Raw genomic sequence first — 115343 nt, forward strand, 5'->3', positions numbered from 1 at the left:
ATTTCGTCTCGGGCCGCGGGCTGGCGTATCTGCACATGATCGAGGGCCAGACGGGCGGGCCGCGCGACCTGCCGGAAGGTGTCGACCTGAAGGCGCTGAAGGACCGCTTCGACGGCGTCTGGATGGGCAACAACGGTTATGACCGCGATATGGCCGTGGAGCGCGTTGCAGGGGACCTGACCGATCTGGTGGCCTTCGGACGGCCCTATATCGCCAACCCCGACCTGGCGGAGCGTCTGCGCGTCGGGGCGGAGCTGAACGAGGGCGATCCGTCCACCTATTACGGCGGTGGCCGCGAGGGGTACACGGATTATCCGGCCCTGCGCGACGAGGCCGCGTAAGCGCACAGGCACGAACCGGGGCAAATAGCCCTTGCATCCGGTCCCCATCCTGCAAGATGGGGGCTGGATCGTCATGCGTGAGTCGGGTCTCGCGCCGGTGACGACGATCAGGAGAACGTTCATGGACTACGGGAAATCCGGCAAGGGCAAGGCAGCCAAGGGCGCGCCGCGCTACGACGGGCACAAGGACGCGCCGCAGGGCAAGGACGCCCGCGGTGGCGCACCCAGCAAGGCGGAGCTTCTGGCACGCATGAAGGCCGCCCGTGAGGCGGACGCGCAGAAGGACGGCTGAGGCCGGTCTTCAGTCAGTCTTTCGTTCGGGGCAGGGGCCGGGGGCGCGGAATGCGCCGCACCGGCCTTTTGTCGTTTTGCGGGCGGGTTTGAAGCGCGGCTCCGGGCGCCGGCCGCGTCATGACGGGATTTTGAACCGCCGTGCCGGCATGGCCGTGCATCGTTCACTTTGGCCCGAAAACCCGGCTTGCGGAAACGGGCGGGCAGGGTCACACTGAGCGCCACACACCTTGGGCCGGCCCGGGTTGCTTGAAATCCGGGGTCAGGCGGCACATGTAGTGTGTTCTGACCGGAGACGGCGCAAGTTGCCGCGATGCGGGGCTCTGCCGTCTTGCCAAGAACCAGGAAAACGCGAGCATGAAACAGCCACTCAATCCATCTTACCCGGTGCTGCCGCTGCGCGACATCGTCGTGTTCCCGCACATGATCGTGCCCCTTTTCGTGGGCCGCGAGAAATCCGTGCGCGCACTGGAAGAGGTGATGAACGACGACAAGCAGATCCTGCTTGCCAGCCAGATCGATCCCGCGATCGACGACCCGGAGACCTCCGGCATCTACAAGGCGGGCGTGCTGGCGAATGTCCTGCAACTGCTGAAGCTGCCCGACGGCACCGTGAAGGTTCTGGTGGAAGGCCAGAGCCGTGTGCGCATCGTCGAGTACATCGAGAACGAGAACTTCTTCGAGGCGAAGGCCGAGTACCTGACCGAGATGCCCGGCGACCTGGCCGCGATCGAGGCCCTGACCCACACCGTGGCAGAGGAATTCGAACGCTACACCAAGGTCAAGAAGAACATCCCCGAAGAGGCGCTGGCCGCCGTCAGCGAAGCGACCGAACCGGCGCAGCTGGCCGACCTCGTGGCCGGTCACCTCGGCGTGGAAGTGGGCCAGAAGCAGGAACTGCTTGAGACGCTCTCGATCAGCGAGCGGCTGGAGAAGGTCTATGGCCTGATGCAGGGGGAGATGTCCGTCCTGCAGGTCGAGAAGAAGATCAAGACCCGCGTCAAGAGCCAGATGGAGAAGACCCAGCGCGAGTACTATCTGAATGAGCAGATGAAGGCCATTCAGAAGGAACTCGGCGATGGCGAGGACGGCGAGGGCGAAATCGCCGAGCTCGAAGAGAAGATCGAGAACACCAAGCTGTCGAAGGAAGCCCGGGAAAAGGCCGACGCGGAGCTCAAGAAGCTGCGCAACATGTCGCCCATGTCCGCCGAGGCGACCGTCGTGCGCAACTACCTCGACTGGATGCTGTCCATTCCGTGGGGCACCAAGTCGCGCGTGAAGAAGGACCTGAACAAGGCGCAGGACATCCTCGACCACGATCACTACTCGCTTGAGAAGGTGAAGGAGCGGATCGTCGAGTACCTCGCCGTGCAGGCGCGCAGCCAGAAGCTGAAAGGCCCGATCCTCTGCCTCGTCGGCCCTCCGGGTGTCGGCAAGACGTCGCTGGGCAAGTCGGTGGCGAAGGCCACGGGCCGCGAGTTCATCCGCATCAGCCTCGGCGGCGTGCGTGACGAATCCGAGATCCGCGGCCACCGCCGGACCTACATCGGCTCCATGCCGGGCAAGATCATCCAGGCGCTGAAGAAGGCGAAGACCACGAACCCGCTCATCCTGCTCGACGAGATCGACAAGATGGGGCAGGACTTCCGTGGCGACCCGGCTTCGGCCATGCTGGAGGTGCTGGACCCCGAACAGAACGCGACCTTCGTGGACCACTATCTTGAGGTGGAATACGACCTGTCGAACGTGATGTTCGTGACCACGGCCAACAGCTACAACATGCCCGGGCCGCTGCTCGACCGGATGGAGATCATCTCTCTCTCGGGGTACACCGAGGACGAGAAGCTGGAGATCGCCAAGCGGCACCTGCTGGACAAGGTGACCAAGAACCACGGTCTGAAGAAGTCCGAGTTCGTGGTCGAGGACAGCGCGCTGACCGACATCATCCGCTACTACACGCGGGAGGCCGGCGTCCGGAACCTTGAACGCGAGGTGGCAAAGCTCGCCCGCAAGGCGGTGACGAAGATCGTCAAGAAGGAAGCGGAAAAGGTGGTCGTTTCGGCGGACAACCTCGACGAGTTCCTGGGCGTCCGGAAGCACCGTTACGGGCTGGCGGAGGAAGAGAACCAGATCGGTGTCGTCACCGGGCTGGCCTGGACCTCTGTCGGCGGCGACCTCCTGCACATCGAGGCGCTGAAACTGCCGGGCAAGGGCCGGATGAAGACCACCGGGAAACTGGGCGACGTGATGAAGGAGTCGATCGATGCGGCGTCTTCCTACGTGCGTTCGATTTCCCCGCAGATCGGGGTGAAGCCGACGAAGTTCGACAAGATCGACATCCACGTGCACGTGCCCGACGGTGCGACGCCGAAGGATGGTCCCTCTGCCGGTCTGGCGATGGTGACGTCGATCGTGTCGGTGCTGACGCAGATCCCGGTCCGCAAGGACGTGGCGATGACGGGCGAGGTCTCGCTTCGGGGCAACGCCATGCCCATCGGCGGCCTGAAGGAGAAACTGCTCGCGGCCCTGCGCGGTGGCATCAAGACGGTGTTCATCCCGGAGGAAAACGAGAAGGATCTGGCGGAGATCCCGGACAACGTGAAGGAGGGGCTGCAGATCATCCCCGTCAAGCACGTGTCCGAGGTGCTGAGCCAGGCGCTGGTGTCGAAGCCCGAGCCCATCGAATGGGACGAGGCGGCGGAGGAAGCGGCGGCGGCAGCCAAGGCCAAGTCCGAGGACACCGTGTCGAGCACCGTGGCGCACTGAGCGTCCGCCCGATCGCTTGAAACAGGAAAGCCCCGACCGCGTGTCGGGGCTTTTTCACGTCCGGCTTTCCGGGGGCTGTTCTGGGCGGGCTGTCCCTGCGCCGGGCGCAACAGGACCCTCGGGCCGGGGGCGCTGGGCGTGCGGCCGGGTGAAGGGGCAGAGCAGGGGCGCGGTCAGTTCCCGGCGGCGACGCCGAAGACGATCAGCGCGGCGAGGCCCAGGACCAGACCCGCGGATGGCATGCTGCTGGCGGCGGCGGCGTCCTCGACGATGACCGGCGGCATGACCGGCGGATCGGCGGGGGCATCGTAACTGCCGGCCTGCGCGGCGCTGGCGGCAGAGAGAAGGGCGAACGCGGCAGCGTACCTTTTCATGGTCGTTCTCCAGACAAAGTTGCTCTGTCAAACTGGCGGGGAATGGTTGTACGAGTCAAGCAAACGCTGGCTTCGAGAGGCGTTTTGCGCTAGGCTCACGCGATACAAACCGAGCAGCTGCACGTGATTGCGGCGCCGCACACCGAGCAGAGACAGGTATCATGAGCACAGCAAAAGCACCGGCCGCCGAGCGGTCCAAGTCCACACGCAAGCCCTCTGCCGGGAAGGCGCGCGCCGGCAAATCCGGGTCTGCTGCCGCATTCATCCTGAACACGGACGAGGAGGCCCTGCACGCGGACGCCGCCGAAAAGCGGCGCGAGGCGCCCGCCGTTTCGGCACCTGCCGAGGCGGAGCCGGTCACGGTCGAGGAGATCCCCATCGTGCCGCAGCCGGAACTGAGGAAGAAGGAGCTGATCGACTTCGCGGTGGAACGCTCCGGCATCAAGAAGCGCGACGCCAAGCCCGCGATCGAGGCGGCGCTTGCCATCCTGGGCGAGGCGCTCTCGGAAGGGCGTGAACTGAACCTCGCGCCGTTCGGCAAGATGAAGGTCACGCGGATGAAAAAGGCGGGCAACGGGCAGATCATAAACGCCCGTCTGCGGCAGCCCGACGAGGATAAAATTAACGGACAGGACCCTCTTGCACAGGCTGCCGAGTGAGTCTAAAAGCCCCGCTACCGGGTGATTAGCTCAGTGGTAGAGCGCTTCGTTCACATCGAAGATGTCAGGAGTTCAAATCTCTTATCACCCACCAGAATTCGAAGCGCGTCCCATCCGGGCGCGCTTTTTCTTTTGGGCGATGGGGCCGGTGGTCCGCGTGCTGCCGTCTTTTGGCTGAACCGCCGGTGCGGACGGGGCGATCTCCGGTCCGGATTGACGCTGCGGGAAGAACGGGTGCGAAAAGGGCGGACAGAGCCCCTTGCACTGACGCCGCGCTTTGTCTATTTCGACGCGGCGCGGGTGATTAGCTCAGTTGGTAGAGCGCTTCGTTTACACCGAAGATGTCGGGAGTTCGAGTCTCTCATCACCCACCACCTTATCCCCTTGAAATGAAAGAAAACCCTTGTATTCAAGGGTGTTTCAACATTTTTCTGTTACAAAGTTGGTTACAAAATGGGGCTGGGATGGGTGGCAAGCCCAGGCACTTTCTGGAACGGGAAGGACGGTTCTGCTCGCGGATCGTGGTCCCGAAAAAGCTGCGGCAAATCATCGGCAGGTCAGAGCTGCGTGCCCCGATGGGCGCTGATCGACGGGAGGCGTCTCGCAGGCATCACGTCCAAGTGGCGAAGCTCATGGCCCTGATCACCGCGGCTGAACAGGAACTGGCCCTGACCACCGGCACGCCCGCTGCCCAGCCGCGCTAACCCATGTCCGGCGAGGAAATGGCGCAAATGAATTACCGGTTTGGTGTGGAGCAAGACGCTGAAGCACGGATCGCTGATGCTGCCTATGCCCGCGTCGGTATTGACGATGGATACGTCGAACGATTGAGGGCCGGAATTGCCGGTGCAGCAACAGACAATGAACTCGATGATCTGGTCGGGCACCGTATTAGGATGTTCCGCGACCGAGGGCACACGGAAGCGGTAAAAAGAACCGCCGAATGGCGCCGCCTCGCGATGATGTTGTGCGTGTCCGAGTATGAGGCCCTGGAGCGGGCAGTAGAGCGCGATGAGGGTGTGACCGACGGCGAGACCTGCCACCCGCTGCTGACCACTGCTGCGGTCGAGCGGAAGGCGTCTGTAGGCTTGAAGGCCTTGTTCCGGGACTTTCTTGCGAACTTGGAAAACCTGAACAGGGCAGATGCTACAATACGCAAGTGGCAAGGCATCTACGACGCGTTTTGCGATTATGTCCGGCATGACGACGCGGCTCGCGTTACCAAGGCCGATGTGCGTGCATGGCGGGACTAGTTACTGGAAGAGCGCGCGGGCATATGTGTCCTTCAAGGACTGCATCTAGTAATCGACTTCCACGTCGATCTGATCGACGCACGTCTGCGTTTGGGAGTGGCCAACCCCGGTTTGCCAATCTGCGCCCAAAATCTCGACCGATGTAATGTCCGAAATGAACATGCAGCGCCACTCCCCGCCAGGAGGAAGCCCGCTCGAACTGTATCCTGCAAATTGATATGTCAGAACCTTATCGTGTCCGTTTTTTGAACCGATAACATGGGGGCAAACGTCCCTCTTGTGACCTTTGTGTATAACGCGAATAGCCTTTTTAGTCTCCACCGCTTCGCGAATCTTTCCGTAGACATTCATTTGCGCCTCCCCAACAGCTAACGCAGGATGGCATATAGTCTTCTAAATTCAAACTGAGACGGGATCCAAAGCCCAGAGACAGGGCAACCGGTTGGCAACTTGGCTAGGTGAAGCCGGTCTCGTGCCTCAGGGGCTGCAACCAAACCATGCCTGGCGGCATAGGTTCCAGACTTTAGGGCGACGGTATTCGCAATCGGAGATGGTTGTGAACGCGATCTGCGGCCATGGTCGTCAGGCCGACGTTTCGAACGGGTATGGTGATGCGGAACTGGTGACGAAGAAGCGAGTGATCGATGCGATCCCGTTTTTTGATCTTTAGTCGGGGATAGTGCCTCAGCGCGTAGTGCGGGAAGCCGCGGGCGACGCGCATGGCGATGCTGGCGGTCACCGTCGTTCTTAAGAGAAGGTTTGGGGTGCGAGACTCGAAACCTGAGACGTAGATGGCGATGACCGACGACAGAATGGCTCTGATCGGGCTTGCTGAGAAGCAGGTTGATGGCGACCTCGTGCGCGAAATGCTGGCATTCGTGGCCGAGCGGATCATGCGTAAAGAGATCTAGGCGTGGACAGGGGCGGCGAAAGGCGCGTCCTCGCCGATGCGGGAAGCGCAGCGGAGCGGCTATCGAGACCGCGATTAGGATAAGCGCGCCACGCGGGTCGCATTGGAGAGCCGCAAGCTTCCTAAAGGTAGATACTGTCCCAGCTTCCTGGAGCCACGACGGACGGCTGAGAAGGCATTGGTCGCCCTGATCCAGGCGGCCTACGTTGCCGGTCTCTCGAGGCCGTCTGTCGATGACCTGACCTAGGCGATGGACCCCGGCGGCATCTCGAAGAGCCAGATCGGCCGGCTGTGCATGGCGCTCAATGAACGGGTCGACGTATTCCTGTCTCGTCCCTTGGAGCGCGCCTGGCCCTGCCTCTGGTTCGACGCGACATACCTCAAGGTACGCGGGGGCGGGCGGATCATTGACAAGGCGATGTTACTCGCGGTTCCGCCAGTCACCCAGCCGCCCCATGTATAGCGCCTGCGACGCCGACGAAGACCGCGCCGGTCAGCACCCCGTAAACCCCGGGTTTGGGCCATTCGGGAGTGTTCATCTTCCAACCCCTTGCGGCGACATCGCCGCCTTGCTGCATGTGCCGGTCCAAGCCGCATCCTGGCTCAAGACCTCTTCAAGGTCGTCTTCTGTCGTCGGACGGAGTTCGCGCTGACCCACGTGTCGGCCGCTGCCGCACACCGCCAGAAATGTCGCGATGCGTATGTAGGCTTCGAAACTCAATCCCTGCAGCAGTTCCTCCACCACCAGGGTGTCGTAGGTGCCTGCGGGCAGTTCGTCTGGGTAGCCCGGCAGGGTGAACGGGTTCGAAAAGGTCATTGCAGATCTGGTTGATCGCACGGTCATGCAAGATCTCCGCTAAGGGGGCGCCGACTTGTCGCTCGCCCGTGTCAAAGGCTGGACGAGTCCAGGGGCAGGGGGGCGAAAGACACCTCTCCTTGTACGTCCGGTGCCGTCGGACAGCGCTGACCCATGTTAGCCCCGCTCACACAACCGGGTGCCAATTCCCCGGATAGCCGTGCCGACACTGACCTGTGTCAGCACGACGAAGCCGGGCCGCGCATAAGCTTGGGAAAACAGGCGCGGCCCGCGTTCCTGCAAACAAGGATTGGAAAGACGATGGAAAAATCCAGTGTCCTCACCCCGCACCCGCCAGAGTTCGGGCGATTTCTCTATGCCTCGGTCGGTGAAGACCGGAACGGGCATGGCGTGACGGTTCTCTCGGCGCTCGCAAGGCTTGGCCTCGATCCCTGGACGGAAACCGCCGAATTGGTCGCGCTTGGGCGCGATGCGGCGCGGGCGCGATTGGGATCGCTTCTGGCGCGATTTCGGGATGTTCCGGCTCTCGCAAGCGAGCACGCGCGGGTTGCCGGCGACCTGAGCCAATTGCTCCCGCAAGGACCGGCCCAAGGCAGTGCGACACGCGCTGCATGGTCCGTCGCCAATGGCCACCCCAGGTTTGGCAGCGCAATATGGCTGGTGACGGCAATTGTCTTTATGCTGCTTCAATTGGCCATGGTCGGCGGATCGGTGTCCGGCGAATGACGGGTTCTAAAATCTCCGAGGGGACGCTCGCACATGCGTCGCACAGAAGCGGGACGCTTTCGCCCAGTGAGCAGCGTATTCTCTGGGACCATGAAGAACACTTCTGGACCAGTGGTGCCGACAGCGCGCAGGCGATGACAGCGACCAACGCTGTCATGATTGTTCCCTATCCGCCCGGCATCCTGCAGGGCGACCAGATCCAGATACACCTTCGCCAGAGAAGCGGCTGGCGATCCGTCGCCATGACGGAACGGCGCGTCACGCGGTGCCGGGACATCGCCATCCTGACTTACCGGGTCTCGGCGGAGAAACCCGAGGTGGCGGTCTTCAAGGCACTGTGCGCTTCGACATACCTCCGAGATGAAGGGGCTTGGCTCAGACTGTCGCACCAGCAGACTCCCGTAAACTGACGCGCGCGCTTTATGCACCGACCGGACCGAAGAAGACCGCCACTCTCAAGCATTACCCCGACGCCGCGACGACGCACGCCGCACATGACGGCACCGAGACCAACAAGGAACTCGACGCGGCGACCCACGCCGAGGCGTTAGCGCCGTCGCCTGACCAAAGACCTGGGCGTACCCTCACCGAATTGGTGGCCGGGTCCAGAAATTCGGGACAGGAACCGGCAGGATCGATCCATACGCCATGGTCTTCGAACGTTGGTTTCTGGTCCATGTGGACCGCGCGCTGCAGACGCCCGGGATGACGACAGAACCGACCTACTACCGGTCAAACGGTTTCATCGTCTGCGTGCCTGTGCCGGGCACCGGCGGCACCGCCCGCCTTGCCACTTGATCGCGGGTGCCGGAACTTCGACGCCGACCTGGGGCGGTCGGGCGATCAGGTCAGCGTCTGCACCCAGACGACAATCCTGCCAAGGACAAGCTGCGTGACCCCGTCGAGTCCCTCGATCAGCGCCGCCGTGCTGTCCGATGTGACCTTGGCGGTGTTTTCGAAGTGCCGGATGCCCGCAACCGACCGGTCGGATTCACGGATCAGCGTCATCTGCATGGATATGCGAACCTGCGCTTGATCCGGCCCGGTCAGTTCGGCCTGAAAGGCCTGAACTTCGGCCATGAGTGTATAGTCGGGGGTCAGCCCGGCCCCGACACGGGTGACCAGCTCCAAACCTCCCCGGTTCAGAAGTGACTGAACCAGAAGGCTCTGCACCATGGCAGGCGTCGGTTCGGATCATCGGGCATCGGGCAGATACTCGGCCTGCCGTGGCGTGATCTTGATGAGGACCCGGTCCGTCGACAGCTCACCCGCAGAGGTAGGCAGTTCCACGACCAGATGGCCGTCGCCACCCGCCCTTGTCCCGTCGGACTGCAACGGCGACAAGGTGTAGGTGTCCAGCGGATCGCTGGCCCGGGACACGGCGGACACGGCGCTGCAGCCGGACAGGTTGGCCGCGGCGGCCAGGGATAGAAACCTGCGGCGCGAAAGGAACATTCTCACCTCCTGTATTCCGGTGTTTCATTGCCCAGCAGGAACCGTCCGGGATCACTGCCGATTTGTCGGGCAAGCGCATCGAACCGGGCGATGACTCCGCTTGCATCCTGTATGAGCGCGCTGGTCTGCGCCGACAGCCGCGGCAGATCGGCCCGAACGGCGCCCGCAAGACCTGCAATCGAGTCTCGGGACTCGAGGGCAACCCCGCGCAGATCATGAACCAGCCCAGGAATTTCACCCTCCAGCAGGCCTGTCGCGGCAATGGCCCCGGCCTCGGTCGCGTCAAGAACGGTGTCGATCCGGGCCAGGGTTTCTTCCACGCGTGAGCTCAGCGCATCGATCCGGCCCGTGGCGTCACGCAGATTGGTGAGGATACCGGCGATGGCATCGCGGTTTTCCGGCGTGGCAAAGCTGCGAACCTCGGCGATCAGGGCAGTTGCCTCGGCCACGAGATCCGGGCCGGTCAGCATGAGGTCCTGCACGACAGAGCGTTCGGAGCGGATCACCGGGACGCCGTTGGGCGGCACGGGTTTCAGGTGCTCGGCCTCGGCGCGGCCTCCTTCGAGCGCAATGAATGTGACACCCGTAAGTCCCTGTGCGGCAAGCGTCGCGATCGTGTCCGTGCGCACCGGCGCGCTGGCGAAAAGCTCCACGCGCACCCGCACCAGCGCGGGGTCGTCCCGATCAAGCGCAATCGTCAGGACGTGACCGACATCGACGCCGTTGTAGCGCACCGGCGAGGTCTGGCTCAGTCCCGCCACGGTGCCGAACAGGATATCGTATTGCGCATAGGTGCGGTCGAGCTGGACCTTGGCGAGCCAGAGCAGGAAGCCGAGCCCGACCACAAAGCCGAGAATGGTGAAGAACCCCATCAGAATGAACCGTGCGCGGGTTTCCATCAGCCCTCCGCCGCCGTCAGGGCCGCATGCGCACGTGGGCCATGGAAATAGGCATGGACCCAGGGGTCCTTCACATCGCGCAGTTCCGCCATCGTGCCGGTGACCAGAACGCGCCGTTCAGCCAGCACGGCGATCCGGTCGCAAGTTGCCTGCAACGTGTCGAGATCGTGGGTCACGAGGAACACAGTGAGGCCAAGCGCAGCGTGCAGCGCGTTCAGCAGGCTGTCGAAGTCCGAGGCGCTGATCGGGTCGAGCCCCGCCGTCGGTTCGTCGAGGAACAGGATCTCGGGGTCCAGCGCAAGCGCCCGCGCGAGGCCCGCGCGCTTGCGCATGCCGCCCGACAGGGCCGCGGGAAAAAGCGCGCCGGCCTCGGGCGGCAGACCGACAAGTGCAATGCGCAGATCGGCCAGTGCCCGCCGCGTCGCCGGATCAACCGAGGTGCGTTCGCGCATCGGCGCCTCGACATTCTCGCGCACGGTCAGGGAAGAGAAGAGCGCGCCGTCCTGGAACATCACGCCCGTGCGCGCGCTGGCCCCTGACCGCTCGGCAGCAGAGCCGTGCAGCACGTCGCAGCCCAACAGCGTGATGTCACCGTCACTAGGTGTCATGAGCCCGACGATGCTGCGCAAGAGCACCGATTTCCCGCTGCCGGAGGCCCCGACGACGCCCAGCACCTCGTCGCGCCGCACGTCGAGCGACAGGTCCTCGTGAACGACCGTGGAGCCGAAGCGGTTGGTCAGCCCCTGGATCGAAATGACGGTGTCGGCGTTCATCACACCCCCCAGACCGCGAAGAACACGGAAAACAAGGCATCCACGGCGATCACGAGGAAGATGGCGATCACGACGGCACGTGACGTCCGCATGCCCAGCGATTCCGCGTCGCCCTTGACCAGCAGACCTTGCTGGCATCCGACGAGTGCAATGATCGCGGCAAAGACAGGTGCCTTGGACAAACCCACCAGCGCCTGCGTGGCATCGGTATTGGCCAATAACTGGGATCGGAACTGGCTCGGCGATATGCCAAGCTGCGTCCACGCCATCAGCCCGCCGCCAAAGAGGCCCGCCAGGTCGGCGACCAGCCCGAGGATCGGTAGCACGATGACAAGCGCCAGAAGGCGTGGCAGGACCAGAAGGTCTACAGGGTCGAGCCCGAGCACGCGCATGGCGTCGATCTCCTCGCGCATCTTCATCGAGCCGATGGCCGCGGTGAAGGCCGAGGCGGATCGTCCCGCGACGATGATCGCGGTCAGGAGCATGCCGAGCTCGCGCAGGATCGAGACGGCGATCAGGTCGACGACAAAGACTTCGGCGCCGAACTGCTGCAGTTGAGCAGCACCCTGAAACGCCAGCACGATTCCGATGAGGAACCCCATGAGCGCGACGATGGGGATGGCACTCAGCCCGACCGCTTGCATGTGATGCACCAGCGCTGTGATCCTGAACCGGCCCGGATGCCACGCGGTCCCGGCGAGGCGTGCCATGACAAGACCGACGAAGCCAAGGCCTTGTGCCAGGTTGCGCAGGGCCCGGCCCGGCGCAGTGCCGACTGCAACGACCACGTCCCCAACCCGCTGCAATGCCGAGCGGTCCTTGACGACAATGCCGGACCGCATGGCATCCCTGACCGCTTCGATGAGCCGCCTTTGCGCGTTATCCGCGCCGGTCAGGGACCGTCCGCCTTGTGCAAGCAACCACGCGCCGGACGTATCCAGTCGGGTGACGCCCGCCAGGTCCAAAGGCAAATCCTGCCCGGTGCGGCCGATCTGTCGGCGTACATCCTCCAGAGTGACAAGCGTGACATGTCCCGTCAGGCGATGCGGCGACGCGTGGACCGTTTCATCCATCGAGCAACGCAAGGACGGTTGCGAAGGTCTGATTGAACCGGGGTCTTCCGTGGGGTCCCGGAAAGGGGATGGCGCCAGATGTGGGCGCTGATTGGGGAAAGGGCATCTTTTCAGTTCCCTTTGCATCGACCTCGATCCGTCGTTCGGTTCTGCGGGGTCTGACACGCCCGCGCCGGGAACGAAGGGCGTCGCGCACCTTCGTTCTCCTTGCCATCGATCCGCTGCGCCGGGACCGAAGATGGTCGGGGCGGCTTTTGGGATCAGTCACTTTCATCAAGGCGATTTTTCAAGCTGGGCCGCGGCCGCCCTGGCGTGCTCCTCCTGGTGGTAATCGCCTCGAAACACGCCGCCCTCGCGCACTTGCCAGATGCCGTGCCGTTTGCGAATCTCGATATGAGAGGGTCGGGCCTGGTGCCTTAGCGGACAACCGGGGAGACCGGCCACTTGCAACGATGCAGTCTGCTGCTGGCGACTTCGGCCGGCAAGGCGCGGTGCGCTGGCCCGTGACGGGTCGGGACCGTGATCATCCTCGGTCATTCCAAATCGCTCCTGAACATCGCGGGTCGTGCCTGTTCTGTACAGCACAGGACAGATCGGCGGGCTGACCGAGGTTAGCGTGGGGCAGACAACTCTTACTGATCTGCATCAGCCTGCACAGGGTAATCGGAGGATATGGTCCATGGAACATTTGCATGCTGAAGCGATGTCCCGTCGGGACAGATGAGCCGGTTTCAAAGCGCTGTTCTGCAGACGGCAAAGGAAGCCCCGATGATGCTGCGGTGCGATCAGGGAAAGGAACCCGACATGGACAAGAACAAGAAGACGAAAAAGGCATCCGGGACGCCGAAAAGCGTCAAACAGCCCAGCGACTACAAGGCACGTGAAACGGCGGGCAAGGAAAGCCAGACCGACGCGATGTTTCACAAGACCCCCGGAAAGGGCAAATCTGGCCAGCGCAAAGGCTGAGCCGCTGCCCGGATGGCTCCGCCGCCTATTACCTCGTGCGGCGGGGCCACGACCGGAATACGGTCCGGATCGGATTTCGTCATGTGCCAAAGCGTTCATCTGCGCCGCACGGAATTTCCACCCTCCAGAATGCCGTTGATTAGTGCTGCAACTGCCTCGTGCATCTCGGACTGCTCGGTGTCCGGGACAAACTGGTGCGCGGCGGCGGCATCCGTGAGAATACCCACGATTTCCTTTTCCGGCAGGATCTTGCGATCGTTCAGCGCCAGCAACAGCGATTCGCATATGGAAAGTGCGGCCGTTCCGGCGATGTCGTGTGGTCCTAGCATGATCTGGGTCGCTTTCTGATCAGGTGAAATGCGCGAGCTGCCGGAGGTCGACAGCGCCATCTTTCGTGATCTTATGCGTTGTTTGCCTTGCCGGACTGATCCAGAGCAGCTTGTCGGGCTATTCGCTGGATCAGGCCACGCATTCCCGAACGGAGGTGGAATCCGACAAGTCGATTCTGCAAAGCCCCCTGACCCGCAAGCTGTCCGCCTTCGTTGCGTTGTCCCGCACCGATCTGGAAACGCTTGCACGCTATCACCGCCGCCGAAGAACGTTTCAGTCGGGCCACCAGATGATCCATGAAGGTCAGAGGAACCAGTCAGCGTTCATCCTGGCCGAGGGCTGGGCCTGCGCCTTCAAGCTGCTTCCCGACGGGGAAAGGCAGATCGTGGATTTCCAGATACCTGGAGACTTTCTGGGGCTGCGCAGCATACTGTTCCGCACGGCCGACCACAGCATCGAGGCCGTGACGCGGATCGAGGCATCCGAGGTTCTCGCGCCGGAAATTTTCGACAGCTTCTCCGATGCACCCCGACTGGCAACGGCTGTGCTTTGGGCCGCGTCGCGCGACGAAGCGATGGTCGTCGAACATCTCGTCAATCTCGGACGCCGGTCAGCCGAGGTTCGGATGGCACATTTCCTTCTGGAACTGAGCGCACGTCTTCATCTGGTCGGGATCGGCGACAGGTCCGGCTACGAGTGTCCGTTGACGCAGTACCACCTGGCCGACGCCCTGGGGCTGAGCGCCGTCCATGTGAACCGCGTCTTGCGCCACCTGCGCGAGGAAGGCCTCGTGACGTTCCAGAATGGGCGCGTCAAGATTGACGACTTGGACGGTCTCGTCTCGCTTGCGAATTTTGACGTGGCCTATCTGGATCAGGCAGGGCCCTTTATCCAGTGACATACATCCCCCGCGCATTGCCGGAAATGCACCGGACAGCCGATTCCAAATTGCCCATCTCATCGGCTTGCTCTGTGTAACGGGCAAAAGTCCTTGCCACAGCGTCATCGGAATCGCGTCATGAGGGGGGCCTTGAAGGCCTCCCGTTGGGCTGACGCCGATTGGTGACCCCGTTCCTCGGGCGACACTCGAAAGGCGCTCATTTCGTCCTTGAGAACGGCGCCCGGGACGGTAGTGGCAACATTGATAATAAAAGTCCGGTTCCGGAGCGCTGCACCGCAGCCTCGATGCCCTTGAGAAATGGCGGCTGAGGGCCGGAAGCGACGGGCAACCCGGTCAGCGATGCGACGCCCTCCCGATGGGCTGCCTCAAGACCGCTTCGTCTCCTTTTCCAAATGTCGTTGCGTGCAACTCGAACGAAGGTTTTTTGGGGCGCGCCCGAGCGGAAGAGGATGTCGCGAAAGGACAACAGTCACAGCCGAAAGGGTTTGTGAAAGCGTCCAAGGATGCCAATGACATCGTCGTGGGTTACGAAAATGGCTTCCGCCGCTTCACCCTTGAGTGAATGCAGCGGTCGCCGTTAGTTCTACATCGTTGCTTTACCAAAGCGTCCCGATTTGACGATCCGCAGCTGTATTTGATCAAGGCCGGTGACGATGCATGTTACACCGTCGGCACGGTTCCACCATCGATCACGTATTCGGTGCCGGTTATGGTCCCGGCGCGGTCCGAGGCAAGGAAGGCGACCAGGTTCGCGATCTCGCCGGGTTTTGACGGACGCCCGATCGGCACGCCGCCCAGCGAGTCCATGATCATGCGATTGCCCGCTTCCACGTCGACCCCGTGTTCCGTCGCGAGGCGCTTGGCCAACTCGACGGAGGACTCCGTCTCGATCCAGCCCGGAGAGACCCGGACGACCCGCACACCTTTGGGCGAAACCTGCTTCGACAGGCTCTTGCTGTAGGTGGACAGGGCCGCCTTGGCAGCGGCATAGGCGGTCGTCGCCTCTGGCAGCGGCAGTTCGCGCTGGATGGATGTGACGTGGATCACGACGCCGCTGCCCCGCGACTCCATCTCCGGAACAAGCACTCGGTCGAGGCGGACCGCCGGCATCAGGTTCAGGTCGAGCTCGCGCCGCCACTCGTCGTCGCCAAGTGCCCTGTAGCCGCCCGCGGGCGCCGAGGAGCCGCCGAGCATGTGGACGATGATGTCGACGCCGCCCAGCCTGTCGCGTACGGCCTCTGCCACCCTGGCGCACCCCTCGGCCCGGGTCAGGTCCGCAGCCACGAACCGGTCTTCCGGCATCTCCGGCGGCCTTGTCCGTGCCGTCGTCAGAACGTCGGCGCCAAGAGCCTTGAACAGGGCCACGGTCGCACCTCCGGCACCGCGCGTGCCGGAGGTGACGAGGGCCCGCTTGCCCTCGAGGGTCAGGAAGGGGCTCATGGCACGATCTCCAGTTCGGCGATCTTGTCCCCGCGAAGCACGAAAAAATAGCGCAGGTCGACCGGGCTGCCGGGGAAGTTTCCGACAAGGTGGCTGGTGACGATCGTTCGCTGGCCTTCTTCCGCGATGTCGAAGGGCTCGACCGTGTAGGTGTATTGCGTGGAGGCATTCGCCATCCACTGTCGGATCGCGTCGCGGCCCTGGTAGGTGTTGCCTTCGTCGACGACGGTGGCGTCCTGCGTGAACAATTCTGACAGCGCCTGCGCGTTGCCTGTCTTGTCGGCCGAGAAATAGGCGTCAATCGCGTCTGGCAAGTCGATACTCATGGTTGATCTCCTTTCTGGATAGGGATTTCGCCGCTTGCCCTCTCGGGTCGGATCGGGACCGGCGCCTTGAGCTTGAATTTAAGGCTTTGACACAATGCGGATAAGCGGGACTAATCCGGACGTGGAGTTTGGATTTTCGGGATAATGGCAACCTACAAGCTGGCTGATTTCGACGCGGTGCTGGCGATTGCCCGCAGGGGATCGTTCCGGGCGGCCGCGCTGGACGTGGGGATGTCCACGAGCGCACTCAGCAGCGCGGTCTCGAAACTCGAGGAGCAACTCGGCGTGCGGCTCTTCAATCGCACGACCCGCAGCGTGTCGCTGACTGCCGCTGGGCAGCGTTTCGTCGATCAGGTCAGCCCGGCGCTCAAGGACATTCACGGCGCGATCGACACGGTCCGCTCGCAGCAGGAGACGCCCACCGGCATTCTGCGCATCAACACTTTCGCCACGGCGGGCCGGGAGATCCTGGCGCCGCTCGTCCTCGAATACCTGCGGCGGTTCCCGGGGGTGCAGATCGACCTCGTGACCGAAGGCAACCTCGTCGACATCGTGGCGGACGGTTTCGATTTCGGGGTGCGCAGCCAGCACCTTGTGCCGACGGATATGATCGCCATCCCGCTCGGGCCCGCGCGGCGCTACGCGGTCGTCGCGACACCCGCCTATTTCGAAGGCCGGGAGCCGCCGCAGGTGCCGTCCGACCTGAAGGCGCATGCCTGCATTCGGACGCGTCTGCCGAACGGTGCGCTCTTTCGCTGGCAGTTCGAAGCCGAGGGCCAGCCGGTTCATGTCGATGTCGCGGGGCCGATCACGCTGGACGAAGCCAGCCTCGCGCGCATTGCCGTGCTCGATGACCTCGGCATCGGGTTCTTCATGGAGTCGGACGTGCGAGAGGATATCGAAACGGGGCGGCTGGTGCGAGTTCTCGACGCCTGGACGCCGCCGCTGGCGCCGCTTTGCCTATACTATCCCAGTCGGCGCAATCCGCCGGCGGCTTTCAAGGTCTTCGTCGATCTCGCACGGGAACTCGCGCGATCTTGGAGAGCGAGTTGAAGGCGTCGAGCCAATCCCGTCGCATAAGAACGACGCGGGCATCCGGCATCAAAGCAGCGCACGATTGGGAGGCCTCGCACCGCTGACCTTCGTGCTTCCGATTTTTGCTGCGCAATGGGCCGAAAGGCCGGTCCGGGGAAGCCCCGTTACTGCAATGACTACCTGACGAATGGCGGCTGTGGGTCGAGAGCTGACGTGGTCAAGTTGGGCGGATTCCGGACCTTGGCCGCAAGCGCGAACGCCACCTTGCCAGATCACGGAAGCGGACGCTCCGCCAGGCTCTCGCCACCGAACCTTGGATCACCTACAGGAAGGGCGGTTTCCGGAACTTCGCCGCAGGTTCAAACACACCCGTCACGATCCGTGTTAGCTGCCGTTGAGCCAGGCTGTCCTGCGCGATCGCAAGATCATCGACACGAAGGGCGGCCAGCGGACTGAGGCGACAGCAGCAATGCAGGCGCAGGGAGCCCAGGAAAGTGGTGACACATGCAACGGGCGTTGTTGCAGAACTCATCGGCTTGCGGGATTCACGTCGTGAATCCGGTGGGTTAAGAGCCTGCCATGAGCAAGCCCGAACCTGCCCGGTACCGTACGACCAACTGGAAATCCTAAAGCGACGCGCTGAAGCGGCGCGGATCGCTGCTCGCCTGGCTAGACCGGGACATGGGCTGGCTTGCGCCGAAGGCAGGCAAGCCCGGACGTCCGCCGGTCTTCTCCGACGCCGCCATCCAGTTCTGCCTGATGATCAAGGTGCTCTTCGGCCTGCCGCTTCGACAAACGACCGGAATGGTCGCCAGCATCCTCAAGATGGCTGGTCTGGACTGGCCGGTCCCGGACTTCTCCACGCTCAGCCGCCGCCAGAAGACAATCGCGGTCCAGCTTTCGTCGCGCCGGGCTCCGGGCCCTCTGAACCTGCTGGTGGACAGCACCGGGATCAAGTTCCTGGGCGACGGAGAGTGGCTGGCGAGGAAGCATGGCACCCACCGCCGCCGCCAGTACCGCAAGGTTCATCTGGCGATGGACACGGCGACCGGCGACATCCGGGCGGTGGAATTCACCTCTAGCCGCGAGGGCGACAGCCCCGTGCTCCCCGATCTTCTGGACCAGATCCCGGAAGACGAGGAAATCGGCACCGTTACCGTTGATGGCGCCTTCGACACTTGCCGTTGCCATTCGGCGATCCTCGCGCGCGGTGGCACAGGGGCTCGGGCACTCCTTCGGACCGGTGGCAGTCATGCCCTCGCTCCCATCCCCAGAAACGGCCGCCTCTGGAAGGAAGATTGCCCCGCCGCCTTGGCCCGCAACGACATCCTGAGGGCAACCCGGCGCCTCGGCCGGACGATCTGGAAAAGGTGCTCCGGCTATCATGTCCGCAGCCGGGTCGAGGCCCGGATGAGGAACCTGAAATCCTTCGGCAAGCGGATCGCCTCGAGGGACCCCGACCGTCAGACAGCCGAGATCCACATCCGCGTGGCCTGATGAACCGCTTCAACGCCCTCGGCACCGCCGAGATCGAACGCGTGGCCTGAACTCAGCTGGGGAAAGGGCCATCATGGCCTGAAGCCGACTTCTGCAACAATGCCAAGCGTGGCTCTGAGCGCCGAGGCAGGGGGCTTCCGAGGTTCATCTACTGAAGCAGGGGTTAAGTGTCTTTATCGGGCTCATCAACGCGGGTCAGAAGGTCCTCCCATCTTGTAAGCTCCTCGAACAGAAGGTTTGAGGTTTGTCGCTTTAGACCCACCATCCCATGCCCTTGAAGCGAAATACAGTTCCTGGGTTCAAGTCCCTTCTGCCATTTTCCCTTTACAAAGGTCGTTGCATAAAAGGTCCGGGGCTGGCGAATTCAGGCACTTTCTCAAGCGGAATGGGCGGTTCTATTCGCTGATAGTCATTCTGGCAGAGTTGCGCGTCATCGTCGGAAAATCGGAACTTCTTGTGCCGGTAGGCATAGACCGGAACCCCCAAGGATCGTTGCGCGGGAGCACCTGCTGCGCCGCGGTGCTGGTCCCCGGACATGTGCAGCAGGTGCCCCGTGTGACTGTATCTCTCGCGGCCTTTACGCCTCGAACAGGGCCACCATGTCGTCCGGCAGGATGGGGAAGTCGTAGGCGCGCTTGCCGGTGGCATGGGCGACGGCATTGATCACTGCCGCCCCGGCGCCGGAGATGCCCAGTTCGCCGATGCCCTTGGTCTGGATCGGGTTGGCCCAGTCGTCGCGTTCCTCGAGGAAGACCACCTGCATGTCGGCCGGCACGTCGGCATGGGCGGGGACGTGGTAGTTGGCGAGGTCGCGCGTGACGACATGGCCGTCGCGCGGGTCGTTCTGCATCTCTTCGGTCAGCGCCGCGCCGATGCCCCAGATCATCCCGCCGAGCGCCTGGCTGCGGGCGGTCTTCTCGTTCAGGATGCGGCCCATCGCCATGACGCCCAGCATGCGGCGGACGCGGATTTCTCCCGTCCATTCATTCACGGCGACCTCGGCGAAATGTGCGCCGAACCCGGAAGAGAAATGGCTTTCGGCTGTTTCGCCCTTCTCGATGGTGGCTTCGGCCAGGATTTCCTCGGGGATGAGGTCCGCGAGCGCTGCTTCCCGGTTGTCGCCGCGGGCCCGCCCGTCCTGCAATGTCAGGGTCTCGACGTGGCAGCCCAGCCGCGCGGCAATCTCTGCGCGCAGTTTCCTGGCCGCGAGGAAGACGGCGGACCCGGCGGAGTTTGCCCCGAAGCTGCCGCCGGACCCGGAGGCGCCGGGCAGGTCCGAGTCGCCCAGCCGCACGTCGACCTGTGCGGGCGGGAGGCCGAGCATCTCGGCGGCGACCTGCGCTAGGATGGCGTAGGTCCCGGTGCCAATGTCGGTCATGTCGGTCTCGACGATGGCGCGATCCCCGGTGAGGCGCATCCGCGCCGCCGACCGCACCAGCATGTTGGAGCGGGCCGCCGACGCCATGCCGATCCCGATCAGCCAGTCGCCCTCGCGGCGTGTTCCGGCTTGCCAGCGGTCGGACCAGCCGAAGCGCTGTGCGCCGTCGGTCAGGCAATCCGCCAGCCGCCGCGCGCTGTAGGGGCGGCCGTCCATCGGGTGCTTTTCCGGCAGGTTCTTCAGGCGCAGCTCCAGCGGGTCCATCCCCAGCGTGTCTGCCAGCTCATCGATAGCCGCTTCGAAGGCCAGCATGCCGACCGCCTCGCCCGGGGCGCGCACGGAGCCCGCCGGGGTGGCCGCGATGCGCGCCACGGTCTGGGTGAAGCTGAGCCCGTCGGCCCCGTAGAGGAACTGCGAGGCCTGGCTGACGGGTTCGGCAAAGCCTTCGCCGTCGAGGTTGGACACCCGGTCGTCATGCGAAATCGCGGTGATCCCTCCGTCCTTCGTCGCGCCGAGGCGGACGCGCTGCGCGGTTTCGGAGCGGCGCAGCACGCTGTCGAAGACAGTCTGCCGGCTCATCACCACGCGCACCGGGCGGCCCAGCTTCTGCGCGGCGATGGCGGCAGCGGCGGCCTCCGGTCCGAGCCCCAGCTTGGAGCCGAACCCGCCCCCGACGAAGGGCGCGAGGATGCGCACCTGCGACGGTTCGATGCCCAGCGTGTCGGCGAGTTCGTCCTTGTTGAACCGCACCATCTGGAGGGCGCTGCGCAGGGTGACGGTGTCGCCCTGCCACTCGGCGATGGCCGCATGCGGTTCCATCGCCGCGGCGGCCTGCGAGGGGGTGGTATAGGCGCGGTCGATGCGCACGTCGGCCCCCGACCAGGCGGTGTCGAAATCGCCCGCGGTCTCGGGGTCGGCTGTCTCAAGGTCGGGGGTGGTTTCCGGCGTGACGGCGGCGTCCTCGGTCTCGTATCGGACCGACAAACGCTGTGCCGCGTCCCGTGCTGCCTCGAAGCTCTCGGCGACGACCAGCGCGATGGGCTGGCCGTGGTAATGCACCGCGTCGCCGGGCTGGACCGGGGCCTCCCCGGCCATGCCCTGTGCCGGGTTTCGGGTCATGCGCGGGTCGGTGATGACGTCGATCACGCCGTCGATGGCGAGGGCCGCGTCGCGGTCCATGCCGGTGACCCGGCCGCGCGTGATGGTGCCCCGCACCAGCACGCCGTGCGCCACACCTTCGGGCGTGTGGTCGGCGGTGTAATCCGCTGTGCCGGAGACCTTGCGCGGTCCGTCAGGCCGGTCCATCGGCGTGCCGATCACGCCCTGTTTCGTTTCGTCCAGCAGCCGGGGCTGCGGGCTGTCCATGGTGAAATGGTCTTTCATGCCTGTGCCCTCGCGATGTCTGTGCCAGCGGTGTCGGCCAGCCCGGTGAGCTGGCGCAGCGTGGCGATGAAGGTGCGGCGCAGGAGGGTGCGCTTGTACTCGATATCCGGGTGCGGGGCCTCATCGGGGGCGATCAACGCCGCCGCGCGCCGGAAGAGGTCGTCGGAGGCGGTCGCGCCTCTCAGCACCTCTTCCACCTCCGGGATCGTCCAGGGCTGCGGGGCGACGCTGCCGAACGCAAGGGTGACATCCTCGATGGTCTCGCCCGCCATGGTGACGGCGCCTGCCACCGAGACCAGCGCGAAGGCGTAGGATGCCCGGTCGCGCACCTTGCGGTAACCCTGTCGACTGCCCGAACGCGGGGCGGGCAGGATCACGGCGGTGATCAGGTCGCCGTCCTCAAGGATCGTCTCCCGGTCGGGGCGCTCGCCCGGCAGGCGGTAGAGGTCGCGGACCGGCACGCGGCGGGTATCGCCGCCGGCGGCGCGGATTTCCACCTCTGCACCCAGCGCGGCCAGTGCCACGGCCATGTCCGACGGATGCGCGGCAAGGCACTGGTCCGAGGTGCCGAAGAGCGCCAGCATCCGCCCGGCACCGCCTTGTGCGGCACACCCCGTCCCGGGCGCGCGCTTGTTGCAGGCCTGCGAGGTGTCGTAGAAATAGGGGCAACGGGTGCGCTGCAGCAGGTTGCCGCCGGTGGTCGCCTTGTTGCGGATCTGGGCCGAGGCGCCGGCGAGGATTGCCCGCGACAGGAGCGGCCAGCCCGACCGGATGCGGCGGTCGTTGGCGAGCGCCGTGTTGGTCACCAGTGCGCCGATGCGCAGCCCGTCGCCTTCAGGTTCGATACCCGACAGGCCGTCGAGCCGGGTGATGTCCACGAGGATCGCCGGGGTCATGACCTGTATCTTCATCAGGTCGAGCAGGTTGGTGCCGCCCGCGATGATCTGGCCTGCCGTCACATCGTCGAAAGAGGCGGCGCGGTGGTAGTCGAAGGGCCTCATTGCTTTGCCTCCGCCGCCATGGCGATGGCCTCGCGGATCAGCGGATAGGCCGAGCAGCGGCAGAGGTTGCCGGACATGCGCTCCGCGATCTCTTCGTCGGTGAAGGCCGCGCCGTCGAGCGCGTCGCTGACATAGGAGGGCGCGCCATCGGCGAGCTCCTGCAGCAGGGCCGTGGCGGACATGATCTGCCCGGGCGTGCAGTAGCCGCACTGGTAGCCGTCCTTTTCGACAAAGGCCTTCTGGAGCGCCGAAAGCCGTTCCGGCGTGCCGATCCCTTCGATGGTGGTGATCTCGTCACCGTCGTGCATCGCGGTCAGGCAGAGGCAGGCATTCACCCGCGTGCCGTTCACCAGCACCGTGCAGGCGCCGCACTGACCATGGTCGCAGCCCTTTTTGGTGCCGGGCAGGCCGAGGTCGTCGCGCAGGGTGTCGAGCAGGGTACGGCGCGGGTCGTGCTCCACGTCATGGGATTTCGCGTTCACGGTGAGGGTCGTCTTCATGGAAACTCCGATGCGTCAGGGCAGGCGCGCGGCGGAACCGCGATTCCATGGTAAACGGGCGCATCGCCCGTTGGTTCCTGCCGCTGTCCGGCGCGTGGGGCGCAATCCGGGTGAGCTGCCGTGGGGTCGTCCGGACCTTTCCGGCCCGGAGGAGCCATTTGTGCCGGTGGGCACGGAGGTGATGGCCTCGTGGGTCGCGGGCGCGTTCGGCGCCCATGTTGAGGCAGGGAGGCCGCTGGGTGCGGCAGCAAGGTCCCTTGGCAGACATGCGGCGCCGGAGAAGGGGGGAGCGAAGGCGTAGACCGGCCGTTGGCGGTCATTCACAGCTTTGGATGGATGCACCCCATGCTCTTCGCTAAGGATGATGTCATGAAGCGCTCCTTTGTCTTTCTGCTCTGTCTTCTCGTCATCGCGTGGGCACCGGCCACCGCGCAGGAGAGTGACCCGGCACCCGATCCGTCGCGCGTTCTCGCGGTCGAGAACGGGCCTTCCGATCAGGCCATTGCCGAACGTCTGCGCGCCATTCTGGGCGCGCTCGAACACGAGGGGATCACCGTGTCGGTGGAGGCCGGTGTGGTCAGGCTGGCGGGCGATGTCGCGGACCCGGTCATCGGCCGGGAGGTCGCGGCAATCGCCGAGCGTCTCGAAGGTGTCGTGGCGGTGAACAACGCGCTTGCCGCGTCGGACAACATATCCCAGCAACTCAACCCGGCCGTAGAGCGCTTCCGCACACGCTTCGAACAGTTCATCGCCCGATTGCCCCTGTTCATCCTTGCCACGGGCGCGTTCGCGGTGATCATCACCTTTGGCGTCTTGCTGGCGCGCCTGAGGTTCTGGGACCGGATCGCGCCGAATGCCTTCATCGCGGGTATCTACCGTCAGGCCTTCCGCGTCGCCTGCGCCATCGTCGGTATCGTGGTTGCGCTGGATCTTCTGGGCGCGGCGGCTCTGCTCGGGACCATCCTTGGCGCGGCCGGGATCGTGGGTCTGGCGATCGGTTTCGCGGTCCGCGACACGGTCGAGAACTTCGTGGCCTCGATCATGCTGAGCCTGCGTCAGCCTTTCCGGCCGAACGATCTGGTCGAGATCGAGGGGGACGTGGGCCGCGTGATCCGGCTGACCTCTCGCGCGACGATCCTGCTGTCGCTGGACGGCAACCATATCCGCATTCCGAACGCCGCGGTCTTCAAGGGCAGGATCGTGAACTACACCCAGAACCCCGCGCGGCGGTTCATGTTCGATATCGGCATCGACCCCGACGCGGATCTCGAGGCGACGCGGATCCTGGCGCAGGCGGCCCTGAAGGCGCAGCCCTTCGTGCTCGACGATCCGGAGGAACTGGTCTGGATCGAGAACATCACCGAGTCCGGCGCAATCCTGCGGGTGACGGGCTGGATCGACCAGAACAAGACGGGCTTCGCGACGGCACGCGGCGACGCCATTCGCCTCGTGAAGGCCGCCATCGAGGATGCGGGCGTCGCGATCCCCGATACCACGTACCGCATTCGCCTGGAGGGGGTCGGTGCCCTTCCTGAACCCGCGGAGAAAGCGCCGTCCCGAGAGAAGCCAGCCGCCAAGCCGCCTGTCGCGCCCGGCGAAGGGTCGGATCACCAGTCCGAGGAAAAGGCGTTGATTCCCCTCGTGGCAGCCGAACGCCGGGACGCCGAGGACCTCCTGGAGCGGGACGCCCCGCGCGAATAGCGGGTGTTGCGTGAGGCCCCGCCGCCGGCATTCGTTCAGGCGTTGATCGCTGTCACGGTGTTTCCCGTCGCGGATTTTTTCGCGCCGGACAGCATTCCGCAGTCCGCCTGTCCCCACGCACCTGCTGTTGGCCACGCGAATCCATGTCGGGAAAGTGGGGTATTCCGGCAGTGCCCTTCGGGCTATGCTGCTGCAAGTTTAGCAAAACATTTTTTCCCGGAGGCCCGATGCTTCGCCTTTTGATCACTGTCATTTTCGCAACCTGCGCGTCCTTTGCCATGGCGCAGGACCGTCCCAACACAATCCTCGTCATCGATGGCTCCGGCTCGATGTGGGGCCAGATCGACGGCGTGAACAAGATCGTCATTGCCCGCGACGTGGTCGGTGACCTGCTGGACAGCTTTCCCGCCGATCAGAACCTTGGCCTGACGGTCTATGGCCACCGCGAGCGGGGCAACTGTGCGGATATCGAAACCGTGGTGGCGCCGGGGCAGGGGACTTCGGCCCGGATCAGGGAGGCGGTGAACGGGATCAATCCGCGCGGCAAGACCCCCATGACCGATGCGCTTCTCGCGGCGGCAGAAGCCCTGCGTTATACGGAGGAGCGCGCGACGGTGATCCTTGTGTCCGACGGGATCGAGACCTGCAATCCCGACCCCTGCGCCGCGGCGCGCGCGATGGAGGAAGCGGGGATCGACTTCACCGCCCATGTCATCGGCTTCGACGTCACCGATCCGGAAGCCCTGGCCCAGATGCAATGTCTTGCCCGGGAGACGGGCGGGCAGTTCCTGACCGCCGGCAGCGCGGACCAGCTGGCCAGCGCCCTGAACGCCGTTGTCGAGGAACCGGTCTACGTCCCCCAGACGGTGCAGATCGCGGGCGTCCTGCAGCCCGGCGGGCCCGAGATCGCTGGGCCGATCCGCTGGAACATCCTGCCCGAGGCGGGGGCGAATTACGACGGGGCAGGGCCGGGCTATGCCATCGACCTCGTGGCGGGGCGCTACGATGTCGTGGGGATTCGTGAAAGCGATGGTGCAGAGGCCGGGACGGTTTTCGACGTTGCAGCCCGGGAGACGGATCAGGGCCAGCGGGTCGAGGTGGTCTTTCCCGAGCCCGCGCCCGATCCCACGATGGTGACATTCCGCGCCGTGATCGGCACGGAGAACGGCCCCGAGATCGAGACGCCGGTGATCTGGGACGTGGTGTCCGAGGACGCGGGCGTCTTGGTCGACGGCGAGATGGCCAACCCGATGCCGGCCCAGTTGATGCCCGGCGCGCATACTGTGACGGCGTACTGGGCGGCACAGGAAACCGCATCGCCGCCGCGGCAGTTCATCGTGACCGCCGACCCGCGCGAGATCGTCGTCGTCTTTGAACCGCCTGCGGTCACGGCGTCCATCGGCGCGCCCTCGTCGGCCATCGTCGGGTCGACCATCGAGGTCACCTGGAACGGTCCGGGCCAGGAGGGCGACTTCATCGGCATCGGCAAGGCCGGGGCAAGCGGTTCCGGCCGCTGGCGCAACTTCACAGAAACCGGCGCCGGGTCGCCCCTGAACCTTCTCGTGCCGCCGGAGCCCGGCGCGTATGCCATTGGCTACTTCGACGGGGCAACCAACGACATGCTGGGCAGCGTCGCCATCGACGTTCTGCCCGCCAATATCACGATCAGCGCGCCGGCCGAGGTCAGTGTCAGCGAGACCTTCGAAGTCGCGTGGACCGGCCCCGACTACGCGGACGACTTCATCGGCATCGGTCTTGTGGGGGCGGGCGGTTCCGGCCAATGGCGCAACTTCACCATGACCTCGCAGGGCAGCCCGCTGCAATTGCGCGCGCCCGCGGCACCGGGGGACTACCTGATCAAGTACTTCCTCGGGCAGGACAACTGGGCGTCCTTCGAGGTTGCGGTCACCGTCACCGAGCCGGAGATTTCCCTTTCCGCCCCGGCAGAGGTCGAGGCCAGCACCTTTTTCGAGGTCGCCTGGACCGGGCCGGACACACCGGGCGATTTCATCGGGATCGGCAAGGTCGGCGCGGGCGGTTCCGGCCAGTGGCGCAACTTTGCCGCCACTTCGGACGGAAACCCCGCGCGCCTGCAGGCGCCGCCCGAGGCCGGAGACTATCTGATCAAGTACTTCCTCGATCAGGACAACACGGCACTCTTCGAGATCCCCATCACGGTCGGCCAGCCTCAGGTCAGCCTGACCGCCCCGGCCGAGGCGGATGTCAGCCAGACGATCGAGGTCGCATGGGCCGGTCCCGACACGCCCGGTGACTTCATCGGGATCGGCAAGGTCGGTGCGGGCGGCTCGGGCCAGTGGCTCAACTACGTTGCAACGGCCGACGGCACTCCCGCGCGCCTGATGACACCGTCTGAGCCGGGCGAGTATCTGATCAAGTACTTCCTCGACCAGGACAACACAGCACTCATCGAGGTCCCGATCACGCTGCGCCAACCCGAGGTGTCGCTGAGCGCCCCGGCCAGTGCGGAGGTCTCGACCATGATCGAGGTGGCCTGGACAGGTCCCGACACGCCGGGCGATTTCATCGGTGTCGGCAAGGCCGGTGCGGGCGGTTCCGGCCAGTGGCGCAACTACGCCGAGACCAGCACGGGCAATCCGGTCCGGCTGCTCGTTCCCGCCGAACCGGGCGACTACGTGATCAAGTACTTTCTCGATCAGCGGAACACACCGCTTTACGAGGTGCCTTTGACGGTGACCGCGGCGGAGGTCAGCATGGAGGTGCCCGCCATCGTGACGGGCGGGACTGTCGTGGACATACCGTGGACCGGTCCGAACCATGCGGGCGATTTCATCGGCATCGGTCTGGCGGGCGCCGGAGGGTCGGGCCAGTGGCGGTCCTATGCGCCGACCGTCGACGGCTCGCCCGCGCGGTTGCGGATACCGACTGTCGGGGGGGACTATGCCGTTCAGTACTTCCTCGACCAGGACAACACCTCTGCGCTGGAAATCCCGGTCAAGGTCGTGACGCCGGCCGCAACGCTCGATGTCCCGGCAACCGCGGCACCAGGTGCGACGATCGAGGTCGCATGGACCGGGCCCAACTACGACGGCGACTACATCGGGCTTGGCAAGGCCGGGGCCGGGGGCTCAGGCCAGTGGCGGACATATGCGGAAACCTCGGGTGGTCCGGTGCTCAGCCTCACCCTGCCGGAGGAACCCGGCGAGTACCTGATCCAGTATTTCGTCAATTCGGATCAGACTTCCATCGCGAAACACGCGCTCGTCATCCAGTAGGGATGGGCGGGTAGACAGCCTGCGCTTTGCCGCCTTGCGTGGTCAGTGTGGCGTAGGATCGGGAACCGCCCGGCGGCGGTCCCGGTCTGAGGCAGCCATCCCTGCCGTCTTCGACGAACGGCAGGGGCGTACGAGCGCGACTTTCTGGAGGTCACGGCCAGCCGAGGGAGTAGCAACATCTGGCTGTGATACCGGGCCTCGTTTCCGGCCTGATCGCAGCACGGATTTTCGATCAACCGAACGCCGTTAGCGGGCAGGAGGTCAGCGGGCCGGGAACGGTCAGCTGTTTGCGGCGGCGGCCGGTTTCAGGCTGGCCAGAAGGTGGTGGAACTTTTCACCTTGCACGGCCACATGGGCGCGCATGATCTCGGCGGCCTGCGCCCCGTCGGCGTCACACAGCGCGGCAAGAACCGCCTCGTGCTCGGCCATCGACTGGCGCAGGCGCCCCCGCAGCCGAAGCTGGGTCCGGCGAAACGGTTGCAGGCGGCGCTGCAGCCGAAGCGCTTCGCCTTCCAGAAACCCGTTGCCGGACTGCGCATAGATCAGCGCATGAAAGCTCTCGTTCTCGCGGTAGTAGGCGTCGGCATCCTGCGCGGCGACGGCTTCCATGCAGCGCGCGTTGATCTCGGCCAGCTTGTCCAGCGCGGCGTCGCTGATGCGGGTCGCGGCAAGCCGGGCGCAGGCGGCCTCCAGCTCGGCCATGACCTCGAACATCTCGATGAGTTCGACCGGACCCGGTTGGCGGACAAAGACGCCCCGGCGCGGCAATTGCTCGACCAGACCGGAGAGTGTCAGCCGGTGCAACGCCTCGCGGATCGGGGTGCGCGAGACGTCGAACCGTTCCGCCAGCATCACCTCGTCAAGGCGCGCGCCATCGGGAAAGGTGCCGTCAAAGATCAGCCCTTCGAGTTCGTCAGCGATGCGGTCCGAGCGTTTGCGTTCCATTGGACATGATTTTGCACGGCTTTGGCGCGCACGCAATCTGGGATTTCTTGTATACAAAACATTTGACAGCGTGTGCAGGACCTGCCACCAATCGGACATAGACCGGGCCGACCCGGCAAAGGGAGGAACATCATGAAACATTTTCTGACTGCCAGCGTGGCAGCCGTTGCCCTGTGCGCATCTGCGGAGACCGCCGCCGCCGCCGAGCTGCGCCTGTCGCATCAGTGGTCCACCGGGGACGTGCGCCACAAGGTGGCCCAGATCGTCGCGGACGAGGTGGCCGCAGCCGATGTGGATCTGGAGATCAAGATTTTTCCGTCCGCCTCGCTGTTCAAGGCGCGCGAGCAATACACGCCCCTGTCGCGCGGCCAGCTCGACATGACGGTCCTGCCGCTGTCCTACGCCGGTGGCCAGCAGCCTGCCTACAACCTGACCCTGATGCCGGGGCTCGTGAAGAACCACGACCACGCCGCCCGCCTGAACGAGAGCGAGTTCATGGGCGAGATCGAGGACATCATGGCCGGCGATGACGTCATGGTGCTGGTGCACGGCTACCTCGCCGGCGGCTTTGCGGGCAAGGACAGCTGCATCACCGCGCCGGAGGACATGCAGGGCAAGCAGACCCGCGCCGCGGGCAAGGCGTTCGAGCAGATGCTGGCCGGGGCAGGGGCGTCCATCGCGTCGATGGCCTCGTCCGAGATCTACAATGCCATGCAGACCGGCGTTCTGGACGCGGCGAACACCTCGTCCTCGTCCTTCGTGTCGTATCGCATCTACGAGCAGGTGGCGTGCTACACGCCGGCGGGCGATTATGCGCTGTGGTTCATGTATCAGCCGCTGCTGATGAACAAGACGACCTACGACGGCCTGACCGACGAGCAGAAGGCCGCGCTGCAGGCGGCCTCGGAAAAGGCGCAGGCCTTCTACCTCGAAGAGGCCAAGAAGGAAGACGCCGAAAGCGCCCAGGTCTTTGCGGACGCGGGTGTGGAGATCGCGCAGATGTCCGCCGAGGATTTCGACAAGTGGCGCGCCCTGGCGCAGGAGACCTCGTACAAGGCCTTCGTCGAAGAGACGCCGGACGGCCAGAAGCTGCTGGACCTCGCGCTGTCGGTCGAGTGACCCGCGCCTGACCACAATGGGCGGCCGACGGGACCGGCCGCCCTTTTCCCATCCCGCAAGTGACGGAGGTTTGCCATGGCAGGCCAGATCGGCGGCGCGGTCGCGCGCACCGGCAACAATCCCTTTCTGCGCGGTGTCGCGGCGCTCAGCACCCTTGCGGGCTGGTGTTCGGCGGCCATGATCGTCGCGGCGGTGGCCATCACCTGCCAGATGATCTGGGTGCGCTTCGTGCTGAACGGATCGACCGTGTGGCAGACCGAGGCGGTGATCTACCTCGTCATCGCGGCCACCCTGATCGGGCTGGCCTACGTGCAGCGGCTGCGCGGCCATGTGAACGTCGACCTCGTGCCGCTGGCGCTGAAGCCGGGACCGCGCCGTATCCTGGCCATGGTCGTGTCGGCCCTGTCCATCGCCATCGTGGCGATGATGCTCTGGTACGGCTGGGAATACTGGCACTTTGCCTATGAGCGCGGCTGGAAATCCGACACCGTCTGGGGCGTCCGCCTGTGGATCCCCTATTCCGCCATTCCCGTGGGTCTGGGCCTGCTGCTGCTGCAGTTGATTGCCGACCTCGTGGCGCTTCTGATCGGGGTCGATGCGCCCTTCGGCCTCGAAGACACTGAAACCATTGCCCAGCACCATACCGGAGAGACCTGAATGGACCCGCTCCTTCTGGGCGGCCTCGTCGCCGTCATCACCATCGTCGTGCTGTTTTCCGGCGTGTCCGTCGCGCTCGGGCTGCTGATCGTCTCTGCCGGGTTCCTGCTGGTCTTTGACGGGATGCGGTCGCTGGAACTGATCCCCGAGATCCTGTTCGGCAAGCTCGACAACTTCGCCCTCCTGTCGATCCCGATGTTCATCATCATGGGGGCCAGTATCGCCTCTACCCGGGCGGGCGCCGACCTCTACGAGGCGCTGGAGCGCTGGCTGACCCGCGTGCCGGGCGGGCTGGTGATCTCCAACCTCGGGGCTTGCGCGCTGTTCGCCGCGATGAGCGGGTCCAGCCCCGCCACCTGTGCCGCCATCGGCAAGATGGGCATCCCCGAGATGCGCAAGCGCGGCTATCCCGACGGCGTGGCCGCTGGTTCCATCGCGGCGGGCGGCACGCTGGGCATCCTGATCCCGCCGTCGGTCACCATGATCGTCTACGGCATCGCCACGGAAACCTCGATCGGCCGTCTGTTCCTGGCGGGCGTGATGCCGGGCCTGATGCTGATGTTCCTTTTCATGGCGTGGTCGCTCTATTCGACCGCCCGGTCGGGGGACCGCGCCATGCTGACCGCGCGCCGCTACAGCTGGTCCGAGCGGCTGGAGATCCTCCCGCGCGTTCTGCCGTTCCTCTTCATCATCCTCGGCGTGCTATATGCCATGTACGGCGGCATCGCGACGCCATCGGAAACCGCGGCGGTGGGCGCACTTCTGTGCCTCGTGATCGCGGTCATCATCTACCGCCTCTGGAATCCGCGCGACCTCTGGACCGTGCTGCGCGACTCCACCCGAGAGTCGGTGATGATCCTCTTCATCATCGCGGCGGCGGGGGTGTTCAGCTACATGCTGTCCTCGCTCTTCATCACGCAGAGCATCGCCGCGTGGATCGGCGAGCTGGAGGTCAACCGCTGGGTCCTGATGGGGGCGGTCAACGTCTTCCTGCTGATCGCGGGCTTCTTCCTGCCGCCGGTCGCGGTGATCCTGATGGCCGCGCCGATCCTGCTGCCGATCATCCAGACCGCCGGTTTCGACCCGATCTGGTTCGCGGTGGTGCTGACGATCAACATGGAAATCGGCCTGATCTCGCCCCCTGTCGGCCTGAACCTGTACGTCATCAACGGCATCGCGCCGGACATCTCGCTCCGGACCATCCTCATCGGCTCGTTGCCCTTTGTGGTCTGCATGGTGCTGGCGATTGTGATCCTGTGCGTGTTCCCCGGCATCGCCACATGGCTGCCTGACCTCGTGATGGGACCCGCGATATGAGCCTGTTTGCCGATCTGCTCTCCAACGTCTTCGAGTACCGCTATCGCTTTGGCCTGGCGCGGCAGGATGGCCGGCCCTTGCCCGAACTGACCGCCGCGCTGGTCGGCGCCACGGGCGAGGTGACGGGGCAGGCGGTGGCGCGGCAGATCATCGACCGCTACGCCGACTGGTCGGACGAGGAAAAGCGCGCCTTCTTCGAGCATCTCGCCCATGACATGGACCTGGATGTGGAGGCCGCCGCCGCCGCGCTGGCGCGCTATGCCGAAAACCGCAACAAGGCGACCTACCGCGCCTTTGCCGCCGCCGCCGAACCACCGCGTCAGGAGCTGATCCGCCGGCTGAACCAGGTGCGCGGGGCCACGCGGCAACTGGTGCGCATGCGGGCCGACCTGCTGCGGCTGGGGCGCGACGACGACGCGCTGATGGCGCTGGATCAGGACTTCCGGCATCTCTTTGCCTCGTGGTTCAATCGCGGCTTCCTTGTGCTGCGCCCCATCAACTGGGAAAGCCCGGCGCAGATCCTCGAGAAGATCATCGCCTACGAGGCGGTGCACGCCATCGATTCATGGGACGACCTGCGGCGGCGCCTGCAACCGGCGGACCGGCGCTGCTTTGCCTTTTTCCACCCGGTCATGCCGGATGAGCCGCTGATCTTCGTCGAGGTCGCCCTGACGCGCGGCATCCCCGGCTCGGTGCAGAACGTGCTGGCCGAGGAACGCGAGCCGCTGACCGCCGATCAGGCCGACACCGCCGTGTTCTATTCCATCTCGAACTGCCAGGCCGGGCTGGCGGGGATTTCCTTCGGCAATTCCCTGATCAAGCAGGTCGCCGCCGACCTGTCTGCGGAACTGCCGGGGCTCAGGACCTTTGTCACGCTGTCGCCCATTCCCGGCTTTGCCCGCTGGCTGGAGGGGCGCGACGTACCCTTTGACCGCCAAGACGACACCCAGATGCGCCAGCTGGCTGCCTGGTATCTGACGCGGGCCAAGCGGGACAATGGCCGGCCGCTGGATCCGGTGGCGGGCTTTCACCTCGGCAATGGTGCGCTGGTCCATGCGCTCCACGCCCGCGCCGACGTTTCGCCCAAGGGGCAGGCGCAATCACATGGGGTGATGGTCAACTACCTGTATGATCTGGCCCGCGTCTCGCAGAACCACGAAAAGTTCGCCGCGACGGGTGAGATTGCCACCTCGTCAGATGTGCGTGGCCTCGCCTCCGCTGCCGATACCGTACTGAAGGAACCCGCGAAATGAACCCGCTTTACGACCGCCTGTTCGGTGTCCATGCCGGCAAGGACACGCCCTTTCTGCACCTTGCCTCCGGTGAGAGCCTGACCCACGCGGCGTTCCTGCGCATGGCGGCGCGCTTTGCCCATGTGCTGAGCAACGCGGGGCTGGTGCCGGGCGATCGTCTGGCGGCACAGGTGGAGAAATCCCCCGAAGCGCTGGCACTGTACGCAGCCTGCGTGCAGGCTGGCGTCGTCTTCCTGCCTCTGAACACGGCCTATACCCGCGACGAGCTGGCCTATTTCATCGAGAACTCGGGCGCGAAGCTGGTGGTGGGCGATCCGGCCAAGGCCGACGATCTGCGCCCGATGGTCGAGGGGCTGGACGCGCAGCTGATGACCTTGGCCGCCGATGGCACGGGCAGTTTCACCGAAGCCGCCGCCGACCAGCCCGACAGCTTTGACACCGCCGGGCGGGAAGAGGATGACCTGGCCGCCTTCCTCTACACATCCGGCACGACGGGGCGGTCGAAGGGGGCGATGCTGACGCAGGCGAACCTTCTGTCGAACGCAGAGACGCTGGTCGACTGCTGGCGCTTTACCGCAGACGACGTGTTGCTGCACGCGCTGCCCATCTTTCACACGCACGGGCTGTTCGTCGCGACGAACGTGATGCTTGTGGCGGGCGGGTCGATGATCTTCCTGCCGAAGTTCGATCTGGACGTGGTAATCGACAACCTGCCGCGCGCCACGTCGATGATGGGTGTGCCGACCTTCTACACCCGGCTTCTGAACGATGATCGGTTTACCCGCGACCTGACGCAGGGCATGCGGCTGTTTACCTCGGGCTCGGCCCCGCTGCTTGCCGAAACCCATGTGCGGTTCGAGGAGCGCACCGGCCACCGTATCCTCGAACGTTACGGCATGACCGAAACCAACATGAACACGTCGAACCCCTATGACGGCGACCGCCGGGCCGGGACGGTCGGTCTGCCGCTGCCGGGCGTCGAGCTGAAGGTCTGCGATCCCGAAACCGGGGCAGAGCTGCCGCGTGGCGAGGTCGGCGTGATCGAGGTCCGCGGCCCCAACGTCTTCAAGGGGTACTGGCAGATGCCGGACAAGACCGCCGCCGAATTGCGCGAGGACGGGTTCTTCATCACCGGCGACCTCGGTGTGCAGGGCGAGGATGGCTATGTCACCATCGTCGGCCGCAACAAGGATCTGATCATCTCGGGCGGTTACAACATCTATCCCAAGGAAATCGAACAGGTGCTGGACGACCAGCCGGGTGTGCTGGAAACCGCCGTGATCGGCGTGCCGCACCCGGATTTCGGCGAAACCGTTGTGGCTGTCGTCGTGCCGCAAGAGGGCGCCGCACCGGATGCCGATCAACTGGCCGCCGCCTGTACCGGCAGCCTTGCCCGGTTCAAGCACCCGCGTCGTTTCGAGATCGTCGACGCCCTGCCGCGCAACACCATGGGCAAAGTGCAAAAGAACATCCTGCGCGATACCTACAAGGGTTTGTTCAGCAATTGATTGCCGTGTTGCAGGGGCAGGGAGGGACCTGACCTGCTGGCTGGGATGCGGGCGCGGAGGTTGCCCGAGACCTGTTTCGCCTGCTGCGGGTGTGGGGCAAGCCCGTCTGCATTGTCAGCGATGACGGGGCCGCGTTCATCGGTCAGGCGACCGGAAACGAGGTCCCGTGGCTCCGCATGGGTCCTGGCAGACCTTAACGGAACACCCTCATCGAAAACCTCCAGGCCGAATATCGGAACGAGGAGCTATTCGACAGCCTGGGCGCAACCGGCTCTGGGGTACCGCTTGGTCATTCCCGGCATTCGCTCTGACACATGCGGATAAACCCCGTGTAATCCGGCTCGCCAAGGATGCCCTCGGCGAGCCGGTCGATGCGGGCGCCATTTTCCCGACGGGGGCCCGGAACGAACAGCGGCGCGGTACGAAGTCTGGCGGTGGCGTGCGGTCAGGCCTGCGTCCTGTCCACGGTGAGAACCGGTGTGCCGTCGGATGTCGTGTCAGGACTGCGCCCGTCTTTGTCGAGCGTGCCGCGAATACGGTGTCGCCAGTTCGAGAAGCTGTCGAACCGAACGGTGTCGATCGGCTGATCCAGCGCGATCTCGACCTGGCGACGCTCGGCCCTCCCCGAAACGGCCAGGATCTTTCCGCTGTAGGCCTGCCCAAGATAGCGCCCGCTCACCTTGGTGCCTACGGCGAGGAGCAGTGGGGCGTTGCGCTGTCTGAGACGGGCATGAAGCGTGTTCCAGTCGCGCGCGCCGTGCCGCCGTGCGATGAGTTCGAGAGATTGCGCATGGCTGACCACCTTGCCTTCGGCGCGCAGCGCCTGTCGGAGCGCCTTGGCCTCAGCCTTGACGGTGTCGAGGGTTGGATCGGTCATGCGGCCTCCTCCTTGGCAGATGAGGTTGACGGGGCAGGGGCGGTTTGGCGCCCCCGAAGGACTAGGGTCAGGGCCAGGAGGAACAACACGGCATCCGCGACGGGAAAGGCGAACCACAGGCCATCCATCCCGTAGAGCGCGTTCAGAGCGACGAGCAGCACCGGCGTCAGCAGCCACGGTTTGATCAGGGTCAGGGCCGCTGTCCGGAGGGGATGGCCCATTGCCTGGAAATGCAGGGCAAGGACAAGCACCGGCCCGGAGACCACGTACAGCGCAGTCATCGGTCGCAGGACCCCGGCGACGGCCGCCACGACGTGCGGGTCCGTCGAGAACAGCGCACCCAAAGGTGCGCCCGCAAATGCGCCTGCCAGCGCCACGCCGAGACACCAGAGGAATGCGCTGCCCATGGCAAGCCGCAGCGCGGCACCGGCCCGATCCGGGCGGCCTGCGCCGACATTGTTGCCGGTGATGCTCTGGGTGGTCAGCGCGATGGCCATCTGCGGCAGGAAGGCCAGCCCGAGAAGGCGCGTCACCACGCCATAGGCCGCGATATAGGTGGCGCTCTCCGCGGTGGCGCTGCCGATGACGACCAGAACGGTGCTGGCCACAAATGCCATGCCGACGAAGGTCAGGCTCAGCGGAAGGCCGAGCGAGAGGATCTGCCCCCAGCCGGCCAGCCAGTTCGCGCGCCGGAGCGCATTCAGCGGAACAAGGTCACTGTCGCGTATTCGCACCAGCAAGAGCAGCATGAGGCCGACGCCCTGCGCGCCGACGGTGCCGAGTGCGGAGCCCGCCACGCCGAGATCGAGGAGCACGATTGCCACGTAGTTCCCGCCGATGTTCAGCAGGTTGACCAGCACCGAAAGCCCGGCGATGAGCCCGGCCCGGCCTTCGTTCCGCAGGGCATCGGCGTGCAGTCCCAGCCCGAACTGGATCGGCGCCCCGAGGATCAGGATCAGCAGATAGTGTTCGGCCATCTCCGCCACCGCCGTGTTCCCGGCGGCGAGCGCGGAGACGAGTGCCGGGCCGACCGTCAGCGCCCCCGCGATCAGCAGCGCGCCGATGGCCAGCGCCAGCCCGTGGGCGCCTGCGAAAACGTCTCCGGCCTCCCGGCGCGATCCGGCACCGAGGTGGCGGGCGAACAGGCTCGACATGCCGCCGCCCGCAAGTGTGGTCAGCGCCGTGAGCAACATGACCACGGGAAAGGCCAGGCTGACCGCGGCAAGGGCCTCGGCGCCGACGAACCGGCCGACGAAGATCCCGTCGATCACGACCAGAAGGCCGCCGGTCGACATGACGACCGCCATGGGCAGGGCATTCGACAGGAACAATCGCCCGACGGGGCGGGTCAGAAATCGGTTCTCGATTGCATTCGGGGCGGGTCCAACGGACATCGCTCACTCCTCCGCAGAGGCATTTCGGTTCAGGAGGGAGCCTGCATTGCCCACCTGCGAAATGCTTCGAGGGTGAGATGTCGTCTTGCTCCGGGCTTCACCGTGACTCGCGTCTGCAGGCGGCAGGTGCCCGGCACCTTGCCGGCTGAATAAGGCGAAAGTCGCGGAAGGGCAACACATGACATGAGAGGTGCGGGTCCAAGGCTCCAGATGCCAGACATCTGCGCGGCCGGGTCCGGTTCGTTTGGTCAGGTGCGACCTCTCAGCGCCGCACGCAAGTCGACACGGCCATGCGAAAGGAAGTCGCCTTGGTATCCACCATGATCTTGCCGGAACACCAATCCGTCTACTATGGTAGCACGATGAAGGGTGACGACATAGATAACAGGCTTGGGGCCCGCATACGCGCCGAGCGGGAAAGCCGCGGCTGGTCGCTGACCGATCTGGCCGAACGGGCCAATGTCTCCCGGGCCATGATCCACAAGGTCGAGCGCGCGGACAGCTCTCCGACGGCCAATTTTCTGGGCAAGCTCTCCGGTGCGTTCGGGCTCAGCATGTCCACCCTTCTGGCCCGCGCCGAGGGCATGGGCGGCAGCCTCCTTCGAAAGGAGGATCAGCCGGTCTGGGTCGACCCGGAGACCGGGTACATCCGTCGCCAGGTCTCTCCCAGGTCCAACATGCCTCTCGACCTCGTGGAGGTTACCCTTCCGGGCGGCAAGGAGGTTCCCATGCCCGCCTCGGCCTATGCCTTCATCCGGCAGTTGATCTGGGTGCTCGATGGCGAGCTGATCTTTGTGGAAGGTGCGGTGCGCCACGACCTTCATGCGGGCGATTGCCTCCATCTGGGCCCTCCCGCGGATTGCGTCTTCAGGAACGAGGGCGCGAGGCCTTGCACCTATGCCGTGGCGGTTCTGCGGGACGGATGAAATAGCCTGACGTTTGTGCGTTCATATTGACGAATTGTCCATTATGGTAGACGGTGATCGCAATATGGTCACAAGGGAATTAAACATGCTCGTGCGCGATGCGGAAGACCGTGACCTCGAAACGGTCACGGCGATCTATAACGATGCTGTCACGCAGACGACGGCGATCTGGAACGAAACCGAGGTCGACGTGGAGAACCGCCGCGCCTGGCTCAGGGAGCGGCAAAGCCTCGGGTATCCGGTGCTGGTTGCCGTGTCGGAGGACGGCGACGTTTTGGGATATGCCTCCTTCGGGGACTGGCGCGCCTGGGACGGATATCGTCATACCGTCGAGCATTCCGTCTACGTCCGGGCGGATCAACGCGGGGCGGGGGTCGGCAGCGCGTTGATGGAGGGCCTGATCGACCGCGCGCGGGCCGCGGGCAAGCACGTCATGATCGCCGGGATCGAGGCCGGGAACACCGGCTCGATCCGCCTGCACGAAAGACTGGGTTTCGAGCAGGCGGGCCTTCTGCGGCAAGTGGGCACGAAATTCGGGCGGTGGCTCGACCTTGCCTTCCTCCAGCTGGTGCTCGACCAGCGCCGCGCTCCCGATCGCCCGGCAGGGCAATGATGCCCGGCCTCATACTCGGCCTTCTGGTCGCAGCCGGTGCGACACTGGTGGCGCAGAACCTTGTGATGACGAAAATCACCAGCGCGACCTCCTCGGTGCTGGCGGCACTCATGATGAACTCGGCTGTCGGATTGGCTTTGCTGTCGGCGCTGATGATGTGGCACGCCGGGATTGGCGGCGTTGGCGAGATCGCGAAGACGTTCAGGCCGTGGTTCCTGATACCGGGTCTTCTGGGGACGTTTTTCGTCTTTGCCAGCATCAGCGGGTATCAGTATCTGGGCGCCGCGCCGACCATCGCCATACTGGTGGCAAGCCAGTTGCTGTTCGGTCTGGCGTGGGACATATCGCGGGCCGATGATCTCTCCTTCCAGGGACTGATGACCGTGGCGCTTGGTGCCGGATTTCTGGTCTGCGGCGTCGTCATCATAGTGTGGAGGGCACCGTAAGGCTGACTTGCGGTCCTCAGTCGTCATCTCCGCTGAACTCGGTCGCTGCGGCGAAGCGTTCCCTGTGGGCCCTTCATGGCGACTTGTCGCAAGGGCCGAGAGGGCGGGGGCCGTTATGCCGACGACCCTGATGTCATGCCCGAATGCGTGGTCCCGACCTGTCTCGCCTGCCGGGCGCGCTGCGCGATCACCATCCCCGCCAGACAGGCAAGCTGCACGGCAAAGAACACGGCCATGGCCGGCACGACGCCGATCCGATCTGCCAGACCGCCGGCAGCGATCACCGGGACGGAGAAACCGCAATAGGCGTACACAAAGAGACCGGCGGTTGCGCGTGCGCGGTTCTCGGGCGCCAGCATCGAGACCTCGGAAAGCGCGGACAGGTAGGTGAAGCCGTAGCTGGACGCGCTGGTAAGCCCCGTGCCCAGGAGGATCAGCGGGATAGACTGCAGGGCGGCCCCGGCCAGCAGACCCGCAAATCCCAGCGGGATCAGGCAGAGCCCGATGCGCAGGGCGCGCGGGTTGCTCATGCGCCGTGCCAGCGGCTGGCAGAGAAAGCCCACGAAGAGCGCGAGAAAGATCACCGGCCCGGACCACGCACCGAGCCCCTGACGGTCGAGCAAAAGCGGCACCACGGCGATGATCATGCCGGTGGAGGCCCAGCTCAGCCCAATCGCGATGCCATAGGGCGCGCTGCCTTCGGGGAAAACCGGAAAGCGCAGCATCGACACGCGCCGCGGCACCCATGCCCGCGGCAGGGCGAGGCACGACAGCACCAGCAGGGGAACCGCGAGCAGCAGGAGCCAGAAGCTGGCGGGCGCAAAGCTCGGGCCTTGGGCCATCAGGCTGAGGCCGGTGGCAAGCGCCCCGCCGCCGAAGCCGAGGGAGGTGGCCGACGTCACCACGAGCGCCGCCTGCTTTGCCCGCGCCTCGCCCATCAACTCGGTCATGTAGGCGGTGCCGGATGTGGTGGCGAGCGCAGTCCCGGCGCCAAGAAGCACGCGCGCGATGACCAGTTGCACCCATCCGGGCGAAAGGGCCAGCAGCAGCGTCGCCCCGCCGCTGAGCAGCAGCGCGCAGACCAGCGGGACTTTGCGTCCGATCCTGTCAGAGAGGCCGCCGAGAAAGATCAGGGTCGGCATGAGGCCCGCGACATAGGCGGCGAAGGCCAGGGTCGCCGCCGTGGCGCCAAGTCCGCTGGTTGCGACATAGGCGGGGTAGAGCGGTACCTGCAGATTGACGGCGAAGGTCACGGCGAAGAGGCAAAGCGCAAGGATGGGAACGGAAAAGCGGGGCATGGGATCCTCGATGGCGGTACGTTCAGGCCACACTGTCGGTGGAGGGCTGGTCCCGACAGGGACAATGCAATACAGTTTCACCAAACTGTATTGATCGGATGGGCAGTACACATGGATGGGCCGACGCTTTCCCGGACCGGTGGTCAGACCCTTGTCGAGCAGGTCATGGAGGTCCTCGGTACCCGCATCGCCGGACGCAAGGCCGCGCCCGGGAGCAGGCTGCCCTCGATCCGACATCTCGCCGATCAGCTTGGCGTCTCACGCTCGACGGTTGTCGAGGCCTATGACCGGCTGGTGGCCGAAGGCGTGGTCCAGTCGCGCCGCGGCTCCGGGTTCTACGTGGCCGCCCATCTGCCGCCCTTTTCGCTGAGCGACAGCGGCCCGGCCGTGGCGCGGGAGATCGACCCGCTGAGGATCACCCGGCAGGCGCTCGACGGCTGGCGCATCCGCGCCAACCCGGGCTGTGGCTGGCTGCCGAGCAGCTGGATGCCGGAGGAGGAGATCAGGCGGGCGCTGCGCAGCCTGGCCCGGTCGCCGGAGGCGGGGTTGACGGAGTATGGCACGCCGCTGGGCCTTCCCGAGTTGCGCAACCTGCTGGCCGTGCGGATGGCCGACAGTGGCGTGGAGGCGCATCCGGACCAGATCATGTTGACCGAGAGCGGGACCCAGGCGCTGGACCTCGTCTGCCGGCTTCTGCTTGAACCCGGCAGCAAGGTGCTGATCGACGATCCGTGCTACTTCAACTTCCTCGCGCTCTTCCGCGCCCACAGGGTCGAGGCCATTGGCGTGCCGCGTACCCCGAGCGGACCCGACCTCGACGCCTTCGAAGCCGCGCTCAAGGAGCACCGGCCGCGGCTCTACATCACCAATTCCGGCCCGCACAATCCGACCGGCACGGTGATCTCGCCCGTCACCTGTCACCGCATCCTGCGGCTGGCCGAGGCGCATGACCTGCTGATCGTCGAGGACGACATCTTCGCCGATTTCGAGGAGCGTCCGGCTCCGCGGCTGGCCGCCTTCGACGGGCTGGAGCGGGTCATCCAGATCGGCAGCTTTTCGAAGACGCTCTCGGCCTCGATCCGTTGCGGCTACATCGCGGCCCGCCCGGCGTGGATCGACCCGCTCGTCGATCTCAAACTGGCGACGTCCTTCGGTGGGGGCGCGCTGTCGGCTCAGCTGCTGGTGCATCTGCTGAAAGAGGGCAGCTATCGGCGGCACGTCCAAGGCATGCGGACCCGGTTGGCGGCGGCGCGGAGCGCGCTGACCCGGCAACTCGCGGAGATCGGCATCACACCCTGGCACGAACCGGAGGCCGGGGCGTTTCTCTGGTGCCGGCTCCCGGATGGTGTGGACGGTACCGCGCTGACGCGGGCCGCCTGGGAAGACGGAATCGTGCTTGCCCCGGGCAACGCGTTCAGCGTGTCACGCAGCGCCGGCGCCTGCATGAGGTTCAACGTGGCGCAAATGCTGGGAACTTCGGTCATCGACGACCTGCGGAGGCTGACGGGCGCTCAGAACGCACTGCGGGCGTGATCCGGAAAAGCGACGGTGACGCAGTTGGAGAGAGCCGGGCGGAGAAGGCGTTGCCGGGGGATCACGCCGATGAGGCTTTCGCGAAAAGGTTCGGATCGGACGTGCAGAAGTGCGGCACGGGCGGCGCACGCCGACTCAGCCGCGCCACTCGTAGTCCATGTCCGACATCCGGCGCCATTGCTGTGTCAGTACCATGTCGGCTCCGGCAGTCGCGCTCCGACGGGGTCTAGCCGCCGCGCTTGACGTGGACAAAGCCGCCTGTTTCGCCTTCCAGAACGCCGTGCTCGGCTGAGGTCGGCTTCAGCATCGCCTCCAGCAGAACCGGCACCTGGGTCCAGTAGGGGATGTACCATTCCTGATCCACCTCGAGGATCAGCACCCGGTCTTCGGCGGCGTTGTAGGCCCCGATCAGCGAGACATGCGGCCCGTCCCAGTCGCCGGTGATCACGCCCTGGTTGAAGTAGAGCAGCAGCACATCTTCCGCGGTTTCCTCATTGGCGGCCAGAATGGCGCGCAATTGTGCAAGAGTGGCATCATCGGCGGTGGCGGGCTTGAACGTCTCCACTTGGTAATCGGTCATCTCAAGGGCCGTGAGCGTCTTGCCGGTGAACTCCGCCAACTGGTCGAAGGTCACCCCGTCGCCGCCCTCTGCCGAAAGTCCGGCCCATGTGGCATCGCCCAGTTGCTCAAGCAAAGCTGGTTGGGTCAGCACGGTATCCTCGGCATGTGCCGGGAGGCCGCGCAAGCCGTTGACGGCGGCGGTAACAGAGGCAATCGAACAGGCCGACGTGGTGAACTGAGGTTTCACGAATGCGGAGAACGCCCAGTAATCCGGGGCAGGGCTCTGCCGCAGATAGTCCGTTTCGGCGGGGAGCGGCGTGGCATTGGGGCCGAGCTTGGGGGCGGCCTCGTCGGCCATGGCAGAAGAAGAACCGCAGAGGGCCGCACCGCAAAGAAGGGCTGCCCGGGCAATGGTTAAGCGTGTCATGCGTCAGATGTCCTGAGAATACAGATAAGCAAGCAGTATCACCGGCCTGAAAGCTGTCAACGCGGATTGCCTGGTGGCGTGGCGGTGGACTGAACCGGCATTGGCCCGCGCCTCCTTTGGACTCGTTTGGTGAATTGCTCAGTTGCCGTTCCCCAGCCGTTCCCCGACGAGGTGACAGGTGACGCAGCGTGTCCGCACCTGAACGGTCATTCGCATCGGAAATCCCGCCCTGTCTGGATGCCGGGCGAAAGTCCGATACATCTCGGATTGCGGGTGGGGGCATCCTGATCCAATGCTGGCATCCCGACGTGCTTTGGCGGAAGGTGCCTCGGCCCGCCCATCGCAACAGGGGCAGACACCCGGCCAGAAGAGAAGGACGCCGCATGGCTGAACGTACGCCGACCGAAGCGGGTCGGGACGCCGTCATCACCCACGGTATCGTCACCGACAACCCCGAAGGCCTGCTGCGCGGGACCGGTTGGCGCGCCGTTTGGGGGGTTATGCGCGAGGCCGGTTTGCGGCTTTGGAGCGACGATGCCTTCGGGCTGGCCGGGAACGTGGCCTTCCGGGTGCTTCTGGCTGTCTTCCCGTTCCTGATCTTCACGTCGTCGCTGACCGCCTTCGTCGGCAATCAGAGCATGGCCGAAGACCTCATCTCGTTTCTCATCGGCATCGTCCCGCCCACGCTGATCGAACCGATCGTCGCGGAGGTGCGGCAGGTGATGACGGTCCAGCGCGGCGGTGTCCTGTCGGTCGGCATCCTGCTGACCGTATGGTTCGCCCTCGGCGGAGTCGATGGCGTCCGGATGGGGCTCAACCGTGCCTACGGGGTGCGCGAGACCCGGGCGTGGTACGTCCTCTATCCCTTGATGGCCCTGATGGTGGTGATCGCCAGTCTGGTGCTGGTGCTGGTCGGATATCTTCTCGTGCTGGCCCCGCGCGCCGGGTCGTGGCTGCACGTCCTGTTTCCCGGGTTCGATCCGGCCTCTGTCACGGTGCGCTTCGTGCGGTATCCGGCGGCTGCCCTCATCCTCGTCTCGTCGCTGTTTCTGGCGCATGTCTTCCTGCCCGCCCGGCGCACGCGGTTCTCGTCGATCTACCCCGGCGTGCTGTTCACGGTCGGCGCATGGATCACGCTGACCGTGGCGTTCTCGTTCTACCTCGGACATTTCGCCACGTACGCGAGCTATTACGGCGGCCTCGCGGGGATCATCGCGGCGCTCTACTTCCTGTATCTGGCGGCGCTTGTTCTGATCTTTGGCGGCGAACTCAACCGCGCAATCCGCATACGGCGCCTGTCGCGCGCCATGCGGGGCGAAGTGTAGGCATACGCTCCTCGTGCCGACACGTCGGGTCTGGCCATGCCTTGATGTTGGGGTGACTTTCGGTGCTTCGGGCCGCACACCGACATTCATGCGCGCCCCCCTGCGGGCCAACCGGCCTGTCTCTGGACGGCAGCGAGCGGTTTTACTGGGCTCGCCGAAAGCCGTGCCGGGCAACATGATACGGGGCTCCGGGCTATCGCTTCGGATGGGGAGCCCCGCCGGGGGTGTGCTGGGGTGGCTGAAGGCGCGCCGGGCCTCAACGCTGCGCGTCGACGACGAGGGCGGTGAGACGATAGAACCCGTGGGCCATCTTGGTGAACGGGGTCAGCAGGAAGAAGGCCAAGACCGCGCCGAGGTGCAGGACCAGCAGGAGCGGCATCGCGCCGGTCTGACCCAGGGCGTAGAGCAGCAGGCCGCTGAGGCCCACGAAACCCAGGAGCCCGACGAAGGCGACCTCTCCCCCGAAGGCCTGCGTCGCGCCGAGCGCCCGGTCGGATCGAAGCTTCAGCCGGATCATCTCGGCGCAGCCCAGCACCATCAGGAGACCGCCCGAGATCCCTAGCAGTTTCGGCAGGGAGAAGATGCCGTAAGGCGCGGGCATGTCGAGCGCGTAGTGCATCACCGTGGCGACGCTGGTCGAGGCGAAACACAGCAGGAAGCCGTACATCACCGCCTGATGCGCCATCCGGCGGGTGTGGGAAAAGCGGTCCTCGTCCTCGAAGTTGCAGCCGTCGCCGTGTCCACCCTTGAGGTTCTTCATGTTGCCGGCCTGCTTTAAAGCCTTGACCAGATGTGCGGTCCGGAACGGCCCGGCGCCGACCCGCTGCCAGTAACGGCGGAGGCTGATGGCGATGCTGACCAGTGGAAAGAGGAAGGCGGGCAGAAAGATCGCCACCATCGCGTTGTGCGACAGCACGGCATAGAAGCCTTCGCCGCCCTGCGCCGCCAGCGCGCGTGCCGCCCAGAACAGGAGTGCGAAGCCGATCACGGTCGCCACGGCGATGGCGACGCCGTTCTTCTGGAACGCCCGGCCTGCCGCCTGCGGGAAGGCGAGGTCTTCCCAGCTGTCCTGCCGGACATTGGCCAGCGCCTGCGGCAGGTTGAGGTCGAACTCGTGCGGGGCGGTGTACTGGCAGGCGTAGTAGCAGCCGCGGCAGTTGTGGCAGAGGTTCGCCAGTTGCGTGAGGTCGCCGTCGCTGAAGGCGCGCTCGGCGTGCAGTGCCGGGAACACCGAACAATAGCCCTCGCAATAGCGGCAGGCATTGCAGATCTCGGCCTGGCGGCGGGCTTCCTGGAGCAGATCAGTTTGCATGGGCGGCGGCCTCCTTGCCTGCGATGCGTCCGAAGACGGTGCCGATGGTCATGCCGAAACCGGCGAGGTAGCCCTGGCCGAGGATCGACCCGGCCATGGTTTCGCCCGCGGCCCAGAGGTTGGTGACAGGGCGGTTGCCGATGGCGCATTGCGCGTTCTCGTCGACCTTCAGCCCGAGATAGGTGAAGGTCACGCCGGTCCTGAGCGAGTAGCCGTAGAACGGCGGTTCGGTGATGGGGCGCGCCCAGTTGGTCTTGGGCGGCGTGATCCCGGTGGTCGACACGCCGTCGAGCTCGGTGGGGTGAAAGGCAGACGTGTCGCCGCAGGCGGCGTTGAACTCTGCCACGGTCTGCGCCAGCGCGTCGGCGGGCAGCTCCATCTTCTGCGCCAGTTCCTCCAGCGTGTCCGCCTTGATCGGCGGGAAGACCGACGGCATGAACAGGTTCAGCGACTTGGCGTCGATGATGACATAGCCCACCTGATCGGGTTGCGCGGCCACCAGCCGGCCCCAGATCGCGTAACGCTTGGGCCAGACGTCCTCGCCCTCGTCGTAGAACCGCCGCGCGTCCTTGTTGACCACGATGGAGAAGGGCACGCAATCGAGCCGCGTGACGATGCCGCCGTCGAACTTGGGCGCGCGGCCGTCGATGGCCACGGCATGGCATTGTGTCGGGTCGCCCACCTGTTCGATGCCCTGATGCAGCAGGTCCGCCAGCACCACACCGCGGTTGTATGGCGTGCCCCGGATCAGGAAGTTCTTCGCCGCGGGCCCCCAGGCGCGGGCGAGCCAGTCGGTGTCGGCCTGGAACCCGCCGGAGGCCACGACGACGGATTTCGGCGTGACGCGGCGGGTCTCGCCGTTTTGCGTGTAGTCGACGAAGGCGATGCGGTTGTCGTCGAGGTCGAGGTGGGTGACCGCGGCCTCGTATCTGACCTGCACGCCGAGACGTTCGGCGGTGCGGTAGTAGGCGTTGACCAGCCCCTTGCCGCCACCGAGGAAGAAGGCATTGGTGCGCGCCAAAGACAGCGTGCCCGAGAGGGACGGCTGGAAGCGGACGCCGTGGGCCTCCATCCAGGGCAGGCAGTCCTCCGAGGTGCGGATGGCGAGGCGGGCCAGATGCTCATCGGTCTTGCCGCCGGTGACCTTCAGCAGGTCGGCGAGGTATTCCTCTTCCGTGTAGCTGTCGACCAGAGGGCCCAGCGGACCGTGGTGCATGCAGCGGAAGTTGCGGGTGTGGCGCGAGTTGCCGCCGCGGTAGGGTTTCGGCGCGGATTCGAGGATCAGCACGCGGGCGCCCGCCTCGGCCGCGGTGATGGCAGCACAGAGCGCCGCATTGCCGCCACCGATGACGACGATGTCAGGGGTGTCCTCGGTCCGGGTCACAGGAGGTCTCCGTCAAAGCCGGGGGTGCGGTCGGGCAGGGCGCGGAGGGCACGCACGCGCACCCTCTGGGCCGCCTCGATGTGGGCGCGCATGGCGGCTTCGGCCAGGGCGCCTTCGCGGGCCTTGATCGCGTCGAGCACGCCGAAGTGTTCCTCCACCGCCTTGGCGGCGCGGTCCGGTTCGGTCAGCGTCGTGGGGCCAAGGATCATCAGCGCCTTCTGCAGCGTGTGGATCGACCGCGCGAGGAAGCGGTTCTTGGCGGCGTCGAGCAGCGCGGCATGGAACTGGCGGTTCAGAACGAAGGCCTCCGGCGCGTTGCCCAGCTGCGCCATCTGCTGGTTCATGTCGATCAGCTCCTCGATCTCGATATCCGAGGCCGCCCGTGCCGCCAGCCGCGCGGCGGTGCCTTCGAGCACGGCGCGCATCTCGTAAAGCTCCATGACCTCCGCGTAATCCAGCGTCCGGATCGTCGCGCCCTGACGGGGGACATGGGTTACGATGCCGTCGGCCTCGAGCTGGCGGATCGCCTCGCGGACCGGGGTGCGGGACATGCCAAGCCGTTCAGCCAGCTCTGTCTCGCGCAGACGGTCGCCGGGGTTCAACCGGCCTTCGCGCAGCTCGGTCAGCAGGCGGGCATAGGCGGCGTTGCCCTGCGGGGTGTTGTCATCTTCAGTGGTCATCCCGGTCTCCGTCCCATTTTGCATGCGCTTGTATACGCGTGCATACAAAATGGCGTCAAGAGGTTCCGGCGTGGGGTTTGCGCAAACATTGGTCGCATCGGTCAGGGCTCGACGGCTCCCGGCCGCGCGGCGGGTTCCTTGGGTGTCGGCTGCGGCCAAAAAGGCCGGTAGGTCCGAGGGGGTGTCCTGGCGGTAGGGGGTATCGAGGGAAGTGCCAACGGTTCCGGTTGATCCCGCGCCGTTGCCCTTGCGGCGTGCGGCGGAGGCCGGATCGTGCGGCGCTCAGCCGGCGGCGGGGCCGGTGGTGGAGCGGACGACCAGCTTCGGGACGATGAGTTCGCCGGGCATGTCGTCATCCTGTCCGCCCTCTGCCGCACTGCCCGCGATCATGCGGATGATCTGGCGGGCGGCGGTGCGGCCCATCTCTTCGCGGGGCTGGCGCAGGGTGGTCAGCGCGGGCAGGAAATGCGCGGCAAAGTCGATGTCGTCGAAGCCCACCACGCTGACGTCCCCCGGCACGGAGAACCCCAGCCGCACGCATTCGGAGATGAAACCCCAGGCGCATTCGTCCGACGCGCAGAAGACGCCGGTGGGTCGGCGGGGGAGGTCGGACCAGCGCCGGGCGGCCTCCGTCCCCGAGGAAAGTGTGAAATCGCCCTGCAGGACCTGCGGCTTCAACCCCAGTTCGCCGGTGGCAGAGAGGAAGCCGTCGCGCCGGGTCTGGGCGAGAATGTTGTCCTCCGGCCCGCTGACGTGCAGCAGCCTGCGGTGGCCGAGCTTCGCCAGGTGGTCGACGGCCAGCCGCGCGGCGCCGGGGTTGTCGAGCACGAGGCGCGGCGCGTCATAGGCGTCGTTCCATTCGCTGAGCTGGATCAGCGGCAGGTTCCAGCCGTTGACGACCTTGGGGTCGATGGTGCCGTCGAGCAGCACGATGCCGTCTGCGCGCCCGTCGTAGCCGAGCGAGACAAGCTTGTCCCGGCCGATGCGGCTGTCGGAGATCTGCACGGTCAGCCCGACGGAACTGGCCTCTTCCTGTATCGCCGCGAAGATCCGGCTGAAGTAGGTGTTGGCGAGGTTCGGCGCGAGGATCAGGACGGAGCGGGCGCGGCGCTGCCTCAGGTCGCGGGCGGCGGAGTTGATCCGGTAGCCGGTGGCGCGGACGGCGTCCATGACCCGCTGCCGGGTTTCCTGTCCGACGGTTTCCGGGGAGGAGAGGGCGCGGCTGACGGTCGCCGTCGACACCCCGGCCAGCGATGCAACATCGACGATACGCACTCTGCCAGCCATGAGGTCCCCTTCGATAACGTCATTTGATTAATCGATTACATTTACATTTGCAATTTGCGTCACGCTTTGATGTAATCGTTTTCATGGCCACCGGGAGGACGCCGCGAATCTTGTCGCGGCGGCGGGAGGAAACATGAAGACGATCAAGGGTCCGGCCCTTTTCCTGGCGCAGTTCGCGTCGGACGAACGCCCGTTCAACGACTGGGACGGCATCACGAAGTGGGCGGCCGATTGCGGCTACGAAGGGGTGCAGGTGCCCAGCTGGGACAAGCGGCTCTTCGACCTCGCCAAGGCGGCGGAATCACGGGACTATTGCGACACCTTCAAGGGCCGCGCGGCAGAGAACGGCATCACGGTGACGGAGCTGTCGGCCCACCTGCAGGGCCAGCTTGTGGCTGTCCATCCCGCCTATGACATCGCCTTCGACGGCTTTGCCGACGGGTCCGTGCGGGGCAACCCCAAGGCGCGGCAGGCCTGGGCGGTGGATCAGGTCAGGATGGCGCTGACGGCGTCGCAGAACCTCGGGCTGACGGCGCTGGGGGCGTTCTCCGGCGCGTTGGCCTGGCCCTATGTCTACCCTTGGCCGCAGCGTCCGGCCGGTCTGGTGGAGGCGGCCTTTGACGAATTGGCGGCGCGCTGGCGTCCGCTGCTGGACCATGCCGAGGATTGCGGCGTCGACATCTGTTACGAAATCCACCCGGGCGAGGATCTGCACGACGGCATCAGCTTCGAGATGTTCCTTGAGCGGGTGAACGGCCATGGCCGTGCGCGGATGCTGTATGATCCGTCGCATTACGTGCTGCAATGCCTCGACTACGTGGCGCATCTGGACACCTACGCCGAGCGGATCGGCATGTTCCACGTCAAGGATGCGGAGTTCACGCCGACCGCCAAGCAGGGGGTCTATGGCGGGTTCCAGTCGTGGGTCGACCGCGCGGGCCGGTTCCGCAGCCTCGGCGATGGGCAGGTCGATTTCGGGGCCATCTTCTCGAAGCTGACGGCGCAGGGGTTCGACGGCTGGGCCGTGGTGGAATGGGAATGCGCGCTGAAACACCCCGAGGACGGGGCGCGCGAGGGGGCGGCCTTTGTCCGCGACCACATCATCCGCGTGACGGAGCGTGCCTTCGACGATTTCGCGGACGGCGGGGCGGATGACGCTGCCAACCGCCGGATGCTGGGACTGGAGGGCTAAGGATGGCCGAGGCGCCGATCAGGCTGGGGATGGTCGGGGGCGGTGCGGACGCCTTCATCGGGGCCGTTCACCGCATCGCCGCCCGCATCGACGGGCATTACGATCTGGTGGCCGGGGCGCTCAGCGCCACCCCGGAGAAGGCCCATGCCAGCGCGGAGGCGCTTGGCCTGCCGCGCAGCTACGGCAGTTTCGAGGAGATGGCAGAGGCCGAGGCGGGCAGGGCGGACGGCATCGAGGCGGTGGCCATCGTGACGCCGAACCACGTGCACGCCCCGGCAGCGAAGGCCTTTCTGGAACGCGGCATCCACGTGATCTGCGACAAGCCCCTGACCTCCACGCTGCCCGATGCCGAGGAACTGGCAGCGGTGGCGCGGGCGTCGGGCGCGCTCTTCGTGCTGACCCACAATTACACCGGCTACCCGGTGGTGCGGCAGGCGCGGCAGATGGTGGCAGAGGGCACGCTGGGCACGCTGCGGCTGGTGCAGGTCGAATACGTGCAGGACTGGATGGCGGGCGAGGCCGAGGACAAGCAGGCCGAATGGCGGATGGACCCGGCGCGCTCCGGCGGCGGCGGGTCGATCGGGGACATCGGCACCCACGCCTACAACCTCGCCTGTTTCGTGTCGGGTCTGACGGTCGACCGTCTGGCCGCCGACCTGCATGCCTTTGGATCGGGCCGCACGCTGGACGACAACGCCCACGTCATGCTGCGCTGGAAGGGCGGGGCGAAGGGGATGCTCTGGTGCAGCCAGGTCGCGCCCGGCAACGAGAACGCGCTGAAACTGCGGATCTACGGAGAGCGCGGCGGGCTGGAGTGGTGCCAGGAAGACCCGAATTACCTGTGGTACACGCCGCTGGGAGAGCCGAAGCGCCTGCTGACCCGCAACGGCGCGGGCGCTACGGAAGCCAATGCCGCCGTCAGCCGCGTGCCGGGCGGGCACCCGGAAGGCTACCTGGAGGCGTTTGCCACGATCTATTCCGAAGCGGCGCGGGCAATCCACGCCCGCCGCGCCGGACAGGACGTGCCGGGCGACCTGCTGTATCCGACCATCGAGGACGGGCTGGACGGGATGCGCTTCATCGACGCCTGCCTGCGCTCGGCGCGGGACGACAGCGCGTGGGTGACGCCATGAAGCTCGGGATCAACCTCCTTTGCCTCGGCGGGCACATCGACGAGAGCCACCTGCCGCTGATCGAACGGATCGCGGAGATCGGCTATGACCATGTCGAGGTGCCGGTGATGCATGGCGACCCGTCGCACTACGCCTGGCTGGGCGAGCGGCTGGCGGGGCTGGGTCTGGGCCGCGCGCAGACCTCCATCGTGCCGGATCCCGACGCGAACCCCTTGTCCGACGATCCGGCGGTGCGCCGGCGCGGGCTGGACCATCTGTCTTGGATACAGGACTGCGCGGAGGCGCTGGGGTCCGAGACGGTCGGCGGGCCGTTTCACGCGCCGATGGCGCATTTCACCGGCGAGGGCCCGACCGAGGCAGAGATCGCCCGCGGGGCGGAGGCGCACCGCGCCATGGCCGAACGCGCCGGACGCAACGGCTACGTGCTGGCGCTGGAGCACCTGAACCGGTTCGAGACCTACTTCCTGAACACCATGGAGCAGGCGCGCGCCTACGTGGATGCGGTCGGGCACCCGGCGTTCGGCATCATGTACGACACCTTCCACGCCAATATCGAGGAGCATGACCAGGCGGGCGCGATCCGTATGCTGGGCGAAGCTATGCACGTGCTGCATGTCTCGGAGAACGACCGGGGCATTCCGGGGCGCGGGCAGATCGACTTTGCCACCGTGTTCCGCACCGCGAAGGAGACGGGCTTCGACGGCCCGGTGGTGTTGGAGGCCTTCGGCGCAGGCGTGCCGGAACTGGCCGCCGCGACGCGGGTCTGGCGCCCGCTGTTCCCGGATGTCGAGACGCTGTTCTCGGAGTCGCACGACTTCATCCGCAGGACGTGGGAGGCCGCATGACCGACCCCGTCATCGAGATGAAGGGCATCACCAAGACCTTCCCGGGCGTGAAGGCGCTGTCGGACGTCAGTTTCGACGTGCGCGCGGGCGAGGTGCAGGCGCTCGTAGGCGAGAACGGGGCGGGCAAGTCGACGCTCATCAAGATCCTGTCGGGCGTCTACCATGCGGATGCGGGCGAAGTCCGGCTGGGCGGCACTCCGGTGCATTTCCTGCATCCGGTGGAGTCGCTGCGCGCCGGGATCGCGGTAATCTACCAGGAGTTTTCGCTGCTGCCCGAGAGGACGGTGGCGCAGAACCTCTTCCTCGGGCGGGAGCCGCGCGGGCGGTTCGGCCTGATCGACGAGGCGAAGATGCGCCGCGAAACCCGCAAGGTGCTGGACCTCTTTGCCACCGGCGGGCGGATCGACCCGGACCGGACGGTCGGCACGCTCGACGTGGCGACGCAGCAGATGGTCGAGATCGCCAAGGCCGTGTCCTACGACGCGCGGGTCATCGTCATGGACGAACCCACCGCCGCGCTGAACGAGGCGGAATGCGAGGAGCTCTTCGCCACCGTCGACCGCCTGCGGGAGAGGGGCGTGGCGGTGATCTACATCACCCACCGCATGCGCGAGATCACGCGGCTGGCCGACCGGGTCACCGTGCTGAAGGACGGGGAGGTCGCCGCGCGGTTCGATACGGTGCCTGCGCCGGATGCGATCGTGCACGCCATGGTCGGCCGCGACATCGAGGATTTCTATGCCCCGCCCGCCACCGAGGCGGAGATCGGCGCGCCGGTGCTGACGGTCTCGGGTGGCTCCAACGCGGTGCTGCACGACATCGACCTGACCGTCCGCGCAGGCGAGATCGTGGGGCTGGCCGGTATCCAGGGCGCGGGTCGCGTCGCGCTGGCCCTGGCGCTTTTCGGGCAGGAGCCGTTCGAGCAGGGCGAGGTGACGCTGGCAGGCAAGAGGGTGGCGTTCCGTTCGCCGCGTGAGGCCATCGAGGCCGGTGTCGGCCTGTTGCCCGGCGACCGCAAGAGCGAGGGGCTGGTGCTGATGCAGTCGGTCCGCGACAACGCGATGCTGACGCCGCGCGCCTTCGCGCCCCTCTGGTCGAGCCACAAGCGCACCCGGCAGGCGGACCTGAAGGGGATCGACGACCTGCTCGACCGGATGGAAATCCGCGCCGCCTCTTACGATCAGGACATCCGCGCACTGTCCGGCGGCAACCAGCAGAAGGCCATCGTCGCGCGCTGGCTGTCGATGCGCCCGAAGCTGCTGATCTTCATCGAACCGACGCGCGGCATCGACGTGAACGCCAAGGCGGGCATCTACCACCTGATGCGCGAACTGGCGCGCGGCGGGGCGGGGATCCTGATGATCTCGTCGGACCTGCCGGAGGTGATCGGCGCCGCCGACCGCATCCTCGTCATGCAGGAGGGCCGGATCGCCGCCGAGTTCGCCCACGGACCCTCCGAGCAGGCGATCATGCACGCCGCGACCGGAGAGACCGTCGGCGGGGAGCGTGCGGCATGAGCCTTGCAAGCGACGCCCCTCCGGCCCGCACGGGTTTCCGTTTCGAACGGTGGGCGCCGCTGATCCTGCTGGTCGGCGCCTTCGTGATCTACGTGATCGTGGCGGTCGTGACGGACCAGACGCAGTACCTGTCCTTCGGCAACCTGATCGCGATCCTCGGGCGGTCCATCGCGCTGGGGATCACGGCCATCGGGCAGACCTTCACCATCCTCGTCGCCTCCATCGACCTGAGCGTGGCGAGCCTGATCTCGGCGACGGCGGTGCTGGCGTCGGTGGTGATGGACGGCTCGCCCGCGATGATCCTGCCCGCCGTCTTGGCCGCGCTGCTGCTGGGCGCGCTGGTGGGGCTGCTCAACGGGCTGGTGGTCAGCCGCCTGAAGGTCAATCCGCTGATCGCGACGCTGGGCATGAGCCTGATCATCCAGGGCTGCCTGTCGGCCTTCGTGTCGAACTTCGCGGGCAGCGTCCCGCCCGCTTTCCAGATCTTCGCCTACGGCCAGATCGGCGCGGTGCCCTTCGCGCTGATCTTCCTCGCGCTGATGGCGGTGCTGGCCTGGGCGGTGCTGCGGTTCACCAAGTTCGGGTCCGACATCTACGCCGTGGGCGGCAACGAGGAGGCGGCCCGCTTCGCCGGGATCAAGACCGAACGTGTCGTCGTGGCCAGCCATATCATCTGTTCGGTCTGCGCGGCCATCGCCGGGCTCTACCTTGCCAGCCGCCTGCGGTCGGGCGCGCCGTGGATCGGTGCGGACGGGGTATATGACCTCGAGAGCATCGCGGTGGTGGTGATCGGCGGCACCGTGCTGGCGGGCGGGCGCGGCGGGGTCTGGGGTACGATGGCGGGAATGCTGATCTTCTCGCTGATCGACTCCGCCTTCAACATCGCCGGGGTGGACAGCTTCGCCAAGCAGGTGCTGCGCGGGATCATCATCGTCGCTGCCGTCGCCTTCTACGCCATCCGGTCGAAGAGGATTGCCGCATGACGGACCAGAGCGCCACGGGCCCCGGACGCAAGCGCCGCCGCAGCCTGCCGCAGATCAACCCGGTGTGGTTCCTGCTGGCGGCGCTGATCGTGGCCATCGTCTTCATGAACCCCGGCTTTGCGGAGCCCACGGGCTACATGAACTTCCTCAAGCGTGCCGCGCCGCTGGCGATCCTTGCCGCCGGGCAGGTCTATGTCATCGTTTCGGGCGGCTTCGACCTGTCGGTCGGTTCGCTCATCACGCTGGTGGTCGTTGGGTCGTCGATGCTGACAGACAACGACCCGGCGGCGACCTACTGGGTCATCCCGCTGATGCTGTGCATGGGGCTGGGTGTGGGTGCGGTGAACGGCGCCATCGTCTGTTTCCTCAGGGTCCCGTCGCTGATCGCCACGCTGGGGACGATGATCACGCTGAACGGACTGGCCTTCATGTGGTCGGGTGGGGCGCCGCGCGGCTACCTGCCGGACACCTTCCGGTTCTTCGGAAGGGAGCTGATCCGCGACGTGCCGCTGGTGCGGTTCATCCCGGTGTCGGTCATCGTGCTGGTGGTGGTCGTGGGGGTGCTGGGCTGGCTCATGCACCGGACCAACCTCGGGCGCATGGTCCATGCCATCGGCGACAACCCGGTCGCGGCGCGGCTGGCCGGTGTCCCGGTCAACCGAGTGCGGATCACGGCCTTCATGCTGTCGGGTCTATCGGCGGCCATCGCGGGGATCCTCCTCGGCGGCTTTGCGGGCGTGTCGATCGACGTGGGCTCCGGCTACGAACTGGAGGCGATCACCGCCGCCGTCCTTGGCGGTGCGCAACTGCTGGGCGGGCGCGGCTCCGTGCCTGCCGCGCTTGGCGGGGCGCTTGCGCTGACCGCCATCTTCACGCTTCTGAACTTCCTTGGCCTGCCGCAACCCGTCCGGCAGGTGGTGCAGGGTCTGATCCTGATCGCGGCGGTGGCGCTGGCGATGCACCGGAGGAGACGCACGGGAACCTGATGGCCTGCGGGGAGCGGGCCGAACCGACTGGGAGGAAAAACAATGAGACTGCTACTGACGGCAACCGGCATCCTGGCGCTGAGCCTTGCGCCCGTGCACGCCCAGAACTTTGACGACCCCGAGGAATTCGCCAAGCAGCGCGAGCAGCTTCAGGCAACGCCGAGCGGCCCTGAGGATCAACCCTGGCTGCAGTACATCGGCGACAGCATGGTCGAGACAGCGGACCTCGGACTGGAGGCGCCGGCGACGGTCTGCTTCTCGAACGCGGGGGTCAACAACCCGTGGCGGGTCGTGGGCTTCACCAACATGAACCAGGAGCTGCTGAACCACGAGTCGATCGGTGACTTCGTGCATGTGGACGCGGAAGGGTCCGACGACAAGCAGATCGCCGACATCGACGACCTGCTGGCGGGCGGCAACTGCGACGTGATGATCGTCTCGCCGAACACCACGGCGGCGCTGACCCCCGCGGTGGAACGTGCCTGCGAGGCGATGCCGGTCATCGTCTTCGACCGCGGCGTGAACACCGACTGCCCGGTGACCTTCATCCATCCCGTCGGCGGCTACGGCTTCGGCATCCAGGGGGCGGAGTTCGTGGCGAGCCAGCTCGAAGAGGGCTCTGACGTGCTGATGCTGCGCATCCTGCCGGGCGTGGACGTGCTGGAGACCCGGTATTCAGCCGGGCGCCGCATCCTCGAAGAGGCGGGCATGAACATCGTCGGTGCGGAGTTCACCGACGGCGACAATGCGAAGACCAAGTCCATCGTAGAGGACTATCTGATGCGCGGCAACATCGACGCCGTGTGGATGGATGCGGGCGCGACCGCCGTGGCGGCCATCGAGGCATTCGAGGACTCGGGGTACGAGATCCCGGTGTTCGTGGGCGAAGACCAGCAGGACTTCCTGCGCAAGTGGCAGGACGAGGGCCTGAAGGCCATCGCACCGACCTATCCCACGTTCCAGTGGCGCACCGCGATCATCGCCGCCGCGCGGGTGATCGAGGGCGAGGCGCTGCCCGGGCCGGAGTGGGTTCTGCCGCAACCGGCGATCACCGAGGAGAACCTCTCGGAATACGTCAACCCGGCGATGCCGCCGCTGCACTACGCGATGTGCGGATGCGAGAGCATGGAGAACTACCCGGAGGCCTGGGGCGGCGAATGATCCGCTGACCTGACCGTTTGACACGAGACAGACGCCGCCCCCGCAGTTCGACGGGGCGGCGTTTTATTCGTGGTGTATGTGGTCACGGTTGATTAACGGATAACGCCGCCCCGACAGGGAGCGGCGTTGGCGTGTCTGACATTCCCGCTGGGCGGCGTGTTCAGGACCAGTCGGCGCGGCGGGCGAGCGCGGCCTTGCGGATCATCGTACTGTCGATCTCCACCGCGAGGAACTGCGCGCCTGCCTCCGCCGAATCCCGCAGCAGGCCGTCGTCGAGCGACAGGATGCCACCGGGCACGCCCACCTTCTTCAGCCGGGCGAACCCGTCGAGGATCGCGGCCTTGACCTCCGGATGCGAGGGCTGACCAGGATAGCCGAAGCTGGCGGCCAGATCGGCGGGGCCGATGAAAACGCCGTCGACGCCCTCGACGGAAGCGATCTCCTCGATCTGTTCCAGTGCGCTGCGGGTCTCCACCTGCACCAGCAGGCAGATTTCCTCGTTGGCGCGCTCCGCGTATTTCTCGACGGAGCCGTAGCGGGTGGCGCGGGTCACACCGGCCACGCCACGGATGCCCTTTGGCGGATATGTGACGGCGGCCACGGCGGCGCGCGCCTCTTCCGGGGTCTGCACGTAAGGGATCAGCAGCGTCTGCGCGCCCACGTCGAGCATCTTCTTGATCTCGACCGGGTCATTCCAGGCCGGTCGGACCACGCCGGTGACAGGGTACGGCGCGACCGTGCGCAGGAAGGCAAGCGCCTCGGCCGGTCCGGCGGGCGAATGCTCGGTGTCCATCAGGATCCAGTCGTAGCCGCAGGTCGCCATCAGCTCTGCCACATCGGGGTTCGCGAAGGTGTGCCAGAGGCCGATCTGGCGCTGACCGGCGCGAAGCGCGGCCTTGAAGGGGTTCTTTGGCAGGTCCATTCGGGAAACTCCTTGGGGATGGCACGCGGTCCGGACGGCCCGGGGCAGGCGCGACCGCGGAGGTCAGGCGCCGGGGGCCTCGGGAAGCATATTTTTTTTGATGTGGCCGACCAGTATCTCCACCGAACGGGTGATGTGAAGCTCCAGTATCTCGGCGGCTTCGTCGGCGCGGCGGGCGACGGCGGCCTGGGCGATGGCGGTATGCTCTTCGACCACGTCGCGCTGCACGGTCACCGCCTCGGAATAGATGTTGCGGTAGCGGTCGTTGAAGGCGACCAGCATGGCGTGGGTCCTGAGCAGCAGGGGCATGTCGCAACGGGCGATCAGCGCAAGATGGAAGGCGTTGTTGGCGGCCTCCCACTCGGCCCGGCTGCGGGCGTCGTTGGCGTCGCGCTGGGTGTGGTTCACGCGGTAAAGCGCGGCCATGACATCGGTTTCCCAGTCGAGACCGCCATTGGCAATCGACAGGCGCAAAGCGTAGGGTTCGAGTTCGGCACGCAATGCGCCGACCTCGGTGTAATTGGCGATGGAGATGGGGGCGACGTGGTAGCCGCGCTGGGGGGCCACTTCGACGAGGCCCTCGGAGACGAGACGGGTTACCGCCTCGCGCAGGGGCGAAAGGCCCACGTCCAGTTCCTCGCGCAGCTTGTCGAGGCTGAGGCGGCTGCCGGGGGCGAGGGTGCCGTGCAGGATGTCATGGCGCAGCCGGGCTTCGATCCGGCCGGCAATAGTTGGCTTGCCCCTGGGCCGGCTGGCCCATTCCGTTGTCGACATGCTCTCCTCCTGTCCCATAGGCTTTACATCAGCGTTCACGGATTTGGGAAGGAAAAACGATCACGGCATCTAAAATCGATTTCTGTTTACGGGATCGGTTTCGGTTGATACCACCGTTAGCGATGGATTCGGATGCGCAGGAGGCGCATACCGGTCTGGTCGAATTTGGGAGGATCTTCGATGTCGTTCAATCTGAGCCGCCGCGCCGTTCTGGCAGCGGCCACCGCACTTGCCGTAACCGCCACCGGTGCATTCGCACAGGACAAGGTGCAGCTTCGCCTGTCGGGCGTGAACTCCGAGACCGACCAGCGCGCGATCGCGCTCACCGAAGTCTTCGGTCCGGCAGTTTCCGATTTCGCCAACTTCGAGCCGCACTGGAACGGCACGCTGTTCGGGCAGGGGACCGAGCTTGAGGCCATCGCCTCCGGCGACCTCGAGATGTCGATCACCTCGGCGCAGGAACTGGCCACGTTCTTCCCGGAATGGTCGATCTTCGCTGCAGGCTATGTCCTGCAGAGCGCCGAGCACCAGGTCGCCGTGTTCAACGACCCGCTGATGGACCCCTTCAAGCAGAAGGTCGAGGAAGAGCTGGGCGTCGTCCTGCTGGCGCCGATGTACCTTGGCCGCCGTCAGGTGAACCTGCGCCAGAGCCGCGACGAGCTTGATGTGCAGACCCCGGCTGACCTGTCCGGCGTGAACCTGCGGATGCCGGGTTCGGACGCATGGCAGTTCCTCGGCCGCGCACTGGGCGCGAACCCGACGCCGATGGCCTTCACCGAGGTCTACACCGCGCTGCAGACCGGCGCCGTGGATGGCCAGGACAACCCGCTGCCGACCGTCGTGGACGCGAAGTTCTACGAAGTCACCAAGCAGATCGCCCTGACCTCGCACCTAGTTGACTGGAACTTCATCGCGCTGTCGGCCGAGACCTTCAACAACCTGACGCCCGAGCAGCAGACCCAGATCACCGAGGCCGCCGTGGCCGCAGCCGACTCCGGCCGCGCCGCGCAGCTCGCCAAGGAAGATGAGCTGGTTTCCTTCCTGAAAGAGCAGGGGCTGGACGTCTACGAGCCCGATGTCGCCGCGTTCCGCGAGGCGGTGCAGAAGGCATACCTCGAAAGCGATATGGCCGCGAGCTGGCCGGACGGCGTTCTGGACGCTGTGAACGCACTGGGGAACTGATCCGGACTTCACGGCGCGGTGCCCGCCGCCGCGCCGGACCGGATCGACCGGAGGCACGCCGGGATATCTCCGGCGTCCTGCGTCCAGGGCGCGGCGGTCGGTAACGCCGCCGCGCCACTAATTTTCAGGGGGCACCATGCGGACCGTGACAAGGATCTTCCGTGGGCTGACGGAAGGCTTCGCTGCGCTGATGATGGCAGCGATCTTCTGCACCTTCATACTGCAGATCATCGTGCGATACGCGGTGGGCTCCGAGTGGTTCATGTCGATTACCGGCGGTTTCATCGACGCCGCCTACTTTGGCTGGACGGTGGAGTTCATCCTCGTCCTCTGGCTCTGGACGATCTTCTGGGGCAACGCCTTCGTGGTGCGTGACAGCGATCACGTGACCTTCGACATCCTCTACAACGGTGCCGGGCGCCGGGCGCGGACGATCATGGTGCTGATCGGCGCGGTGCTGCTGGTGGTGGCACTCTGGTCCTCCATCGGGCCGACCTACGACCGGATGAAGCTGCTGCGGATCAAGTCCTCGGCCACGCTCCCGGTGAAGATGCTGCCGATCTACTCGATCTACTTCCTGTTCCTCGCCGCCGTGGGGCTGCGCTACGCCTGGCGCGCCATCGACGTGCTGCGGCACGGCGCCGACCGCGAGAACCACATCCTGCCGCAGGAAGAACCGCACTTCGGGGAGGATGCGAAATGAGCCTCGAACTGACGATCATGATCGGCACGCTGTTCCTCATGGCGGGGATAGGCATGCCCATCGCCTACGCGATCCTCACGGCCTCCATGGCCTACATGGTGGCGGCGGGCTCCTCCATCGGGATCGTGGGCAAGACGCTGGTCGACGGCATCTACCAGAGCTTCCTCCTGCTTGCCGTGCCGCTCTTCATCGTGGCGGCGAACATCATGAACGCCGGGTCGATCTCGGACCGGCTGCTGAACTTCTGCATTGCGACTGTGGGCCGCTTCAAGGGCGGGCTGGGCCACGTCAACGTCATGGCCTCGCTTATCTTTTCCGGCATGTCCGGGTCTGCGGTCGCGGACGCGGCAGGCATCGGCAAGATCATCATCGACATGATGCGCAAGGACGGGCGGTTCCCGGCGGGTTATGCCGCGGCGATCACCGCGGCCTCGGCCACCATCGGGCCGATCATCCCGCCGTCGATCCCCATGGTCCTCTATGCGCTGGTCTCCAACGCCTCGATCGGGGCGCTGTTCCTGGGCGGCATCCTGCCCGGCCTGATGATGGGCGGCGTGCTGATGGCAATGAACTTCTGGATCTCGCACCGCCGCGGCTTTGCCACCGAAGAGGCGATCCCGATGCGCGATCTGCCGCGGGTCACGGGCCGGGCCTTTCCGGCGCTGCTGATGCCGGCCATCCTGCTCTACGGCATCTACGGCGGCGTCACCACACCGACCGAGGCAGCCGCCGTCGCCGCCGCTTATGCGCTGCTGCTGAGCGTGTTCTTCTATCGCTCGCTGAAGCTGAAGACGCTCTACACGATCCTGGTGGACAGCGCGCGGTCCTCGGCCGCCGTGGGCATCGTGATCGGCGGCGCGCTGATCCTGAACTACATCGTCGCGTCGGAGAACATCCCCTCGGCACTGGCGGCCTACCTTGTCGATGTGAACGTGTCGCCGTTGATGTTCCTGCTGGCGGTCAACGTGCTGATCCTGCTGCTGGGCTGCCTTCTGGACGCCACGACGATCATCCTCGTCATCGTTCCGCTGTTCATCCCGACCTGCAACCTGCTGGGCATCGACCTCGTGCACTTCGGGGTGGTGATCGTGGTGAACTGCATGATCGGCCTGATCACGCCGCCCTACGGCATCCTGCTGTTCGTGATCAACGCGGTCACCGGCATCTCGCTGCGGGACATCATCGCCGAGGTGCTGCCGTTCCTGGCGGTGCTCGTCGCGGCGCTCCTTGCGATGATCTTCTTCCCGGGCATCGTGCTCTTCCTGCCGCGGCTCATGGGCTACGACGGGTGAGGGCGCGGCAGAAAGGCTGACAGGATGATTTCCGGACACACCAAGCTGATCGCCCACCTCGGGTATCCCACCACGTCCTTCAAGGCGCCGCTGATCTACAACCCGTACTTCGAGAGCCGGGGAATCGACGCGGTGGTGGTGCCGATGGGCTGCAAGGCAGAGGACTACCCGTCCTTCCTGCACCATGTCTTCCGCCTGTCTAACATCCTCGGGGCGCTTGTCACCATGCCGCACAAGGTGACGACGGTGGCCCTGCTGGACGATGTGCTCACCACGGCGCGGGTCGCCGGGTCGTGCAACGCGGTGCGGCTGAGCGCGGACGGACGCCTTCAGGGCGACATGTTCGACGGAGAGGGCTTTGTGCGCGGTGCGCTGCGCAAGGGGCAGGAGATCGCGGGCAAGCGTGTGCTGGTCGTGGGCGCGGGTGGCGTCGGCTCGGCCATTGCGGCCTCGCTGGCGAAGGCCGGTGCGTCGGAGATCGCGGTGACGGACAGTTTCGAGCCGATGATGAACGGGCTCGCCGCACGGCTGGAAGAGAACTATCCCGACCTCAGGGTGCTGACCGGGTCCAACGATCCCAAGGGGTTCGACATCGTGGTGAACGCGACACCGCTGGGGATGAAGCCGGGCGACCCGCTGCCGATGGACGTCTCGCGCATCGCGCCGGAGACCTTCGTGGGCGAGGTGGTGATGACGCAGGAAATCACGCCGTTCCTCGCCGCCGCGCGCGAACGCGGCTGCCGGTTCCAGGTGGGCACGGACATGCTGTTCGAACAGATCCCGGCCTATCTGGAGTTCTTCGGCTTGCCCACCACGACGGCGGAGGAACTGCGCGACGTGGCCCGGATTTCCTATTGATGGCCCGCAGGCGCGACATGCAGCGCGGCGGCCGCTTGGCCGATGCGCCGTGTCTTGCCGGGGCCCAGGGAACGGGGGCCTTGCGATGACTGGCCTGCCTTTTGATCCGTGCGGTGGCGCGGGACGGGCCGTGCCGGGACGGACCTTGCCGCAAGGCGCACCACGGGTGCAGAGTGCGGATGAGAGATCCGCCGAAGGTGACGTGCCGGTGTTCCGAATGCAGGCGTGTCGTGCGGCGCACCGACCGGAACGGTCGGTCGGTAGGGGGCGGCAACCGTCCCTGCCATGGAACCAACACTAGCGGCGGGCCCGGGCCCGCATGGGGATGACGGCTGATGAAGACCTCTATCGCGACCGTGTCGATATCTGGAAACCTTCGGGAAAAGCTCGCCGCCATCGCCAAGGCGGGTTTCAAGGGCATCGAGATCTTCGAACAGGATTTCATTGCCGACGAAGGTTCGCCGCGCGAGATCGGCAACATGATCCGGGACCATGGGCTGGAGATCACCCTGTTCCAGCCGTTCCGCGACTTTGAAGGGCTGCCGGGCGGCCTGCGTGAAAAGGCGTTCGACCGAGCCAAGCACAAGTTCGACACGATGCTGGAGCTGGGCACCGACCTGGTGCTGATGTGTTCGTCATGCCATCCGCAGGCGCTTGGCGGGATCGACCGGGCGGCGGACGACTTTGCCGAGCTGGGCGCCATCGCGGCGGATCGGGGCGTGCGCGTAGGCTACGAGGCGCTGGCCTGGGGCCGCCACGTCAACGACCACCGCGATGCGTGGGAGGTGGTCCGCCGGGCAGATCATCCCAACATCGGTCTTATCCTCGACAGTTTCCACACGCTGTCGCGCAAGATCGATCCGGAGACGATCCGGCGCATTCCCGGCGACAAGATCTTCTTCGTGCAGCTGGCCGACGCGCCGCTGATCGACATGGATCTGCTCTACTGGTCGCGCCACTTCCGGAACATGCCGGGCGAGGGCGACCTGCCGGTGGCCGACTTCATGCGCGCGGTGGCGGCGACGGGCTACAACGACTGGATCAGCCTCGAGATCTTCAACGACCAGTTCCGCGGCGGCAGCGCCGAGGGGCTGTCACGCGACGGATACCGCTCTCTTGTGGCGCTGATGGACCGGGTGGCCAAGACGGAGCCGGACATCGCCATCGGCGTGCCCAAGCTGCCGGACCCGGTGCGGGTGGAGGGCGTGGCCTTCATCGAGTTCGCGACGCGCGGCAAAGAGGCCGACGCGCTGGCCGGACTGCTGGCGGCGATGGGTTTCGTGCACGTGGGCGATCACATCGCGAAGAAGCTGGCGCTCTGGCAGCAGGGCGACATCCGGGTGGTGCTGAACGCCGAGGAGACCGGGTTCGCCGACACCGCCTACACGCTCCACGGCACCTCGATCTGCGATATCGGGCTGGAGGTGGCCAGTGCGGCTGACACCGTGACCCGGGCCGAGGCGCTGGCTGCGACGCCCTTCTCGCAGCCGGTGGGGCCGGGCGAGCTGGAGATCCCGGCGATCCGCAGCGTGGGCGGGTCGGTGATGCACTTCATCGACGCGGCGAGCGGGCTGGCGGATGTCTGGGACGTAGAGTTCACCGGCACCGGCGAGACGGCCACGGGCGGGGCGGGCCTGACCCGCATCGACCACGTTGCCGAGACGATGAACTACGACGAGATGCTGAGCTGGGCGCTGTTCTATACCTCGATCTTCGACATGGGCCGCGCGCCCATGGTGGACGTGATCGACCCGGACGGGCTGGTGCGCAGCCAGGCGATCCGGACGCCGGACGGTGCCATGCGGATCACCCTCAACGGCGCCGAGACGCACCGGACCCTCGCGGGGTCATTCCTGGCGGAGAGTTTCGGCGGTGCTGTACAGCACGTGGCCTTTTCGACCGACGACATCTTTGCCACGGCGGCGCGCATGGCTGACGCCGGGTTCCAGCCGCTGCCGATGACGGGCAACTACTACGACGACCTCGCGGCGCGGTTCACCCTGTCCGACGAGCGGCTGGCGGCGATGAAGGCGCATCACATCCTCTATGACGAGGATGCCACGGGCGCGTTCTACCAGTTCTACGGCCGCCCCTTCGCGGGCGGGCTGTTCTTCGAAGTGGTGCAGCGCGAGGGCGGCTACGAGGGCTACGGCGCGCCGAACGCACCATTCCGCATCGCCGCGCAGAAGCGGATCATCGGCCCGAAGGGGATGCCGCGGCTCTGAGTTTCGGGCGATGATCCGAAGGGGCGCGCTGACGCGCGCGCCTGATATCTCGTCGGCGGCCTGCGGCCTTCTCCTCGGGGTGCCTCCGGCGGAGGTATTTTCCCCAAGATGAAGGGCTGCGCGGCGCGCTGGCGGGTCACTTTCCCCAGTTCAGCGCAATCAGGTCGAGTTCGCGGGCGAGGGACATGAGCCGGTCCTTGGTGCGCGGGGACAGCGGCTTCAGCGGATGGCGGACGAAGTCGGAGCCGATCACGCCGCCCTCCATCATCACCGTCTTGGTGGCGCGCAGGCCGCACTGGCGGTTTTCGTGGTTGATGAGCGGCAGGCAGAGTTTCCAGCGTTCGAGCGCCGCGTCGTGGTTGCCCGCGAGATATTCGGTGACGATGGGGCGGATCTTCTCGGGCTGGAGCGCGGAGGTCATCGTGCCGGTGCAGCCGGCGTCGAGGTCGGCCAGCAGCGTCACCGCTTCCTCGCCGTCGAAGGGGCCGACGATGTGGTCTCCACCGGCCTCGATCAGCTGGGCGAGCTTGTCGGCGGCGAAGGGGGTTTCCATCTTGAAGTAGGAAACGTTCTCGATCTCCTGCGCCATCTTCACCAGGAGCGGCACCGGCAGCGAGACGCCGGAGAGCGGCGCGTCCTGCACCATGATCGGGATGGAGATCGCGTCGGAGACGGCTGCGAAGTGTTCGAAGATGCCATCGGGCGAGGGGACAAGACCCACGCCGTGGTAGGGCGGCATCATCATCAGCATCGACGCGCCGAGGGACTGCGCCTCTTTTGCGCGCGTCACGACCACGTCGGTGGAGAAATGGCTGACGGTGACGATCACCGGGACGCGGCCCGCGACGTGGTCGAGGCTGACCTTGGTCAGGGTGGCGCGTTCGGCGTCGGACAGCAGGAACTGTTCGGAATAGTTGGCGAGGATGCAGATCGCGTCCACACCCTGGTCGATCATGCAGTCGAGGACGCGGGTCATGCCCTCCGGGTCGATGCGGCCATCGGCGTGGAAGGGGGTCGGGGCGACGGGCAGGATGCCGGTAAGGGGCGTTTTCATGATCGGTCCTTCACGTTTTGCGGGTCACGGCAAAGCGCGACACTTGTCGGTAGGTCTGGCCGGGCAGGAGCGCGGCCGAGGGATAATCGGGGTGGTTCGGCGCATCGGGCCAGACCTGCGGCTCGATGGCGATCCCGGCGTTGCGGGTGTAGGGCGCGCCGCCGTGGCCGGGAAATGGCGCGGTGTCGATGGTGGCCCCGGTGTAGACCTGCAGGCCGGGCTCGGTTGTCGAGAGGTCGAGGCGCAGGCGATCGGTTTCGAGCGTCAGGACCGGGCGCATGTCGGTGCGCGCATCCGAGAGGCAGAAGTTGTGGTCGAGCGCCGGATCGGGCGTGGCCGCGGACCGGTAGTCGTAGATGGTTCCTGCGATCGGGGCAGGTGCGCCGCAGGGGATCATCGCCGCGTCCACGGGCAGGTAACGTTCGGCGAGGATGGTCATCCGGTGATGGCCGACATCCGCTGTTCCGTCGAGCGCCCAGTAGCCGTGGAAGGCCGGGTTGAAGACGGTTTCGCGGTCGCTTTGCCCGGTGATCTCGACGATGAGCGCGCCCGCGTCGTCCAGCGCGTAGCGGACGGTCACGTCTATGTTTCCGGGAAAACCGCCAAGCCCGTTCGGGTGGTGCAGGGAGAGGGTGACTTCGGTGGCGGTGGCCTGCGTGACGGTCCAGTTGCGCTGGCCGAATCCCTGGCCGCCGCCGTGCAGCGTGGTGATGCCATTCTCGTTGCGGTCGAGGGTGCAGGGGGTGCCCGCGACGGTCATGCGACCATTGGCGATGCGGTTCGCCACCGGGCCGACGATGGCACCGTAGTACAGCATCGGGCCGAGGTAGGCGTCGAGGTCGTCGGACCCGAGCACCAGCGCGTGGCCCACGCCTTCCAGCCGGAAGTCGGTCAGGCTGGCGCCCCTGCTCATGATGCGGGCCTTGGCACCGCCGTTGGCGATGGTCACGCGGTGCAGGGGTGTGCCGTCGGGCGTCGTCTCCATGCCGCTCACCAGTCGAACGCGGGTGCGGCGACGCGGCGGCCCAGCAGGAAGGCGTCGGCCACGTGGCGCAGCGGGGACAGGTCCATGTCGATGCCACCCTTGCCGACCAGTTCCGCCATCTGCGCGTAGAGCCGGGGGTATTCGCCGCTGAGGCCGGGCAGGGCGTCATGGCTCTGGCCGTCGATGGCCAGAGTGCCGCCGCCGTTCTCCAGCAGCATGTGACCCGCGTCGGTCTCGGCCTCGATGGTCCATGTGGGCGTGCCCGGTTCCAGCCAGTCGAGATCCATTGTCACCTCGGCACCCGCCGGATGGTGGAAGGTGCACTGCGCGGCGATGGGCGTGTCGCGGTTTTCCGGAAAGTGCAGTTCGGCGCCAGTCAGGTGAACGGGGACGGGCAGGATCTCCGTCAGGATCGACAGTGCGTTGATGCCGGGATCGAAGACGCCGAGGCCACCGGCCTCGAACACCCAGTCCTGCCCGGGATGCCATTGCCGCACGTCCTCGCGCCAGCGGATGGCCAGCTTGCGCAGCCGCTTGTCGCGCAGCCAGTCTTTCGCCGCCGCCACCTTGTCCGCCTGCCGGGAGTGCCACGTGGCATAAAGCGAGACGCGGTGCTTGCGCGCGAGCGCCTCAAGCGCGTGGCATTCCGAGAGCGTGGCACCCGGGGGCTTTTCCAGCATGACGTGGCGCCCGGCGAGGATCGCCTTCTGCGCGTAGACGAAGCGCGGCACGGGCGGCAGGCAGAGGGAGACGACGCGGATCTCGGGCCGCTCCTCCAGCATCCGGTCGAAGTCGGTGTAGGCGGGAACGCCCTCGACCGTGCCGTGGCGCGATACGGTCGCCGCCAGTTCCCAGTCCGGGTTGTCCGAGATGGCGGGGACGTGCTGGTCCACCGCGATCTTCCCGATTCCGACAAGTGCGATCTCCATCAATGCGAGTCCTTTCCGACCGGCGCACCGCGGCAGCCCTTGAGAAAGTCGAGATCGGCGCCCGTGTCCGCGCCCTGCACGTGTTGCTGGTGGAGCCAGGCATAGCCGCTGTCGGGCCGCTCGTGGATCGGCGTCCACTCGGCCAGGCGGGCGGCGAGGTCCTCGTCGCTGATTTCGAGGTGCAGACGGCGGGCGGGCACATCGACCTCGATCATGTCGCCGGTGCGGACCACGGCCAGCGGACCGCCGGCGGCGGCTTCGGGCGACGTGTGCAGGATCACGGTGCCGTAGGCGGTGCCGGACATGCGCGCGTCCGATATGCGGATCATGTCCTTGATGCCCTTCTTCAGCACTTTGGGGGGAAGTCCCATGTTGCCGACCTCGGCCATGCCGGGATAGCCCTTCGGCCCGCAGTTCTTCAGGACCATGATGCAGGTCTCGTCGATGTCGAGCGCGTCGTCGTTGATCTGCGCCTTGTAGTCATCGATGTCTTCGAAGACCACGGCGCGGCCCCTGTGCTGCATCAGGTGCGGCGAGGCGGCGGAAGGTTTCAGGACGGCGCCCTTCGGCGCGAGGTTGCCCTTCAGCACGGCGATGCCGCCCTGCGCCGTCAGCGGCTTGTCGGCGGGCAGGATCACGTCCTCGTTCCAGTTCTTCGCGTCCCTGACCTCTTCCCAGATGGTCGAGCCGGAGACAGTCAGCGCGTCCTTGTGCAGCTTGTCGGCCTCGCCCAGCCGTTTCAGGACGACCGGCAGGCCGCCCGCGTAGAAGAACTCCTCCATCAGGTACTTGCCGGAGGGTTGCAGGTTCAGGATCGTCGCCACATCGCGCCCGCAGCGGTCCCAGTCGTCCAGCGTGATGTCGACGCCGGTACGGCCCGCGATGGCGAGCAGATGCACCACGGTGTTGGTAGAGCCGCCGACCGCGCCGTTGCAGCGGATCGCGTTCTCGAAGGCCTCGCGGGTCAGGATGTCGGACGGCTTCAGGTCGTCCTTGACCATCTGCACGATGCGGCGGCCCGACAGCTGCGCCATCACGCGGCGGCGGGAATCCACGGCGGGGATCGCGGCGTTGCCGGAGAGCGCCATGCCGAGCGCCTCCGCCATCGACGCCATGGAGGACGCCGTGCCCATGGTGTTGCAGGTGCCGGAGGAGCGGGTCACCGCGGCCTCGGCATCGAGGAATTCCTGCTGGGTCATCTCTCCGGCCTTCACGGCCTCGGAGAACCGCCAGAGGTGCGTGCCCGCGCCGACCCGTTCACCCTGGAACCAGCCGTTCAGCATCGGCCCGCCGGTCACGACGATGGAGGGCAGGTCGCAGGAGGCGGCGGCCATCAAGAGCGACGGCGTGGTCTTGTCGCAGCCGACCATCAGCACGCAGCCGTCGATGGGCTGACCCCTGATCTGTTCCTCGATCGACAGGGCGGCGAGGTTGCGGAACATCATCGCGGTGGGGCGGAAGGTGTTCTCGGACGCGGAGAAGACCGGCACCTCGACCGGGAAGCCGCCGGCCTCCCAGATGCCCGCCTTCACCTTCTCGGCCAGTTCGCGCAGGTGGCCGTTGCAGGGCGTCAGGTCGGACCAGGTGTTGAGGACGCCGATGATCGGACGGCCGTCAAAGAGGTCTTCGGGATAGCCCTGGTTCTTCAGCCAGCCGCGGTGGTAGATCACGTCCTTGGTGGTCCCGCCGTACCATTCCTGGGACCGCAGCCTGCGCGGCCATTCCGCCGGTTTGAAACTCATAACTCAGCCCTGCCTGGATTTGTTGTAGACGTCGAAGATGACGGCGGCGAGCAGCACGAGACCCTTGATCATCTGCTGATAGTCGATGCCGATACCCATGATCGACATGCCGTTGTTGAGGACACCCATCAGGAAGGCGCCCACGACCGCACCGACGATCTTGCCCACGCCGCCCGACATGGAGGCGCCGCCGATGAAGACCGCCGCGATCACGTCGAGTTCCAGCGCGAAACCGGCCTTCGGCGTCGCGGTGTTGAGGCGGGCGGCGAACACCAGCCCTGCGGCGGCGGCGAGGATGCCCATGTTGAGGAAGGCGAGGAAGGTCAGCCGTTCGGTCTTGATCCCCGAAAGCTTCGCCGCTTTCTGGTTGCCGCCGAGCGCGTAGATACGGCGCCCGATGACGGTGCGTTCGGTGAGGAAGGCGTAGATGATCGTCAGTACGCCCATGGTGATCAGCACGTTGGGCAAACCGCGGAAGGTGGACAGCTTGTACATGATGAAGACCAGCGCGGCGCTGATGATGACCGTGCGCGCCACGAAGAAGCTGCGCGGTTCGTCCTCGACTCCGTAGGCCTTGTTGCGGGCGCGCTTGCGCATCCCCGACCAGACCACGAATGCGGCGGCGGCAACGCCGGTCAGCAGCGCCAGCACGTTCACCTTGCGGGCGTCGAAGAGGGGGGCCAGCGTTTCGCCGATACCCGCCGGAAAGAGGTCGGGCACGAAGCCGTTGGCGATGGTCTGGAATTCACGCGGGAAGGGGCCGACCGACTGCCCTTCGAGGAGCCAGAGCGACAGGCCACGGAAGACCAGCATGCCTGCCAGCGTGACGATGAAGGAGGGGATCTTCCAGTAGGCGACCCAATAGCCCTGCGCCGCGCCGATCAGCCCGCCGACGGCCAGGCAGACCACGATGGTCAACAGCCAGTTGATCTCCCAGTTGACGATCATGACGGCGGCCAGCGCCCCGATGAAGCCCATGACCGAGCCCACCGAGAGGTCGATGTTGCCCGACACGATGACCACCAGCATGCCAAGCGCCATGATGATGATATAACTGTTCTGCAGCAGCAGGTTGGTGATGTTCACCGGTTTCAGCAGCACGCCGTCGGTGACGACCTGGAAGAAGACCATGATCGCGATAAGCGCGAACAGCAGCCCGTATTCGCGCAGGTGCCCGGCGAGGTATTCGCCGACGCCCTTGCGCTCGTCCGCGTCCTGAGATTCTGCAAGAGCCATGCCCTGTCTCCCTATTCCGTCACGATGAGCGACATGATGCGCTCCTGGCTGGCCTCGGCGGCGTCAAGCTCGCCCACCAGTTCGCCTTCGTTCATCACGTAGATCCGGTCGCACATGCCCAGAAGTTCGGGCATCTCGGACGAGATCATGAGGACCCCTTTGCCCTGTGCGCTCAGATCGTTGATGATTCCGTAGATTTCGAATTTCGCGCCGACGTCGATGCCGCGCGTGGGCTCGTCGAGGATCAGCACCTCCGGCCCCGCGAAAAGCCACTTCGACAGCACCACCTTCTGCTGGTTCCCGCCCGAGAGGTTCATCACCTTCTGGAAGACGGAGGGCGTGCGGATGTTCATCGCGCGGCGGTACTTCTCGGAGACCTGCGTCTCCTCGTTCTCGTTGAGGATGCCGCCAGAGGACACGCCCGGCAGGTTCGCCAGTGTCACGTTGCGGCTGATCGGTTCCTCGAGGATCAGGCCAAGGCTCTTGCGGTCCTCGGTCACGTAGGCGAGGCCTGCGTCGATGGCGCGGTCGATCTTCGAGACGTCGACCTCCTTGCCCTTGATCCGCACCGTGCCGGTGATGTTCTGCCCGTAGCTGCGGCCGAATATGCTCATGGCAAGTTCGGTGCGGCCCGAGCCCATGAGCCCGGCGATGCCCACGACTTCGCCCGCGCGCACGTTGAACTGCGCGTTGTGGATCACCTGGCGGTCGGCGTGTTCGGCGTGCCAGACGTTCCAGTCGGACACTTCCAGCAGCATGTCGCCCGCGCGGCGGGTGCGTTCAGGATAGCGGTGCGCCATGTCGCGGCCCACCATGTCGCGCACGATGGCGGCCTCGGTGATCGGCTGGGCCTTGGCGTCCATGGTCGACACGGTCGAGCCGTCGCGGATCACGGTCACGCTGTCGGCGACGCGGCGGACCTCGTTCAGCTTGTGGCTGATGATGATCGACGTGACGCCCTGCGCCTTGAGTTCCAGCATCAGGTCCAGAAGTGCCTGGCTGTCGGATTCCGACAGCGCCGCGGTCGGCTCGTCGAGGATCAGGAGGCGGACCTCCTTGGACAACGCCTTGGCGATCTCCACCAGCTGCTGCTTGCCGACGCCCAGCTTGTCCACCATCGTGGTGGGGGCCTCGCGCAGGCCGACCTTCTTCAGCAGCTCGCCGGTCTTGCGGTTCGTCGCGTTCCAGTCGATCACGCCGTTCTTCGCGCGCTCGTTGCCGAGAAAGACGTTCTCGGCGATCGACAACAGAGGGACCAGAGCCAGTTCCTGGTGGATGATGATGATGCCCCGGGACTCGCTGTCCGAGATGTCGCGGAACTGGGCCAGCTCACCGTCGTAGTGGATCTCGCCCTCGTAGGAACCGACGGGGTAGACGCCGGAGAGCACCTTCATGAGGGTCGACTTGCCGGCGCCGTTTTCGCCGACGAGCGCGTGGATCTCGCCTTTCCGGACCGTCAGCGTGACCTCGTCGAGGGCCTTCACGCCGGGAAAGGTCTTGGTGATCCCGCGCATTTCGAGAAGTGCGGACATGGCTGCCTTCCAATGCGCCGCAGGCGGACGGCGGTGCGCCCGGGCGTGCGGCCTGCATGAGGGAAAAGGTGGCCTGCCCGCACGAAGCGTCCGGACAGGCCCGCCCGGGGGAGCGATCTTACTTGATCTGGTCCATAGTGTAGTAACCGGTATCGATCAGACGCTCTTCCCAGTTCTCCTTGGTCACCGGGAGCGGCTCAAGCAGGTAGGAGGGAACGACCTTCACGCCGTTGTCGTAGGTCGAGGTGTCGTTGATCTCCGGCTCGCCGCCGGCAAGCAGCGCGTCGACCATGCCCACGGTCACACCGGCCAGCGAGCGGGTGTCCTTGAAGATGGTAGAGTACTGTTCGTCCGCGAGGATCGACTTGACGGAGGGGACCTCTGCGTCCTGACCGGTCACGATCGGCATCTTCATGTCGCCGGAACCGTAGCCCACGCCCTTGAGCGAAGACAGGATACCGATGGAGAGACCGTCGTAGGGCGACAGCACGCCATGGACCTGCTTGTCGGTGTAGTTGGCGGACAGCAGGTTATCCATGCGGGCCTGAGCGACCGCGCCGTCCCAGCGCAGCGTGCCGACCGTGTCCATACCCATCTGGCCCGACACGATCTCGACCGAGCCGTCGTCGATCATCGGCTGCAGGACGGACATCGCGCCATCGTAGAAGAAGTAGGCGTTGTTGTCGTCCGGGGAGCCGCCGAACAGCTCCACGTTCCACGGCTGCACGTCCGGGAAACGCTCTTTCAGGCCGTCGACCAGCGTGGTGGCCTGCTGCACGCCGACCTTGAAGTTGTCGAAGGTGGCGTAATAGTCGACGTTCTCGCTGTCGCGGATCAGGCGGTCGTAGGCGATGACCTTGATGCCGGAGGCGGCCGCGTTTTCCAGAGCGTTCGACAGGGTGGTGCCGTCGATGGCGGCGATCACCAGAACGTCGACGCCCTTGGTGATCATGTTCTCGATCTGCGCCAGCTGGTTCGGGATGTCATCCTCGGCGTACTGCAGGTCGGTCTCGTAGCCGGCTTCCTCGAACTGCTGAACCATGGATTCGCCGTCGGAAATCCAGCGCGCGGAGGATTTCGTGGGCATGGCGATGCCGACGGTGCCGTCGGCCAGTGCGGCGGATGCGAGCAGCGCAATGGCGCTGGCCGAAGCCAGGATTGTCTTGAATTTCATGATGTTCCTCCACTGTGTGCGCCTGCATCTTTGTTTTGGCGCCGGGTCTGTTGAGTGCCCACGGCAGAGCTAACAGGGCACGTGCATAACGTTCAATTCCCATTTATGCTAATCTGCATAGCAATACTGGTATGAGGTCGGAATGGACGTCCTGCATCGTCTGAAACCGTCGCAGCTGACCCTGATCCTGCGCATCGCGGAGACTGGCCAGCTACAGCGCGCGGCGCAGATGGCGGGCATGTCGCAACCGGCGGCGTCGCGCATGCTCAACGAGATCGAGCAGCGGGCGGGCGGGGCGCTTTTCGACCGTTATCCCAAGGGGATGCTGGCCACTCCACTAGGCGAGATCGTGTCCCGCCGCGCGCAGGTCATCCTCGAGGAATACGACGCGCTGGAACGCGAGGCACGGCGCATCACCACGGGCGAGATGGGGCAGGTGCGTGTCGGCGCGGTCACCGGTCCGGCAGTCGGCCTGATCGTGCCCGCGGTGCGCCGGGTAAAGGCCGCGGCCCCCGACATAGAGATGACAATCGAGGTGGGCCCGTCGACCGAACTGGTGCGCGGGCTGGTGGAAGGACGCTTCGACTTCGTGATCTCGCGCCTCCCGGCAGAGCACGACAGCCGCGACTTCCGCCTTTATCCGGCGCGCAGCGAGATCGTGTCGCTCTTGGTCCGGCCCGCTCATCCTCTGGCCGGGCGGACAGAGGTCACGCTGGAGGAACTGCAGGGATACGAATGGGTCGTGCAGGAGATCGGGTCGCCCATCCGGCAGGCGGTGGAACGCGCCTTCCATGAACAGGGGCTTGGGGGGCCGCAGCGGATCACCAACTCCTCGTCGCTGCTGGTGGTGCTGTCGCTGCTGGAAGGCACCGACACCATCGCGCCGCAGGCGATGGAGGTGGCACAGATGCTGACAGTGGGGCAGACGGCGCTGGGGATCACGTCACTGAACCTCGCCGAACCGATCTCCGTGCCGCCGTGCTTCATCATCCGCAACCGGTTCCGCCCGCTGCCCGCCGCCTCGGAGCGGGTTCTGCAGGCGGTTCTGGAGCTGCTGTGAGGGCGGGACCCGCGACCTTCGTCTGTGCCGTTCTTAGATTATAAGAATCGCCTGAAACGGGGCGTCTCGTGCAGGCTGAAGCCACTGGACCAAGTCAGGACAAGGAGACACCGACATGGCATGGAACAAGCCGAAGATCCGCGAAATCGAGTGCGGTATGGAAATCAACATGTACGGCCCGGACGGCGAAGAAGAGCGCGAAGTTCTGTTCTGATCGCTTTGCGCGGAGGCTGTCGATGGCGTTTCGCGCACTCATCCTAGGCGCTGCGGCGGGCGGTGGCCTGCCGCAGTGGAATTGCGGGTGCGAGAACTGCACCCTTGCACGGGCAGGCGAAATCCCGCGTCAGACGCAATCGTCGCTGGCGGTGACCGGCAACGGCACCGACTGGGCGATCCTCAACGCTTCGCCTGACATCCGGCAGCAGATGGCCGACGCGGCCCCGCTGCATCCGACCGGCCTGCGCAGCCTGCCTCTGCATTCGGTGCTGGTGACGAATGGCGACATCGACCATGTGGCGGGGCTTCTGACCCTGCGCGAGATGCAGCCTTTCACTCTGTTCGCGACGCAGACGATCCAGGCGGTGTTGAAGGACAACCCGATCTTCGACGCGCTGCACCGCGACGTGGTGAGCCGCGAACCGATCGCGCTGGAGACGCCTTTCGAGCTGGCCCCCGGGCTGATGGCGGAACTTTTTCCGGTGCCGGGCAAGGTGCCGCTCTACCTCGAAGGGGAGACGGTCGAGACCGGCGAGATCGGAGAGAACACGGTGGGTGTCGCCCTGACCGGCGGCGACCGGCGGGTCTACTACATCCCCGGCTGCGCCGTGCTGAACGACGACCTGCGGGCACGTCTGGCGGGCGCAGACCTCGTGTTCTTCGACGGCACGCTCTGGCGCGACGACGAGATGGTGCGCGCGGGACTTGGCGCCAAGACCGGCAAGCGCATGGGCCACATGTCGATGTCGGGCGAGGACGGCTCCATCGCGGCGTTCCGGGACCTCGACGTGGGCCGCAAGGTCTTCGTTCACATGAACAACACCAACCCGGTCCTGCGACCGGACTCGGCGGAGCGCGCCGAGGCACAGTCCGGTGGCTGGACCATCGGCCAGGACGGCATGGAGATCGCGTTATGACCAGAGCCCCGCAATCGCGTGAAGCGTTCGAAGCCCGGCTGCGCCAGATAGGGGCAGAGCGCTATCACGACCTGCATCCGTTCCACGACCGTCTGCACGGCGGCCAGTGCACCATGGAAGAGGTGCAGGCGTGGGTCATCAACCGCTACTACTACCAGCACTCGATCCCGATGAAGGACGCGGCCTTCATGTCCCGGGTGGAGGATCCCGCCCTGCGGCGCGCCTGGCGGTCGCGGATGGAGGACCACGACGGCACCGCCGAGAACGAGGGCGGCATACGGCGGTGGCTGCGGCTGGCGGAAGCGGTGGGACTGGACCCCGACTACGTCGCCACGACAGAGGGCGTTTTGCCCGCAACGAAATTCGCGGTGGACGCTTACGTCCGTTTCGTCCGCGAAAAGACCCTGCTCGAAGCGGTGGCGGCATCACTCACGGAACTCTTCGCCCCCAAGATCCACGCCAACCGGATCGAGGGACTGCTGAAGAACTACGCCTTCGCCGACGACTCCTCGCTGTCCTATTTCCGCAACCGGCTGAAGGAGGCGCCGAAGGACGTGGCCTTCGGGCTCGCTTGGGTGCTGGACCATGCGGACACCGCCGAAAAGCAGGACATGGCGGCCAAGGCCCTGATCTTCAAGACGGATGTGCTCTGGTCCCAGCTCGACGCGCTGTGGGGCGCCTACGTGGAGCCGCGGCGCATTCCGCCCGGCGCGTGGCAGCCCGGCACCGGACAGCTGCTGCGGCAGGCGTCATGATCGGGGCGGGCGACATCCCCGTCCTGCCGCGCGGCGTGCGGCTGCACTTCGACGAGGTGCGCGACAGCTGGGTGCTTCTGGCGCCGGAGCGGGCGATCATGCTCGACATGGTGGGCCACGCGGTGCTGTCGGAGGTCGACGGCAGCCGCACCTTCGAGCAGATCACCCGCAGCCTGGCCGAGAAATACGCCGCCCCCGCGGAGGAAATCGCCAGGGACAGCGCGGGCTTCCTCGGGGCGCTGCGCGATCGCCGCTTCCTTGAAGTGGCCTGAAGGAGCCGGCATGAAGATCGCACCCCCCATCGCCATGCTGGCCGAGCTGACGCACCGCTGCCCGCTGTCCTGCCCGTACTGCTCCAACCCCGTCGAGCTGGCGCGGCAGGAGGCGGAACTGGACACCGCCACCTGGGCCCGCGTCTTCCGCGAGGCGGCGGAGATGGGCGTCCTGCAACTGCACCTCTCGGGCGGGGAACCGGCCTCCCGCCGCGATCTGGTCGACCTGGTGGCGGCGGCACGGGACGCGGGGCTCTACACCAACCTCATCACCTCCGGCATCGGGCTGACGGAAAAACGGCTGCAGGCGCTGGACGAGGCAGGGCTGGACCACGTCCAGTTGTCCCTGCAGGGCACGACCGCGCAGATGGCGGATGCAGTGGGCGGCTATCGCGGCGGCTTCGACCGCAAGATGCAGGTGGCGGCGTGGATCGGCAAGATCGGCTTCCCGCTGACCCTGAACGCCGTCCTGCACCGCCACAACCTCCACCAGTTGCCGCGTGCGCTCGAGATGGCTGTCGAGATGGGCGCCCGGCGGATCGAAGTCGCGACCGTGCAGTTCCACGGCTGGGCGCTGAAGAACCGCACCGAGCTGATGCCGACCAGGGCACAGGCGCGTGAGGCGACGCGCATCGTGGCCGAGGCCCGCGCGGCGCTGAAAGGCACGCTGGTCATCGACTACGTCCCGGCGGACTACCACGAGGACTACCCCAAGCGATGCATGGGCGGCTGGGGATCGTCGGGGCTGAACGTGGCGCCGGACGGCCAGGTGCTGCCCTGCCATGCGGCGCAGATCATCCCGGGTCTCAGGTTCGATTCCGTGCGCGACAGGCCGCTGCCGGAGATCTGGTACGGCGGGCAGGCCTTCAATGCGTATCGCGGTACCGACTGGATGCAGGAGCCCTGCCGATCGTGCGAACGCAAGACCAGGGACCACGGCGGATGCCGGTGCCAGGCCATGGGTCTGCTGGGCGATCCGAACGCCACCGACCCGGTCTGCGTGAAATCCCCGCATCACGCCTGGCTGAAGGCGCAGACGGAGGCGGAGCTGTCCGATGTGGACGCGGGCATGGACGCAGCCAGGCTGACGTACCGCGCGTTTCCGGCGAAGGAGCCGGTGGGCTGAGAGACGACGGGGCAGGGCGCCCGGACCGAAGGCATGGCAAAGGCCGGGATGGTGCGGAACGTCCCGGCCTTTTCCTGTCGTGTCGATGTGCCCGGACGGCGGGGCCCGGCGGACCGGACCCCTGCGCCGGTCTCAGAACTGCAGTCTGACCTGTGCGGTCAAGCCCCATGAGTCGAGATTGTCTGAGAAGCGTGTGTCTGCACGGAGGGATGCGTCGACCTGGCGTGCCGGGAGGGCGGAGCCTGCGTCGAGGATTGCGGTGTAGTTGAAGCCGAAGCTGAGCTCTCCGAAGCCGGCCAGGGTCTCGGATGTGAGGACCTGGGAGGAGCCGTTGCTGTCGACGGTGAAGGTGCTGTCGAGGTCGTCCCCGAAGTCGTTGAAGTAGGTTCCGGTGACGAAGTAGGTGGTCGCCGCCGTGCCGCTTTCCGCGACCTGGGTGCGGGCCAGGGTTGCGCCGAGGTAGCCGATCCGCTGGTCGATGTCGCCGACCTGCAGGGTGGCGTTGTCGGCCGTGGTGGAGGGATCGTTCTCGATGGCGATGCTGTCGCTCTCGATGTGACTGAACGAGAAGCCGGCGGTGGGCACGAGGCGCAGGCCGAGCTGTTCGTTGAGCGTGTGCGAGTAGCTGAGCGAGCCCGAGACGGTCTTGCCGCGGCTGTCGAAGTCCTGCGTCTCGATGCCGAGACCGCCGTTGGCGAAGCTGTTGCTCTCCTGGATGGAATAGGTGGTCTTGTCGGCGCGGATCGACAGGTCGCCGAACCACTGGCCCTTGGCCGCGCTCAGGTAGAGGCCGCCGAAGGTCTGGTCGAACTCGGTGCTGAGCGTGGTGACGGTGCCGCCGAAGTTGACCGGCAGGGAGGTGTCGCCGCCGTTGGTGCCGAGCATCGCGCCGTAGGCCAGGTCCCAGCCGTTGTAGTAGCCGCCCGAGCAGGACCGGTCGAGGCCGATCTGGATGCCGCGGTAGCGCAGGTCGATCTGGTTGGACAGCGAGCCGGGCAGGCTCGCGGCCGAGGTCGACAGGCTGGCCGAGGCCCGCCCGCCGGTGATCCGGCTCCAGGAGCCTATGGCGCAGGGATCGTCGCCCGGGGCCACCAGCGGGGTCACCAGCGCCGAGGACGGCCGGTTGACCACGGTGGAGATCAGGCTCTGGGTCGCCGCGAGGCCGGAGGCCACGCCGCCGAAGGCGAGGTTGGGCGTCGCGGTCAGCTGCACCGCGGTGCCGGTGTTCTGCAGGTTGTAGACGAAGGCGCCGTTGGTCGGCAGGCCGGTTTGGGTGGCCGAGACGCCGGCGGTGCTGGCCGCGGTGATCAGGTCGATCGGCGCCGCGACGTTGGAGAACACGCCGTTGACGTTGGAGAACGCCAGCGTCGGCGCGCCGGTGGCGGTGCCCGTCACGTTGACCTGGTCGGCGGTGTCGGCGGGCGAGGTGCCCACCATCGCGCCGGAGACGTTGACGTCCATGCCGATCACGCCGTTCAGCACCGCGTCGCCGTTGATCACCAGGCGGTCGGCGGTCTCGCCGTCGACCATGTCGATCAGGCCGGAGCTGGTGAAGCTGCCCCCGCCGCTGGTGGTCAGCGTCACGGTCTGGCCCACGCCGGAGTTGATGTTGAACCGGCCGGTGTTGGTGATGTCCGAGCCCGCCCCGGCGGTCAGCGCACCGGTGGCGCCGAGGAAGTCCATCACGCCGTTGGTCTCGTTGCCGAGCGCCGCGAAGGAGAGCAGCGTGCCGCCGTTGCCGATGGCCACCTGGTCGTCGTTCTCGAGATCGCCGCTGGTGGTCTGCAGGGTCGCGCCCGCCCCCAGGGTGACGCCGCCGGCGTCCTCGATGTCGGCGCTGCCCACCGCGAAGGTGAAGCCGGGGTCGACGGCCAGCGTGCCGCCGTCCATGTCGAAGAGGCCGGTCACGGTGGCGTTGCCGTCCACGGTGGTCGACCCCGCCGTCTGGGTGAGAGTGCCGCCGATGCTGCCGGAATCGGTCAGCGTGCCGGTGTTGGTGACGTTGCCGGTGACCGCGACGTTGTTGTCGAAGGTGCCGGAGTTGCCCACCCCGCCCACGACGGTGCCGTCATTGGTGAAGCCGCCGGCGTTGGCGACGTCGGTGGTGAAGGTGGCGGTGTTGCTGACCGTGCCGGTCGCGCCCACGGTGGTGCCCGCGGCGGCGTCGGTGTCGGCGTTCACGTTCAGCGTGGCATCGTCCACGGTCAGCGCGCCGGTCACGACCGATGTGCCGCCCCCGCCCGTGCCGTCCACCGTCACGGTGCCGCCGTTTATGTCGAGGATGCCGCCGAGGGTGCCCGCCAGCGTCGAGGTCGCGGTGCTGCCGGCCTGCTGGACCACGTCTCCGGTGATCGTCGCCGTGCCGCCGCCCGCGCTGTTGAGGTCGAAGAAGCCGGTGCCGCCCACGGTCACCGGGCCGTTCACCGTCGCGTCGCCGAGGACGTTGGCGTTCAGTTCGATCCCCGCCTCGTCGAAGGTCACGCCGCCGGTGGTCAGCGCCGCGCCGCCGCTGGCGTCCGCGGTGAGTGTGACCGCGGTCAGCGATCCGGTGCCGGTGTCTGTCACCGTGCCGGTGCCGAGGTCGAGGGTGCCGCCGAGGATCTGCAGCCCCGAGCCCATGCCGCTGGCGACGAGGTTGTCGTTGCCGGTGGCGGTCACGGTGCCCGCGTCGATGACGATCTGGCCCTCGTTGACGATGGTGCCCTGGCCCGCGCCGCCGGCGCTCAGCGTGCCGCCGTTGGCATAGGTGATGACGCCGTTCGACTGGTTGGTCAGGGTGGTGGCGGCGATCAGGTTGCCGCCGGCACCCACCGCGACCTGGTCGTCGGTGGTAAGTGCGCCCGCGGTGGTCTGCAGGGTCGCCCCTGCGCCCACCGTGACGCCGCCGGCGTCCTCGATATCGGCGCTGCCCGCGCTCAGGGTGATGCCGGGATCGACGGTCAGCGTGCCGCCGTCGATGTCCAGCTCGCCGGTGACCGTGGCGTTGCCGTCCGCGGTGGTCGATCCCGCCGTCTGGTCGAGATCGCCGGTGATCGTGCCGGAGGTCGTCAGCGTGCCGGTGTTGGTGAAGGCCAGCGTCGAGCCGTTGTTGTCGAACGTGCCCGAGTTGCTGACCGTGCCGGTGCCGCCGTTGTTGGTGAAGGTGCCGGAGTTGCCGACGCCGCCCGTGGTGCCGTTGTTGGTGAACCCGCCGGAGTTGGTCACCCCGTCCACCGTGCCGTCGTTCTGGAAGGTGCCGGCGTTGGTGGTGGCGCCGTCGATCTCGCCGGTGGCAGCGACGTTGCCGAAGGCGCCCGCCGCCACGTCGACACCGGCGCCGGTGGCGTCCAGCGTTGCGCCGCCCGCGACCGTCAGCGTGCCCGCGTCGATGTTCACGAGGCCCGAGACGACCGCATCGCCGTCGACGGTGATCGTGCCCGCGCCGGTCTGCTGCAGGAAGCCCGCGATGTCGCCCGCCAGCGTGTTCAGCGCGCTGGTGCCCGCCTGGGTGACGTTGCCGGTGACCTCCGCCGGGGCTGCGCCCGAGGTGCCGTTGATGTCGAAGGAGGCGGTGTCCTGCGTTTCGAGGTTGCCGTCGACGGAGCCGTTGACCGTCACCGTCGCGGTGTTCTCGGCCGTCACGTCGCCGTCGAGCGTGCCGTCCACGACAACCGTGCCCGCGCCGCCCGATCCGCCCGCCAGCACGTTGCCGCTGGCGGTCAGGGTGCTGCCCGCGCCGACGTTCAGCGTCGCGTCGTCGACGGTGGTGGCGCCGGTCACCGTGGTGTCGGCGTTGACCGTCAGCGTGCCGCTGTCGACATCCACCGTGCTGCCGAAGGACGAGGTGCCGTCGACGGTGGTCTGCGCGCCCGCGCCCTGCTGGGTGAAGGCGCCGGTGACGGTGCCGTCGAGGGTGATCGCCGTGGCCGACTGGTTGTCCAGCGCCCCGGTGATCGTGCCGTCGTTGAGGTCCAGATCCGCGGTGCCGCTCAGGTTCACGTCGCCGTCGAGCGTCCCGGCCGAGACGATCGTCCCCGCCGAGGAGTTCAGCGTGGTGAAGCCCAGCGAGGTGCCGCCGCCGAGGAAGATCGCCGCCGTGCCCGCCGTCGCGCCGTTTGCCGTCGAGCTGTTGGTCAGCACGTCGATGTCCGAGACCGAGGAGCTGTCCAGGAGCGCCAGCGTGGCAGAGCCCTGGTTGGTGAAGTTGTCGTCGCCGTCGGTGCCGAAGCTGACGTTGCCGGTGCCGTTCACCGTGATCGTGCCGTCGCTGGTGATCGTGCCGGTCGCGTTGTTGTCCTGGTCGGCGTCGAACACGATGCCCGTCCCGCCGGTGTTGAACGTCACGCTGCCGGTCGCGCCGATGTCGATGCTGCCGTTGTCGTTCAGCGTCGACCCGTCATTGTAGGTCGCCGCCCCGTTGATCGTCGTCGTGTTCGCCGTGCCGAAGACCTGCGCCCCGGCCTCGGCCGTGAAGCTCGCGCCGTCCGCCACCGTCAGCGAGGCATAGGTCAGCGACTGGCCCGCGCCCACCGTCAGCGACCCGGAGGTCACCGTCGCCGCGCCGGTCACGGTCGTGGCCGCGTCCGCGTTCACCGTGCCGCCGTCGATGTCGAGCGTGGTGCCGATGACCGAGGTGCCGTCGGTGGTCAGCGTGCCGCCGTTCACGGTGACGCCGCCGCTCACGTCGCCCGCAAGCGTCGAGGTGTCGGTCGCGCCGGCAAAGAGCGTCAGGTTGCCGTCCACCTCCACCGTCGCGTCGCCGCTGGTGCCGTTGATGTCGACGGTGCCCGCATTGAAGACGCTGACGTTGCCGATCATGCTGCCGGTGTCGGCCACCGTCAGGGTGCCGCTGCCGGTGTTGCCGCCGTCGAAGCCCACGTTCAGGGGGCCGCCGCTGGCGGTGTAGGACGCGCCGGCCTGAACGGCCAGCGTGCCGCCGCCGTCGACGAAGCTCAGACCGTTCGACACCGCCGCGCCGTCCACCTGAACGGTTCCGGCAGCCGTGATGTTGAGGTTGCCGACGGTGCCTGCGAGGGTCGAGGTCCCCGTGCCGGCGTGGGTCGCCGTCCCGGTGACGGAGCCGCCCGCATTGATGTCGAAGGTGCTGGTGTTGTTGGCGTTGAGCGTGCCGTCGACGATGCCGTCCACCACAACGCTGCCGCCGCCGCCGAGTGTGCCCGACTGGACGTTGGACGTCAGCGTGCTGCCGGCGTTCACCGTCAGCGCGCCGGTGTCGACCAGCGTGTTCCCGGTCACGCCGAGATCCGCATCCACCACGACCGCGCCGCCGGTCACGTTCAGGCCCGACTGGAACTCCGAGGCGCCGTCGACCGTCAGCGTGCCCGCCGACACCGACACGTTGCCGGCCACGTCGCCCGCAAACGTCGAGGACCCGGTCGAGCCCTGCGACAGCGTCCCCGTCACCTCGACCGTCGCATCCCCGCTCGTGCCGTTGATGTCGAAGGCCGAAGCGCCCGCCGTCGACAGGTTGCCGTCGACCGACCCGCCGGCGTTCTGCACAAGCGCCCCCGTGCCCGAAAGCGCCACATCGCCGTCAAGCGTCCCCGCACTGGTCACCGTCCCCGCCGACGAGTTCAGCGTGTTGAAACCCAGAGTCGCGCCAGCGCCCACCTGGATCGCACTGCCCGAACTCGAACTGTTCGTCAGCGTATCAATCCCGTTCAGCGTGCCGCCGTTGACTTCGAGCCGGCCTGTGCTGGTGTTGATCAGGCTGTCGCCGCCGATGGCCACCGTGTCGGCCGCGCCGCCGTTGGCCTGGATCAGGCCGGTGTTGCGGATCATCTCGCTGCTGAAATCGCCATCGGTGTTGGCGTCGAGCGTTGCCGAGCCGGAGAAGGCCAAGGTGCCGTTGTTCAGGATGTTGCCGACGGACTGGACCGTCGCGCCGTCGCCAATGTCGAGCGCACCGTCATTGGTCAGGTCGCCGTCGCTGAGGAGGCCGTTGAGATTGTTTTCAAGCGTCGAGCCCGCGGACACGTTGACCGTGCCGCCGCTGCCGATGGTGACGGTGTCCGCAGACAGCGTCCGCCCGGTCACACCGTCGCCCACCGTCAGGGAGCCCGCGTTGATCGCAACCGCGCCATCGACGGTCAGATCGCCGGCCACCACCTGCGTGTCCGCCGCGGCGGCGGTCTGCTGGGTGTAGCTGCCGCTGCCGTCGGTGCCGTCCCCGATGGTGCCCGAGAGCGACTGCTGCGCGGTGGATTCGTTGACCACGGCGCCGATGATCGTGCCGCCGCCCATGTCGACGACGCCCGCACCGGTGGTGTTCAGTGCCGCCACGCCGGTGACATCCAGCGTCTGGCCGTTGAGGTTGATCGCGCCCTGGTTCTCGAATGCTGTGTCCGCACCGCCCGCCGCGACGGTCAGCACGTCGTCGTTGCTGGCGTCGAGGTCGTTCATGTTGATCGTGCCGGTGGCCGAGTTGGTGACCGTCAGCGCGTCGTCGTCGTTGGCGTCCGCCGTCAGGAAGCCCGACCCGTTGAACTCGAGTGTGCCGTTGTTCGTCACAGCGCCGTTGTCGACCACGCCCGCGTTGTCTCCGAACGTGTCGGTGGAGCCTGCGCCGTTCACGTAGGTGTTGCCCATGCCGAAGAAGGTCACGCCGTCGCCGAAGGTCGTGTTGCCGTTGGAGGTCAGCGAGGAGGCGGTCAGGTCGTCGTCGAGAACCAGCGCCGCGCCGCTGTCCACGGTCACGCCGAAGAAGGTGCCCGCGCTGTCTCCGACCACGGTTGCGGCGTCGATGGTCGCCGTGCCGCTGCTGACGGACACGTCGTAGTCAAGCAGCGTGCCCGCGAAGGTCGTCAGGTTCAGCGCGCCGCCGGTGTTCACATCCAGCGCGTCGACGTCGAAGGTGAATCCGCCGCCTCCGGTGACCGCGACATCGTTTTCCACGAAACCCGATCCCAGCACCAGCGTCGAGGCGGAGACCGCCACGTTCCCCGCGCCGGAACTGGTGATCGCCGCCGTGCCGGTGTCGGTGAAGCTGCCGCCGATGGTCAGGGTGCGTTCAGTCGTGCCGGTGGTCGCCGGGTTGTCCTGCACGACGATGGCGATGTCGGCGCCGTTGTCGAACTCTGCCGTGCCACCGGCAAGCGTCACGTCGCCGTTGAAGGTGGTGCCTGCCGAAACCACGGCCGCACCACCGGTGTTCACGGTGGTGTTGCCGGTTACGTCGCCGCCGTCGAAATTCATGATGCCCGCGCTGTTGACCGTCAGATCGCCCACGAGATCGCCCACGAGGTTCATCGTGTCGGTTCCGACCCCGTCACTCACGGTAACGCCGCGGGCTCCGCGGACGGTCAGGGTCGTGCCGCCCTGCACGTTGAGAACGCCGCCGTAGACATCGGCATATCCGTCGATCGTGCTGTCGCCCGTGACATTGACAACCCCGGCGGTGCCCGGACGCATTTCGAGCGCGCGTGTGTTGACGATGTCTCCGGCAAGGTTGATCGTGCCGCCCTCGCTCCAGAGGTTGGCGTCGAGTTCACCGTTCAGGTCCACCTGGCTGATCGTCATGACGCGAAGGCGCGAAGTCGTCAGGGTGGGCGTGTCGCCGCCGCTGCTGCCGTTGATCGTAAAGATCCCCGAATTGACCTGGATTTCACCGCTGACCGAGAAATCGCCGGTCACGGTTGTGTTCGTGCCGCCCGAGTTCTGCCCGAAAGTGCCGAGGATCTGGCCTCCATCCGCAAGGGTGATGCCCGTGGTGCTGGCGGTGAACACCGATCCGTTGACGGTGCCGTTGATCGTCCCCGTCGATGTGCCGCTGTAGACGACCGGACCGGTTCCGCCCCGCACGTTCAGCGTGTCGTTGATCGTCAGGTCGCCGCCGGTCACCAGGACCTCGTCCGCCGAAGCTTCGGAGTTGACCGTCGTGGACCCGCCGCTGACCGTCAGCCTGCCGGACACGTTGCCGCCCATCTCGCTCGTGGAGGAGGCGGTGGTGACGTCGCCATTCACCGTGCCCTCGATGGAGAGGGCCGACCCCGCACCTGCATTGACGCTGACGTTCACTCCGCTCGTGCCGATTGTGCCGCCTTCCCGGAGGTCGAGCAGGGCGGACCCTTCCACGTCGAGCGTGCCGGCCGCATCGTACTGCAGCGCGCCGCCGCTCACGATCTCCATCTCGGTGCCGGCGGGACCGTCCAGCGTGACATCGTTGACCGTCACCGTGCTGGCGACCGTCATGGTGCCGCTGTTGACGACAAGGTTGGACGCGCTCGAGAAGTTGGCGCCGTCGATGAGCACGTTGCCGCCGTTCTGCACGACATCGTTGAAGAACGTGCCGCCTCTCAGAGACACAGTCTGGATGGCCGCACCATTCACGACGATGTCGCCGGTGGTCACGACATCTCCGCTCCCGCCAGCGAGCATCAGGTTTCCTGCGCCTTCGATCGTCGCGCCGTCAACAAGCCTTGCGTAGATTATCGCACTGTCAATGGCGTTGGTGACGGACAGCGTCCCCGTCACATCCAGCTGGTCGTCCGAAGTCGCCGCGTCGATGACGTAACTGCTTGCATCGAAGGTAATGTCACCGGTGGTGACGGGAGCGCCCTGGCTGATCGTGACGGTGCGGATGAATGCGGTCCCATCGAAGGTGACGTCGTCACCGTCAACAAAGAAATCCGGTATGGAACCGGTCGTGGTGTTGATCCAGTTTTCGTCACCGACTTCGTCCCAGAAATTGGACTCGGCGCCTGTCCAGATCAAATCGTCGGCGCTCGCCTGTCCGCCGATCAACAGCGTTGCGCCCGAGGCCAGCACGAACACAAGTTCGGTCGCGCGTCCCAGGCGGCAGCGATGTCTCAGAGAACGCTGACGAATTCCGACCTGGTGACGGGAGTGCAGGAGGTCCACGAGTGCGGTGGGGCGATAGGCAAAGGACATTGCGTACTCCAAAAGGGCAAAGGGAATCTAAATATTGAGGCGGCAGCCTGATCGGCCACGACACTTTAGGGCGGGTCCCCCCGGGTCAAGGGAAAAGGACCCGGTTCTCCTGATGCGCCCGCGACCCTTGCGAAAAGGTCGCGGTCGTCGTTCCGGGAACTCGTTGGTCTTGGTCCGGGCTCCTGTTGGACGCGGTAGGGAATCGTCCGTCGCCTTGGAGTGCGGGTTGAGGAACGGTGCCGCGTCCGCGAAATCGATGAACCTTCTGCATGCCAGGGCAAGGACCGTGCCTCCGCGCTGGCTACACCCTTCGGTTGTTCACGGGCTGTGTGGCCTGTGGTTTGCTGATGTGGATGCGTTACTCAATCTGTCTCTTGCCGACGCTCTGGTCCGGAGGCGCCCGCGCGCTGCCTTCGGGTCGATCTTCACGGGGGCGGGTGCAGGATGGGACGCGGAGGCGGGATGGCAAAATGCAGCCGGGCCGGTGTTGAAGTTTATCAGTATCTTGGGTTCAAGATGGCATTTCATCCAATTTGGATAAAAGCCGACGGTTATTTTTGGCGCGTTCATTTTTCCTATTCCAAACGGCCGGCGCGACAAGTGAAAACAACCAATGGGTGAAATTAACCTTTCAATTTAGTTTTTTAGGTGTTGTAGATGTGAGTCTCGCATAGGTTGTTTCCCGCGTTTCCTCATGTGAACTGCTGACGGGCTCCAAAGGCGTCTATTGGGTGTCTCTTTTATTTCATGCAGATTGGGCGCAGCTTTGTTCTCGGTGGGGAATGCGGCGCAAGGTTTGCGATTCACCCGTGGCTCTCCCAAGACAGGGGATTCCACATTTTGTCAGTAGGTTGAGCGAAGTCTTGTCGACATGCGACACAACCTTGCTTGAGGGAATTATTACTGGGTTTTCCCGCATAGATTACATTAACGGATATTTCACGGAAGACTGGGGCACTCAATCTATGCTGATTTAGCAATCTTCGGTTCCCGATTTTCCTTCCGAATGATAAAGCAAAATATATATCAAAATCAATGACTTGCGGCATGATATCTGTTGCATGTTTGCTTGGGCGTCCTCCCTCCATTCCTGCATGCCCGGCGGAAGTCTTACCTCCTGAGAACAAAGGTTTTTTTGAAATAGGTCTCGATTAATTCAGAGTGTTGCCGTCGTCGTGCCGTATTGGAACTTATGGAAAAAATCGTTGCTTCATAAATCTCATTGGTTAATCAATTGTTTCCAGCACGCGAATCCGCGTGCGCCGAAAAACGGGGGTTTCGGCCTTCCATTGAGTAAATCGAGTGCTCCGGTCAGCCGCCGGAGGGATCGCCATTTCTGGCGAGGTGTTTCGCTGTGTCAAAATTTGGCGAAATGAATTTTTGGGGAGTAAACCATGCCTGCGACCATTGAACTGATCAACGCCACCAGCGGCACCACGACCTACGCGACATTGCAGGAAGCCGTGGACGCGGCGGCGAGCGGGGATACCATTGAAATCACTGGCGGCGGCGTATTGACCGAGCAGGTGATCATCGAAGGCAAGGACCTGACGATCAACGGCAACGGCGTGACCATCGAAATGCCGTCCCCGCCGACCCTGACACTGTTTGCGGACACCTACGGCGGATCCCGTGACCGGGCCGCGGTCATCACCGTGATCGACGGCGACGTGGACATCACGGGCGTGACGGTCGACGGCGCGGGCCTGGGCAACGACATGCCCGGAACCGCCTCCACCTCGGCCACCCGGGCGCCCGATTACGAGGGCATCCTCTACGTCAATGCCGAAGGTACCATGGACGGAGTCACCGTGACGGGCGTCCGCGATGCCTATGTCGGCGGCCAGGTCAGCGGCAACCAGCGCGGCGTCGCGGTGGTCGTGCTCAACACCGACGGCACGCCGCGCAGCGTGACCTTCCAGAACGGCACGGTCGAGGACTTCCAGAAGAATGGCTTCGTCGGTGACGGGGCAGGGCTTACCTTCTCGGTGCTGGACTCCACGGTCACGGGCGGCGGGTTCCTTGTCGGCAGCGGCGCGCAGGCGCAGAACGGCATTCAGGTCAGCGGCGGCGCGGTGGGCATCATCGACGGCAACACGGTCGAAGAGATCGGTTACACGCGCGGCGACTGGTCGACTTCGGGTGTGCTGGCCTACGCGGCCGGCGACGGCACTGTGATCACCAACAACACCTTCACCGGCGCGACATCCGGTGGGTCGCAAATGGCGACGACTCATATCCCGATCTACGTCTACGGCGAGACCGACAACGCCGTGGTGACGGGAAACAACTTCGATCACACCGTGTTCGGCGTCGTCTTCTCGAACAACACCGACGATCCGACCGTCTCGGGCAACACCTGGACGAACCAGTACGAATCCGTGACCGAGACGACGAACAACGCTGTCTGGACCGCGTCGCAGTACGAGATCTACGCCGGTGCCAACGACTCGGCGCTGAACGTCACGCTGGCAGACGGCGACGACTACGTGGTCGGCACCGACTTCGGCGACACCGTCGACCTGGGCGGCGGCAACGACTATGCCGAGGGCGGCCTCGGCGCTGACACGTTGTCTGGCGGTCAGGGTCTGGACACGCTTCTCGGTGGTGACGGCGACGACGTTCTGGACGGGGAAGAGAACCCGGACAGCATCGAGGGCGGTGCGGGTGACGATCACCTGATCGGGGGTGGCAACACCGACGTGCTGAACGGCGGGGCGGACAACGACCTGATCGAGGGCGGCATCGGCGCCGACAGCATCGACGGCGGCACCGGCAACGACACGATCATCGCGCAGGGCTACGATTCCATCGACGGCGGTGCGGGCACCGACGTGCTGGAGATCAGCGAGTTCGCGGGTATGGACGCAGCGGCGCTGGCGCCTCTGATGGCGGCCCCGGACGTGACCGGGCTGCAGGGAGTGATGGCGGCGCAAGGCATTACGCTGACCTCCGCCTCCGTCACCGGCGGCGTGCTCAGCTACGAGGCCTTCCTGACTTCCGATCCCACGGGCACCCAGTCGGTGACCGGCGTCGAGGTGCTGAAGGTCGCGGGCAGCGGCGGCGACACTTTCCTGGTGTTCGAGGGCATGTCGATCGCGGCGGCCATCGCGGCGGCGGACGAGGGCGACACCATCCTGCTGGGCGCGGGGACCTTCTCGCTGACAGGCGAGCTGACCATCTCCAAGGGCATCACGCTGGCGGGCGCAGGGGAAGGGGTGACCATCCTCGACCGCGACGGCTCGGGCTACGGCATCCATGTCACCACCGATGACGTCACGCTGTCGGACTTCACGCTGGACGCGTCCGGCCTGACGACGCCGGGCGGCTACGGGATCAAGGTCTCACCGGGCGGGTCGGCAACCTCGCTCAGCGGCTTCACCGCGCAGGACGTGACCGTCTTCGGCGCCGCGCGCAGCGAGATCGACCTGAACGGCGTGGACGATTCCAGCCTGATCCGGGTCACTGCGGATGGCGGCTCCGGCGGGTCGGCGGGGGTCGGCATCGCGATGTCGGACAGCACCGGCATCCTGCTCGAGGACATCACCACGCTGAACAACAACTGGGGTTCGGTGGGGCTCTACTCCGCGGGCCGCAGCTACGAAGCGGGCACCAGCGGGATCACCTTCGCGGGTTCCTACAGTTCGAACGAGGTCATCGGGATCTACGCCGATGAGGAGGTCGACAGCGGCAGCGGGCAGCGCACCGTCGTCGAGGACATCGATTTTTCGGGGATCTACAGCGAGGTCTTCAAGGTCCAGAACCCCGACTGGCGCAACGGAGGGGATGGCCGGGGCGAGGACTTCACCTTCTTCTTCGGCAGCCTCGAGGACGCCGAGGCCTTCGCCTTCTCACTCACGGACAACAACGGCACCGACGTCTCGGGCTCTTCGGTGATCTCCATGGCCGGCACGGCGTCGGACGTGGACGCCGAGGGCGGCGACACTTGGTACGTCTATGACGGCATGTCGATCCAGACGATCATCGATCTGGCCAGCGCGGGCGACACGATCGTCGTCAACGCCGGCACCTACGAGGAAAACCTGACGCTCGGCAAGCAGCTGACCCTCGTCGGTCCGCAGGCGGGCGTCGGCGGTACCGACGGGGCGCGCGGCGCCGAGGCGGTGATCGCGGGCAGCGTCTCGTTCAACGGCGGCTCGGACGGCTCGACGCTCGACGGCTTCCGGGTCGAGGACGGCGCGCTGACCGGGTCGAGCCTGGTCTACGTGGGCGTCGACGGCATCACCGTCACCAACTCGGTCCTGGACGGCGACTACCCGACCGACAGCGGCACGCGCGGCATCCTGACCGCGGGCACCGCCGACGACCTCACGGTCAGCGACAACCTCATCACCGAGGTGCGTTCGGGCATCTACTTCAATGTCGGCACCGGAGCCGTCGTCACCGGCAACAGCTTCGTGGCGAACGGCAACGGCATCAACGCCGACGGCCCGCAGATGACCGACATCTCCGGCAACATCTTCGACGGCTCGGCCGGGGCGCAGATCGCGCTCGGCGCGACCGAGGACCCCTCCGACTTCGGCGGCTTCATCGGCGCGAACACCTTCCTGCCCGAGGGCACGGGTGTCTCCATCTACCCGCTCTCCTCGCTGCCGGACGGCGCCGAGGTGCTCGGGACGGAGAACGGCGACAGCTTCCGCGGCGACATCGTCGCGAACTGGGTGAACCCGAACGAACAGTACTTCGACGGGCGGGGCGGCAACGACTCCATCCGCACCGGGGCGGGTGACGACACCGCGCTCGGCGGCGAGGGCAACGACTACATCGACGGCGGTGCGGGCAACGACAGCCTGTCCGGCGGCGAGGGCGACGACACCATCGTGGTGGGCGCGGGCACCGACGTCATGGACGGCGGCGCAGGCACCGACCTGGTGGATGCCTCCGCCCAGACCGGGGCGGTCAGCATCGACCTCGCGGCGAACCAGCTGTCCTTCATCGTGCCAGGTACTGGCCTGGCGGCGGGTACCGGGGCGGGCCTGAACGGCCTGACCGGGTTCGAGAACATGGCGGGCGGTTCGGCGGCGGACCAGCTTCTGGGCGACGGCGGCGACAACGTGATCTTCGTCAGCGCCGGCGACGACCAGATCGACGGTCGTGCCGGGACCGACACCTACGATCTCTCTGCCGACGACGGCGGCGTGACCGTGGATCTCGCGGCGGGCACCTCCGCCAAGAGCATCGGGGGCAACGACTCCATCTCGGGCATCGAGAACGTGATCACCGGCGACGGTGACGACGATGTGACCGGCGATGCCTCGGCCAACCTGCTGGAGACCGGTGACGGTGCCGACACCGTCGACGGCGGCGAAGGCAGCGACAGCATCGACGGCGGCATGGGCGACGACGAGATCACCGGCGGGGCCGGGGACGACAGCATCACCGGCGGCGCGGGCACCGACACGGCGGTGATCGGCGACGACTTCGCGGGAGCCACCTTTGCGCAGGACGGCACCAGTGTCACGGTGGTCAGCGCCGACGGCACCGACGTGCTGACCGGGGTCGAACTGCTGGAATTCGACGACGTGACCGTGGGCGCCATCCTCGGCGACGACGGCAACGCGACGGACGAGGACACGGCGGTTACGGGCAACGTGCTGGCCAACGACTTCGACATCGACTTCGAGGGGCTGACGGTGATCGAGGGCAACGGCCAGGCGCTTTTGGGCGGCACGCTGACCTTCACCACGGCAAACGGCGCCTCGGTGACTCTGAACGACGACGGCAGCTACAGCTATGACCCAAGCGGCGCTTTCGACGCGCTGAACGAAGGCGAGGCCGGGACCGACAGCTTCACCTACACGGTGGAGGAGGACGACGGCACCACGGCGACCGCCACGGTGACCATCGACCTGACGGGCGTGAATGACGCGCCGGTCATGGTGGACGGCAGCGGTGCCGCGGACGAGGACGGCACGGCCATCGTGGTCGACCTTTCGGCGCTCGGCTCCGACGCCGATGCCGAGAACGACGGCAGCGACCTGACCTACACCATCACCACGGCGCCGGGCGCGGGCGAAGGGTCGGCGGAGATCACGGGCAGCAGCCTGACCTACGATCCGGGCAGCGACTTCCAGGGGCTGGCCGCGGGCGAGGAAGCCTTCGTCACCATCGGCGTGACCGCGACGGACGCACAGACCGCCACCTCGAACGAGGGGACGATCACCATCACCGTCACCGGCACGAACGACGACCCGACGCTGACGGCGGGGGCCTTCTCGGTCTCCGAGGACAGCGGCGCGACCAGCTTCGACCTGAGCGGGCTGGCCGATGACATCGACAGCGACAACGACGGCGCCGACCTGACGTACTCCGTCATCAGCGGGCCGGGCGTGATCGTCAACGGCACGGAGCTGAGCTTCGACACCGCGGGCGGCTACGAGTACCTCGACGACGGCGAGACCGAAGAGGTCACGATCCGCGTACAGGTCGAGGATGCCCATGGCGCCACGGCGGAGGCCGACATGGTGGTCACTGTCACCGGCGTCAACGACGCGCCGGAGAGCGGCCCGACGACCGCAGACGTGGTGGAGGCCAACGGTGCCACCGCGACGGTGGATGCGGCGACGCTGCTGTCGGAGGCCACGGATGTCGACGGCGACACGTTGAGCGTGGTCGCGGCCTCCGTGACACAGGACGCGGGTTCCAGCGACCGCGACCTGGGCGGGGCCTTCACCGTGGGGGCGGACGGGGCGATCAGCTTCGACCTCGACCTCTTCGATGACCTCGACGAGAACGACGTGGAGACCCTGACCTTCACCTACGACATCACCGACGGTGACGAGACGGTCTCGACCTCGGTCGTGGTCACGGTCACCGGCACCAACGACGACCCGGTGGTGACGGCGCAGACGGAAAACGACACGCCCGACATCGGCGAGGACGCGGGCCTCACCACGGTGGTCGACCTTGCGACGATCACCACCGACGTGGACGGCAACGACCTGCCGGCGGACCTGACGTACACGCTCGACCCGGGCTATACGGGCGGCGGGGTGTTCTCGCTCGACGGCACGGTGCTGGAGTTCGACCCGAACGGCGACTTCGACGCGCTCGACGTGGATGACGAGGGCTTTGTCACCATCGCGGTGACGGCGACCGACGCGCAGGGTGGCAGCCATACGGCCAACATCTCCTTGCGGGTGACGGGCGAGAACGACGCGCCCGAGTTCACCGGCATCGGCGACGCCAGCCCGCCGATCGTCCCCGAGGACGGCCCGGGCTTCCTGATCGTCGACCTTGCCGACATCACCACCGATGCGGACGGCGACGACCTGCCGGCGGACCTGACCTACTCCTTCGATGCGGGCTACGCCGGAGGCGGCACGTTCTCCCTCGTCGGGACCGAACTGTGGTTCGATCCGGACGGCGACTTCGAGTACCTCGATGACCCGTTCGACCGCGAGGAGGTGACCATCGGCGTGACCGTCGAGGACGCGCAGGGCGGCAGCAACTCGGTCGACATCACCTTCGAGGTGGCGGGCGCCGAGGACGATCCGGTGCTTGCCGGGATCGTGGGCATCGCGGCCTCGGTGTCGGAGGACGCCTCCGCTGCGACCACCGTGGCCGACCTCGCGGCACTGGCCACGGACGCGGATGCTGACGCGGTGCTCAGCTTCTCGCTGGGCAGCTACGCCGGACCGGGCAGCTTCGCCCTCGACGGGACCGACCTGACCTTCGATCCGGCGGGCGGCTTCGAGTACCTGGCCGACGGCGAGACCGCGCAGGCCAGCATCGAGGTCACCGTGACCGACGAGGAAGGCAACTCCGATACCGCCACCTACACGGTGGAGATCACCGGCGCGGACGATCCCGTCCTGGTCTCCGGCCCGGTGTCGGAGAGCGTCTCCGAGGACGACGGTACAGTCACCATCGACGCGGCGGCGCTGCTGGCCAACGCCTCCACCGCGGACACGTCGGACGAACTGTCGATCCAGAACCTGGTGCGGACCGACGGCGGCCGCGCGATCCCGGGCATCACCATCAGCGACACGGGCGGCATCAGCTTCGATGCCGGTGCGTTCAACGATCTGGCCGATGGCGAGAGCGAGGTGCTGACCTTCACCTACGACGTGTCCGACGGTGTCGGCGCGCCGGTGTCGAGCTCCGTGTCGGTCACGGTGAACGGGGCCAACGACGCGCCGGCGATCTTCGATCTCGGCTCGTTCATCAACTCCGACAACAACTGGACGACCACCGCCTCCGAGACCTCGATCACCGAGGACACGGCGACCGGCTACAGCGGCAACGCCATCGTGGTGTTCGAGGACGTGGACACCACCGACACCGCCTCCGTCTCGGTCAGCTTCTCGCTGAGCGGCGATGCGGCGGAGCTGGCCACGCCGACGCAGCTCATGCTGCTGGAATCGGCGCTGCAGCCGACCGGCGCCACGAGCGGCCTGCACTCTGGGGGGCTGTTGAACGTGCCCTTCAGCTTCGGCCTGTCGAACGCGGTGTTGGGCTTCCTCAGCGCGGGCGACACGGCGGTCGGCACCTGGACGGTGACGGTGAGCGACGGGCTGGCCACGGACAGCTACGACTTCGTCGTCGACCTGATCGGTGCCAATGATCCGGTCACCGCGGTGGATGACGCCGTGACGGTGGACGAGGACGAGGCGATCGACCTGACGGCGCTGGTGCTCGGAAACGACACCGACCTCGACCCGGCCGACGTGCTCTCCGTCTCGGCGATCAACACCACCGGCACGGCGGGCACCGTCTCGCTGGTTGGCGGGGTCCTGACCTACAACGCGAATGGCGCCTTCGACTACCTCGAGGCCGGCGAGACCGCGACCGACACCTTCACCTACACGGTGTCGGACGGTAACGGCGGCACCGACACGGCAACGGTCACCGTCACCGTCGACGGCAAGACCTCGACCATCAACGGGACTGAGGGCGCCGACAGCCTCACCGGCACCGAGGGCAACGACATCATGAACGGCCTTGCCGGGGATGATACGCTGCTCGGCGGGTCCGGCGACGACACCATGGACGGCGGCGACGGCAAGGACCTGATGCGCGGTCAGAACGGCAACGACCAGATCAACGGGGGCGACCAGACCGACATCATCTACGGCGGCAACCAGGACGATGTGCTGTATGGCAACGGCGGCGACGACTTCGTCTTCGGCCAGGCGGGCAACGACTCCATGTGGGGCGGTGACGGCCACGATGTCCTGAACGGCATCAACGGCGACGACGAGATGTTCGGCGAGGCCGGCAACGACAGCCTGTACGGCGGCGGCGGCGACGACATGCTCAACGGCGGAGACGGCGACGACACCCTCGACGGCCAGTGGCGGAACGATGTGCTCACCGGCGGAGCAGGGGCGGACTGCTTCAAGTTCACCACCGCGGGTGACATGGACACCATCACCGACTTCGAGGATGGCATCGATGTGCTGGACTTCTCTGCCGACGGGTTGGGCTTCGCCGACTTCACCGTGGCGGAGTATGGCGGCGGCGCAGGCACGGTGCTGACCGGCGGCGGCTACACCGTCTTCCTCGAAGGCATCGACACCATCGATATCGATAGCGGCGACTTCGTCTGACAGGGAGCCCCGGTCTGAAAATGAAGCCGCCCCCTGCATTGTGCGGGGGGCGGTTTTTCCTGGTAGGAGGGGTTCGTGTCGCCGCGGAGGATGCGCGTGTAACGCGCTGACCTGAATGGGTTTTCCCGGGGTGCGGGCGGCGCGCGCGGTTCAGCCGAGGAAGCGCATGCCGCGGTCCAGGCCCTCGAGCGTCATCGGGACCATGCGATCCTCGAAGATCTCGCGGATCATGTGGATGCTTCGCGTGTATTGCCAATGGCTTGGCGGCACCGGGTTGATCCAGAGGTGGTTCGGCCACTGGTCGCGGGCGCGGCGCAGCCAGACGTGCCCGGCCTCCTGATTCCAGTGCTCGTTGGCGCCTCCGGCATGCGAGATCTCGTAGGGGGACATGCTGGCATCGCCCACGAAAATGCATTTGTAATCAGGGCCGTAGGTGTTCAGCACGTCCCAGGTGGCGGTCTGCGCGTCCCAGCGGCGGCGGTTGTCGCGCCAGACGCCGTCATAAAGGCAGTTGTGGAAGTAGTAGTGTTCGAGGTGCTTGAACTCTGCCCGGGCGGCGGAGAACAGCTCTTCCACGACCTTGATGTGGGGGTCCATGCTGCCGCCAACATCCAGAAACAAAAGGACTTTCACCGCATTGTGCCGTTCCGGCCGGGTCTTCACGTCGAGGTAGCCGTTGTGGGCCGTGGCGCGGATGGTGCCGTCTAGGTCGAGCTCTTCGTGGGCGCCTTCGCGGACCCAGCGGCGCAGGCGTTTCAGTGCCACCTTGATGTTGCGCGTGCCCAGCTCAACCCCGTCGTCGAGGTTTCGGAATTCCCTTTTGTCCCAGACCTTTACCGCGCGCTGGTGACGCGATTCCCTTTGCCCGATCCGGACGCCTTCGGGGTTGTAGCCATAGGCGCCGAAGGGCGAGGTGCCGGCGGTGCCGACCCATTTGGAACCGCCCTGGTGCCGGCCCTTCTGCTCTTCGAGGCGCTTCTTCAGCGTCTCCATCAGCTTGTCGAAACCGCCCATGGCCTCGATCTCGGCCTTCTGTTCCTCGGTCAGGTGCTTCTCGGCCAGCTTGGTCAGCCAGTCGTCGGGAAGGTCCACGGCCTGCAGCACCTGTTCCACGCCGATCTCTTCCAAGCCCTTGAAAGCGTGGGAGAACGCGCGGTCGAAACGGTCGAGGTGCCGCTCGTCCTTCACCATGGCGGTGCGGGCGAGATAGTAGAACGCCTCCACGTCATAGGTGGCGAGACCGGCGGACATGCCTTCGAGGAAGGTCAGGTACTCGCGGAGGCTGACCGGGACACCGGCCTTGCGCAGGGCTTCGTAGAAGGGAACGAACATGGGGGATTTGTAGGCCCGCGCCGCGGGCGGAACAAGGACCGTTAACGCAAGCGCGGTTAACGGTGCGCGCGGCAGGGTTAACGCCGCGGACGATCCGCCCATCTGGTGGGCGCAACGGCGGGGTACACAAGCGCGGAAGCGGATCGCAACGAAGGTTGACGCGCTGGAAGGGGTGAACCGGCCGGTTCGACCCCTCGAAACGGCCGGTTGGTAACCTTTGCCCCCGGTGGCGCCGTGACGTTGCGTCGGAAAGGGTTAACGGAGCAGGCCGGGCTACGGCCCGGGACGTCTCAGGGGCGGTCCCTCAGGCGGCGATTCCTCAGGCGGCGAGCTTCTCGATCACGATGGTCAGGATCAGGCCCAGCAGCGCGAAGGCGATGGCGTAGATCGTCGCGTACTGCACGACGTCGAGCTTGTTGCCCTTGAGGCGGGCCGCGTTCAGCCCGCCGATGATTGCGCCGGCCAGTGCCGCGATGAGGACGATCATAGTGAGCCGGGTCTCCGTCGTGCCGGGTTCAGGGAGCCGACCTCGCGCAGTTTCGCACGCACGGCCCAATCAGCGCCGAACCCGTACCGTGCCCAGCCCAGGGAGTCCAGCCGGACGGCGCGGGCCTCTGTCGGGCGGCCGGCGAGGTCCAGCGCCTCCGCGCGCAGCATCATGAGCGTCGCGAGCAGGGCGGCGTTTTCATGACGTGCGGCGGTGTCGAGATGCGGCGTCAGAAGGTAGAGCGCATCGTCGGCGCGGCCGGAACTGATGGCGTAGGCGGCAAGTTGCGAGGCGACGTAGGCGCGGTGCAGGGCGGTGTCGGGACGGTTGCCGAAGTAGCGCTGCGCCAGCACGAAGTGGTCCTGCGCCGTGGCCGGGTCGATGGACTGCAGCAGCCGGCCCATGGCGTAGTGCGAGAAAGCGCGGCGGTGGTCGGTCCAGCCCATGGCGGTGGCGACCTTCAGCGCCTCGGAGGCGGCGTTGCGGCGCTGCGCGGGGTTGGCGCCGGGCCCGAGCGCGGTCTGCACCGCCTCGATCCAGACGCGGGGCGTTTTCGACAGTCGCTGCGGCGCGCCGTTCTGGCCGCGCGGGTTGATGCGGGCGAAGATCGCGGGCAGGCGGTCGGCGACGTCGTTCCGGCTCATGCCGGTGCGCAGCGACGGGTCGTAGTAGGCGCGCAGGATCGTCATGTCGTAACCGGTCAGGACGGTGTGCACGTTGTCGTCGTTGAACACGCTGTCGGGCAGGCGGTAGAGGTCGTTGAGCGGGCCGAGGGCCTGGGCCAGTTCCTCGTGCAGGCAGTCGCGGATTTCCTGCGGCGCGCTGTCGGCGGGGATGAAGATGGCGAGGCGGTCGCGCGATTTCAGCTGCGACCAGCTTGTCTGGCGGGTGTTGCGCGCGCCCTTGTATTCCGCCAGCGACGAGACGTTCGGCACCACGAAGCAGGCGGCGGAGGGCAGGGCCTTGCGGATGTCGTCGCGCGTCACGGCCTGGATGGTGATGTTGGCGTTGGCCGCGCCGACCTGCGAGACGTTGATCCCGGCCTCGGTCCGCAGGCGGTGCAGCAGGCGGCTGAGATCGGGGCCGAGCGAGACCGGCGCCTGGCCGGTGACACGCACGGTGATCGGCCCTTCGAAGCGGGTGAAGGTGGTCAGCGGGCGGCCGGATTCCAGTGCGAACGACAGGTCGAGGAAATCGCGGGCGAGGTCGGTGTTCGACGCCGCGGGGGCCGATGGCCGCGGCACCGAGAAGCTTTTCATCGGCGGCAGCGAGGCGCTGGATTCGACGGCGGATGCGGCACGCGAGGCGGTGTCGTTCGAGGCGACAGGCATGCAGGCGCCCAGCAACAGGTACAGCGGGAGCAGGTAACGACGTGCTTTGCGCATTACGGCCTCTGGTACTTGATGAACGGGGTGACGACGCCGATCCGGTCATAGAGGACGCGGGCGGTTTCGTTGAACTCCTGAGTCAACCAGTAGACGGAGGGCGCCCCGTAGCTGTCGGCGGCGGCATAGACCGCCTCGATCAGCGCGCGGCCGACACCCTTGCCGCGCATCTCCGGCACGGCGTAGAGGTCCTGCAGGTAGCAGACGTCCTCTATCTTCCAGCCGTGGCGGTGGAACAGGTAGTGCGTCAGGCCCACGAGGCGGCCGTCGTGTTCGGCGACCAGCGCGCGGAAGTCGCGCGGGTCGTCGCCGAGGAGGCGCGCAAAGGTGGAGGCGTAGACCTGCTCGGTCACGGTGCTCTCGTAGAAGGCGAGGTACGCCGTCCAGAGTTCACGCCAAGCCGGTTCATCCTCCGCACGCAATGCGCGCACGGTCAGAGCCGTATCGTGGGACACTATGTAAGCCTGCCTGCTTTTTGGTTGCTCGGATTGTTGAACCATCCGAGGTTTTTCTGTCCTCTTGGTGAATACTATAGGGCAAAACCGGGATTTGTGCCCAGACGATTAACAAAGTGGTAATGAAATTTTCCCGTTCGCGGGATTTTTTGAATTATGTTTAATTGTTTCAAATGGTTGCACTGTGCAGTTGGGCAACAGGGATTTCGTCAACCATTGTTAATGGGGGGTAAACAGAGGGTCGGACAATGGCGGTATTGAGGCGCCGCCGGATACGCGCCGCAGTTCGTTCCGGGTGGTTCCGGGGGCGTCCGGGTCTTGCGGCGGGCGGGCTCAGGCCAGCCAGGCCAGCGAGATCAGCGAGAGCGTGGAGGTCCAGACGATGACCGGCGCGATGGCATCGGTGCGCACGCCATGGAGGAGTGCCAGCGAAAAGGCCATGGCGCCGGAGGGTCCGGCGGCGGTCAGGGTGAAGAGGTCGTGCCAGGTCTCGGGCGGCTCAAGCAGGGACAGCGCGGCCCAGACCAGCGCTGGGAAGGCGATGAGCTTCAGCCCCGCGCTGGTGGCGATCACCGGCGACACGCGCAGCGAATGCCCCGAGAGGATCACGCCGAGCGCAAAGAGCGTCAGCGGCGCGGCGGCCTGACCGGCGAAGTGCATGGCGGTCAGCAGCGGTTCGGGCAGGGGGATCGCGGCGAGGTTCAGCACGAGGCCCAGCAGGATCGCCATCAGCACCGGGTTCATCGCCAGCCGCTGCCATGCGGGCGGCGCGCCGGGCGCCCGGCCCGCGATCAGGTCGGCGGTGACGATGAAGAACGAGAAGGACACCGCGCTGTCCCAGGCCACGATGGCGGTGACGGGGAGGGCGGCTGCCTCGCCGTAGATCAGGAACGAGATCGGCCAGATATAAAGGAGCGTGTTCACGAAGATCGTCGCCATCGCGAGCAGCCAGCTTTCCAGCGGTTCGCGGCGGAAGACGCGGCGCATCACGAGGTAGGCGGCGGTGAACAGCCCGACCTGGCAGAGGGCATAGACCCCCAGCACGTCGGCGCGGAAGGCGGACCAGTCCAGACCGGCGATCAGCGGCATGATCAGCGGCGGCTGCATGACCATGAAGGCGATGCGGTTGGCGGTCGTGGCCTCGGCCTTCGACACGAAGGAGATCCGCCCGAGGAGGAACCCCAGAGCCAGCATCGCGAAGACCGGCAGGATGTCATGTGTCAGGACGTGCAGCATGACGGCTGACAGAGCATGGACCGCCGGGGGCTGCAAGTGCGCGCGAGGGACGGGATGGAACGCAAGCCCGGCGCCCGTGTTGGGCGGGCAAGGCACCAGATGATACCGGGCAATGACGGAGGCGGGATGTGGACATGGATCCTTGACAACGCGGCGGCGCTGTCGGTGGCGCTCAACACCGCCATGCTGCTGGTCTGGCTGGCCTACCTGCAGCTTTTCCTGACCAGCATCCGGCGGTCCAACCGGGCGGTGATCCACATCGACATGGCCGCGGGCCAGAACGAGGACGCGCGCTGCATCGTCACCAACATGGGGGCGGACACGGTCTATATCCTCGGCGTGAAGGTGGACCTCGATTGCGACGGCGACGCGCGCGAGGCGCTGGTGACGGACGTGCTGGAAGAGGACGGCCCGCTGGGCGGCGACTTCCGCGAACGCACCAACCAGGGGCCGCTGGCGGGGGGCGAGGCCATGGACATCGGCAGCTTTCACAACATTGTCGACCGGGCCGCGATGCGCATGGGCGAGGACATCAGCCTGACCACCTGCCATTCGGTCGAGATCACCGTGGTGGTGGCCGCGCAGCAGGCGCACCGGCTTCTGGGCGGGCACAAGCGCTACGACATCACGCGCGAGAACGGCGCGCTGCGCTTCCGGTCAGAGGACATCCTGACGCGCCAGATCACTTCCGGCCGCAGACGCCGCCAGCTGGCGCGCGACATCGCCTGCTGAGGTCGGGCCTTGTGCAGGGCTTTGGGGCCGCCGGGCGCCAGAACGAACCCTTGAGGCCGTGATTTTTCCTCGCCGGGCGGTTGAACCCCGGGCCGTGGCATGTTTGGACGCGCGCGACAGTCATTCGGGTGCGCGCACAGCCCCGGATCCCGAGCCGCGCCTTTCGGCGCCCGACAGGAAGACGCCCCCGAAAGGAGACGCCATGACCGACCTCAGCCTGCGCCGCAACACCGGGCGCGATCTTGCACCGCTTGCGGGACTGCTCGCCGATCCCGGCGACCTCGCGCTGGTCAATCCCAGCGCCCGCCACCCCTTCGATGCCGACGAATGGCATCAGAAGTGGTTGCAGGAGCTCGACGACGAAAGTTTCTACCTCGTGGACGGGCAGGGGCGCGAAGTGGGCTTCTTCGCGCTCCGCGTCGGAGTCGGCCCTGAGGTGCGCCACCTGACCTATGTCTTCGTGGCCGAAGAGATGCGCGGCGGCACCGGCCACCTGATGGCCCGCTGGATCGAGGACGCCGCCCGCGACCTGGGCGCGCTGACCATCACGCTCAAGTGCGAGCTGGACAACCCGGCGGCGCTGCGCGTCTACGAGGCGGCGGGCTTCGAGGAGCTTTCGCGCCGGGGCGGCATGGCGACGATGCGCAAGGACCTGGACTGAAGGACGGCGCGCCCCCCGGATGGGGCGCAGCCTGTCGGCGGAGGGCCTACCTGTCGCGCCGGGCCATGAAGGCCAGGCGTTCGAAGAGGTGGACGTCCTGTTCGTTTTTCAGCAGCGCGCCGTGCAGCTTCGGCAGGGCGGAGGCGCTGTCGCGTTTCAGGTCCTCGGGGGAGAGGTCTTCGGCCAGGAGCAGTTTCAGCCAGTCGAGCACCTCGGAGGTGGAGGGCTTCTTTTTCAGGCCGGGCTGGTCGCGGAGTTCGAAGAACTGCGTCAGCGCCACGGTCAGGAGTTGGTCCTTGATGTCGGGGAAGTGCACGCGGACGATGGCGCGCAGGGTCTCGGGATCGGGGAAGCGGATGTAGTGGAAGAAGCAGCGGCGCAGGAAGGCGTCGGGCAGCTCCTTCTCGTTGTTCGAGGTGATGATGACGATGGGCCGGGTTTCGGCGCGGATCGTCTCTCCGGTCTCGTAGACGTGGAATTCCATCCGGTCGAGTTCCTGCAGCAGGTCGTTGGGGAACTCGATGTCGGCCTTGTCGATTTCGTCGATCAGCAGGACGGTTTTTTCCTTGGCAGAGAAGGCCTCCCAGAGCTTGCCTTTCTTGATGTAGTTGGCCACGTCGTGCACCCGCTCGTCGCCGAGCTGGCTGTCGCGCAGGCGGCTTACGGCGTCGTATTCGTAAAGCCCCTGCTGGGCGCGGGTGGTGGACTTGATGTTCCACTCGATCATCGGGAGGTTCAGCGCCTCGGCCACCTTGCGGGCCAGCTCGGTCTTGCCGGTGCCCGGCTCGCCCTTCACCAGAAGCGGACGTTCGAGGGTGATGGCAGCGTTCACGGCCATGGTGAGGTCGTCTGTGGCGACGTAGGCGTCGGTGCCGTCAAAGCGCATGGGTGTCCTCCGGATCGGTCGCAGAAGGGGTACAGGCGGTATCGGGCGGGTGCAAGCGATGCGCTGGCCACGCGGGCGGGCGGCAGCGCAACTGCCCGGTCCCTGCGCGTATCGCGGGCGGCGCCGGGCGGCCGGACCCCGGCGCGGGCCTTGCCGCAGGTGCAGCGCGGCGGGGCATTCGCGGGTGTGGCAGGGGCGATCCGGAGGCGGGGATCGGTGCCGTGGACGGGCTGTGGCCCTGCCGGTCGGGGCGCGGCGGAGAGGGGTTTGCCGAGTCTCTGGAGGGTGCCGATCGAGGGGTTTCGGATGCATGTTCCGGAGGGGCGGATCCGCGCCGCGTCAAGTCAAATCCTGTGGATAACCTTGCGTCACGGGGAGTCGTTCGGGACCGGCTGCGCAGACATCGGGCACGGTCACTTTTCGTTGCACAAGAGGCGCCAAAACCCGGTTCCGGACCCGCTATTGTGTAGTGACAAGGCGCGTTGTTTTGTTTAAGTGCTGCCCGCAGGGGTGCCAGATATCTTAGGAATTTCAAAATGACAGATATTGGCGTTGATGAGGGAGCGGAAATGAAACCTGAAACCTTTCTACCCGAGGACTATCGTCCCGCCGAAGATGAACCTTTCATGAACGAGCGGCAGACGGAGTACTTCCGCCGCAAGCTTCTGAACTGGAAAGCGGAGCTTCTTGCCGACAGCCGCGACACCATCGAGGCACTGCAGGAAGGGACGCGCAACATTCCCGATGTCACCGACCGCGCGAGCGAGGAAACCGACCGCGCGATCGAACTGCGGACCCGGGATCGTCAGCGCAAGCTGGTCAACAAGATCGACGCGGCACTGCGGCGGATCGACGAGGGCGAGTACGGCTACTGCGAAGTGACCGGCGAGCCGATCTCGCTCAAGCGGCTGGACGCGCGTCCGATCGCGACGATGAGCCTCGAGGCGCAGGAACGGCACGAGCGGCGCGAGAAGGTGCATCGCGACGACTGACCCCTTCGGGTGGGGGCGCCGATCCTCCGAGGGGTCGGGAACATGATGGTCCGCGGGGGGCGGCACGCGCCTTTCCCCTGTCCGGCCGGGTCTCCGCCAGGCGGATGGGTCCGGAGCGCGGAACGGACCGTGACCTGAATGAGTGCGCCGGGGCCCGTCCCCGGCGCTTTTCTTTGAACGGACGGAAGGACAATCGCTGTGGGGGCTTCGGGCAAGCGGTCGGTGGTTGTGGTCGGCGGAGGCATCGGCGGTCTGGCCGCGGCGCTGTGTCTTGCGGCACGGGGCGCCGAGGTGACCGTGCTGGAGCAGGCAGAGGCGATCCGCGAGGTCGGCGCCGGTATCCAGGTCAGCCCCAACGGTCTGCGCGTGCTGGAGGCGCTGGGTCTGGGCGCGGCCTTCCGCGAGATCAGCGTGCGGGGGCAGGCGGTCAGCCTGCGCGACTATCGCGAGGGCCGCGAGGTCACGCGGCTGGACCTCATGCGGCTGGGCGATGCGCAGTCCTACCGTTTCGTGCACCGCGCCGACCTGATCGAACTGCTGGCGCGGGCCACGCGCGAACGGGGCGTGGCGATCCGGCTCTTGCAGAAGGTCCGGAAGGTGGTGCCCGGCCCGATGGCGCGCGTGGTGATGTGCAACGGCGACGAGGTGACGGCGCCGCTGGTGGTGGCGGCGGACGGGCTGCATTCGGTCGCGCGGCCGGCGCTCAACGGCGCGGCGGAGCCGTTCTTTACCGGGCAGGTGGCGTGGCGCGCTGTGGTGCCGAACGTGGTCGATCACCCGGCAGAGGCGCGGGTCCACATGGGACCGGGGCGGCACATGGTCAGCTATCCGCTGCGCGGCGGGGCGATGGTGAACCTCGTGGCGGTCGAGGAGCGCAGCGGCTGGGTCGAGGAGGGCTGGAGCCACACCGACGACCCCGCGAACCTGCGCCGGGCCTTTGCGGGCTTCGGGGGCATGGTGCCCGCGCTGCTGGATGGGGTCGCGACGCCCGGCCTCTGGGGGCTGTTCCGGCATCCGGTGGCGCGGCGCTGGCATGCGGAGGGCGTGGCGCTGGTGGGCGACGCGGCGCATCCGACGCTGCCGTTCCTTGCGCAGGGCGCGAACATGGCGCTGGAGGATGCCTGGGCGCTGGCCGCGGCGGCTGTGCGCGAGGGCGGGCCGCGGCTCGACCTTTACCAGGAGTGGCGGCGGGACCGGGTGAGCCGGGTGATCGCGGCGGCCAATGGCAACGCGTGGAAGTACCACCTGAGCAACCCGCTGGTGCGCGGCGTGGCGCATCTGGGCCTGGGGATCGCCGGTCGGCTGGCGCCCGCGCGGATGCTGCACCAGTTCGACTGGCTCTACGGTTACGACGTGACCGCGCTGTCCTGAGACGGGGCACCCGGGCCGTCCCGGCGGGCCTGCCGCGAAAATTCCGGGTCCCCATGACTGGAAATTCCCGCCCGTCCGACCGACGTTTGTCCTGTGGCCGTCTTGCGACAGGCGGATTAAGGTCCCGGCAGGGAAGAAGGGGGTCTGAATGGAACGCATCGACGGAATTCCGGAGCAGGCGCTGGCGTGGCACCGCGCGGGCAAGGGCGCGGTCCTTGCCACGGTCGTGGAGACATGGGGCTCTGCCCCGCGGCGCGTGGGGTCGCAACTGGCGATCTCGGGCGAGGGGCTGATCGAGGGATCGGTCTCGGGCGGCTGCGTCGAGGGCGCGGTCATCGTGGAGGCTCTGGAGGCGCTTGAGGACGGCGACGCCCGCGAGCTGGAGTTCGGCGTCTCGGACGGCGACGCCTTTGCCGTGGGGCTGGCCTGCGGCGGCACGATCCGCGTGCTGGTCGAGCCGGTGGGCAAGGTCATGCCCGAAGGGCTGCTGACCGAGCTTTGCGCCGCGCGCGCGGCCCGCGAGCCGGCGGCCTACGTGGTCGACCTGGAAACCGGGCGGCGCGAGGTGGTGCGCGAGGGCTACGAGACGCGGTTCCGCATGGACCGCTCCGGCTTCGAGGAGGACGGCCGCACCTTCGTGGCGATCCACAACCCGCCCTTGCGGCTGATCGTGGTGGGCGCGGTGCATATCGCGCAGGCGCTGGTGCCGATGGCGCGGATCGCGGGCTACGATCCGATCATCATCGACCCGCGCGAGACCTTCGGGTCGGAGGCGCGCTTTCCCGGCGAACGCATCCTGAACGACTGGCCTGACGAGGCGGTGGAGGCGCTTGGCCTAGACGGGCGCACGGCGCTGGTGCTGCTGACCCACGATCCGAAGCTGGATGATCCGGCGCTGGAGAAGGCGCTGGCGTCGAAATGTTTCTACATCGGCGCGCTTGGGTCGACGCGGACCCACGGCAAGCGGATCACCCGGCTGGAGGCGCAGGGATTCTCGGAGGACCAGATCGCCCGCATCCACGGACCCATCGGTCTGGACATCGGCGCGGCGGGACCGGCGGAGATCGCCGTCTCGGTCATCGCCGAGATGACGCGGGTCCTGAGGAAGGGCGCATGAGGTTCGGGCCGCTGTCGCTGGACGAGGCGGAGGGGGCGGTGCTTGCCAACTCCCAGCCTGCCGGGGGACGGCGGCTGAAGAAGGGCACCGTGCTGGGCGCAGAGGATATCGCGGCGCTGAAGGCCGAGGGGTTCTCGGAGGTGCTGGCGGCGCGGCTCGACCCGGACGACATGTCGGAGGACGCGGCGGCGGAGCGGCTGGCACAGGCGCTGGTGCCCGATCCGAAGCGCGCGGGCCTGCGGCTTGGCCGGGCGGCCACGGGCCGGGTGAACATCCACGCAGAGGCGCCGGGCGTCGTCGAGGTGCTGGCCGACCGCATCCACGCGCTGAACGCCGTCGATCCGATGATCACCGTGGCGACGGTGCCGGAGTGGCAGCGGGTCGGACCGCGGAGCATGGTGGCGACGGTCAAGATCATATCCTACGCGGTGCCCGCGGCGGCGCTGGAGGCCGCCTGCCACGCGGGCCAGGGCGCGCTGCGGCTGCGGCGGGTGGTGCATGACACCGCCAAGCTGATCCAGACCGCCGTGACTGCGGACGAGAGCGGCGACAAGGGGCAGGCTGTGACGGCAGAGCGGCTGGACCGGCTGGGCGTCCGGCTGGGCGAGAAGCAGGTGGTGCCGCACCGGATCGACGCCCTTGCAGAGGCGATCCGCGCCACGGATGCGGCGGCGGTGCTGATCCTGACCGGCTCTGCCACTTCCGACGCGCGGGACGTGGCACCGGAGGCGCTGCGCGCCGCCGGGGGCGAGGTCACGCATTTCGGGATGCCGGTCGATCCGGGGAACCTGCTGTTCTACGGGCGGCTTGGCGAACGGCCGGTGATCGGCCTGCCGGGCTGCGCCCGCTCGCCCGCGCTGAACGGCGCGGACTGGGTGCTGGAGCGGCTCCTGTGCGGTGTCGAACTGCGCCCCGGCGACGTGGCCCGGATGGGCGTCGGCGGCCTGCTGAAGGAGATCCCGGTGAGGGGCCGCCTTCGCGAGGCGTGAGGGGCGGGCTGTGCCCTGGCTTCCCGGCGGGGTCGGCTGGCGCGTTCGGCGTTTGCGCTTTTGAGAATGTGACCGGGCGCCGCCTGTCCTCTGGCGGCGCCCGGTGCGTTTCTGGCGTTACTCTGCCGGGGTTTCGGCCTTGTCGCGGTGGAAGTCCTCCAGCGCGGGGCGGGTGCCGATGGTGATGTGGTCGATGTCCTCCTGCGCTAGGCCGCGCACCAGCGAGGGGATCATCATGCTGACCAGTATGAAGATCGGCAGGCCGACCACGGTGATCACCTGTTGCAGCGCCGAGAGCCCGGCTTCGCCCGCGAGAATGATGAGCATCGCGGCCACGAGGCCTTCGGCCACGCCCCAGAACACGCGCTGGTGCACGGGGCCGGGCGTGGGCGAGCCGGTGCAGAGCATGTCCACCACCAGCGAGGCGGAGTCCGAGGAGGTGGCGAAGAAGATCGCCACGATCACCACGGCAAAGCCCTGGACGAAGGCGGTCAGCGGGAAGTGTTCGAGGAAGGCGAACATCGCGAGCGGCACGCTGTCGGCCACCGCCGCAGAGATCTGGCCTGCCTGATCGCCCAGGGACGCGCGTGCTGCCGCGCCGATGCCGTCGAACTCCATCGCCTGCCAGCCGAAGATCGCGAACCAGATCAGGGTGAAGAGCGAGGGCGCCATGAGCACGCCGAAGACGAACTCGCGGATCGTCCGCCCGCGCGAGATGCGCGCCACGAAGAGGCCGATGAAGGGCGACCATGTGACGGTCCAGGCCCAGTAGAACACCGTCCAGCCGCCCTGCCAGCCCCAGTCCCCGTTGTCGGGGTTGGTGTCGGCCAGCATGTCGTTCCAGAAGGCGAGGCGCGGCAGGTTGGAGAGGTAGAGGCCCGCCGTCTCGACGATGCCGCGCAGCAGGAACAGCGTGGAGCCGAAGGCCAGCACGAAGAACATCAGCGCCACGGCCATGCCGATGTTGAGGTTCGACAGGAGTTTCACCCCCTTGTCGAGGCCCACGACGATGGAGGTCACGGCCACGGCGGTCAGCACGGCGAGGATCAGCACCTGCACGGTCGCGCCGTCTCCGGTGCCGTAGAGCGCGTTCAGACCGGCGGCGATCTGGCTGGAGCCCAGACCCAGCGAGACCGCCACGCCGAAGAGCGTGCCGAGGATCGCGGTGATGTCGATGGCCTTGCCTATGGGGCCGTGGATGCCCTCGCGCAGGAGCGGGTAGAAGACGGAGCTGACGCGGACGGGCAGCTCGTAGCGGTTGATGAAATAGGCGAAGGCGAGGCCGGGCAGGGTGAAGATCGCCCAGGTGTGCAGGCCGAGGTGGTAGATCGCTATGGAGATGGCGTCCTGCGCGGCGTCCTGGCTGTAGGGCTCGACCCCCGGCAGGGGGGGAGTGGCGAAATGCGATATCGGTTCGGCCACGCCCCAGAACATCAGGACCGTGCCGATGCCTCCGGCAAAGAGCATCGTGAACCAGCTGAGGTTGGAATACTCGGGGCGGGAGCCCTTGCGGCCGAGGCGGATGTGACCATGGCGGGAGGCGGCGACCCAGATCAGGAAGCCCAGCCAGACGTTGACGCCGAGGATGAAGAACCATCCGAGGTTGGTGACGATCCAGGCGCGGCCCGCGGCGAAGGCCTCTTCGATGGGATCGGGAAAGATCACCAGGGCCAGAACGAAGAAAAGTGTGAAAGCGGCGGAAATGAAGAAAATCGTAGGATCTGTTTTCAGTCGCAGTTTCTCTGCCAAAGCATGCAAGACATGTCCCCCTTTTGCGGCTTGCTACCTTAGGGCAACGACGGTTTTGGCGGGAATGTTCCGAAAAAATTGCCTACCCGGGGTTGTAAGGCCGGATCGGCGCGGCTGCGCGGGCAATTCATGCCCTGACTGGGCGGGGCAGTTCGCCGGGGTCATGGCGGTGTCCCGGAACGCAAAAGGCCCGCCGTATGGGCGGGCCGTGAGCGTCTTTGCGGGGTCGCTTATTTCGCCGGAGCGGGGCCGATCATCATGACCATCTGGCGGCCTTCCATCTTCGGCATGTTCTCGACCTTGCCGATTTCCTTGACGTCCTCTGCCACGCGTTCCAGCAGTTCCCGACCAAGGTTCTGGTGAGCCATCTCGCGGCCACGGAAGCGCAGGGTGACCTTCACCTTGTCGCCTTTTTCCAGGAATTTCACGACGTTGCGCATCTTGACTTCGTAGTCGTGGATGTCGGTGCCGGGACGGAACTTGACCTCCTTGACCTCGATGATCTTCTGCTTCTTGCGCGCCTCGGATTCACGCTTCTGCTGTTCGTACTTGAACTTGCCGAAGTCCATGATCTTGCAGACGGGCGGCGTGGCGTTCGGGGAGATCTCGACAAGATCCAGTCCGGCGCGCTCTGCCATTTCCATGGCGCGCTGCGGCGTGACGACTCCGACGTTTTCGCCCTCCGCCCCGATGAGGCGGATTTCAGGGGCCCGGATGCGGTCGTTGATACGAGGTCCGGTGTCGCGCGTAGGGGGCGCATTGTGCGGTCGACGGGCTATTGGAATGCTCCTTTTGGATTTTCGCGTCAGGGCGGGAAGGTAAACCTGAGCGGGCAGCCTTTCAAGCGGCAAATAAGGGCCAAAGCGCGGTTTCCACACCGATTTCGCTTGCGGATGCTGCATCGCGGCGGCACTTCTGGGATGGGCGCCCAGCGGCGTCCGGCACGCGAGATGGATGAAGAGGGGGGCATTGCCATGGGAAAACAGGTCATTGCGGTCGTGGCCGCGATCGCCGCCGTCGGGGCTTACGTCTGGGCCACCGGACGGCCGGGAGACGAAGTGCAGGCAACAGCCGAGGCTGTCACCGAGAGCGCCGAAGCGGCGGCTGACACGGCGTCGCAGACGGCAGAGGCCGCGGGCGACGCGGTGGCAGAGGCCGCGGATGACGCGGCGGAGACCACCGAAGAGGTCGTGACGGAGGCCGAACAGGCCGCCGACGCCGCAGCCGGGGACGCCGCCGCGGCGGTCGAGGCCATGGGCACGGTGGCGGAAGAGGCCCTTGCAGCGGCCGAGGAAGCGGCTGGCGACGCGGTGATCGCGGCGCAGGACGCGGCAGACGAGGCCGGCGAGGCGGCGAAGGCCGTGGTCGGCGCGGCGGCCCTTGCGGCGGCCGGTGCCGCGGCGGCTGCGGCCAACGCGGCGGACGAAGCGGCGGAAGCTGCGGAGAGTGCCGCGGAAACCGCGGTCGAGGCGGCCCAGCAGGCCGCCGAGTCGGCAGCGGATGCCGCGACCGAAGGCGCCGAGGCAGCCGCCAACGAGGCCATCGATGCCGCCGAAGTGGCAGCGGACGCGGCCCAGACGGCGGCAAGCTCGGCCGAGGCTGCGGCTGATGCGGCGGCAGAAGCTTCGGACGCGGCGCAGGACATGGCGGCCGAGGCCGGCACGGACGCCGCCGAGACGGCAGCGGAAGCGGCCGAGCAGGCTGCCGAGACCGCGCAGGAGGCGGCGGACGCGGCAGCGGATGCGGCGGCAGAGGTCGCCCAGGACAGCACCGAAGCCGCGGGCGAAGCGACCGATGCGGCGGTGGAGACCGCGCAGCAGGTGGCGGAAGAGGCGGAGACGGCGGCCGAGATCGCGGAATCCTCGGCGCAGGACGCGCTGACCGCCGCCGACGATGCGGTGGAACTGACCGACGAGGCGCGCCAGACGGCGGACACCGCCGGTGCGGCAGCGGACGAGGCGACGGATGTCGCGGCCGAAGCCACCCAGCAGGCGGCAGCGGCGGCGGAGGAGACATCCGAAGACGTGGCCGAGACCGCGACGGAAACCGCCGAGGCGGCTGCCGATGCGGCGACCGAGGCGGCAGAGGAAGCCAGCACCGCCGCCGACAACGCGATGGCCACCGCAGAGGCCGCGACCGAGGACGCGATGATCGCGGCAGAGGAAGCGGGCGAGGACGCAGCGGCGGTCACCGAAGAGACGGCGAGCGACGCGATGGCCGTGGTCAAGGACGCCACCGATGCCGCGGCGGACGCCGCAGCCGAAGCCGGTGCGGCCGCGACCGATGCGGCGGAAGCTGCGGGCGAGGCCGTGGCCGCCGCAACGGCGGCTGCCGAAGGCTCCGGCGGGTCCGTGGCCGAAGAGACCGCCGATGCGGCCTCCGGCACGGAGACAGAGGGCGAGGGCACCGGCGAGGCGACGGACGAGGCGACCATCGAGGAACTGCTGACGGTGGAAGGTTTCGACTACGACAAGGTCGTGGCCTACATCGAGACCGCCGAGGTGACCGGGCTGGCCAAGCGCACCGCGACCCGCGTCATCGAAGAAGCGAAGGACGCCGATCCGGAGGTCCTGGAACCGCTGCTGGAACGTGTGCGGGCGCTTCTGGGCCTCTGAGCCCGCTCAGGTCGGAAAAGACAGCCATGGCGCCGTGCGGAGACCCCGCGCGGCGCCTTTTCTTTTGCGGCCGCCGACGATCGGACGCGGGTGCAGGGCCCGGGAACGCGAAACGCCGCGCAGGGGGCTGCGCGGCGTTGCTGGTCAGGGAGAAAGGCGGGACCTTCAGTCGAGGAAGGCCTTTTCGACCACGTATTGCTTCGGATCGGAGTTGGCGCCCTCTTCCAGGCCGTATTCTTCAAGCATGGCCTTCAGTTCGAGGTTGAAGGCGAGGTTGCCGCAGATCATCGCGCGGTCGGTTTCCGGGTTGATCGGTTCCACCCCGAGGTCGCGGAAGGCCTCGCCCGAGCGCATCAGGTCGGTGATCCGGCCCATCTTGGGCGACTCTTCGCGGGTGGTGGTCGGGTAGTACTTGATTTTCTTCCAGAAACCCTCGCCGATGACCTCGTTGAGGAGTTCGTCGGTCTTCAGTCCCTCGATCAGCTCGGCGCCGTAGTGCAGTTCGGCGGCCTCGCGGCAGGTGTGGGTGATGATGACCTCGTCGTAATCCTCGTAGGTCTGCGGTTCGCGCAGGAGCGAGGCGAAGGGCGCAAAGCCGGTGCCGGTGGCGAAGAACCACAGCCGCTTGCCGGGCAGGAGCGCGTCATGCACCAGCGTGCCCACGGGCTTGGGCCGCAGGATGATCTCGTCGCCCGGCTTGATGTGCTGGAGCTTCGAGGTCAGCGGGCCGTCGGGCACCTTGATCGAGTAGAACTCCAGCTCTTCGTCCCAGGACGGCGAGGCGATGGAATAGGCGCGCAGCAGCGGCTTTTCCTTGCCGGACTTCGGGTCGGTCTGCATCAGGCCGATCATCACGAATTCGCCGGAGCGGAAGCGCAGGGAGGCCGGACGCGTGCAGCGGAAGGAGAACAGCCGGTCGGTCCAGTGCCGGACCTCCGTCACGATCTGCGCGTCGGGGACGGCCTTCTTGGCGGGGGCGGTGGCGGCTGTTGCTTCGGTCACGGGTGTCATCTCGGTCATGGTGTTTCCTTCCGGTCTCGGTAAACCGGCCTCTCATATCTAGCTTTGATCTGGGTCAGGTGAAAGGCGATGTTGCCCCGCCTGCGACGACACGGCGGATGTCGGTGGACGATCCGCGGCGCGCGGTTCAGGCGCCGCGCAGCCGGGACTGGTAGTCGTGCGCGGTCCAGTCGGCGCGGAACAGCCACTGGTCCTCCGGCTGGCGGGCGGCGAGGGTGTCGTCGATCTCCACCTCGTCGAAGCCGCAGCGGCGGGCCATGGCGTACTGGTCGGCCAGCACGTGCCCCTGCGCGCGGAGCCTGCCGGTGTAACCCTTGAGGCGCAGCAGACGGGCGAGCGAGAACCCCCGGCCGTCGGCGCTGGAGGGGAAGGCGATGCGGATGGGCTGCGTGGTCGCCGCATCGAGCGTCGCCGGATCGGTGTCGGAGGCGAGGTCGAGGAAGTCGGTCTGGTCGTCGGCGTGGAAGCCGTCGTCGCGCACGATGATCGTCATCAGTCGGGTCCTTTGTCGGGGCGCGCGCGGGCGGTTTGAGGCCGCGGCGCATGTGTCTGGGCGGGCAGGGTGGCCTGGAAGCCCACCCTACGGGCTGTTGCGCTATCCGGCCCTGACGGCCTTGCCGTCGGCGCCGAAGTGGATGCCGCATTCGTCCTTGTTCTGACCGCGCCAGCGGCCCGCGCGCGGGTCCTCGCCGGGCGCGACCTTGGAGGTGCAGGGCGCGCAGCCGATGGACGGGTAGCCCTGCGCCACCAGCGGATGCCGGGGCAGGCGGTTCTCGTCCATGTAGGCGCGCACGTCCTCGCTGCTCCAGTGGGCGAGCGGGTTGACCTTGATCCGGCCGGTCGATTCCTCGAGTTCGAAGAAGTCGAGCGCGGCGCGGGTCGAGGACTGGTAGCGCTTGCGCCCGGTGATCCAGCCGTCGAAGCCGTCGAGCGCCTGTTCCAGCGGCAGCGTCTTGCGCAGGGCGCAGCAGCGGTCCGGGTCGGAGAGGTTGAGCGCGGTGTAAGGGTCCTGTTTCGCGATCTCGGCCTCGTCCGTGCGCAGCACGCGGACGTCCTGCAGGTGCAGCCGCTCGGCCACCTCCTGCTGGTAGGCCAGCGTTTCCGCGAACAGGAGCCGGGTGTCGATGAACAGCACCGGCGTCTTGCGGTTGACCATCGCCACGAGGTGCAGGAGCGCCACGCTTTCGGCCCCGAAGGAGGAGACCATGGCGATCTTCCCGGCCTCCGGGTCCCGCAGCGCGCCTTCGAGCACCGAGGTCGCCGAGTGGTGGCGATAGCGCGCGTTCAGCGTGGCGACGCGGGCGCGTTTCTCCGCGAGCTCGTCGCGCGCGGCCGTGCCCGTGCCTCCGGCGGGGGTATTTTCACCAAGGAGAAGCATGTGTCTCATGCGGCTTTCGACCGTTTCGTTGTCTGTTCGCCGTAGAGCGCCGTCTTGAACGGCGCCATGCCGAGGCGGCGGTAGGCGGCGAGGAAGGTTTCATCCCTGTCCTCGCGGTGTTCGAGATAGGCGCCGACAAGGCGTTCGATGGCCGGGACGATCTCTTCGGCGGAGAAGCCGGGGCCGGTGCGTTCACCGAGCGCCAGGGTCTCCGTATGATCGCCGCCCAGGGTGATCTGATAGTTCTCCACCCCGGCGCGGTCCAGCCCGAGAATGCCGATGTGGCCCACGTGGTGGTGCCCGCAGGCGTTGATGCAGCCGGAGATCTTGATCTTCAGCTCGCCGATCTCGTGCTCCAGCTTCAGCTCGTCGAAGCGGGTCGCGATCTGCTGGGCGATGGGGATCGAGCGGGCGGTGGCCAGCGCGCAGTAGTCCATGCCTGGGCAGGCGATGATGTCGGAGACCAGCCCGATGTTCGCCGTGGCGAGGCCGTGCGCCTTCAACCGCGCGTGGATCGCGGGCAGGTCGGCCTTGTGGACATGCGGCAGGACGACGTTCTGCTCGTGCGAGATGCGCAGCTCGTCATGGCCGAAGTCACGGGCGATGTCGGCCATGACGCGCATCTGTTCCGCCGTGGCGTCGCCGGGGGTCTCGCCATGCGCCTTCAGGCTGATCTGCGCGATGGCATAGCCTTCGGCGCGGTGCGGATGCAGGTTGGTGTCGGCCCAGGCGCGGAAGACCGGGTCCTTCGTGTAGTGGTCGTCGAAGGCCGAAACCGGGCGTTTCGCGAACGAA

The 115343-nt window shown here is 66.5% G+C and carries 95 protein-coding genes, 2 tRNA genes and 2 pseudogenes (2 of these 99 only partly in view); 55 read left to right on the top strand and 44 right to left on the bottom strand.

The features are described 5' to 3' along the window. The 3 genes from CDO87_RS19060 to lon form a co-directional block, all read left to right on the top strand. A protein-coding gene (locus CDO87_RS19060; protein ID WP_100930245.1) for an alkene reductase crosses the window boundary here: on the top strand, positions 1–341 show its end. 754 nt of this gene lie to the left of the window's left edge; the window shows 341 of its 1095 coding nt (coding positions 755–1095); its start codon lies off the left edge, out of view; it ends in the stop codon at positions 339–341. A gap of 121 nt (positions 342–462) precedes the next feature. Then, positions 463–633, top strand: a complete 171-nt coding sequence (locus CDO87_RS27070) for a hypothetical protein (protein WP_198521758.1) — start codon at positions 463–465, stop codon at positions 631–633. A gap of 356 nt (positions 634–989) precedes the next feature. After that, positions 990–3398 (top strand): endopeptidase La, encoded by a 2409-nt coding sequence (lon, locus tag CDO87_RS19065; RefSeq protein ID WP_100930246.1) that lies wholly within the window; start codon positions 990–992, stop codon positions 3396–3398. Between the two features lie 173 nt (positions 3399–3571). Here the strand turns inward: lon and CDO87_RS19070 are convergent, their stop codons facing one another. Further along, a complete protein-coding gene (locus CDO87_RS19070) occupies positions 3572–3772 on the bottom strand; it encodes a hypothetical protein (protein WP_100930247.1) in 201 nt (66 codons plus the stop codon). A gap of 161 nt (positions 3773–3933) precedes the next feature. On the opposite strand from CDO87_RS19070, the gene CDO87_RS19075 reads away from it, so the two are divergent. The 6 genes and pseudogenes from CDO87_RS19075 to CDO87_RS19105 form a co-directional block, all read left to right on the top strand. Then, positions 3934–4431, top strand: coding sequence for an HU family DNA-binding protein (locus tag CDO87_RS19075; RefSeq protein WP_100930248.1), 498 nt, complete (start codon positions 3934–3936; stop codon positions 4429–4431). A gap of 19 nt (positions 4432–4450) precedes the next feature. Continuing rightward, positions 4451–4525 (top strand) — tRNA-Val (locus tag CDO87_RS19080). A 204-nt stretch (positions 4526–4729) separates the two neighbouring features. Then, positions 4730–4805 (top strand) — tRNA-Val (locus CDO87_RS19085). A gap of 90 nt (positions 4806–4895) precedes the next feature. Beyond that, complete coding sequence (locus CDO87_RS19090) at positions 4896–5135, top strand: DUF6538 domain-containing protein (protein ID WP_100930249.1); 240 nt, start codon at positions 4896–4898, stop codon at positions 5133–5135. A 3-nt stretch (positions 5136–5138) separates the two neighbouring features. Continuing rightward, positions 5139–5684 (top strand): hypothetical protein, encoded by a 546-nt coding sequence (locus CDO87_RS19095; protein WP_157815047.1) that lies wholly within the window; start codon positions 5139–5141, stop codon positions 5682–5684. Positions 5685–6481: 797 nt separating this feature from the next. Next, positions 6482–7027, top strand: a pseudogene (locus tag CDO87_RS19105) (transposase); the annotation flags it as partial. 102 nt (positions 7028–7129) lie between these two features. Here the strand turns inward: CDO87_RS19105 and CDO87_RS19110 are convergent. Next, complete coding sequence (locus CDO87_RS19110; RefSeq protein ID WP_100930252.1) at positions 7130–7438, bottom strand: hypothetical protein; 309 nt, start codon at positions 7436–7438, stop codon at positions 7130–7132. Positions 7439–7564: 126 nt separating this feature from the next. On the opposite strand from CDO87_RS19110, the gene CDO87_RS19115 reads away from it, so the two are divergent. From CDO87_RS19115 to CDO87_RS26855, 3 genes are all read left to right on the top strand, one after another. Further along, the gene (locus CDO87_RS19115) at positions 7565–8137 is read left to right on the top strand and encodes a hypothetical protein (RefSeq protein ID WP_157815048.1); all 573 of its coding nucleotides are present in this window, start codon (positions 7565–7567) and stop codon (positions 8135–8137) included. After that, positions 8134–8547 carry a hypothetical protein gene (locus CDO87_RS19120; RefSeq protein ID WP_254698212.1) on the top strand — a complete coding sequence of 138 codons (414 nt, stop codon included), beginning with the start codon at positions 8134–8136 and terminating at the stop codon, positions 8545–8547. Before CDO87_RS19115 ends, CDO87_RS19120 begins: the two co-directional genes overlap by 4 nt. A gap of 238 nt (positions 8548–8785) precedes the next feature. Continuing rightward, complete coding sequence (locus CDO87_RS26855) at positions 8786–8935, top strand: hypothetical protein (RefSeq protein WP_157815049.1); 150 nt, start codon at positions 8786–8788, stop codon at positions 8933–8935. Between the two features lie 45 nt (positions 8936–8980). Here CDO87_RS26855 and CDO87_RS27280 read toward each other — a convergent pair whose 3' ends face one another. From CDO87_RS27280 to CDO87_RS19145, 5 genes are read right to left on the bottom strand one after another with little or no spacing between them, the layout of a single operon-like run. Next, on the bottom strand, positions 8981–9313 hold the full coding sequence (locus tag CDO87_RS27280) for an ABC-type transport auxiliary lipoprotein family protein (protein WP_254698213.1): 333 nt from the start codon (positions 9311–9313) through the stop codon (positions 8981–8983). An 18-nt stretch (positions 9314–9331) separates the two neighbouring features. Continuing rightward, the gene (locus CDO87_RS27285; protein ID WP_254698214.1) at positions 9332–9592 is read right to left on the bottom strand and encodes a hypothetical protein; all 261 of its coding nucleotides are present in this window, start codon (positions 9590–9592) and stop codon (positions 9332–9334) included. Between the two features lie 2 nt (positions 9593–9594). After that, positions 9595–10464 carry an MlaD family protein gene (locus tag CDO87_RS19135; RefSeq protein WP_254698215.1) on the bottom strand — a complete coding sequence of 290 codons (870 nt, stop codon included), beginning with the start codon at positions 10462–10464 and terminating at the stop codon, positions 9595–9597. Positions 10465–10490: 26 nt separating this feature from the next. Next, entirely contained in the window at positions 10491–11264 is a 774-nt protein-coding gene (locus CDO87_RS19140; RefSeq protein ID WP_100930256.1) for an ABC transporter ATP-binding protein, read from the bottom strand. Further along, positions 11264–12337 (bottom strand): ABC transporter permease, encoded by a 1074-nt coding sequence (locus tag CDO87_RS19145; protein ID WP_100931042.1) that lies wholly within the window; start codon positions 12335–12337, stop codon positions 11264–11266. Before CDO87_RS19145 ends, CDO87_RS19140 begins: the two co-directional genes overlap by 1 nt. An 804-nt stretch (positions 12338–13141) precedes the next feature. On the opposite strand from CDO87_RS19145, the gene CDO87_RS19150 reads away from it, so the two are divergent. Beyond that, a complete protein-coding gene (locus tag CDO87_RS19150; protein WP_157815050.1) occupies positions 13142–13303 on the top strand; it encodes a hypothetical protein in 162 nt (53 codons plus the stop codon). A 95-nt stretch (positions 13304–13398) separates the two neighbouring features. Here the strand turns inward: CDO87_RS19150 and CDO87_RS19155 are convergent, their stop codons facing one another. Further along, a complete protein-coding gene (locus tag CDO87_RS19155) occupies positions 13399–13632 on the bottom strand; it encodes a hypothetical protein (protein ID WP_100931043.1) in 234 nt (77 codons plus the stop codon). A gap of 155 nt (positions 13633–13787) precedes the next feature. Here CDO87_RS19155 and CDO87_RS19160 point away from each other — a divergent pair, with 155 nt between their 5' ends. Next, positions 13788–14531 carry a Crp/Fnr family transcriptional regulator gene (locus CDO87_RS19160; protein WP_100931044.1) on the top strand — a complete coding sequence of 248 codons (744 nt, stop codon included), beginning with the start codon at positions 13788–13790 and terminating at the stop codon, positions 14529–14531. Between the two features lie 358 nt (positions 14532–14889). Beyond that, positions 14890–15096, top strand: coding sequence for a hypothetical protein (locus tag CDO87_RS26860; protein ID WP_157815051.1), 207 nt, complete (start codon positions 14890–14892; stop codon positions 15094–15096). 98 nt (positions 15097–15194) lie between these two features. Here CDO87_RS26860 and CDO87_RS19165 read toward each other — a convergent pair whose 3' ends face one another. Next, positions 15195–15974, bottom strand: a complete 780-nt coding sequence (locus CDO87_RS19165; RefSeq protein WP_100930258.1) for an SDR family oxidoreductase — start codon at positions 15972–15974, stop codon at positions 15195–15197. Then, complete coding sequence (locus CDO87_RS19170) at positions 15971–16300, bottom strand: nuclear transport factor 2 family protein (protein WP_100930259.1); 330 nt, start codon at positions 16298–16300, stop codon at positions 15971–15973. The genes CDO87_RS19165 and CDO87_RS19170 overlap by 4 nt, the downstream gene beginning before the upstream one ends. Positions 16301–16444: 144 nt before the next feature. Between CDO87_RS19170 and CDO87_RS19175 the strand changes: the two genes are divergently transcribed. Together CDO87_RS19175 and CDO87_RS19180 are read left to right on the top strand one after the other, a co-directional pair. Next, positions 16445–17353, top strand: a complete 909-nt coding sequence (locus CDO87_RS19175) for a LysR family transcriptional regulator (protein ID WP_100930260.1) — start codon at positions 16445–16447, stop codon at positions 17351–17353. A gap of 621 nt (positions 17354–17974) precedes the next feature. After that, a pseudogene (locus CDO87_RS19180) lies at positions 17975–18882 on the top strand (IS5 family transposase). Positions 18883–19409: 527 nt separating this feature from the next. Here CDO87_RS19180 and CDO87_RS19185 read toward each other — a convergent pair. From CDO87_RS19185 to CDO87_RS19195, 3 genes are read right to left on the bottom strand one after another with little or no spacing between them, the layout of a single operon-like run. Next, entirely contained in the window at positions 19410–21593 is a 2184-nt protein-coding gene (locus CDO87_RS19185; protein ID WP_100930261.1) for a xanthine dehydrogenase family protein molybdopterin-binding subunit, read from the bottom strand. Then, positions 21590–22594, bottom strand: a complete 1005-nt coding sequence (locus CDO87_RS19190) for a xanthine dehydrogenase family protein subunit M (protein WP_100930262.1) — start codon at positions 22592–22594, stop codon at positions 21590–21592. Before CDO87_RS19190 ends, CDO87_RS19185 begins: the two co-directional genes overlap by 4 nt. After that, complete coding sequence (locus tag CDO87_RS19195) at positions 22591–23094, bottom strand: (2Fe-2S)-binding protein (protein ID WP_100930263.1); 504 nt, start codon at positions 23092–23094, stop codon at positions 22591–22593. Before CDO87_RS19195 ends, CDO87_RS19190 begins: the two co-directional genes overlap by 4 nt. Before the next feature lie 369 nt (positions 23095–23463). Between CDO87_RS19195 and CDO87_RS19200 the strand changes: the two genes are divergently transcribed. Together CDO87_RS19200 and CDO87_RS19205 are read left to right on the top strand one after the other, a co-directional pair. After that, on the top strand, positions 23464–24795 hold the full coding sequence (locus CDO87_RS19200) for a mechanosensitive ion channel family protein (protein ID WP_100930264.1): 1332 nt from the start codon (positions 23464–23466) through the stop codon (positions 24793–24795). 227 nt (positions 24796–25022) lie between these two features. Further along, on the top strand, positions 25023–28049 hold the full coding sequence (locus CDO87_RS19205; RefSeq protein ID WP_157815052.1) for a VWA domain-containing protein: 3027 nt from the start codon (positions 25023–25025) through the stop codon (positions 28047–28049). Between the two features lie 279 nt (positions 28050–28328). Here the strand turns inward: CDO87_RS19205 and CDO87_RS19210 are convergent, their stop codons facing one another. After that, positions 28329–28994: a GntR family transcriptional regulator gene (locus CDO87_RS19210; protein ID WP_100930266.1), complete on the bottom strand. Its 666-nt coding sequence runs from the start codon at positions 28992–28994 to the stop codon at positions 28329–28331. Positions 28995–29126: 132 nt separating this feature from the next. On the opposite strand from CDO87_RS19210, the gene dctP (CDO87_RS19215) reads away from it, so the two are divergent. The 5 genes from dctP (CDO87_RS19215) to CDO87_RS19235 all read left to right on the top strand — a co-directional run bounded on the left by dctP (CDO87_RS19215) (position 29127) and on the right by CDO87_RS19235 (position 34848). Continuing rightward, positions 29127–30113 (top strand): TRAP transporter substrate-binding protein DctP, encoded by a 987-nt coding sequence (gene dctP, locus CDO87_RS19215; protein WP_100930267.1) that lies wholly within the window; start codon positions 29127–29129, stop codon positions 30111–30113. 75 nt (positions 30114–30188) lie between these two features. After that, complete coding sequence (locus CDO87_RS19220) at positions 30189–30770, top strand: TRAP transporter small permease (protein ID WP_100930268.1); 582 nt, start codon at positions 30189–30191, stop codon at positions 30768–30770. Continuing rightward, on the top strand, positions 30771–32087 hold the full coding sequence (locus CDO87_RS19225; protein ID WP_100930269.1) for a TRAP transporter large permease: 1317 nt from the start codon (positions 30771–30773) through the stop codon (positions 32085–32087). It begins immediately after the preceding gene. After that, a complete protein-coding gene (locus tag CDO87_RS19230) occupies positions 32084–33340 on the top strand; it encodes a malonyl-CoA decarboxylase (RefSeq protein WP_100930270.1) in 1257 nt (418 codons plus the stop codon). Before CDO87_RS19225 ends, CDO87_RS19230 begins: the two co-directional genes overlap by 4 nt. Continuing rightward, positions 33337–34848, top strand: a complete 1512-nt coding sequence (locus tag CDO87_RS19235) for a malonyl-CoA synthase (RefSeq protein WP_100930271.1) — start codon at positions 33337–33339, stop codon at positions 34846–34848. Before CDO87_RS19230 ends, CDO87_RS19235 begins: the two co-directional genes overlap by 4 nt. A gap of 445 nt (positions 34849–35293) precedes the next feature. On the opposite strand, the gene CDO87_RS19240 is transcribed toward CDO87_RS19235, so the two are convergent. After that, a complete protein-coding gene (locus CDO87_RS19240; RefSeq protein WP_100930272.1) occupies positions 35294–35725 on the bottom strand; it encodes a glyoxalase superfamily protein in 432 nt (143 codons plus the stop codon). Then, a complete protein-coding gene (locus CDO87_RS19245) occupies positions 35722–37119 on the bottom strand; it encodes an MATE family efflux transporter (protein WP_100930273.1) in 1398 nt (465 codons plus the stop codon). The genes CDO87_RS19240 and CDO87_RS19245 overlap by 4 nt, the downstream gene beginning before the upstream one ends. Positions 37120–37427: 308 nt before the next feature. Here CDO87_RS19245 and CDO87_RS19250 point away from each other — a divergent pair, with 308 nt between their 5' ends. The 3 genes from CDO87_RS19250 to CDO87_RS19260 all read left to right on the top strand — a co-directional run bounded on the left by CDO87_RS19250 (position 37428) and on the right by CDO87_RS19260 (position 39104). Then, the gene (locus CDO87_RS19250; RefSeq protein WP_198521759.1) at positions 37428–38045 is read left to right on the top strand and encodes an XRE family transcriptional regulator; all 618 of its coding nucleotides are present in this window, start codon (positions 37428–37430) and stop codon (positions 38043–38045) included. Positions 38046–38130: 85 nt separating this feature from the next. Continuing rightward, positions 38131–38658, top strand: coding sequence for a GNAT family N-acetyltransferase (locus tag CDO87_RS19255; protein WP_100930274.1), 528 nt, complete (start codon positions 38131–38133; stop codon positions 38656–38658). Then, the gene (locus tag CDO87_RS19260) at positions 38658–39104 is read left to right on the top strand and encodes a DMT family transporter (protein ID WP_198521760.1); all 447 of its coding nucleotides are present in this window, start codon (positions 38658–38660) and stop codon (positions 39102–39104) included. Before CDO87_RS19255 ends, CDO87_RS19260 begins: the two co-directional genes overlap by 1 nt. Before the next feature lie 113 nt (positions 39105–39217). Here CDO87_RS19260 and CDO87_RS19265 read toward each other — a convergent pair whose 3' ends face one another. Continuing rightward, positions 39218–40402, bottom strand: a complete 1185-nt coding sequence (locus tag CDO87_RS19265) for an MFS transporter (RefSeq protein WP_100930276.1) — start codon at positions 40400–40402, stop codon at positions 39218–39220. Positions 40403–40513: 111 nt separating this feature from the next. Between CDO87_RS19265 and CDO87_RS19270 the strand changes: the two genes are divergently transcribed. Next, positions 40514–41935 (top strand): PLP-dependent aminotransferase family protein, encoded by a 1422-nt coding sequence (locus CDO87_RS19270; protein ID WP_100930277.1) that lies wholly within the window; start codon positions 40514–40516, stop codon positions 41933–41935. 226 nt (positions 41936–42161) lie between these two features. On the opposite strand, the gene CDO87_RS19275 is transcribed toward CDO87_RS19270, so the two are convergent. Next, the gene (locus CDO87_RS19275; RefSeq protein WP_100930278.1) at positions 42162–42923 is read right to left on the bottom strand and encodes a phytochelatin synthase family protein; all 762 of its coding nucleotides are present in this window, start codon (positions 42921–42923) and stop codon (positions 42162–42164) included. 383 nt (positions 42924–43306) lie between these two features. On the opposite strand from CDO87_RS19275, the gene CDO87_RS19280 reads away from it, so the two are divergent. Next, positions 43307–44248: a YihY/virulence factor BrkB family protein gene (locus CDO87_RS19280; RefSeq protein WP_100930279.1), complete on the top strand. Its 942-nt coding sequence runs from the start codon at positions 43307–43309 to the stop codon at positions 44246–44248. A gap of 256 nt (positions 44249–44504) precedes the next feature. Here CDO87_RS19280 and tcuB read toward each other — a convergent pair whose 3' ends face one another. The 4 genes from tcuB to CDO87_RS19300 form a co-directional block, all read right to left on the bottom strand. Next, on the bottom strand, positions 44505–45560 hold the full coding sequence (gene tcuB / locus CDO87_RS19285; protein WP_100930280.1) for a tricarballylate utilization 4Fe-4S protein TcuB: 1056 nt from the start codon (positions 45558–45560) through the stop codon (positions 44505–44507). Next, on the bottom strand, positions 45550–46944 hold the full coding sequence (gene tcuA, locus CDO87_RS19290; protein ID WP_100930281.1) for an FAD-dependent tricarballylate dehydrogenase TcuA: 1395 nt from the start codon (positions 46942–46944) through the stop codon (positions 45550–45552). Before tcuA ends, tcuB begins: the two co-directional genes overlap by 11 nt. Beyond that, on the bottom strand, positions 46941–47624 hold the full coding sequence (locus CDO87_RS19295; protein WP_100930282.1) for a GntR family transcriptional regulator: 684 nt from the start codon (positions 47622–47624) through the stop codon (positions 46941–46943). Before CDO87_RS19295 ends, tcuA begins: the two co-directional genes overlap by 4 nt. 282 nt (positions 47625–47906) lie before the next feature. Beyond that, on the bottom strand, positions 47907–48911 hold the full coding sequence (locus tag CDO87_RS19300; protein WP_100930283.1) for a LacI family DNA-binding transcriptional regulator: 1005 nt from the start codon (positions 48909–48911) through the stop codon (positions 47907–47909). Between the two features lie 133 nt (positions 48912–49044). Between CDO87_RS19300 and CDO87_RS19305 the strand changes: the two genes are divergently transcribed. Genes CDO87_RS19305 through CDO87_RS19335 form a run of 7 tightly spaced genes read left to right on the top strand, consistent with a single transcriptional unit; the run spans position 49045 to position 56728 of the window. Then, complete coding sequence (locus CDO87_RS19305) at positions 49045–50103, top strand: sugar phosphate isomerase/epimerase (RefSeq protein WP_100930284.1); 1059 nt, start codon at positions 49045–49047, stop codon at positions 50101–50103. A 2-nt stretch (positions 50104–50105) separates the two neighbouring features. Next, a complete protein-coding gene (locus tag CDO87_RS19310; protein WP_100930285.1) occupies positions 50106–51236 on the top strand; it encodes a Gfo/Idh/MocA family protein in 1131 nt (376 codons plus the stop codon). After that, positions 51221–52081, top strand: coding sequence for a sugar phosphate isomerase/epimerase (locus tag CDO87_RS19315; protein ID WP_254698216.1), 861 nt, complete (start codon positions 51221–51223; stop codon positions 52079–52081). The genes CDO87_RS19310 and CDO87_RS19315 overlap by 16 nt, the downstream gene beginning before the upstream one ends. Beyond that, complete coding sequence (locus tag CDO87_RS19320) at positions 52078–53598, top strand: sugar ABC transporter ATP-binding protein (RefSeq protein ID WP_100930287.1); 1521 nt, start codon at positions 52078–52080, stop codon at positions 53596–53598. The genes CDO87_RS19315 and CDO87_RS19320 overlap by 4 nt, the downstream gene beginning before the upstream one ends. Next, positions 53595–54581 (top strand): ABC transporter permease, encoded by a 987-nt coding sequence (locus CDO87_RS19325; RefSeq protein WP_100930288.1) that lies wholly within the window; start codon positions 53595–53597, stop codon positions 54579–54581. The genes CDO87_RS19320 and CDO87_RS19325 overlap by 4 nt, the downstream gene beginning before the upstream one ends. Next, positions 54578–55567, top strand: coding sequence for an ABC transporter permease (locus tag CDO87_RS19330; RefSeq protein ID WP_100930289.1), 990 nt, complete (start codon positions 54578–54580; stop codon positions 55565–55567). Before CDO87_RS19325 ends, CDO87_RS19330 begins: the two co-directional genes overlap by 4 nt. 42 nt (positions 55568–55609) lie before the next feature. Further along, the gene (locus tag CDO87_RS19335) at positions 55610–56728 is read left to right on the top strand and encodes a substrate-binding domain-containing protein (protein WP_100930290.1); all 1119 of its coding nucleotides are present in this window, start codon (positions 55610–55612) and stop codon (positions 56726–56728) included. A 160-nt stretch (positions 56729–56888) separates the two neighbouring features. On the opposite strand, the gene CDO87_RS19340 is transcribed toward CDO87_RS19335, so the two are convergent. Both CDO87_RS19340 and CDO87_RS19345 read right to left on the bottom strand, forming a co-directional pair. Next, positions 56889–57650 (bottom strand): HpcH/HpaI aldolase/citrate lyase family protein, encoded by a 762-nt coding sequence (locus CDO87_RS19340; protein ID WP_100930291.1) that lies wholly within the window; start codon positions 57648–57650, stop codon positions 56889–56891. Positions 57651–57713: 63 nt separating this feature from the next. Further along, on the bottom strand, positions 57714–58424 hold the full coding sequence (locus CDO87_RS19345) for a GntR family transcriptional regulator (RefSeq protein ID WP_198521761.1): 711 nt from the start codon (positions 58422–58424) through the stop codon (positions 57714–57716). A gap of 180 nt (positions 58425–58604) precedes the next feature. Here CDO87_RS19345 and dctP (CDO87_RS19350) point away from each other — a divergent pair, with 180 nt between their 5' ends. From dctP (CDO87_RS19350) to CDO87_RS19370, 5 genes are all read left to right on the top strand, one after another. Further along, a complete protein-coding gene (dctP, locus tag CDO87_RS19350; protein WP_100930293.1) occupies positions 58605–59606 on the top strand; it encodes a TRAP transporter substrate-binding protein DctP in 1002 nt (333 codons plus the stop codon). Between the two features lie 136 nt (positions 59607–59742). Then, positions 59743–60309 (top strand): TRAP transporter small permease, encoded by a 567-nt coding sequence (locus CDO87_RS19355; RefSeq protein WP_100930294.1) that lies wholly within the window; start codon positions 59743–59745, stop codon positions 60307–60309. Next, positions 60306–61601 carry a TRAP transporter large permease gene (locus CDO87_RS19360; protein ID WP_100930295.1) on the top strand — a complete coding sequence of 432 codons (1296 nt, stop codon included), beginning with the start codon at positions 60306–60308 and terminating at the stop codon, positions 61599–61601. Before CDO87_RS19355 ends, CDO87_RS19360 begins: the two co-directional genes overlap by 4 nt. A gap of 24 nt (positions 61602–61625) precedes the next feature. Further along, positions 61626–62459, top strand: a complete 834-nt coding sequence (locus tag CDO87_RS19365; RefSeq protein ID WP_100930296.1) for a shikimate dehydrogenase — start codon at positions 61626–61628, stop codon at positions 62457–62459. A gap of 335 nt (positions 62460–62794) precedes the next feature. Further along, positions 62795–64684: a bifunctional sugar phosphate isomerase/epimerase/4-hydroxyphenylpyruvate dioxygenase family protein gene (locus tag CDO87_RS19370; RefSeq protein ID WP_100930297.1), complete on the top strand. Its 1890-nt coding sequence runs from the start codon at positions 62795–62797 to the stop codon at positions 64682–64684. Between the two features lie 136 nt (positions 64685–64820). On the opposite strand, the gene CDO87_RS19375 is transcribed toward CDO87_RS19370, so the two are convergent. The 7 genes from CDO87_RS19375 to chvE all read right to left on the bottom strand — a co-directional run bounded on the left by CDO87_RS19375 (position 64821) and on the right by chvE (position 73336). Next, positions 64821–65738, bottom strand: coding sequence for a dihydrodipicolinate synthase family protein (locus CDO87_RS19375; RefSeq protein ID WP_100930298.1), 918 nt, complete (start codon positions 65736–65738; stop codon positions 64821–64823). Positions 65739–65748: 10 nt separating this feature from the next. Further along, positions 65749–66723 (bottom strand): aldose epimerase family protein, encoded by a 975-nt coding sequence (locus tag CDO87_RS19380; RefSeq protein WP_198521762.1) that lies wholly within the window; start codon positions 66721–66723, stop codon positions 65749–65751. A gap of 5 nt (positions 66724–66728) precedes the next feature. After that, a complete protein-coding gene (locus CDO87_RS19385; RefSeq protein WP_100930300.1) occupies positions 66729–67652 on the bottom strand; it encodes a Gfo/Idh/MocA family protein in 924 nt (307 codons plus the stop codon). Next, the gene (gene araD, locus CDO87_RS19390) at positions 67652–69394 is read right to left on the bottom strand and encodes an L-arabinonate dehydratase (protein ID WP_100930301.1); all 1743 of its coding nucleotides are present in this window, start codon (positions 69392–69394) and stop codon (positions 67652–67654) included. The genes CDO87_RS19385 and araD overlap by 1 nt, the downstream gene beginning before the upstream one ends. Before the next feature lie 3 nt (positions 69395–69397). Continuing rightward, positions 69398–70630 carry a multiple monosaccharide ABC transporter permease gene (gene mmsB, locus CDO87_RS19395; protein WP_100930302.1) on the bottom strand — a complete coding sequence of 411 codons (1233 nt, stop codon included), beginning with the start codon at positions 70628–70630 and terminating at the stop codon, positions 69398–69400. 11 nt (positions 70631–70641) lie between these two features. Further along, a complete protein-coding gene (gene mmsA, locus CDO87_RS19400) occupies positions 70642–72162 on the bottom strand; it encodes a multiple monosaccharide ABC transporter ATP-binding protein (RefSeq protein ID WP_100930303.1) in 1521 nt (506 codons plus the stop codon). 118 nt (positions 72163–72280) lie between these two features. Further along, a complete protein-coding gene (chvE, locus tag CDO87_RS19405) occupies positions 72281–73336 on the bottom strand; it encodes a multiple monosaccharide ABC transporter substrate-binding protein (RefSeq protein ID WP_100930304.1) in 1056 nt (351 codons plus the stop codon). A 142-nt stretch (positions 73337–73478) separates the two neighbouring features. Between chvE and CDO87_RS19410 the strand changes: the two genes are divergently transcribed. The 6 genes from CDO87_RS19410 (at position 73479) to pqqE (ending at position 77682) form a co-directional block, all read left to right on the top strand. Further along, entirely contained in the window at positions 73479–74396 is a 918-nt protein-coding gene (locus tag CDO87_RS19410) for a LysR family transcriptional regulator (protein WP_100930305.1), read from the top strand. A gap of 115 nt (positions 74397–74511) precedes the next feature. Further along, a complete protein-coding gene (pqqA, locus tag CDO87_RS19415) occupies positions 74512–74610 on the top strand; it encodes a pyrroloquinoline quinone precursor peptide PqqA (protein WP_100930306.1) in 99 nt (32 codons plus the stop codon). A 22-nt stretch (positions 74611–74632) separates the two neighbouring features. Then, positions 74633–75529, top strand: a complete 897-nt coding sequence (pqqB, locus tag CDO87_RS19420) for a pyrroloquinoline quinone biosynthesis protein PqqB (RefSeq protein ID WP_100930307.1) — start codon at positions 74633–74635, stop codon at positions 75527–75529. Beyond that, entirely contained in the window at positions 75526–76284 is a 759-nt protein-coding gene (gene pqqC, locus CDO87_RS19425; RefSeq protein ID WP_100930308.1) for a pyrroloquinoline-quinone synthase PqqC, read from the top strand. The genes pqqB and pqqC overlap by 4 nt, the downstream gene beginning before the upstream one ends. Continuing rightward, positions 76281–76556 carry a pyrroloquinoline quinone biosynthesis peptide chaperone PqqD gene (pqqD, locus tag CDO87_RS19430; RefSeq protein WP_100930309.1) on the top strand — a complete coding sequence of 92 codons (276 nt, stop codon included), beginning with the start codon at positions 76281–76283 and terminating at the stop codon, positions 76554–76556. The genes pqqC and pqqD overlap by 4 nt, the downstream gene beginning before the upstream one ends. Before the next feature lie 10 nt (positions 76557–76566). Further along, positions 76567–77682, top strand: a complete 1116-nt coding sequence (gene pqqE / locus CDO87_RS19435; protein WP_100930310.1) for a pyrroloquinoline quinone biosynthesis protein PqqE — start codon at positions 76567–76569, stop codon at positions 77680–77682. Between the two features lie 132 nt (positions 77683–77814). Here pqqE and CDO87_RS27075 read toward each other — a convergent pair whose 3' ends face one another. Next, complete coding sequence (locus CDO87_RS27075; protein WP_198521763.1) at positions 77815–86571, bottom strand: hypothetical protein; 8757 nt, start codon at positions 86569–86571, stop codon at positions 77815–77817. A 1394-nt stretch (positions 86572–87965) separates the two neighbouring features. On the opposite strand from CDO87_RS27075, the gene CDO87_RS19445 reads away from it, so the two are divergent. After that, positions 87966–96143, top strand: coding sequence for a tandem-95 repeat protein (locus CDO87_RS19445; RefSeq protein WP_100930311.1), 8178 nt, complete (start codon positions 87966–87968; stop codon positions 96141–96143). 150 nt (positions 96144–96293) lie between these two features. On the opposite strand, the gene CDO87_RS19450 is transcribed toward CDO87_RS19445, so the two are convergent. The 5 genes from CDO87_RS19450 to CDO87_RS19470 form a co-directional block, all read right to left on the bottom strand. Continuing rightward, positions 96294–97475: a VWA domain-containing protein gene (locus CDO87_RS19450; protein ID WP_100930312.1), complete on the bottom strand. Its 1182-nt coding sequence runs from the start codon at positions 97473–97475 to the stop codon at positions 96294–96296. 319 nt (positions 97476–97794) lie between these two features. After that, positions 97795–97962 (bottom strand): apolipoprotein acyltransferase, encoded by a 168-nt coding sequence (locus tag CDO87_RS19455; RefSeq protein WP_100930313.1) that lies wholly within the window; start codon positions 97960–97962, stop codon positions 97795–97797. Then, the gene (locus CDO87_RS19460; RefSeq protein ID WP_100930314.1) at positions 97959–99347 is read right to left on the bottom strand and encodes a DUF2927 domain-containing protein; all 1389 of its coding nucleotides are present in this window, start codon (positions 99345–99347) and stop codon (positions 97959–97961) included. Before CDO87_RS19460 ends, CDO87_RS19455 begins: the two co-directional genes overlap by 4 nt. Beyond that, positions 99347–99802, bottom strand: a complete 456-nt coding sequence (locus CDO87_RS19465; RefSeq protein ID WP_100930315.1) for a GNAT family N-acetyltransferase — start codon at positions 99800–99802, stop codon at positions 99347–99349. Before CDO87_RS19465 ends, CDO87_RS19460 begins: the two co-directional genes overlap by 1 nt. Before the next feature lie 333 nt (positions 99803–100135). Next, positions 100136–101038: an AEC family transporter gene (locus CDO87_RS19470; RefSeq protein WP_100930316.1), complete on the bottom strand. Its 903-nt coding sequence runs from the start codon at positions 101036–101038 to the stop codon at positions 100136–100138. A 126-nt stretch (positions 101039–101164) separates the two neighbouring features. On the opposite strand from CDO87_RS19470, the gene CDO87_RS19475 reads away from it, so the two are divergent. Both CDO87_RS19475 and CDO87_RS19480 read left to right on the top strand, forming a co-directional pair. Next, positions 101165–101770, top strand: a complete 606-nt coding sequence (locus tag CDO87_RS19475) for a hypothetical protein (RefSeq protein WP_100930317.1) — start codon at positions 101165–101167, stop codon at positions 101768–101770. A 202-nt stretch (positions 101771–101972) separates the two neighbouring features. Continuing rightward, positions 101973–102431, top strand: a complete 459-nt coding sequence (locus tag CDO87_RS19480; protein WP_100930318.1) for a GNAT family N-acetyltransferase — start codon at positions 101973–101975, stop codon at positions 102429–102431. 46 nt (positions 102432–102477) lie between these two features. On the opposite strand, the gene CDO87_RS19485 is transcribed toward CDO87_RS19480, so the two are convergent. Next, a complete protein-coding gene (locus tag CDO87_RS19485; RefSeq protein ID WP_100930319.1) occupies positions 102478–103317 on the bottom strand; it encodes a MoxR family ATPase in 840 nt (279 codons plus the stop codon). A gap of 569 nt (positions 103318–103886) precedes the next feature. Between CDO87_RS19485 and dksA the strand changes: the two genes are divergently transcribed. The 4 genes from dksA to CDO87_RS19505 all read left to right on the top strand — a co-directional run bounded on the left by dksA (position 103887) and on the right by CDO87_RS19505 (position 107786). Continuing rightward, positions 103887–104309: an RNA polymerase-binding protein DksA gene (gene dksA, locus CDO87_RS19490; RefSeq protein WP_100930320.1), complete on the top strand. Its 423-nt coding sequence runs from the start codon at positions 103887–103889 to the stop codon at positions 104307–104309. Positions 104310–104507: 198 nt separating this feature from the next. After that, entirely contained in the window at positions 104508–105680 is a 1173-nt protein-coding gene (locus CDO87_RS19495) for an FAD-dependent monooxygenase (RefSeq protein ID WP_198521764.1), read from the top strand. A gap of 148 nt (positions 105681–105828) precedes the next feature. Continuing rightward, positions 105829–106797: an XdhC family protein gene (locus CDO87_RS19500; protein ID WP_100930321.1), complete on the top strand. Its 969-nt coding sequence runs from the start codon at positions 105829–105831 to the stop codon at positions 106795–106797. Continuing rightward, positions 106794–107786, top strand: coding sequence for a molybdopterin-binding protein (locus CDO87_RS19505; RefSeq protein WP_100930322.1), 993 nt, complete (start codon positions 106794–106796; stop codon positions 107784–107786). Before CDO87_RS19500 ends, CDO87_RS19505 begins: the two co-directional genes overlap by 4 nt. Positions 107787–107903: 117 nt before the next feature. Here the strand turns inward: CDO87_RS19505 and CDO87_RS19510 are convergent, their stop codons facing one another. Both CDO87_RS19510 and infC read right to left on the bottom strand, forming a co-directional pair. Then, complete coding sequence (locus tag CDO87_RS19510) at positions 107904–109544, bottom strand: BCCT family transporter (RefSeq protein ID WP_100930323.1); 1641 nt, start codon at positions 109542–109544, stop codon at positions 107904–107906. A gap of 221 nt (positions 109545–109765) precedes the next feature. After that, positions 109766–110314, bottom strand: coding sequence for a translation initiation factor IF-3 (gene infC, locus CDO87_RS19515; RefSeq protein ID WP_100931047.1), 549 nt, complete (start codon positions 110312–110314; stop codon positions 109766–109768). A gap of 195 nt (positions 110315–110509) precedes the next feature. On the opposite strand from infC, the gene CDO87_RS19520 reads away from it, so the two are divergent. Further along, positions 110510–112150, top strand: coding sequence for a hypothetical protein (locus CDO87_RS19520; protein WP_157815053.1), 1641 nt, complete (start codon positions 110510–110512; stop codon positions 112148–112150). 165 nt (positions 112151–112315) lie between these two features. On the opposite strand, the gene CDO87_RS19525 is transcribed toward CDO87_RS19520, so the two are convergent. The 4 genes from CDO87_RS19525 to CDO87_RS19540 form a co-directional block, all read right to left on the bottom strand. After that, on the bottom strand, positions 112316–113170 hold the full coding sequence (locus CDO87_RS19525) for a ferredoxin--NADP reductase (RefSeq protein WP_100930325.1): 855 nt from the start codon (positions 113168–113170) through the stop codon (positions 112316–112318). A 127-nt stretch (positions 113171–113297) separates the two neighbouring features. Continuing rightward, the gene (locus CDO87_RS19530) at positions 113298–113663 is read right to left on the bottom strand and encodes a DUF934 domain-containing protein (protein ID WP_100930326.1); all 366 of its coding nucleotides are present in this window, start codon (positions 113661–113663) and stop codon (positions 113298–113300) included. 102 nt (positions 113664–113765) lie between these two features. Then, positions 113766–114548, bottom strand: coding sequence for a phosphoadenylyl-sulfate reductase (locus CDO87_RS19535; RefSeq protein WP_100930327.1), 783 nt, complete (start codon positions 114546–114548; stop codon positions 113766–113768). A gap of 5 nt (positions 114549–114553) precedes the next feature. After that, on the bottom strand, positions 114554–115343 hold the 3' portion of the coding sequence (locus CDO87_RS19540) for a nitrite/sulfite reductase (RefSeq protein ID WP_100930328.1). 884 nt of this gene lie beyond the right edge of the window; only the last 790 of its 1674 coding nucleotides appear in the window; its start codon lies beyond the right edge, outside the window; its stop codon occupies positions 114554–114556.

It is taken from the genome of Sagittula sp. P11, from assembly GCF_002814095.1.
Classification (GTDB): domain Bacteria; phylum Pseudomonadota; class Alphaproteobacteria; order Rhodobacterales; family Rhodobacteraceae; genus Sagittula.

Excerpts from the sequence above, each read along its gene's own strand:
- CDO87_RS27070 (WP_198521758.1), top strand. The coding sequence starts at position 463 with ATGGACTACGGGAAATCCGGCAAGGGCAAGGCAGCCAAGGGCGCGCCG.
- lon (WP_100930246.1), top strand. The coding sequence starts at position 990 with ATGAAACAGCCACTCAATCCATCTTACCCGGTGCTGCCGCTGCGCGAC.
- CDO87_RS19070 (WP_100930247.1), bottom strand. The coding sequence starts at position 3,772 with ATGAAAAGGTACGCTGCCGCGTTCGCCCTTCTCTCTGCCGCCAGCGCC.
- CDO87_RS19075 (WP_100930248.1), top strand. The coding sequence starts at position 3,934 with ATGAGCACAGCAAAAGCACCGGCCGCCGAGCGGTCCAAGTCCACACGC.
- CDO87_RS19090 (WP_100930249.1), top strand. The coding sequence starts at position 4,896 with ATGGGTGGCAAGCCCAGGCACTTTCTGGAACGGGAAGGACGGTTCTGC.
- CDO87_RS19095 (WP_157815047.1), top strand. The coding sequence starts at position 5,139 with ATGTCCGGCGAGGAAATGGCGCAAATGAATTACCGGTTTGGTGTGGAG.
- CDO87_RS19110 (WP_100930252.1), bottom strand. The coding sequence starts at position 7,438 with ATGACCGTGCGATCAACCAGATCTGCAATGACCTTTTCGAACCCGTTC.
- CDO87_RS19115 (WP_157815048.1), top strand. The coding sequence starts at position 7,565 with ATGTTAGCCCCGCTCACACAACCGGGTGCCAATTCCCCGGATAGCCGT.
- CDO87_RS19120 (WP_254698212.1), top strand. The coding sequence starts at position 8,134 with ATGACGGGTTCTAAAATCTCCGAGGGGACGCTCGCACATGCGTCGCAC.
- CDO87_RS26855 (WP_157815049.1), top strand. The coding sequence starts at position 8,786 with ATGGTCTTCGAACGTTGGTTTCTGGTCCATGTGGACCGCGCGCTGCAG.
- CDO87_RS27280 (WP_254698213.1), bottom strand. The coding sequence starts at position 9,313 with ATGGTGCAGAGCCTTCTGGTTCAGTCACTTCTGAACCGGGGAGGTTTG.
- CDO87_RS27285 (WP_254698214.1), bottom strand. The coding sequence starts at position 9,592 with ATGTTCCTTTCGCGCCGCAGGTTTCTATCCCTGGCCGCCGCGGCCAAC.
- CDO87_RS19135 (WP_254698215.1), bottom strand. The coding sequence starts at position 10,464 with ATGGGGTTCTTCACCATTCTCGGCTTTGTGGTCGGGCTCGGCTTCCTG.
- CDO87_RS19140 (WP_100930256.1), bottom strand. The coding sequence starts at position 11,264 with ATGAACGCCGACACCGTCATTTCGATCCAGGGGCTGACCAACCGCTTC.
- CDO87_RS19145 (WP_100931042.1), bottom strand. The coding sequence starts at position 12,337 with ATGGATGAAACGGTCCACGCGTCGCCGCATCGCCTGACGGGACATGTC.
- CDO87_RS19150 (WP_157815050.1), top strand. The coding sequence starts at position 13,142 with ATGGACAAGAACAAGAAGACGAAAAAGGCATCCGGGACGCCGAAAAGC.
- CDO87_RS19155 (WP_100931043.1), bottom strand. The coding sequence starts at position 13,632 with ATGCTAGGACCACACGACATCGCCGGAACGGCCGCACTTTCCATATGC.
- CDO87_RS26860 (WP_157815051.1), top strand. The coding sequence starts at position 14,890 with ATGGGCTGCCTCAAGACCGCTTCGTCTCCTTTTCCAAATGTCGTTGCG.
- CDO87_RS19165 (WP_100930258.1), bottom strand. The coding sequence starts at position 15,974 with ATGAGCCCCTTCCTGACCCTCGAGGGCAAGCGGGCCCTCGTCACCTCC.
- CDO87_RS19170 (WP_100930259.1), bottom strand. The coding sequence starts at position 16,300 with ATGAGTATCGACTTGCCAGACGCGATTGACGCCTATTTCTCGGCCGAC.
- CDO87_RS19175 (WP_100930260.1), top strand. The coding sequence starts at position 16,445 with ATGGCAACCTACAAGCTGGCTGATTTCGACGCGGTGCTGGCGATTGCC.
- CDO87_RS19185 (WP_100930261.1), bottom strand. The coding sequence starts at position 21,593 with ATGAAAGACCATTTCACCATGGACAGCCCGCAGCCCCGGCTGCTGGAC.
- CDO87_RS19190 (WP_100930262.1), bottom strand. The coding sequence starts at position 22,594 with ATGAGGCCCTTCGACTACCACCGCGCCGCCTCTTTCGACGATGTGACG.
- CDO87_RS19195 (WP_100930263.1), bottom strand. The coding sequence starts at position 23,094 with ATGAAGACGACCCTCACCGTGAACGCGAAATCCCATGACGTGGAGCAC.
- CDO87_RS19200 (WP_100930264.1), top strand. The coding sequence starts at position 23,464 with ATGAAGCGCTCCTTTGTCTTTCTGCTCTGTCTTCTCGTCATCGCGTGG.
- CDO87_RS19205 (WP_157815052.1), top strand. The coding sequence starts at position 25,023 with ATGCTTCGCCTTTTGATCACTGTCATTTTCGCAACCTGCGCGTCCTTT.
- CDO87_RS19210 (WP_100930266.1), bottom strand. The coding sequence starts at position 28,994 with ATGGAACGCAAACGCTCGGACCGCATCGCTGACGAACTCGAAGGGCTG.
- dctP (WP_100930267.1), top strand. The coding sequence starts at position 29,127 with ATGAAACATTTTCTGACTGCCAGCGTGGCAGCCGTTGCCCTGTGCGCA.
- CDO87_RS19220 (WP_100930268.1), top strand. The coding sequence starts at position 30,189 with ATGGCAGGCCAGATCGGCGGCGCGGTCGCGCGCACCGGCAACAATCCC.
- CDO87_RS19225 (WP_100930269.1), top strand. The coding sequence starts at position 30,771 with ATGGACCCGCTCCTTCTGGGCGGCCTCGTCGCCGTCATCACCATCGTC.
- CDO87_RS19230 (WP_100930270.1), top strand. The coding sequence starts at position 32,084 with ATGAGCCTGTTTGCCGATCTGCTCTCCAACGTCTTCGAGTACCGCTAT.
- CDO87_RS19235 (WP_100930271.1), top strand. The coding sequence starts at position 33,337 with ATGAACCCGCTTTACGACCGCCTGTTCGGTGTCCATGCCGGCAAGGAC.
- CDO87_RS19240 (WP_100930272.1), bottom strand. The coding sequence starts at position 35,725 with ATGACCGATCCAACCCTCGACACCGTCAAGGCTGAGGCCAAGGCGCTC.
- CDO87_RS19245 (WP_100930273.1), bottom strand. The coding sequence starts at position 37,119 with ATGTCCGTTGGACCCGCCCCGAATGCAATCGAGAACCGATTTCTGACC.
- CDO87_RS19255 (WP_100930274.1), top strand. The coding sequence starts at position 38,131 with ATGCTCGTGCGCGATGCGGAAGACCGTGACCTCGAAACGGTCACGGCG.
- CDO87_RS19260 (WP_198521760.1), top strand. The coding sequence starts at position 38,658 with ATGCCCGGCCTCATACTCGGCCTTCTGGTCGCAGCCGGTGCGACACTG.
- CDO87_RS19265 (WP_100930276.1), bottom strand. The coding sequence starts at position 40,402 with ATGCCCCGCTTTTCCGTTCCCATCCTTGCGCTTTGCCTCTTCGCCGTG.
- CDO87_RS19270 (WP_100930277.1), top strand. The coding sequence starts at position 40,514 with ATGGATGGGCCGACGCTTTCCCGGACCGGTGGTCAGACCCTTGTCGAG.
- CDO87_RS19275 (WP_100930278.1), bottom strand. The coding sequence starts at position 42,923 with ATGACACGCTTAACCATTGCCCGGGCAGCCCTTCTTTGCGGTGCGGCC.
- CDO87_RS19280 (WP_100930279.1), top strand. The coding sequence starts at position 43,307 with ATGGCTGAACGTACGCCGACCGAAGCGGGTCGGGACGCCGTCATCACC.
- tcuB (WP_100930280.1), bottom strand. The coding sequence starts at position 45,560 with ATGCAAACTGATCTGCTCCAGGAAGCCCGCCGCCAGGCCGAGATCTGC.
- CDO87_RS19295 (WP_100930282.1), bottom strand. The coding sequence starts at position 47,624 with ATGACCACTGAAGATGACAACACCCCGCAGGGCAACGCCGCCTATGCC.
- CDO87_RS19300 (WP_100930283.1), bottom strand. The coding sequence starts at position 48,911 with ATGGCTGGCAGAGTGCGTATCGTCGATGTTGCATCGCTGGCCGGGGTG.
- CDO87_RS19305 (WP_100930284.1), top strand. The coding sequence starts at position 49,045 with ATGAAGACGATCAAGGGTCCGGCCCTTTTCCTGGCGCAGTTCGCGTCG.
- CDO87_RS19310 (WP_100930285.1), top strand. The coding sequence starts at position 50,106 with ATGGCCGAGGCGCCGATCAGGCTGGGGATGGTCGGGGGCGGTGCGGAC.
- CDO87_RS19320 (WP_100930287.1), top strand. The coding sequence starts at position 52,078 with ATGACCGACCCCGTCATCGAGATGAAGGGCATCACCAAGACCTTCCCG.
- CDO87_RS19325 (WP_100930288.1), top strand. The coding sequence starts at position 53,595 with ATGAGCCTTGCAAGCGACGCCCCTCCGGCCCGCACGGGTTTCCGTTTC.
- CDO87_RS19330 (WP_100930289.1), top strand. The coding sequence starts at position 54,578 with ATGACGGACCAGAGCGCCACGGGCCCCGGACGCAAGCGCCGCCGCAGC.
- CDO87_RS19335 (WP_100930290.1), top strand. The coding sequence starts at position 55,610 with ATGAGACTGCTACTGACGGCAACCGGCATCCTGGCGCTGAGCCTTGCG.
- CDO87_RS19340 (WP_100930291.1), bottom strand. The coding sequence starts at position 57,650 with ATGGACCTGCCAAAGAACCCCTTCAAGGCCGCGCTTCGCGCCGGTCAG.
- CDO87_RS19345 (WP_198521761.1), bottom strand. The coding sequence starts at position 58,424 with ATGTCGACAACGGAATGGGCCAGCCGGCCCAGGGGCAAGCCAACTATT.
- dctP (WP_100930293.1), top strand. The coding sequence starts at position 58,605 with ATGTCGTTCAATCTGAGCCGCCGCGCCGTTCTGGCAGCGGCCACCGCA.
- CDO87_RS19355 (WP_100930294.1), top strand. The coding sequence starts at position 59,743 with ATGCGGACCGTGACAAGGATCTTCCGTGGGCTGACGGAAGGCTTCGCT.
- CDO87_RS19360 (WP_100930295.1), top strand. The coding sequence starts at position 60,306 with ATGAGCCTCGAACTGACGATCATGATCGGCACGCTGTTCCTCATGGCG.
- CDO87_RS19365 (WP_100930296.1), top strand. The coding sequence starts at position 61,626 with ATGATTTCCGGACACACCAAGCTGATCGCCCACCTCGGGTATCCCACC.
- CDO87_RS19370 (WP_100930297.1), top strand. The coding sequence starts at position 62,795 with ATGAAGACCTCTATCGCGACCGTGTCGATATCTGGAAACCTTCGGGAA.
- CDO87_RS19375 (WP_100930298.1), bottom strand. The coding sequence starts at position 65,738 with ATGAAAACGCCCCTTACCGGCATCCTGCCCGTCGCCCCGACCCCCTTC.
- CDO87_RS19380 (WP_198521762.1), bottom strand. The coding sequence starts at position 66,723 with ATGGAGACGACGCCCGACGGCACACCCCTGCACCGCGTGACCATCGCC.
- CDO87_RS19385 (WP_100930300.1), bottom strand. The coding sequence starts at position 67,652 with ATGGAGATCGCACTTGTCGGAATCGGGAAGATCGCGGTGGACCAGCAC.
- araD (WP_100930301.1), bottom strand. The coding sequence starts at position 69,394 with ATGAGTTTCAAACCGGCGGAATGGCCGCGCAGGCTGCGGTCCCAGGAA.
- mmsB (WP_100930302.1), bottom strand. The coding sequence starts at position 70,630 with ATGGCTCTTGCAGAATCTCAGGACGCGGACGAGCGCAAGGGCGTCGGC.
- mmsA (WP_100930303.1), bottom strand. The coding sequence starts at position 72,162 with ATGTCCGCACTTCTCGAAATGCGCGGGATCACCAAGACCTTTCCCGGC.
- chvE (WP_100930304.1), bottom strand. The coding sequence starts at position 73,336 with ATGAAATTCAAGACAATCCTGGCTTCGGCCAGCGCCATTGCGCTGCTC.
- CDO87_RS19410 (WP_100930305.1), top strand. The coding sequence starts at position 73,479 with ATGGACGTCCTGCATCGTCTGAAACCGTCGCAGCTGACCCTGATCCTG.
- pqqA (WP_100930306.1), top strand. The coding sequence starts at position 74,512 with ATGGCATGGAACAAGCCGAAGATCCGCGAAATCGAGTGCGGTATGGAA.
- pqqB (WP_100930307.1), top strand. The coding sequence starts at position 74,633 with ATGGCGTTTCGCGCACTCATCCTAGGCGCTGCGGCGGGCGGTGGCCTG.
- pqqC (WP_100930308.1), top strand. The coding sequence starts at position 75,526 with ATGACCAGAGCCCCGCAATCGCGTGAAGCGTTCGAAGCCCGGCTGCGC.
- pqqD (WP_100930309.1), top strand. The coding sequence starts at position 76,281 with ATGATCGGGGCGGGCGACATCCCCGTCCTGCCGCGCGGCGTGCGGCTG.
- pqqE (WP_100930310.1), top strand. The coding sequence starts at position 76,567 with ATGAAGATCGCACCCCCCATCGCCATGCTGGCCGAGCTGACGCACCGC.
- CDO87_RS27075 (WP_198521763.1), bottom strand. The coding sequence starts at position 86,571 with ATGTCCTTTGCCTATCGCCCCACCGCACTCGTGGACCTCCTGCACTCC.
- CDO87_RS19445 (WP_100930311.1), top strand. The coding sequence starts at position 87,966 with ATGCCTGCGACCATTGAACTGATCAACGCCACCAGCGGCACCACGACC.
- CDO87_RS19450 (WP_100930312.1), bottom strand. The coding sequence starts at position 97,475 with ATGTTCGTTCCCTTCTACGAAGCCCTGCGCAAGGCCGGTGTCCCGGTC.
- CDO87_RS19455 (WP_100930313.1), bottom strand. The coding sequence starts at position 97,962 with ATGATCGTCCTCATCGCGGCACTGGCCGGCGCAATCATCGGCGGGCTG.
- CDO87_RS19460 (WP_100930314.1), bottom strand. The coding sequence starts at position 99,347 with ATGCGCAAAGCACGTCGTTACCTGCTCCCGCTGTACCTGTTGCTGGGC.
- CDO87_RS19470 (WP_100930316.1), bottom strand. The coding sequence starts at position 101,038 with ATGCTGCACGTCCTGACACATGACATCCTGCCGGTCTTCGCGATGCTG.
- CDO87_RS19475 (WP_100930317.1), top strand. The coding sequence starts at position 101,165 with ATGTGGACATGGATCCTTGACAACGCGGCGGCGCTGTCGGTGGCGCTC.
- CDO87_RS19480 (WP_100930318.1), top strand. The coding sequence starts at position 101,973 with ATGACCGACCTCAGCCTGCGCCGCAACACCGGGCGCGATCTTGCACCG.
- CDO87_RS19485 (WP_100930319.1), bottom strand. The coding sequence starts at position 103,317 with ATGCGCTTTGACGGCACCGACGCCTACGTCGCCACAGACGACCTCACC.
- dksA (WP_100930320.1), top strand. The coding sequence starts at position 103,887 with ATGAAACCTGAAACCTTTCTACCCGAGGACTATCGTCCCGCCGAAGAT.
- CDO87_RS19500 (WP_100930321.1), top strand. The coding sequence starts at position 105,829 with ATGGAACGCATCGACGGAATTCCGGAGCAGGCGCTGGCGTGGCACCGC.
- CDO87_RS19505 (WP_100930322.1), top strand. The coding sequence starts at position 106,794 with ATGAGGTTCGGGCCGCTGTCGCTGGACGAGGCGGAGGGGGCGGTGCTT.
- CDO87_RS19520 (WP_157815053.1), top strand. The coding sequence starts at position 110,510 with ATGGGAAAACAGGTCATTGCGGTCGTGGCCGCGATCGCCGCCGTCGGG.
- CDO87_RS19525 (WP_100930325.1), bottom strand. The coding sequence starts at position 113,170 with ATGACCGAGATGACACCCGTGACCGAAGCAACAGCCGCCACCGCCCCC.
- CDO87_RS19530 (WP_100930326.1), bottom strand. The coding sequence starts at position 113,663 with ATGACGATCATCGTGCGCGACGACGGCTTCCACGCCGACGACCAGACC.
- CDO87_RS19535 (WP_100930327.1), bottom strand. The coding sequence starts at position 114,548 with ATGCTTCTCCTTGGTGAAAATACCCCCGCCGGAGGCACGGGCACGGCC.